The 110994-nt window shown below is 67.5% G+C and carries 109 protein-coding genes and 6 pseudogenes (1 of these 115 only partly in view); 64 read left to right on the top strand and 51 right to left on the bottom strand.

From position 1 onward, the window contains the following. The 8 genes from ACWEH3_RS17565 to ACWEH3_RS17530 all read right to left on the bottom strand — a co-directional run. Nucleotides 1-1274: the 5' portion of an NADH-quinone oxidoreductase subunit G gene (locus tag ACWEH3_RS17565; RefSeq protein ID WP_450017145.1), read on the bottom strand. Its footprint begins 1159 nt before the window's first position; only the first 1274 of its 2433 coding nucleotides appear in the window; the start codon lies at nt 1272-1274; its stop codon lies off the left edge, out of view. 101 nt (nt 1275-1375) lie between these two features. After that, nucleotides 1376-2698 carry an NADH-quinone oxidoreductase subunit NuoF gene (nuoF, locus tag ACWEH3_RS17560; RefSeq protein WP_379254453.1) on the bottom strand — a complete coding sequence of 441 codons (1323 nt, stop codon included), beginning with the start codon at nt 2696-2698 and terminating at the stop codon, nt 1376-1378. Then, entirely contained in the window at nt 2695-3462 is a 768-nt protein-coding gene (nuoE, locus tag ACWEH3_RS17555; protein WP_450016963.1) for an NADH-quinone oxidoreductase subunit NuoE, read from the bottom strand. Before nuoE ends, nuoF begins: the two co-directional genes overlap by 4 nt. Further along, nucleotides 3459-4784: an NADH dehydrogenase (quinone) subunit D gene (gene nuoD / locus ACWEH3_RS17550; protein ID WP_356964352.1), complete on the bottom strand. Its 1326-nt coding sequence runs from the start codon at nt 4782-4784 to the stop codon at nt 3459-3461. The genes nuoE and nuoD overlap by 4 nt, the downstream gene beginning before the upstream one ends. Next, nucleotides 4784-5560, bottom strand: coding sequence for an NADH-quinone oxidoreductase subunit C (locus tag ACWEH3_RS17545; protein ID WP_450016966.1), 777 nt, complete (start codon nt 5558-5560; stop codon nt 4784-4786). The genes nuoD and ACWEH3_RS17545 overlap by 1 nt, the downstream gene beginning before the upstream one ends. Next, on the bottom strand, nt 5557-6111 hold the full coding sequence (locus tag ACWEH3_RS17540; protein ID WP_040866749.1) for a NuoB/complex I 20 kDa subunit family protein: 555 nt from the start codon (nt 6109-6111) through the stop codon (nt 5557-5559). The genes ACWEH3_RS17545 and ACWEH3_RS17540 overlap by 4 nt, the downstream gene beginning before the upstream one ends. Nucleotides 6112-6162: 51 nt before the next feature. After that, nucleotides 6163-6543, bottom strand: a complete 381-nt coding sequence (locus ACWEH3_RS17535) for an NADH-quinone oxidoreductase subunit A (protein WP_067807371.1) — start codon at nt 6541-6543, stop codon at nt 6163-6165. Between the two features lie 466 nt (nt 6544-7009). Then, a complete protein-coding gene (locus ACWEH3_RS17530; protein WP_450016969.1) occupies nt 7010-7429 on the bottom strand; it encodes an Rv3143 family two-component system response regulator in 420 nt (139 codons plus the stop codon). 141 nt (nt 7430-7570) lie between these two features. Between ACWEH3_RS17530 and ACWEH3_RS17525 the strand changes: the two genes are divergently transcribed. The 3 genes from ACWEH3_RS17525 to ACWEH3_RS17515 are packed head-to-tail and all read left to right on the top strand — an operon-like array spanning nt 7571 to nt 11100. Beyond that, a complete protein-coding gene (locus tag ACWEH3_RS17525; protein ID WP_450016971.1) occupies nt 7571-9112 on the top strand; it encodes a hypothetical protein in 1542 nt (513 codons plus the stop codon). A gap of 3 nt (nt 9113-9115) precedes the next feature. Further along, on the top strand, nt 9116-9559 hold the full coding sequence (locus tag ACWEH3_RS17520; protein WP_450016973.1) for a hypothetical protein: 444 nt from the start codon (nt 9116-9118) through the stop codon (nt 9557-9559). Beyond that, nucleotides 9556-11100 carry an FHA domain-containing protein gene (locus tag ACWEH3_RS17515; protein WP_450016975.1) on the top strand — a complete coding sequence of 515 codons (1545 nt, stop codon included), beginning with the start codon at nt 9556-9558 and terminating at the stop codon, nt 11098-11100. Before ACWEH3_RS17520 ends, ACWEH3_RS17515 begins: the two co-directional genes overlap by 4 nt. Before the next feature lie 16 nt (nt 11101-11116). Here ACWEH3_RS17515 and ACWEH3_RS17510 read toward each other — a convergent pair whose 3' ends face one another. Further along, nucleotides 11117-11971 (bottom strand): class I SAM-dependent methyltransferase, encoded by an 855-nt coding sequence (locus ACWEH3_RS17510; protein ID WP_450016977.1) that lies wholly within the window; start codon nt 11969-11971, stop codon nt 11117-11119. A gap of 74 nt (nt 11972-12045) precedes the next feature. Beyond that, the gene (locus tag ACWEH3_RS17505; protein WP_452358347.1) at nt 12046-12891 is read right to left on the bottom strand and encodes a LysR family transcriptional regulator; all 846 of its coding nucleotides are present in this window, start codon (nt 12889-12891) and stop codon (nt 12046-12048) included. Between ACWEH3_RS17505 and ACWEH3_RS17500 the strand changes: the two genes are divergently transcribed. From ACWEH3_RS17500 to ACWEH3_RS17480, 5 genes are read left to right on the top strand one after another with little or no spacing between them, the layout of a single operon-like run. Next, complete coding sequence (locus tag ACWEH3_RS17500; protein ID WP_452358346.1) at nt 12862-14508, top strand: form I ribulose bisphosphate carboxylase large subunit; 1647 nt, start codon at nt 12862-12864, stop codon at nt 14506-14508. The two genes, ACWEH3_RS17505 and ACWEH3_RS17500, sit on opposite strands and share 30 nt — an antisense overlap. 21 nt (nt 14509-14529) lie before the next feature. Continuing rightward, on the top strand, nt 14530-14952 hold the full coding sequence (locus ACWEH3_RS17495) for a ribulose bisphosphate carboxylase small subunit (protein ID WP_450016979.1): 423 nt from the start codon (nt 14530-14532) through the stop codon (nt 14950-14952). Further along, nucleotides 14942-15946 (top strand): AAA family ATPase, encoded by a 1005-nt coding sequence (locus ACWEH3_RS17490; protein WP_450016981.1) that lies wholly within the window; start codon nt 14942-14944, stop codon nt 15944-15946. Before ACWEH3_RS17495 ends, ACWEH3_RS17490 begins: the two co-directional genes overlap by 11 nt. Before the next feature lie 24 nt (nt 15947-15970). Next, nucleotides 15971-17047 (top strand): class 1 fructose-bisphosphatase, encoded by a 1077-nt coding sequence (locus ACWEH3_RS17485; RefSeq protein WP_450016983.1) that lies wholly within the window; start codon nt 15971-15973, stop codon nt 17045-17047. A gap of 11 nt (nt 17048-17058) precedes the next feature. After that, the gene (locus tag ACWEH3_RS17480; protein ID WP_450016985.1) at nt 17059-17937 is read left to right on the top strand and encodes a phosphoribulokinase; all 879 of its coding nucleotides are present in this window, start codon (nt 17059-17061) and stop codon (nt 17935-17937) included. A gap of 7 nt (nt 17938-17944) precedes the next feature. Here ACWEH3_RS17480 and dinB read toward each other — a convergent pair whose 3' ends face one another. After that, the gene (dinB, locus tag ACWEH3_RS17475) at nt 17945-19186 is read right to left on the bottom strand and encodes a DNA polymerase IV (protein WP_450016987.1); all 1242 of its coding nucleotides are present in this window, start codon (nt 19184-19186) and stop codon (nt 17945-17947) included. A 129-nt stretch (nt 19187-19315) separates the two neighbouring features. Between dinB and ACWEH3_RS17470 the strand changes: the two genes are divergently transcribed. The 3 genes from ACWEH3_RS17470 to ACWEH3_RS17460 are packed head-to-tail and all read left to right on the top strand — an operon-like array spanning nt 19316 to nt 21771. Next, a complete protein-coding gene (locus ACWEH3_RS17470) occupies nt 19316-19696 on the top strand; it encodes a BlaI/MecI/CopY family transcriptional regulator (protein WP_084823599.1) in 381 nt (126 codons plus the stop codon). Further along, nucleotides 19693-20643 (top strand): M56 family metallopeptidase, encoded by a 951-nt coding sequence (locus ACWEH3_RS17465; protein ID WP_450016989.1) that lies wholly within the window; start codon nt 19693-19695, stop codon nt 20641-20643. Before ACWEH3_RS17470 ends, ACWEH3_RS17465 begins: the two co-directional genes overlap by 4 nt. An 18-nt stretch (nt 20644-20661) precedes the next feature. Then, nucleotides 20662-21771: a DNA glycosylase AlkZ-like family protein gene (locus ACWEH3_RS17460; protein ID WP_450016991.1), complete on the top strand. Its 1110-nt coding sequence runs from the start codon at nt 20662-20664 to the stop codon at nt 21769-21771. A 349-nt stretch (nt 21772-22120) separates the two neighbouring features. On the opposite strand, the gene ACWEH3_RS17455 is transcribed toward ACWEH3_RS17460, so the two are convergent. Both ACWEH3_RS17455 and ACWEH3_RS17450 read right to left on the bottom strand, forming a co-directional pair. Beyond that, the gene (locus ACWEH3_RS17455) at nt 22121-23548 is read right to left on the bottom strand and encodes an MFS transporter (protein WP_450016993.1); all 1428 of its coding nucleotides are present in this window, start codon (nt 23546-23548) and stop codon (nt 22121-22123) included. Between the two features lie 12 nt (nt 23549-23560). Beyond that, the gene (locus tag ACWEH3_RS17450; protein WP_450016995.1) at nt 23561-24361 is read right to left on the bottom strand and encodes a thioesterase family protein; all 801 of its coding nucleotides are present in this window, start codon (nt 24359-24361) and stop codon (nt 23561-23563) included. Between the two features lie 53 nt (nt 24362-24414). Here ACWEH3_RS17450 and ACWEH3_RS17445 point away from each other — a divergent pair, with 53 nt between their 5' ends. From ACWEH3_RS17445 to ACWEH3_RS17435, 3 genes are read left to right on the top strand one after another with little or no spacing between them, the layout of a single operon-like run. Next, a complete protein-coding gene (locus tag ACWEH3_RS17445; protein WP_450016997.1) occupies nt 24415-24888 on the top strand; it encodes a winged helix-turn-helix transcriptional regulator in 474 nt (157 codons plus the stop codon). A 52-nt stretch (nt 24889-24940) separates the two neighbouring features. Continuing rightward, the gene (locus tag ACWEH3_RS17440; RefSeq protein ID WP_355073963.1) at nt 24941-25354 is read left to right on the top strand and encodes an NUDIX hydrolase; all 414 of its coding nucleotides are present in this window, start codon (nt 24941-24943) and stop codon (nt 25352-25354) included. Between the two features lie 32 nt (nt 25355-25386). Next, on the top strand, nt 25387-25884 hold the full coding sequence (locus ACWEH3_RS17435) for a hypothetical protein (RefSeq protein ID WP_452358345.1): 498 nt from the start codon (nt 25387-25389) through the stop codon (nt 25882-25884). Nucleotides 25885-25946: 62 nt separating this feature from the next. On the opposite strand, the gene ACWEH3_RS17430 is transcribed toward ACWEH3_RS17435, so the two are convergent. From ACWEH3_RS17430 to ACWEH3_RS17415, 4 genes are read right to left on the bottom strand one after another with little or no spacing between them, the layout of a single operon-like run. Next, entirely contained in the window at nt 25947-26546 is a 600-nt protein-coding gene (locus ACWEH3_RS17430) for a GTP-binding protein (RefSeq protein WP_450017001.1), read from the bottom strand. After that, nucleotides 26527-26901: a DUF742 domain-containing protein gene (locus tag ACWEH3_RS17425; RefSeq protein ID WP_355073960.1), complete on the bottom strand. Its 375-nt coding sequence runs from the start codon at nt 26899-26901 to the stop codon at nt 26527-26529. The genes ACWEH3_RS17430 and ACWEH3_RS17425 overlap by 20 nt, the downstream gene beginning before the upstream one ends. 8 nt (nt 26902-26909) lie before the next feature. Further along, on the bottom strand, nt 26910-27323 hold the full coding sequence (locus tag ACWEH3_RS17420; RefSeq protein ID WP_355073958.1) for a roadblock/LC7 domain-containing protein: 414 nt from the start codon (nt 27321-27323) through the stop codon (nt 26910-26912). Between the two features lie 2 nt (nt 27324-27325). Then, the gene (locus ACWEH3_RS17415; protein WP_450017004.1) at nt 27326-29668 is read right to left on the bottom strand and encodes a nitrate- and nitrite sensing domain-containing protein; all 2343 of its coding nucleotides are present in this window, start codon (nt 29666-29668) and stop codon (nt 27326-27328) included. 276 nt (nt 29669-29944) lie between these two features. On the opposite strand from ACWEH3_RS17415, the gene ACWEH3_RS17410 reads away from it, so the two are divergent. Continuing rightward, nucleotides 29945-31498 carry a succinic semialdehyde dehydrogenase gene (locus ACWEH3_RS17410; protein ID WP_450017006.1) on the top strand — a complete coding sequence of 518 codons (1554 nt, stop codon included), beginning with the start codon at nt 29945-29947 and terminating at the stop codon, nt 31496-31498. 68 nt (nt 31499-31566) lie between these two features. Here ACWEH3_RS17410 and ACWEH3_RS17405 read toward each other — a convergent pair whose 3' ends face one another. Both ACWEH3_RS17405 and ACWEH3_RS17400 read right to left on the bottom strand, forming a co-directional pair. Further along, on the bottom strand, nt 31567-32046 hold the full coding sequence (locus tag ACWEH3_RS17405) for a DUF779 domain-containing protein (protein WP_450017008.1): 480 nt from the start codon (nt 32044-32046) through the stop codon (nt 31567-31569). Between the two features lie 71 nt (nt 32047-32117). After that, complete coding sequence (locus tag ACWEH3_RS17400; RefSeq protein ID WP_450017010.1) at nt 32118-33152, bottom strand: transcriptional regulator; 1035 nt, start codon at nt 33150-33152, stop codon at nt 32118-32120. Nucleotides 33153-33444: 292 nt separating this feature from the next. Between ACWEH3_RS17400 and ACWEH3_RS17395 the strand changes: the two genes are divergently transcribed. Continuing rightward, nucleotides 33445-33867: an MmcQ/YjbR family DNA-binding protein gene (locus tag ACWEH3_RS17395; RefSeq protein WP_450017012.1), complete on the top strand. Its 423-nt coding sequence runs from the start codon at nt 33445-33447 to the stop codon at nt 33865-33867. Nucleotides 33868-33871: 4 nt separating this feature from the next. Here the strand turns inward: ACWEH3_RS17395 and ACWEH3_RS17390 are convergent, their stop codons facing one another. The 4 genes from ACWEH3_RS17390 to ACWEH3_RS17375 form a co-directional block, all read right to left on the bottom strand. Further along, the gene (locus tag ACWEH3_RS17390; RefSeq protein WP_355073951.1) at nt 33872-34195 is read right to left on the bottom strand and encodes a hypothetical protein; all 324 of its coding nucleotides are present in this window, start codon (nt 34193-34195) and stop codon (nt 33872-33874) included. Nucleotides 34196-34284: 89 nt separating this feature from the next. After that, a complete protein-coding gene (locus ACWEH3_RS17385) occupies nt 34285-35424 on the bottom strand; it encodes an alkaline phosphatase family protein (protein ID WP_450017014.1) in 1140 nt (379 codons plus the stop codon). A gap of 43 nt (nt 35425-35467) precedes the next feature. After that, a complete protein-coding gene (locus tag ACWEH3_RS17380) occupies nt 35468-35779 on the bottom strand; it encodes a nuclear transport factor 2 family protein (protein ID WP_355073947.1) in 312 nt (103 codons plus the stop codon). A 61-nt stretch (nt 35780-35840) separates the two neighbouring features. Beyond that, nucleotides 35841-36467 carry a TetR/AcrR family transcriptional regulator gene (locus tag ACWEH3_RS17375; protein WP_450017017.1) on the bottom strand — a complete coding sequence of 209 codons (627 nt, stop codon included), beginning with the start codon at nt 36465-36467 and terminating at the stop codon, nt 35841-35843. Between the two features lie 110 nt (nt 36468-36577). Between ACWEH3_RS17375 and ACWEH3_RS17370 the strand changes: the two genes are divergently transcribed. From ACWEH3_RS17370 to ACWEH3_RS17360, 3 genes are read left to right on the top strand one after another with little or no spacing between them, the layout of a single operon-like run. After that, a complete protein-coding gene (locus tag ACWEH3_RS17370) occupies nt 36578-37654 on the top strand; it encodes an SDR family oxidoreductase (protein ID WP_450017019.1) in 1077 nt (358 codons plus the stop codon). Nucleotides 37655-37664: 10 nt separating this feature from the next. Further along, on the top strand, nt 37665-37865 hold the full coding sequence (locus ACWEH3_RS17365; RefSeq protein ID WP_450017021.1) for a hypothetical protein: 201 nt from the start codon (nt 37665-37667) through the stop codon (nt 37863-37865). Between the two features lie 48 nt (nt 37866-37913). Then, entirely contained in the window at nt 37914-38798 is an 885-nt protein-coding gene (locus tag ACWEH3_RS17360) for an LLM class F420-dependent oxidoreductase (RefSeq protein ID WP_450017023.1), read from the top strand. A gap of 15 nt (nt 38799-38813) precedes the next feature. Here the strand turns inward: ACWEH3_RS17360 and ACWEH3_RS17355 are convergent, their stop codons facing one another. The 5 genes and pseudogenes from ACWEH3_RS17355 to ACWEH3_RS17335 form a co-directional block, all read right to left on the bottom strand. Continuing rightward, nucleotides 38814-39221: a hypothetical protein gene (locus ACWEH3_RS17355; protein ID WP_450017025.1), complete on the bottom strand. Its 408-nt coding sequence runs from the start codon at nt 39219-39221 to the stop codon at nt 38814-38816. Further along, nucleotides 39218-39340: a hypothetical protein gene (locus tag ACWEH3_RS17350; RefSeq protein WP_450017026.1), complete on the bottom strand. Its 123-nt coding sequence runs from the start codon at nt 39338-39340 to the stop codon at nt 39218-39220. Before ACWEH3_RS17350 ends, ACWEH3_RS17355 begins: the two co-directional genes overlap by 4 nt. Nucleotides 39341-39379: 39 nt before the next feature. Beyond that, nucleotides 39380-39955 carry a class I SAM-dependent methyltransferase gene (locus ACWEH3_RS17345; protein ID WP_450017028.1) on the bottom strand — a complete coding sequence of 192 codons (576 nt, stop codon included), beginning with the start codon at nt 39953-39955 and terminating at the stop codon, nt 39380-39382. Between the two features lie 21 nt (nt 39956-39976). Beyond that, nucleotides 39977-40408 (bottom strand): MmyB family transcriptional regulator, encoded by a 432-nt coding sequence (locus tag ACWEH3_RS17340; protein WP_452358344.1) that lies wholly within the window; start codon nt 40406-40408, stop codon nt 39977-39979. Between the two features lie 64 nt (nt 40409-40472). After that, nucleotides 40473-40778 (bottom strand): annotated as a pseudogene (locus ACWEH3_RS17335) (helix-turn-helix domain-containing protein); the annotation flags it as partial. Nucleotides 40779-40935: 157 nt separating this feature from the next. Here ACWEH3_RS17335 and ACWEH3_RS17330 point away from each other — a divergent pair. Continuing rightward, nucleotides 40936-41655, top strand: coding sequence for an SDR family NAD(P)-dependent oxidoreductase (locus ACWEH3_RS17330; protein WP_450017034.1), 720 nt, complete (start codon nt 40936-40938; stop codon nt 41653-41655). A 90-nt stretch (nt 41656-41745) separates the two neighbouring features. Here ACWEH3_RS17330 and fabG read toward each other — a convergent pair whose 3' ends face one another. The 5 genes from fabG to ACWEH3_RS17305 all read right to left on the bottom strand — a co-directional run bounded on the left by fabG (nt 41746) and on the right by ACWEH3_RS17305 (nt 47657). After that, nucleotides 41746-42498 carry a 3-oxoacyl-ACP reductase FabG gene (fabG, locus tag ACWEH3_RS17325; protein ID WP_450017036.1) on the bottom strand — a complete coding sequence of 251 codons (753 nt, stop codon included), beginning with the start codon at nt 42496-42498 and terminating at the stop codon, nt 41746-41748. A 14-nt stretch (nt 42499-42512) separates the two neighbouring features. Continuing rightward, nucleotides 42513-43661 carry an acyl-CoA dehydrogenase family protein gene (locus ACWEH3_RS17320; protein WP_450017038.1) on the bottom strand — a complete coding sequence of 383 codons (1149 nt, stop codon included), beginning with the start codon at nt 43659-43661 and terminating at the stop codon, nt 42513-42515. Nucleotides 43662-44030: 369 nt separating this feature from the next. Further along, nucleotides 44031-44648 (bottom strand): HAD family hydrolase, encoded by a 618-nt coding sequence (locus ACWEH3_RS17315; protein ID WP_450017040.1) that lies wholly within the window; start codon nt 44646-44648, stop codon nt 44031-44033. A gap of 342 nt (nt 44649-44990) precedes the next feature. Next, nucleotides 44991-46412: an amino acid permease gene (locus tag ACWEH3_RS17310; protein WP_450017042.1), complete on the bottom strand. Its 1422-nt coding sequence runs from the start codon at nt 46410-46412 to the stop codon at nt 44991-44993. A 99-nt stretch (nt 46413-46511) separates the two neighbouring features. After that, the gene (locus tag ACWEH3_RS17305; protein WP_450017044.1) at nt 46512-47657 is read right to left on the bottom strand and encodes an LLM class flavin-dependent oxidoreductase; all 1146 of its coding nucleotides are present in this window, start codon (nt 47655-47657) and stop codon (nt 46512-46514) included. Between the two features lie 327 nt (nt 47658-47984). Here ACWEH3_RS17305 and ACWEH3_RS17300 point away from each other — a divergent pair, with 327 nt between their 5' ends. Both ACWEH3_RS17300 and ACWEH3_RS17295 read left to right on the top strand, forming a co-directional pair. Next, nucleotides 47985-49490 carry a flavin-containing monooxygenase gene (locus ACWEH3_RS17300; protein WP_450017046.1) on the top strand — a complete coding sequence of 502 codons (1506 nt, stop codon included), beginning with the start codon at nt 47985-47987 and terminating at the stop codon, nt 49488-49490. A 217-nt stretch (nt 49491-49707) separates the two neighbouring features. Beyond that, nucleotides 49708-50721: an ABC transporter substrate-binding protein gene (locus ACWEH3_RS17295; protein WP_450017149.1), complete on the top strand. Its 1014-nt coding sequence runs from the start codon at nt 49708-49710 to the stop codon at nt 50719-50721. Between the two features lie 75 nt (nt 50722-50796). Here ACWEH3_RS17295 and ACWEH3_RS17290 read toward each other — a convergent pair whose 3' ends face one another. Then, the gene (locus tag ACWEH3_RS17290) at nt 50797-52020 is read right to left on the bottom strand and encodes an MFS transporter (protein ID WP_450017048.1); all 1224 of its coding nucleotides are present in this window, start codon (nt 52018-52020) and stop codon (nt 50797-50799) included. Nucleotides 52021-52178: 158 nt separating this feature from the next. Beyond that, a complete protein-coding gene (locus tag ACWEH3_RS17285; RefSeq protein WP_450017050.1) occupies nt 52179-52835 on the bottom strand; it encodes a hypothetical protein in 657 nt (218 codons plus the stop codon). A gap of 18 nt (nt 52836-52853) precedes the next feature. Here ACWEH3_RS17285 and ACWEH3_RS17280 point away from each other — a divergent pair, with 18 nt between their 5' ends. Next, complete coding sequence (locus tag ACWEH3_RS17280) at nt 52854-53105, top strand: hypothetical protein (RefSeq protein ID WP_450017052.1); 252 nt, start codon at nt 52854-52856, stop codon at nt 53103-53105. Nucleotides 53106-53132: 27 nt separating this feature from the next. On the opposite strand, the gene ACWEH3_RS17275 is transcribed toward ACWEH3_RS17280, so the two are convergent. Continuing rightward, nucleotides 53133-55931, bottom strand: a complete 2799-nt coding sequence (locus tag ACWEH3_RS17275; protein ID WP_450017054.1) for an ATP-binding protein — start codon at nt 55929-55931, stop codon at nt 53133-53135. 218 nt (nt 55932-56149) lie between these two features. On the opposite strand from ACWEH3_RS17275, the gene ACWEH3_RS17270 reads away from it, so the two are divergent. Continuing rightward, entirely contained in the window at nt 56150-56506 is a 357-nt protein-coding gene (locus ACWEH3_RS17270; protein ID WP_356964301.1) for a VOC family protein, read from the top strand. Between the two features lie 53 nt (nt 56507-56559). Further along, entirely contained in the window at nt 56560-57033 is a 474-nt protein-coding gene (locus ACWEH3_RS17265; RefSeq protein WP_450017057.1) for an iron chaperone, read from the top strand. Between the two features lie 11 nt (nt 57034-57044). Here the strand turns inward: ACWEH3_RS17265 and ACWEH3_RS17260 are convergent, their stop codons facing one another. The 5 genes from ACWEH3_RS17260 to ACWEH3_RS17240 all read right to left on the bottom strand — a co-directional run bounded on the left by ACWEH3_RS17260 (nt 57045) and on the right by ACWEH3_RS17240 (nt 63314). Further along, nucleotides 57045-58310 carry a dihydrolipoamide acetyltransferase family protein gene (locus ACWEH3_RS17260; RefSeq protein ID WP_450017059.1) on the bottom strand — a complete coding sequence of 422 codons (1266 nt, stop codon included), beginning with the start codon at nt 58308-58310 and terminating at the stop codon, nt 57045-57047. Nucleotides 58311-58327: 17 nt separating this feature from the next. Continuing rightward, nucleotides 58328-59311 (bottom strand): alpha-ketoacid dehydrogenase subunit beta, encoded by a 984-nt coding sequence (locus ACWEH3_RS17255; protein ID WP_450017061.1) that lies wholly within the window; start codon nt 59309-59311, stop codon nt 58328-58330. A 19-nt stretch (nt 59312-59330) separates the two neighbouring features. After that, nucleotides 59331-60497 carry a pyruvate dehydrogenase (acetyl-transferring) E1 component subunit alpha gene (gene pdhA / locus ACWEH3_RS17250; protein WP_450017063.1) on the bottom strand — a complete coding sequence of 389 codons (1167 nt, stop codon included), beginning with the start codon at nt 60495-60497 and terminating at the stop codon, nt 59331-59333. 10 nt (nt 60498-60507) lie between these two features. After that, nucleotides 60508-61959: a dihydrolipoyl dehydrogenase gene (gene lpdA / locus ACWEH3_RS17245; protein WP_450017065.1), complete on the bottom strand. Its 1452-nt coding sequence runs from the start codon at nt 61957-61959 to the stop codon at nt 60508-60510. Nucleotides 61960-62117: 158 nt separating this feature from the next. After that, complete coding sequence (locus ACWEH3_RS17240) at nt 62118-63314, bottom strand: PucR family transcriptional regulator (RefSeq protein ID WP_450017067.1); 1197 nt, start codon at nt 63312-63314, stop codon at nt 62118-62120. A 418-nt stretch (nt 63315-63732) separates the two neighbouring features. Between ACWEH3_RS17240 and ACWEH3_RS17235 the strand changes: the two genes are divergently transcribed. The 6 genes from ACWEH3_RS17235 to ACWEH3_RS17210 all read left to right on the top strand — a co-directional run bounded on the left by ACWEH3_RS17235 (nt 63733) and on the right by ACWEH3_RS17210 (nt 70423). Beyond that, entirely contained in the window at nt 63733-64131 is a 399-nt protein-coding gene (locus ACWEH3_RS17235) for a TOBE domain-containing protein (RefSeq protein ID WP_450017069.1), read from the top strand. An 11-nt stretch (nt 64132-64142) separates the two neighbouring features. After that, nucleotides 64143-64922: a molybdate ABC transporter substrate-binding protein gene (gene modA, locus ACWEH3_RS17230; protein WP_450017071.1), complete on the top strand. Its 780-nt coding sequence runs from the start codon at nt 64143-64145 to the stop codon at nt 64920-64922. Nucleotides 64923-64972: 50 nt separating this feature from the next. After that, nucleotides 64973-65731: a molybdate ABC transporter permease subunit gene (modB, locus tag ACWEH3_RS17225; RefSeq protein WP_450017151.1), complete on the top strand. Its 759-nt coding sequence runs from the start codon at nt 64973-64975 to the stop codon at nt 65729-65731. After that, a complete protein-coding gene (locus ACWEH3_RS17220) occupies nt 65728-66777 on the top strand; it encodes an ABC transporter ATP-binding protein (RefSeq protein ID WP_450017073.1) in 1050 nt (349 codons plus the stop codon). Before modB ends, ACWEH3_RS17220 begins: the two co-directional genes overlap by 4 nt. A 329-nt stretch (nt 66778-67106) precedes the next feature. Continuing rightward, nucleotides 67107-69014 (top strand): glycoside hydrolase family 15 protein, encoded by a 1908-nt coding sequence (locus ACWEH3_RS17215; protein WP_450017075.1) that lies wholly within the window; start codon nt 67107-67109, stop codon nt 69012-69014. Nucleotides 69015-69028: 14 nt separating this feature from the next. After that, nucleotides 69029-70423, top strand: coding sequence for an MFS transporter (locus tag ACWEH3_RS17210; RefSeq protein ID WP_450017077.1), 1395 nt, complete (start codon nt 69029-69031; stop codon nt 70421-70423). 28 nt (nt 70424-70451) lie between these two features. On the opposite strand, the pseudogene ACWEH3_RS17205 reads toward ACWEH3_RS17210, so the two are convergent. Continuing rightward, a pseudogene (locus ACWEH3_RS17205) lies at nt 70452-70607 on the bottom strand (DUF7144 family membrane protein); the annotation flags it as partial. Nucleotides 70608-70729: 122 nt separating this feature from the next. On the opposite strand from ACWEH3_RS17205, the gene ACWEH3_RS17200 reads away from it, so the two are divergent. The 7 genes from ACWEH3_RS17200 to rox all read left to right on the top strand — a co-directional run bounded on the left by ACWEH3_RS17200 (nt 70730) and on the right by rox (nt 78135). Next, the gene (locus ACWEH3_RS17200; protein ID WP_450017153.1) at nt 70730-71266 is read left to right on the top strand and encodes a hypothetical protein; all 537 of its coding nucleotides are present in this window, start codon (nt 70730-70732) and stop codon (nt 71264-71266) included. Between the two features lie 61 nt (nt 71267-71327). Next, nucleotides 71328-72146, top strand: coding sequence for a class II glutamine amidotransferase (locus tag ACWEH3_RS17195; RefSeq protein WP_450017079.1), 819 nt, complete (start codon nt 71328-71330; stop codon nt 72144-72146). Further along, entirely contained in the window at nt 72143-73552 is a 1410-nt protein-coding gene (locus ACWEH3_RS17190; RefSeq protein WP_450017081.1) for a DUF2252 domain-containing protein, read from the top strand. Before ACWEH3_RS17195 ends, ACWEH3_RS17190 begins: the two co-directional genes overlap by 4 nt. A gap of 128 nt (nt 73553-73680) precedes the next feature. Beyond that, nucleotides 73681-74853 (top strand): glycosyltransferase 87 family protein, encoded by a 1173-nt coding sequence (locus ACWEH3_RS17185; RefSeq protein WP_450017083.1) that lies wholly within the window; start codon nt 73681-73683, stop codon nt 74851-74853. 151 nt (nt 74854-75004) lie between these two features. Continuing rightward, nucleotides 75005-75841, top strand: coding sequence for a glutamate ABC transporter substrate-binding protein (locus ACWEH3_RS17180; protein ID WP_450017085.1), 837 nt, complete (start codon nt 75005-75007; stop codon nt 75839-75841). A gap of 203 nt (nt 75842-76044) precedes the next feature. Further along, a complete protein-coding gene (locus ACWEH3_RS17175) occupies nt 76045-76254 on the top strand; it encodes a TOBE domain-containing protein (RefSeq protein ID WP_355073881.1) in 210 nt (69 codons plus the stop codon). A 450-nt stretch (nt 76255-76704) separates the two neighbouring features. Beyond that, on the top strand, nt 76705-78135 hold the full coding sequence (gene rox / locus ACWEH3_RS17170; protein WP_450017088.1) for a rifampin monooxygenase: 1431 nt from the start codon (nt 76705-76707) through the stop codon (nt 78133-78135). A 55-nt stretch (nt 78136-78190) separates the two neighbouring features. Here the strand turns inward: rox and ACWEH3_RS17165 are convergent, their stop codons facing one another. Then, entirely contained in the window at nt 78191-79168 is a 978-nt protein-coding gene (locus ACWEH3_RS17165; protein WP_450017090.1) for an AraC family transcriptional regulator, read from the bottom strand. An 8-nt stretch (nt 79169-79176) separates the two neighbouring features. Here ACWEH3_RS17165 and ACWEH3_RS17160 point away from each other — a divergent pair. The 4 genes and pseudogenes from ACWEH3_RS17160 to ACWEH3_RS17145 form a co-directional block, all read left to right on the top strand. Continuing rightward, a pseudogene (locus ACWEH3_RS17160) lies at nt 79177-79899 on the top strand (NmrA family NAD(P)-binding protein); the annotation flags it as partial. 390 nt (nt 79900-80289) lie between these two features. Continuing rightward, a complete protein-coding gene (locus tag ACWEH3_RS17155) occupies nt 80290-80508 on the top strand; it encodes a hypervirulence associated TUDOR domain-containing protein (RefSeq protein ID WP_364426216.1) in 219 nt (72 codons plus the stop codon). 21 nt (nt 80509-80529) lie between these two features. After that, complete coding sequence (locus tag ACWEH3_RS17150; protein WP_450017092.1) at nt 80530-80859, top strand: DUF3140 domain-containing protein; 330 nt, start codon at nt 80530-80532, stop codon at nt 80857-80859. Between the two features lie 116 nt (nt 80860-80975). Then, a pseudogene (locus ACWEH3_RS17145) lies at nt 80976-81149 on the top strand (dihydrodipicolinate reductase); the annotation flags it as partial. A gap of 3 nt (nt 81150-81152) precedes the next feature. Here ACWEH3_RS17145 and ACWEH3_RS17140 read toward each other — a convergent pair. Continuing rightward, nucleotides 81153-81914: an SDR family NAD(P)-dependent oxidoreductase gene (locus ACWEH3_RS17140; protein ID WP_450017156.1), complete on the bottom strand. Its 762-nt coding sequence runs from the start codon at nt 81912-81914 to the stop codon at nt 81153-81155. A gap of 231 nt (nt 81915-82145) precedes the next feature. Between ACWEH3_RS17140 and ACWEH3_RS17135 the strand changes: the two genes are divergently transcribed. The 9 genes and pseudogenes from ACWEH3_RS17135 (at nt 82146) to ACWEH3_RS17095 (ending at nt 90422) form a co-directional block, all read left to right on the top strand. Beyond that, on the top strand, nt 82146-82973 hold the full coding sequence (locus ACWEH3_RS17135) for a crotonase/enoyl-CoA hydratase family protein (protein WP_450017094.1): 828 nt from the start codon (nt 82146-82148) through the stop codon (nt 82971-82973). Continuing rightward, entirely contained in the window at nt 82970-83983 is a 1014-nt protein-coding gene (locus tag ACWEH3_RS17130; protein WP_450017096.1) for an NADP-dependent oxidoreductase, read from the top strand. Before ACWEH3_RS17135 ends, ACWEH3_RS17130 begins: the two co-directional genes overlap by 4 nt. Next, the gene (locus ACWEH3_RS17125) at nt 83980-85788 is read left to right on the top strand and encodes an acyl-CoA dehydrogenase (RefSeq protein WP_450017098.1); all 1809 of its coding nucleotides are present in this window, start codon (nt 83980-83982) and stop codon (nt 85786-85788) included. The genes ACWEH3_RS17130 and ACWEH3_RS17125 overlap by 4 nt, the downstream gene beginning before the upstream one ends. A gap of 55 nt (nt 85789-85843) precedes the next feature. After that, nucleotides 85844-85993 (top strand): SDR family oxidoreductase, encoded by a 150-nt coding sequence (locus ACWEH3_RS17120; RefSeq protein WP_450017100.1) that lies wholly within the window; start codon nt 85844-85846, stop codon nt 85991-85993. Further along, nucleotides 85990-86451: a MaoC family dehydratase gene (locus ACWEH3_RS17115; protein WP_450017102.1), complete on the top strand. Its 462-nt coding sequence runs from the start codon at nt 85990-85992 to the stop codon at nt 86449-86451. Before ACWEH3_RS17120 ends, ACWEH3_RS17115 begins: the two co-directional genes overlap by 4 nt. 193 nt (nt 86452-86644) lie before the next feature. Beyond that, nucleotides 86645-87764: pseudogene (locus ACWEH3_RS17110) on the top strand (Re/Si-specific NAD(P)(+) transhydrogenase subunit alpha). Further along, the gene (locus ACWEH3_RS17105) at nt 87764-88081 is read left to right on the top strand and encodes an NAD(P) transhydrogenase subunit alpha (RefSeq protein WP_450017104.1); all 318 of its coding nucleotides are present in this window, start codon (nt 87764-87766) and stop codon (nt 88079-88081) included. The pseudogene ACWEH3_RS17110 and the gene ACWEH3_RS17105 overlap by 1 nt, the downstream one beginning before the upstream one ends. 3 nt (nt 88082-88084) lie before the next feature. After that, complete coding sequence (locus tag ACWEH3_RS17100) at nt 88085-89503, top strand: NAD(P)(+) transhydrogenase (Re/Si-specific) subunit beta (RefSeq protein ID WP_450017106.1); 1419 nt, start codon at nt 88085-88087, stop codon at nt 89501-89503. 460 nt (nt 89504-89963) lie between these two features. Continuing rightward, nucleotides 89964-90422 carry a winged helix-turn-helix transcriptional regulator gene (locus ACWEH3_RS17095; protein ID WP_450017108.1) on the top strand — a complete coding sequence of 153 codons (459 nt, stop codon included), beginning with the start codon at nt 89964-89966 and terminating at the stop codon, nt 90420-90422. Nucleotides 90423-90462: 40 nt separating this feature from the next. Here the strand turns inward: ACWEH3_RS17095 and ACWEH3_RS17090 are convergent, their stop codons facing one another. Beyond that, nucleotides 90463-91938 carry a class I adenylate-forming enzyme family protein gene (locus ACWEH3_RS17090; RefSeq protein WP_450017110.1) on the bottom strand — a complete coding sequence of 492 codons (1476 nt, stop codon included), beginning with the start codon at nt 91936-91938 and terminating at the stop codon, nt 90463-90465. Between the two features lie 951 nt (nt 91939-92889). Here ACWEH3_RS17090 and ACWEH3_RS17085 point away from each other — a divergent pair. Both ACWEH3_RS17085 and ACWEH3_RS17080 read left to right on the top strand, forming a co-directional pair. After that, nucleotides 92890-93117, top strand: coding sequence for a hypothetical protein (locus ACWEH3_RS17085; protein ID WP_450017112.1), 228 nt, complete (start codon nt 92890-92892; stop codon nt 93115-93117). Then, nucleotides 93104-94495 carry an amidase gene (locus ACWEH3_RS17080; RefSeq protein WP_450017114.1) on the top strand — a complete coding sequence of 464 codons (1392 nt, stop codon included), beginning with the start codon at nt 93104-93106 and terminating at the stop codon, nt 94493-94495. Before ACWEH3_RS17085 ends, ACWEH3_RS17080 begins: the two co-directional genes overlap by 14 nt. A 41-nt stretch (nt 94496-94536) precedes the next feature. Here ACWEH3_RS17080 and ACWEH3_RS17075 read toward each other — a convergent pair whose 3' ends face one another. Beyond that, nucleotides 94537-95316, bottom strand: a complete 780-nt coding sequence (locus tag ACWEH3_RS17075) for an enoyl-CoA hydratase-related protein (protein ID WP_450017116.1) — start codon at nt 95314-95316, stop codon at nt 94537-94539. Between the two features lie 257 nt (nt 95317-95573). On the opposite strand from ACWEH3_RS17075, the gene ACWEH3_RS17070 reads away from it, so the two are divergent. From ACWEH3_RS17070 to ACWEH3_RS17060, 3 genes are all read left to right on the top strand, one after another. Further along, nucleotides 95574-97136, top strand: a complete 1563-nt coding sequence (locus ACWEH3_RS17070) for an esterase-like activity of phytase family protein (protein ID WP_450017158.1) — start codon at nt 95574-95576, stop codon at nt 97134-97136. A 159-nt stretch (nt 97137-97295) separates the two neighbouring features. After that, entirely contained in the window at nt 97296-97886 is a 591-nt protein-coding gene (locus ACWEH3_RS17065) for a TetR/AcrR family transcriptional regulator (protein WP_450017118.1), read from the top strand. A gap of 68 nt (nt 97887-97954) precedes the next feature. Then, entirely contained in the window at nt 97955-98851 is an 897-nt protein-coding gene (locus ACWEH3_RS17060) for a haloalkane dehalogenase (protein ID WP_450017120.1), read from the top strand. A 140-nt stretch (nt 98852-98991) separates the two neighbouring features. Here ACWEH3_RS17060 and ACWEH3_RS17055 read toward each other — a convergent pair whose 3' ends face one another. Continuing rightward, nucleotides 98992-99360 carry a VOC family protein gene (locus ACWEH3_RS17055; RefSeq protein ID WP_356964272.1) on the bottom strand — a complete coding sequence of 123 codons (369 nt, stop codon included), beginning with the start codon at nt 99358-99360 and terminating at the stop codon, nt 98992-98994. A 61-nt stretch (nt 99361-99421) separates the two neighbouring features. Here ACWEH3_RS17055 and ACWEH3_RS17050 point away from each other — a divergent pair, with 61 nt between their 5' ends. Continuing rightward, entirely contained in the window at nt 99422-99880 is a 459-nt protein-coding gene (locus ACWEH3_RS17050; protein ID WP_450017122.1) for a MarR family winged helix-turn-helix transcriptional regulator, read from the top strand. Nucleotides 99881-99998: 118 nt separating this feature from the next. Here ACWEH3_RS17050 and ACWEH3_RS17045 read toward each other — a convergent pair whose 3' ends face one another. Continuing rightward, entirely contained in the window at nt 99999-100955 is a 957-nt protein-coding gene (locus ACWEH3_RS17045) for a GlxA family transcriptional regulator (protein WP_450017124.1), read from the bottom strand. 60 nt (nt 100956-101015) lie between these two features. Here ACWEH3_RS17045 and ACWEH3_RS17040 point away from each other — a divergent pair, with 60 nt between their 5' ends. From ACWEH3_RS17040 to ACWEH3_RS17030, 3 genes and pseudogenes are all read left to right on the top strand, one after another. Further along, entirely contained in the window at nt 101016-101330 is a 315-nt protein-coding gene (locus tag ACWEH3_RS17040; protein ID WP_379254368.1) for a putative quinol monooxygenase, read from the top strand. A 4-nt stretch (nt 101331-101334) separates the two neighbouring features. After that, nucleotides 101335-102368: pseudogene (locus ACWEH3_RS17035) on the top strand (zinc-binding dehydrogenase). 293 nt (nt 102369-102661) lie between these two features. After that, nucleotides 102662-103459, top strand: coding sequence for a crotonase/enoyl-CoA hydratase family protein (locus ACWEH3_RS17030; RefSeq protein WP_450017127.1), 798 nt, complete (start codon nt 102662-102664; stop codon nt 103457-103459). 150 nt (nt 103460-103609) lie between these two features. Here ACWEH3_RS17030 and ACWEH3_RS17025 read toward each other — a convergent pair whose 3' ends face one another. Both ACWEH3_RS17025 and ACWEH3_RS17020 read right to left on the bottom strand, forming a co-directional pair. Then, nucleotides 103610-104662, bottom strand: a complete 1053-nt coding sequence (locus tag ACWEH3_RS17025; protein ID WP_450017129.1) for a zinc-dependent alcohol dehydrogenase — start codon at nt 104660-104662, stop codon at nt 103610-103612. Between the two features lie 58 nt (nt 104663-104720). Beyond that, on the bottom strand, nt 104721-105812 hold the full coding sequence (locus ACWEH3_RS17020; RefSeq protein WP_450017131.1) for a hypothetical protein: 1092 nt from the start codon (nt 105810-105812) through the stop codon (nt 104721-104723). A 471-nt stretch (nt 105813-106283) separates the two neighbouring features. On the opposite strand from ACWEH3_RS17020, the gene ACWEH3_RS17015 reads away from it, so the two are divergent. Next, on the top strand, nt 106284-106589 hold the full coding sequence (locus tag ACWEH3_RS17015; protein WP_450017133.1) for a putative quinol monooxygenase: 306 nt from the start codon (nt 106284-106286) through the stop codon (nt 106587-106589). Between the two features lie 155 nt (nt 106590-106744). Here ACWEH3_RS17015 and ACWEH3_RS17010 read toward each other — a convergent pair whose 3' ends face one another. After that, on the bottom strand, nt 106745-107743 hold the full coding sequence (locus ACWEH3_RS17010) for an NAD(P)H-dependent flavin oxidoreductase (RefSeq protein WP_450017135.1): 999 nt from the start codon (nt 107741-107743) through the stop codon (nt 106745-106747). A gap of 223 nt (nt 107744-107966) precedes the next feature. On the opposite strand from ACWEH3_RS17010, the gene ACWEH3_RS17005 reads away from it, so the two are divergent. The 3 genes from ACWEH3_RS17005 (at nt 107967) to ACWEH3_RS16995 (ending at nt 110840) form a co-directional block, all read left to right on the top strand. Beyond that, the gene (locus ACWEH3_RS17005) at nt 107967-108530 is read left to right on the top strand and encodes a PadR family transcriptional regulator (protein WP_450017137.1); all 564 of its coding nucleotides are present in this window, start codon (nt 107967-107969) and stop codon (nt 108528-108530) included. A 278-nt stretch (nt 108531-108808) separates the two neighbouring features. After that, on the top strand, nt 108809-109318 hold the full coding sequence (locus ACWEH3_RS17000) for a winged helix-turn-helix transcriptional regulator (RefSeq protein WP_450017139.1): 510 nt from the start codon (nt 108809-108811) through the stop codon (nt 109316-109318). A 304-nt stretch (nt 109319-109622) separates the two neighbouring features. Continuing rightward, complete coding sequence (locus ACWEH3_RS16995; RefSeq protein ID WP_450017160.1) at nt 109623-110840, top strand: acetyl-CoA C-acetyltransferase; 1218 nt, start codon at nt 109623-109625, stop codon at nt 110838-110840. Nucleotides 110841-110994: the final 154 nt, after the last annotated feature.

Genomic DNA, 110994 nt, shown 5'->3' with positions numbered 1-110994 from the left:
CGCATCAGCCGTCCGGACATGCGCTCGAGCCCGCGCGAGGAGTACGGCGCGAGCGAGTAGATCGGCAGGCCGCGCTTGCGGGCCGCCTTGCGCAGCCGCAGGTAGACGATCGGCGACTCTTCCTCGGGTTCGAATCCGACGAGCAGGACGACCGGCGCGGCTTCCATGCTGTCGTAGGTGACCGCGCCGTCCCGGCCCGCGACGCGGGCGGCGAGGAAATCGGCCTCCTCGGCGGAATGCGCGCGGGAGCGGAAGTCGATGTCGTTGGTGCCGAGGGCGACTCGCGCGAACTTCGCGTAGGCGTAGGCGTCCTCCTCGGTGACCCGGCCGCCGACCAGCACGCCGGCGTTGCCGAAGGACGCGGCCAGCCCCTCCGCGGCCGCGGCCAGCGCCTGCGACCACGAGGCGGGGGCGAGTTCGCCGTCCCAGCCGCGCACCAGGGGGGTGGTGAGCCGGTCGGGTCCGGTGGCGTAGGCGAAAGCCCACCGGCCCTTGTCGCAGTTCCATTCCTCGTTGACCTGCGGGTCGTCTCCGGCCAGCCGGCGCAACACCTTGCCGCGCCGGTGGTCGGTGCGCTGGGCGCAGCCGGAGGCGCAGTGCTCGCAGACGTTCGGGCTGGACACCAGGTCGAACGGGCGCGCGCGGAATCGGTAGGCGGTGCCGGTGAGCGCGCCGACGGGGCAGATCTGCACGGTGTTGCCGGAGAAATAAGAGTCCAGCGGTTCGGCCTGCGCGGTGCCGACCTGTTGTAGCGCGCCGCGATCCATCAGCTCGATGAACGGGTCGCCCGCGATCTGCTGGGAGAAACGGGTGCAGCGGGCGCAGAGTACGCAGCGTTCCCGGTCCAGCAGCACGGCCGTGGACAGCGGAATCGGTTTGGGGTAGGTGCGTTTGCGGCCGTCGAACCGGCTTTCGGCGCGGCCGGTGGACATCGCCTGGTTCTGCAGCGGGCACTCGCCGCCCTTGTCGCACACCGGACAGTCGAGCGGATGGTTGATCAGCAGCAGCTCCATCACGCCCTCCTGCGCCTTGTCGGCGGCGGGGGAGGTGAGCTGGGTGCGCACCACCATGCCGTCGGCGACGGCCATGGTGCAGGAGGCGACCGGCTTGCGCTGCCCTTCGACTTCGACCAGGCATTGACGGCAGGCGCCGACCGGGTCGAGCAGCGGATGGTCGCAGAAGCGGGGGATCTGGATGCCGATGAGCTCGGCGGCCCGGATCAGCAGTGTGCCGGGGGGCACGCTGACGGGGGTGTCGTCGATGGTCACGGTCACCAGATCGGCGGGCGCGGGCCCGCCGTTGTGGTCGCGCACGGCGGCAGGCCCGTTCGCCGCCCGGCCGCCACCTCTGATCGAATCGCTCCGCGATACCGGTTTCATCGGACCTCTTCTCCTGACTCGGCCCATGCCGTGCTGCGCGCCGGGTCGAACGGGCAGCGGCCGAGCCGCAGGTGTTCGACGTACTCCTCGCGGAAGTACTTCAGCGAGGAGATGATCGGGCTGGCCGCGCCGTCGCCGAGGGCGCAGAACGACTTGCCGTTGATGGTGTCGCTGATATCGAGCAGCTTGTCCAGGTCGGATGCGACGCCGGTGCCCGCCTCGATACGGTGCAGCAGCTGCACCAGCCAGTACGTGCCCTCCCGGCACGGGGTGCACTTGCCGCAGGACTCGTGGGCGTAGAACTCCGTCCAGCGCAGCACGGCGCGCACCACGCAGGTGGTGTCGTCGAAGATCTGCAAGGCTTTGGTGCCGAGCATGGATCCCGCACCCGCGACGCCTTCGTAGTCGAGCGGCACGTCGAGGTGTTCCTCGGTGAACAGCGGCGTGGACGAACCGCCCGGAGTCCAGAACTTCACCCGATGCCCGGCGCGCACGCCACCGGCGTAGCCGAGTAGTTCGCGCAGCGTCACGCCCAGCGGCGCCTCGTACTGCCCGGGCCGGGTGACGTGACCCGAGAGCGAATAGAGCGTGAAGCCGGGCGAGCGCTCGCTGCCCATGGAGCGGAACCACGCGATGCCGTTGCGGATGATGGGCGGCACGCTGGCGATGGACTCGACGTTGTTCACCACGGTCGGGCAGGCGTACAGACCCGCGACGGCGGGGAACGGCGGGCGCAGGCGAGGCTGGCCGCGGCGGCCTTCCAGCGAGTCCAGCAGTGCGGTCTCCTCACCGCAGATGTAGGCGCCCGCGCCCGCGTGCACGATCAGCTCGAGGTCGTAGCCGGAGCCGAGGATGTCGTGACCGAGGAAGCCCGCCTCGTAGGCTTGGGCCACCGCGGCCTGCAGCCGCCGCAGCACTGGAACCACCTCGCCGCGCACGTAGATGAACGCGTGCGCCGCGCGGATGGCGTAGGCGGCGATGACGACGCCTTCGATCAGCGCGTGCGGGGCGGCCAGCATGAGCGGAATGTCTTTGCAGGTGCCGGGTTCCGATTCGTCGGCGTTCACCACCAAGTAGTGCGGTTTGGTGACGCCGTCGGGACCGGGCCCCTGCGGGATGAAACTCCATTTCATGCCGGTGGGGAAGCCCGCGCCGCCGCGCCCGCGCAGGCCCGCGTCCTTGACGGTCTGGATGATCTGATCCGGGTCCATCCGCAGGGCGGTGCGCAGCGCCTGGTAGCCGTCGTGGCGCAGGTAGGTGTCCATCGTCCAGGACTGCGGATCGTCCCAGTAGGTGCTGAGCACCGGGGTGAGCGTCATCGCCTGCCCTCCGCGTCCTCTTCCGGCGCGGGGGCGCGCATGCCCTGTTCGCGGGCCACTCGCAGACCCGCGAGTGTCGCGTCACCGGCCGCGCCGTCGAGCACGCCGGGGCGCTCGTCGGGGAAACCGGCGAGGATGCGGGCGGTCTGCTTGAACGTGCACAGCGGCGCGCCCCTGGTCGGGGTGACCTGCTGTCCGGCTCGCAGCGCGTCCACCAGCGCCCGTGCGGACTCGGGGGTCTGGTTGTCGAAGAACTCCCAGTTGACCATGACGACCGGCGCGAAGTCGCAGGCCGCGTTGCACTCGACGTGCTCCAGCGTGATCGATCCGTCCGCGGTGGTCTCGCCGTGCCCGATGCCGAGGTGGCGCTCGAGTGCGGCGAGGATGGCGTCGCCGCCCATGACCGCGCAGAGCGTATTGGTGCAGACGCCGACGTGGTAGTCGCCGGTCGGTGTGCGCCGGAACATCGAGTAGAAGGTGGCGACCGCGGTGACTTCGGCGCCGGTCAAGCCCAATTGCTCGGCGCAGAACTCGATTCCGGTGCCGGTGACGCAACCCTCCTCGGACTGCACCAGGTGCAGCAGGGGCAGTAGCGCCGAGCGCGGATGCGGATAGCGCGCGATGATCTCCTTGGCGTCGGTTTGGAGCCGTTCGCGCACGAAGGGCTGGTACGGCTCGGGCCGGGCGCTGAGCTTCAGCAGGACCCGCGTCCCACCGGTCCCGTAGCCGCCGTTCGGGGTATCGCCGTCTGTTGCCGGGTTCATCGGTCCACTCCGCCCATGACGGGGTCGATGCTGGCGACCGAGGCGATGACGTCGGCGACCATGCCGCCCTCGCACATCGCCGCGACCGCTTGCAGATTGGTGAACGAGGGGTCGCGATAGTGCACGCGGTAGGGCCGGGTGCCGCCGTCGCTGACCATGTGCACGCCCAGCTCGCCGCGCGGTGACTCGACGGCCGCGTACACCTGGCCGGCCGGAACGCGGATGCCTTCGGTGACCAGCTTGAAATGGTGGATCAGGCCCTCCATGGACGTGCCCATGATCTTGCCGATGTGCTCGGGGGAGTTGCCGAGTCCGTCGGCGCCGAGTTGCAGGTCGGCGGGCCAGGCGATCTTCTTGTCGTCGATCATGACCGGGCCGGGCCGCAACCGGTCCAGGCACTGCTCGACGATCTTCAACGATTCCTTCATCTCTTCCACCCGGATGACGTAGCGGCCGTAGCAGTCGCATCCGGTGGTGATGGGAACGTCGAATTCGTAATTCTCGTAGCCGCAGTAGGGCTGGGCTTTGCGCAGGTCGTGCGGCAGGCCGGTGGCGCGGAGCACCGGGCCGGTGATGCCGAGGGCCATGCAGCCCTGCAGGTCGAGATAGCCGATGTTCTGGGTGCGGGCCTTCCAGATCGGGTTGGCGGTGAGCAGGCGCTCCATATCGCGCAGCCGTTCGGGCAGCAGCGCGAGCAGTTCGCGCACCTTGGTGACGCCGTTGTCGGGGAGGTCCTGAGCCAGGCCGCCGGGGCGGATGAACGCGTGATTCATCCGCAGGCCGGTGATCGTCTCGAACACGTCGAGGATCAGCTCGCGTTCGCGGAAGCCGAACAGCATCGGCGTCAACGCCCCGAGCTCCATGCCGCCGGTGGCCAGGGCGACCAGGTGTGAGGAGATGCGGTTGAGCTCCATCAGCAGCACGCGGACGATCGTGGCGCGCTCGGGGATCTGCTCGGTGATGTCGAGCAGTTTCTCCACGCCCAGGCAGTACGCCGTCTCGTTGAAGAACGGCGACAGGTAGTCCATCCGGGTGACGAACGTGACGCCCTGGGTCCAGTTGCGGAATTCGAGGTTCTTCTCGATCCCGGTGTGCAGGTAGCCGATTCCGCAGCGGGCTTCGGTAACCGTCTCGCCTTCGATCTCGAGGATCAGGCGCAGCACACCATGGGTGGACGGATGCTGCGGACCCATGTTGACGACGATGCGTTCTTCGCCCGCGCCGGACAGCGTCTCGGCCACCTGGTCCCAGTCCTGGCCTGCGACGGTGACCGTGGCGGGCTCGGGCGCGGTGACCTCGGGTTCGGTGTCGGTGTCGCTCATCAGCTGTATGCCCTCCGCTCGTCGGGCGGCGGGATGCGCGCGCCCTTGTATTCGACCGGGATCCCGCCGAGCGGGTAGTCCTTGCGCTGGGGGTGACCGCGCCAGTCGTCCGGCATGGTGATCCGGGTCAGCGAGGGGTGCCCGTCGAACCGGATGCCGAAGAAGTCGTAGGTCTCGCGCTCATGCCAGTCGGTGGTCGGATACACCTCGTAGAGCGAGGGGATGTGCGGGTCCGCGTCCGGTGCGGAGACCTCCACCCGTAGACGGCGGTTGTGCGTGATCGACATGAGGTGGTAGACGGCGTGCAGTTCACGGCCGGAGTCCTCCGGGTAGTGCACGCCGTCGACGCCGAGACAGAGCTCGAATCGCAGTGCGGGATCGTCGCGCAACGCGCCGGCCACCGTGGGCAGATGCTCCCGGCGCACGTGCACAGTGAGTTCGCCACGGAAGACGATCACCTTCTCGAGCGCCGCGTCCGAGCGGACGCCGGTGGCGGCGAGCGCGGCGTGGAGCGCGGCGACCAACTCGTCGAAGTACCCGCCGTAGGGGGCGGACGTGCCGCCGGGCAGGGTGACGGGGCGGACCAGGCGGCCGTAGCCGGAAGTGTCGCCGGTGCCGGTGACGCCGAACATGCCGCGGCGCACGCCGATCACGTCGGCCTCCGCCGGCCTGGAATCCTCTTCCGGCAGTGTGCCTTCGGGGCCCGCGGTGGCGGCGGCATCGATCGCGTCGTGCGCGGGCGGGGTTTCGGTGTCGTCAGGGGTGTCGAAGGTCATCGCAGCAGACCCTCCATCCGGATGGTCGGCGTCGAGGCGAGCGCGGCCTGTTCGGCGGCGCGAATGGCCTCCTCGCGGTTGACGCCGAGCGGCATCTGTTGAATCTTGGCGTGCAGTGCCAGGATCGCGTTCAGCAGCATCTCCGGCCGGGGCGGGCAGCCGGGCAGGTAGATGTCCACCGGCACGACGTGATCGACGCCCTGCACGATGGCGTAGTTGTTGAACATTCCGCCGGAGGAGGCGCAGACGCCCATCGCCAGCACCCATTTGGGTTCGGTCATCTGGTCGTAGACCTGGCGCAGCACCGGAGCCATCTTCTGACTCACCCGGCCCGCGACGATCATCAGATCAGCCTGCCGCGGCGAGGCGCGGAAGGCCTCCATACCGAAGCGGGCGATGTCGAAACGGCCCCCGCCGGTGGCCATCATCTCGATGGCGCAGCAGGCGAGCCCGAAGGTGGCCGGCCACAGGGAGCCCTTGCGCAGGTATCCGGCGAAATCCTCGACCGTGCTCAGCAGGAAGCCGCTGGGCAGTTTTTCCTCGAGACCCATGTTCTACTGACTCGCTTCCACTCGTCGGCTACGAATTCGGCTGCGCGGTGGTCAGTCCCAGCTGAGCCCACCCCGTCGCCATTCGTAGGCGTAGGCCACCGAGACGTTGACGATGAACAACGCCATCGCGGCCAGACCGAAGAGACCGAGCGCATCGAAGTGGACTGCCCACGGGTAGAGGAACACGATCTCGATGTCGAAGATGATGAACAACATGGCGGTGAGGTAGTACTTCACCGGAAAGCGTTGTCCGGTAACGTTTCCCGGTCCGCCTGCCACGGCATGCGGTGTGGGTTCGATACCGCATTCGTAGGGTTCCAGCTTTGCCCGGTTTCGTCGTTTCGGGCCGACCAGGGCGGACAGGACGATGGAGAACAGCGCGAACGCCGCCGCGATCGCGCCGAGTACAAGCGTCGGCACCTCGATGTTCACGACTACACTTCCCCTCCTTGCGAGCGGCAGCTGACAACAGCGTCCGAGGCGGGCTGACGTCGTTGTCCGCCTCGGCCAGACTCGCCCCTCGGCTCCACCCGGGGACGGTAATGACCGGATCCGTCTCCGTGTGAGGTAGAGCACAGCCTACAACTGAACCGGCGGCCCACACCGCGTTTGGCGACGGCGTTTGATCGAATTCAGTACAAGCATTTATGACCGAAACGGTGGTAATCCGCGCAAGGGGTCCGCGCCGTTGGGTGAACGGTCAGTTGGAACCGTTGAGATGTCGGGTACCGCGACGTCAAATGTGGTCCCGAGCGGGTTCGCAGTCGGAAAGGCGACAAACGGTCCTGCGAACAACGGCACCGGCAGGTGGTGCGCCCTGGGGTCGCTTACCGGCAGTCTGAGCGCGGTGGCGCACCCGGGTGAATTAATTCAAGATCGCTATGAATCGCTGGCGGGATCAGGCCGCAGAGCGGCTGCGCAGCAGAGCCACGACGGCCTCGGTGAGCCGGAGCGGATCAATGGGATGCGCCACCGCCGCCTCCGCGCGCGACCAGCTGGCAAGCCATGCGTCGTCCGCCCTGCCGGTGAGCACCAGCAGCGGCGGGCACGGATCGACTTCGTCCTTCAACTGCTTCGCGATGCCGAGCCCGCCGACGGGGGCGGCCTCGCCGTCGAGCACGGCCAAGTCGATGCCACCGGCGTCCAGCTGCGCGATCACCACGGGAGCGGTGGCGACCTCCAGGTACTCGAATTCCGGTAGCTCCGTGCTCGGACGCTTGCCCAAGGCCTGGATCACCTGGCGCCTGGTGTCGGCGTCGTTGCTGTACACGAGGACCCGCAGTGGGGTGGAACGAGGGGAATCGGCCACGAACGGCATGGTACGTCCGCGAGGGCGTACCGCGTGGCAGGTTCGGCGCAGATGGTTCGCGCGCGTCGTGCGCGGCGCGTCACCAGTGCGGTCGTCCGGCGAAAGCCGATGGCAAGCAGTTGATAAGAAACTGCCGGTAAAGTCCGGCCAATGCGGGGAGATATCACGCAGGCCCTCGTCGACACCGACGTATGGACCGATGAAATGCTCGGCAGCGCCGGGATTCCGGTGTTCGACGTACCGTTCGTGACCATCGGCAGCGGGATCGGATCGTTCGTCACCTACGACACGCTCCGGATCTTCGGCGTGCCCGCCGAAGCGATGGCGGTGCTCGGTCCGCAGGAGCACCCGTGGACCTCCTACGAGTACCTCACCAGGGTGTCGCAGATCCCCCGTGGCGAACGCCTGCGCAGCGACTCGGCCTCCACGCCGGACAACATCTGGGGCTTTCCGTCCTACGCGGTCCGGGAGGCGATCGCGGACAAGTCGATCAAGCCGCTGTGGAACGTCTTCGTCGAGCCGATCTTCGCCAACTACTACACCCCGCGTGCGGGCCAGGCGTTCGCCTCCATGGAGCGGGAATTCCACCGCATCGGCTATGCCCGCTCGTTGCACCGCGGGCACGTGCGCATGGTCCGCAAGCGCAACGGCGGCGGATACTTCACCATCCTCACCCCGCCCGCGGGTTCGACACCGACCAAGCGGGTCGCTTTCCGCAGCACGTATGTCCATGTCGCCGTAGGCTATCCGGGACTGAAGCTGCTGCCGGATCTGCAGGAGTATCGCGAGACCCATCGTGACCCCACCCGTGTGGTCAATGCCTACGAGCCACACGAGCACGTCTACCAGGCGCTCCAGCGGCGGCCCGGCACGGTGCTGATCCGTGGCAGCGGGATCGTGGCCAGCCGCGTCCTGCAACGGCTCATCGACGATCGGGACAAGTACCGGCTCGACACCCGGATCCTGCACCTGTTCCGCACGTATATCGCCGGCTCGCACGGCAAGAACATCTTCAGCAGGCGCAAGGGCGGCGACGGATGGGCCTACCAGGGTTTCAACTATCCGAAGTCGGTGTGGGGCGGTCAGCTCAAGCAGAAGGTGCGACGACTGCAAGGCGAGGAACGGGCGCGCGCGTACAAGGAGATCTCCGGCACCAACACCCCCATCCGTGACAACTGGCAGGAACAGTTGCGCCGTGGCCGCAGGGAGGGGTGGTACCAGGTGATGGCCGGCACGATGCGCGCTCCGCGTCCTGCCGCGGGACGGCAAGGCGTGGTCGCCACGATTCTTCCGGATTCCGGCGCACCCTTGCCTTTTCCTCCGCCGACGCAACCGTTCGACACGACCGTCGACTACATCATCGACTGCACGGGGTTGGAAGCCGACGTCCGGGAGCACCGACTGTTGGCAGACCTGCTCGACCACACCGGCGCGGGCCGTAATCCGCTCGGTCGGCTGGACGTGGACACGACCTTCGAGCTGATCGGCACCCGCAGCGGCACGGGACGGATATACGCCTCCGGCAGCGCGACGCTCGGCGGGCCGTTCGCCGGGGTGGACACCTTCCTCGGCTTGCAGATCGCCGCGCAGGAGATCGCCGACGACCTGGCCGCGGTCGGGTTCTGCCGCAGGATGGGGCCGCTGCGCTCGACGCGCCAATGGTGGCTGTGGGTTACGAACGAGAAGATCTGAGCGATGCTTCCTACCTTGAACGGGCGAATCCAGACCCGTCTGCTCGCACTGAGCGTGATCGGCTTCGCTGTCGCGCTGCTCATCACCCCGCTCCTGCCGACCGGCGCGTTGAGCACCGGTCAGGCGTACCGGGTGACGTTGTCGGTGCTGCTGGCGACCGTTCTGGTCGGTGTGCTCTGGGAACTGCTCTACCACCTGCTCCAACAGTTCCGCTGGGAGAAGGACTGGCCGACCCTGTTCGGTCTGGTCACCATCCTCAACGAGGGGGCGCTGATCTGGGTGCTCGTGCGCTACACCACGGTGGTGCTGCCCGAGCATCTGCGTCCGTCGCTCGCTGCCTTCCTCATCCAGTTCGTCGTCACATGGATCGCCTTCTGGCTCATCGTGAACGGGCCGATGCGGGTGGTCTTCCATCGGTGGCGCTTCCAAGGCGGTCGGTTCCTGTGAGCGCGCAGATCGAGGTGTTGCCCGGCGCCCACCTGGTGGCGAGCGCGAATGGCGCAGTCGTGGTCGTCGCGCACCGGGCCGACGGGCTCCTCACGGCGGACACAGTCGCTGCCCGCACGATGACGGCGCTGCTGGACATCGTGCGCGAAGCCGTCGCGCGCGACCGGCGCCGCAGCGGTCGCGCGGTGGCGCGACTGGCCACGACCTGGCTGATGGGCCTGTCCAACGGCGAGGAAGACGAAGTCGAATTCGGGGTGATCACGCCGGTGGACCAAGGTCTCGCGGTGTTCCTGCACGGTGGGGTCACCGCGGTGCTCGCCGGCCCGGGCCACACGGAGGTGCTGCGCGGCCGGGACGCCGGATTCACTGTCGACCGCATGGTGACGCCCGCACCCGGCAGCGGCGCCGGGTTGTTCGTGGACGAGGCGGGCTGGAACGCGGAATCGCTACCGGGGCGGGGAATTCTGTCGCTGGATGCGGGCACCGCGCCGGGGTCCGGCGCGGTGCTGTGGTCGGGCGCGATCGGTGATGAGCCGGACAACCACGGTGACGCCGAGTCCCCGCGGCGACCGCACGCCGGATCCGCACCGCCATCTCCCGTCGAGCCCCGGCCGGAGCCGCCGCACGTCGCGCCACGACCGGCGGCCGAACCGCATCGCGTCGAGGATCGGCCGCCGATGCCGGATCAGATGCCGCAACCGAGTCGCACCGCCGGACCGCAGGCGATGCCGCAACCACACCGCCCGGGTGGGCAGGCGGGTTCCGAGGCGTCCGAAGCGCAACCACGGCGGGCGCCGAGCCTGCGGAAGGGCGAGGACTCCGGCGATGCCGCGACGGAAGTCGATCTCCGAGCGGCGGCGCGGCGGGCCACGCCACGCGAAGGCGTGACGCCGCCGGCGGCGCAGCCCCTACCACCGGCGCCGGACCAGAGCCCGGCGCGTCCCGCGCACCGCACCGATCGGGATCACGCGATCGCCAACGACGCGAATCTCGCCGAGACGATGGTTCCCTCGGCCGGAGTCGTCGCCGACGCGCTCGGGTCGACCGGCTCGAACGCGCTGGGACATCGCGTGATCGTGCCGGGTTTCCAATGCGCCCGGCATCATCACAACGATCCTCGGGTGTCGTTCTGCGCGGTCTGCGGGATCCGGATGGATCAGCTCACCTGCGTGCTCAGCGAGGGGGTGCGCCCACCGCTCGGTGTGCTGCTACTGGACGACGGCACGTCGTTCGTCCTGGACAGCGACTGCGTTCTCGGCCGCGAACCGGAGCATTCGGACGCGGTCGCGCGTGGTGCGCGCCCGGTGCGGCTGGAGGACAGCTCGGGCGGAATGTCGCGGGCGCACGCGGAGATCCGCCTCGTCGACTGGGATGTCACGGTCGTGGACGGCGGTTCCACCAACGGCACCCACATCCGTCATCCCGGACGCCAGGACTGGGTCCGAGCGGTCCCCGGCCAGCCGATCGCCCTCACACCCGGAGCCCAGATCCAACTGGGCGGCCGGGTGCTCACCTTCGACTCCCAGCACGGCCAGCTGTAGCCGCGGGCGGCGTCGCTCAGGTGTGGCGGAAACGGATGATGCCCGACCAGGGGGTGCGCATGGGTTTGCGGGGATCGGGCTGGGGGAGATAGGTGAAGGGACGTAGGTACCAAGGCGCGCGGTGGAATTTGCGGGCGTGCAGCAGCAGGCTTTCCAGTTCGATCGGCTGCCAGCCGAGGTCTTCGAAGAAGCGGACGCCGTTGGCGGGTTCGAACTGCATCGGCGCGTTGGCGAAGGTGTCGCCGGAGCGCATCTTGCGCATGCCCAGACTCAGGTCCAGCAGCCACCAGGCGATTTCGGGGCGGGTCAGTGCGGTCGCGAGGTCGGTGACCGTCGGCGGGTCGAGGTACATCAGCAGACCCTCGGTGAGTACCAGTGCCTTGGACGCGCCGGTGGCGTTCGGGCCGATCGCGCCGAGCGCCTCGTCGAGGAACTTCGCCCGCGCCTCGGGGTCGGCGAGGTCGACCGCGCGGCGGATGAGCACGCAGTGCGGCGTCTCGCCGGCGAGGGCGCTGTCCTTCTCGGCGACGATCTCGGGCAGGTCGGCTTCGATCCAGAGCAACTCGTCGGGCAGGTCGAGCCGATAGGGGCGGGTGTCCAGACCGGCGGCGAGGTTGAGGACGCGGTCGCAGCCCTCGCCGATCGCTGTTGCTATGAGGTCATCGATCAGCTTGGTCCGCGTGACGATCGGCCACCCGTCGCGCATCACCGTAGGCGCGTTGTCGGCGATGGCGTGGCCGCGTTCGCCGGCCAGCCGGTCGGCGAGCGGATCGCGGAACAACGCGTCCGGGCGCGTCGTCTCGCGTGCGCGGTAGGCCGCGACCCAGCGCGCGGTGTCCGAGACGTTGGACGGAACATCCCCTCGGGTCATGCGAGTGAGTCTGTCATATCCGTCCAGTCGGTTTCCGCGGCGGCTGTGGCGCCGGTCCGCGCAGGTCGCGGGCCTCAATGCGGGTGGAAGGCGTCGGAGCCGACCTCCGCGGGGTCGAGCAGATGGGCGAGGAACAGGCGGGTGGTCGGGGTCGGTGTGCGGGTGGTGATGGCATGCCAGGGACGATCCAGCGGGGTGCCCTCGACCGGGAGGACGCGCAGCGCGCCGTTCTCCAGGTCCTGGGAGATGGCATCGCTGTGGATCAGCGTCACCCCCAGTGCTTCTCGCGCGGCGGCGAGAACGGCGCCGTGGGAGCCGAGAGTGAGCACGGGCGGTTCGATCCGGAGTTGGTCGAGCAAGGCGAGGGTGGCCTCGCGGGTGCCGGAGCCGCGCCCGCGCAGCAGCCAGGTGGTGCGCAGCGGATCGAGTTCCGGCAGGCCGACCACGACCAGGCGGCTGGGCCGCCGGGCGCGCACCACCAGCCCGGTGTCGCGTGGCGGTCGGCCTGCGATGACGAGATCGGTTTCGTGGTGCTGCAATTCGAGGAACAGCGCGTCGCGCGGATGCACCGACAGGCTCAGTTCGATGTCGGGGAACCGGCGGCGGAACGACGCGAGCGGCCGCAGCAGGACGTACTCGCCCGCGGTGGCGACCACGCCGATCCGCAGTCGCCCGGTCTCGGCGCGGCGCACGGCCGCCTGCGCCTCCTTCATCAACCCGAGGATGCCGCGGCAGTACTCGGCGTAGACGCGCCCGGCCTCGGTGAGCGCGATGCCGCGCCCGGACTTCGCGATGAGCTTTGCCCCCAGCTGTTTCTCGATGTGCGCGACGGCCGCGGAGACGGCGGCCTCGGTGATGTGCAACTGCGCCGCGGCGCGGCGGATGCTGCCGTGGCGGGCGACGGCCAGGAAGGTTTCCATCCGAGCCGCGCTCACCATACCCACCGGAGAACGGTAACAAACTCAACGAATATGTTGAGTATCGCGAGAAACAATCAAATTGTTTGTCGGTATCCGGCCCGTCATCCTGGAAATCCCAAGGCACGCCCGTTCGCCCGGGTGCGGGTGTCCCGCAGTGGCACAGCAGGAGGAACGATGGCCGAAGAAACCGAACGCGACCGCTGGGATCCGGGTGTCCAATCCTATGCGTCGATGGGGTATTACGCGCCCGACTACCAGCCGTCGGATACCGACGTGCTCGCCGTGTTCCGGGTGACTCCGCAGCGCGGTGTCGATCCGATCGAGGCGGCCGCCGCGGTGGCGGGTGAATCCTCCACGGCGACCTGGACGGTGGTGTGGACCGACCGGCTCACCGCCCACTCGCGCTACCAGGCGAAGTGTTACCGCATAGACGAGGTCCCCGGGCGGCCGGGGGAGTACTTCGCCTATATCGCGTACGATCTCGACTTGTTCGAGGAGGGATCGATCACCAACCTGACCTCCTCGATCATCGGCAACGTGTTCGGGTTCAAGCCGCTGCTGGCGCTGCGGCTGGAGGACATGCGCATTCCGGTGGCGTACGTGAAGACGTTCCAAGGGCCGCCGCACGGCACGGTGATGGAACGCGAATATCTCAACAAATACGGCAGGCCGCTGCTCGGCGCGACGGTGAAACCGAAACTCGGGCTATCCGCCCGCAATTATGGACGCGTCATCTACGAGGCATGCAAAGGCGGCCTGGATTTCACCAAGGACGACGAGAACATCAACTCGCAGCCGTTCATGCGCTGGCGCGACCGGTACCTGTTCGCGATGGAAGGCGTCAACCGCGCGATGGCGGAGACCGGCGAAATCAAAGGCCATTACCTGAATGTGACCGCGGCGTCAATGGAGCAGATGTACGAGCGCGCGGAGTTCGCCAAGGAACTCGGCAGCGTCGTCATCATGATGGACCTCACCGTCGGCTTCACCGCGATGCAGTCGATGTCGCATTGGGCGCGCCGCAACGGGGTGCTGCTGCATCTGCATCGCGCGGGGCATTCCACCTACACCCGGCAGAAGACGCACGGCGTCAGCTTCCGGGTGCTGGCCAAGTGGTGCAGGCTGATCGGCGTCGACCATCTGCACGCGGGCACCGTGGTCGGGAAACTGGAGGGCGACCCGGCGACGACCAAGGGGTTCTACGACACGTTGCGGGAGAACCACATCCGGACCGAGCCGGCCAACGGGATCTTCTTCGACCAGTACTGGGCGAGCCTGCCCGGTGTGATGCCGGTGGCTTCCGGCGGCATCCATGCCGGGCAGATGCATCAGCTGCTCGACCTGTTCGGTGACGACGTGGTGCTGCAGTTCGGCGGCGGCACGATCGGGCATCCGCTCGGCATCGCCGCGGGCGCGGAGGCGAACCGGGTCGCGCTGGAGGCGGTCGTGCAGGCCCGCAACGAAGGCCGCGACCTGTTGAAGGAAGGCCCCGATGTGCTCAGGAAGGCGGCCGAGATCTGCCGTCCGCTCGATGTCGCGCTGGCGACCTGGGGCGATGTCACCTTCGACTACACCTCCACCGACGCGCCGGACGCTGTGCCGACGGCCAGCCGCTGACCATCCAGGAAGGACGAGCCGATGTATCTGAGGCACGGAACATTCTGCTACCTGCCGCCGCTGACCGACGAACAGATCGCCGCCCAAGTGCGCTACGCGTTGCTCAACAGCTGGCCGGTGTCCATCGAGTACACCGACGATCCGCACCCACGTAATGCCTATTGGGAGATGTGGGGGCTGCCGCTGTTCGACTTGGACGAGCCCGACGGCGTGCTGGCCGAGATCGACGCGTGCCGGGCGACTTTCCCCCGGCACTACGTGCGGGTGCTCGCCTACGACGCCCGCTACACCAGGCAGACGACGGCGTTGAGTTTCCTGGTGCAACGACCGCCCGACGAGCCGGGTTTCGTGCTCACCCGCACCGAGGGCCCCGACCGGATGCAGACATACGGCCTGCATTCGTATGCCACGACCGTCCGGCCGGGAGAGCGGTATGGCGGCTGAGCGCAACGGCTCCGGATTCCGTTTGCACCGGCCGGGGACCGATGTCCCCGGCGCGGTGCGGACGGCGTCCGCCGATCCGGAAGAGCCGGAAATCCTGGCCGAGGACGCGGTGCTGGACTTGTCGAGCGACATCGCGGGTCACGACGTCGAGGAAACGTTGCGCAGGCTGGACGCGGAGTTGATCGGGCTGGCTCCGGTGAAGCGGCGGGTCCGCGAGATCGCGGCGCTGCTGTTGATCGACCGTGCCCGCCAGCGTTTCGGGCTGACCTCCTCGCGGCCGACCATGCACATGAGCTTCACCGGCGGTCCCGGCACGGGCAAGACCACGGTGGCATTGCGGATGGCGCAGATGCTGCACGCACTGGGCTACATCCGCAAACCCAAGGTGCACACGGTCACCCGCGACGATCTCGTGGGTCAGTTCATCGGGCACACCGCACCGAAAACCAAAGAGGCGCTGGCCAAGGCGGCGGGCGGGGTGCTGTTCATCGACGAGGCCTACTACCTGTTCCGGCCGGAGAACGAACGCGACTACGGGCAGGAGGTGATCGAGATCCTGTTGCAGGAGATGGAGAACGAACGCGCCAGTCTGGTGGTGATCTTCGCGGGCTACCCCGACCGGATGGACCGCTTCTTCTCCGCCAATCCGGGCCTGTCCTCGCGGGTGGCCCATCACCTGGAGTTCGCCGACTACACGCACGCGGAGCTGCTGGGAATCGCCGAGCTCATGGTGGCGGCGGAGAACTTCCACTTCGACGAGGCGGCGCGGACCGCTTTCGGGGAGTACCTGGAGCACCGGATGGCCCGCCCGCGCTTCTCCAACGCGCGCAGCGTCCGCAACGCGCTCGACCGTTGCCGATTGCGGCAGGCCAAGCGTCTCGTGGAACTGCGCAGACCGCTGACCAAGACCGATTTGATCACGCTGACCGACCGGGATGTCTACGGCAGCAGCGTGTTCACCGACCCCGAGCCCGCCGGCGAGCCGACCGTGTGACCCCGGTGACGAGATCGAGGCGTTATGCCAGAAGGACTGAAGACCCTCACCCGCTACACCATCGAACAGGAGCATCGGCATCCCGGATCGTCCGGTGAGTTCTCCGCCCTGGTGAACGTGATCGCGACCGCGACGAAGATCGTCGCCAATCAGGTCACCAGGGGCGCGATCGTCGGCTCGATCGGTGCGTCCGAGCCGGACAATCTGCCGCCGACGGTGCATCGCAAACTGGACGCGATCACCAACGACATCATGGTCGCCGAAACCCAATGGACCGGGCACCTTTCGGCGTTGCTGTCCGAACAGATCAGCGAGATCCATCCGGTGCCCGCCACCCATCGGCGCGGGAAGTACCTGCTGGCCTTCGATTCCCTGGACGGTTCGTCGAACATCGACGTCAACCTGCCGGTGGGCACCATCTTCAGCGTGCTGCGCGCGCCCGCGCACGGCCCGGGCCCTGCGGCGGCCGACTTCCTGCAGCCCGGCGTCGAGCAGGTGTGCGCGGGGTTCACCCTGTACGGGCCCGCGACCATGCTGGTGCTGACGACCGGCAGCGGGGTCGACGGGTTCACCCTGGACCGGGAGATCGGCGCGTTCGTGCTGACCCATCCGCGGATGCGCATCCCCGACGACACCTCCGGATTCGCGATCAACGCGGCCAATGAGCGGTTCTGGGAACGACCGGTGCGCCGCTACGTGCACGAGTGCCTCGACGGCGTCGACGGTCCCCGCGAGCGCGATTTCAATATGCGCTGGGTGGCCTCCCTGGTCGCCGACACCTTTCACATCCTGACCCGGGGCGGGGTGTACCTGTACCCCCGCGACACCCGCCCGCCCACGCGTCCGGGAAGGGTGGCGTTGCTCTACGGCGCCAATCCGATCGCGTTCATCGTCGAACAGGCCGGGGGCTCCGCGACCACCGGCAGCGAGCGAGTGCTGGAAGTGACGCCCGGCGACGTCCATCAGCGGGTGCCGCTGATCTTCGGCTCCCGCAACGAAGTCGAGCGCATCGAGCGGTATCACCGCGAACCGGACGAGGGCCCCAGCTTCGACAGCTCGCTGTTCGGCAGGCGGTCGCTGTTTCGTCCGGCCCAGCGCTGAAGAGGAGAACCATGTCGGTCAAGCACCCGGTCGTCGCCATCACCGGGTCCTCCGGGGCGGGGACCTCCAGCGTGACGCGGACCTTCCAGGAGATCTTCCGCCGCGAAGAGATCAACGCGGTCATCGTCGAGGGCGACGCGTTCCACCGTTACGACCGCAACGAGATGAAACTGGCCATGGCCGAGGCGGAGCAGAGCCGCAATCTGCGGTTCTCGCATTTCGGGGAGGAGGCCAACCTGCTGAAGGAACTGGAGACGCTGTTTCGCGATTACGGCGAGACCGGGGTCGGGACGGTGCGCCGGTACCTGCACGACGAGGCCGAGGCGAAGCCCTACGGCCAGCCGCCGGGCACCTTCACGCCGTGGGAGGAGTTGACGCCGGGCAGCGACCTGCTGTTCTACGAGGGCCTGCACGGCGCGGCGGTCACCTCGACCGTGGATGTGGCGCGATACACCGATCTGCTGGTCGGCGTCGTGCCGATCATCAATCTGGAGTGGATTCAGAAGGTGATCCGGGACAAGACCGAGCGCGGGTACTCCAGCGAGGCGGTGATCGATACGATCCTGCGGCGGATGCCTGACTACGTCACCTACATCTGCCCGCAGTTCTCCCGCACCTACGTCAACTTCCAACGGGTGCCGACCGTGGACACGTCCAATCCGTTCATCGCGCGCACCATTCCGACGGCGGACGAGAGTTTCGTGGTGATCCGGTTCGCCGACCCGAAGGTGATCGACTTCCCCTATTTGCTGTCGATGCTGCACGACTCGTTCATGTCGCGGACGAATTGCATCGTAGTGCCCGGCGGGAAGATGGAGCTGGCCATGCAGCTGATCTTCACGCCGCTGATTCTGCGGTTGATGGACAAGCGGCCGAAACGCTCGTACTGAGGCGTGGCTAGTCCGGGAGAAGAGGAACCGAGAGGCCCTCGCCGCGGTTGAGGAGGGCGGCGCGGGTGACGGCGGCGGAGCCGAAGCGCTTGCGCAAGTCGTCGAGGGTGGCGTCGAGGCTGTTGGTGGCTCGGGCTTCGAAGGGCAGGGTGAGCTGGACGGAGTCGGCGTCGTCGAGGTTGGTCAGCGCGAGACCGATCAGGGTGAGGCCGCGTTCCTGGATGAGCGGCATCGCCCCGGCGAGCAGGGTGCGGGCCGCGCTCAGGATCGTCTCGGTGTGGTCGGTGGCCCCGGCGAGAGTATGCGAGCGGGTGGCCCGGGTGAAATCGTCGAAACGCAGGCGCAGCACCACGGTTCGGCACACCCGGTCGGCGGTGCGTAGGCGACGGCCGAGCCGATCGGTGAGCCCGTGCAGATAGGCCTCGATCTCGTCCGGCGGCCGGCGCTTGCTGCCGAGGGCACGCTGGGCGCCGATCGAGCGCCGCCGCCGGCCGGTCTCGACCCGGCGCGGGTCACGCGCCCAGGACAAGGCGTAGAGATGGCGTGCCGCGGCGGGACCGAGGATCGCCCGCAGCGGGCGCTCGCCCAGCTCGGCCAGTTGGCCCACCCGCGTGATGCCGTGCTCGTGCAACGTGCGCGCGGTGACATCGCCCACGCCCCAGAGCCTTTCGACCGGCAGCGGATGCAGGAAGTCCAGTTCGCCGTCCGGCGACACCAGCCGTAATCCGTCGGGTTTGGCGACGGCGCTGGCCACCTTGGCGAGGAACTTGGTGCGAGCGATGCCCACCGAGATGGGCAGGCCGACCCGGTCGCGGACTTCCGCGCGCAGCCGCGTCGCGATGGCGACGGGCTCGCCCGCGATCCGGCGCAGTCCGCCGACGTCGAGAAAGGCCTCGTCGATCGAGATGCCCTCGACCACGGGTGTGGTGTCGCGGAAGATCTCGAAGACGGCTCTGCTCGCCTCGGCGTAGGCGGACATGCGCGGCGGCACCACGATCGCGTGCGGGCACAACCGGCGCGCCTGTCCGCCGTTCATCGGGGTGCGCACTCCGAACGCCTTCGCTTCGTAGCTGGCCGCCAGGACGACGCCGCCGCCGACGATCACCGGTTTGCCGCGCAGCCACGGGTCGTCCCGCTGCTCGACCGAGGCATAGAAGGAGTCGAGGTCGGCATGCAGGATCGATGCCTCCGGCCGCGCGAGAATCCGGGGCCTGCCGGATCGGGAGACGGGCGCGTCGGACACGAACATATGTTCGCATATGCCCCCGACAGGGTGCGGTCGGAGCGGACGGATCTACTGGTTGCCTCCGTAGTAACCCACCCAGACCGGTAACCTGTTCCCACGACGGGGTACAGCTCGGATGAGGGAGTCGGTACGGTGCGTGGATTCGGGGATCTGGAGGCGGTGATCATGGACCGCATCTGGGATCAGGACGCAGAGGACACAACGGTGCGTGAGATCTTCGACGAACTGTCGGCTCAGCGCGACATCGCGTATACGACGGTGATGTCGACCATGGACAACCTGCATCGCAAGGGGTGGCTGGCGCGTGAACGCGCGGGCAAGGCCTATCGCTATTGGCCGACGCTCACCAGGGAAGAACACAGCGCCCGGCTCATGCTGGAGGCGCTGGGTGCCGGCGGACGCTCGGATCTGGTGCTCAGCCATTTCGTCGATCGGATCAGCGCCGAGGAGTCGGCGGGGCTGCGTGCCGCGCTACGCAGACTCGCGGCGCGTAAGTCACCAGAAGTGCCGTGAGCCTGGCCCTGGCTCTGACGTTGTACGGCGGCGTCGTGGCGACCTTCGGTCCGCCCGTGCTGCGCAGACTGACCCATCGCGGGATCGCGCCGCGGCTGGGTGTGATCGCCTGGGTTGTCGCGATCATCGGTGCGCTGAGCGCATGGGGGGTCGCGGCGGCGGTGCTGACCGTCGAGTTCGCCACCTACTGGGGACATCCGAAGGACGCGTTGCACGCGTGCGCCTCGTTCCTATGGGCTCCGGTGGATGCGCACGGCGCCGCGGCCGGCCGTGCGGCCACGTTCGCGGTGGCGGCACTGGTGTCCACCGGAACCGTCGCGCTGGTGGCGCGCGCCGTGGGAGTCGTGCTGGACATGCGCAGGCGCACCAGCGTCCACGCCCGGGCGGTCCGTCTGGTCGGCAGGCCGGTGCCGGGAATCGGGGCGGTCGTGCTCGACTCACCGGAGCGGCAGGTGTATTGCGTGCCGGGACGACCCGACACCATCGTGGTCACCACCGCCGCGCTGGCGGCGCTGGACGAGGATCAACTCGCCGCGGTACTCGCGCACGAACGCGCGCACCTGTCCGGCAGGCACGCGGCGTTGACGGCGGTGCTGCGCGCGGTGGCCACCACACTGCCCGGCCTGCGGTTGTTCACCGGGGGCGCGGCCGAGATCGCCCGCCTGCTGGAGATGTGCGCCGACGACAAGGCCGCCGACGAGCACGGTTCGCTGCCGCTGCTGGGCGGGCTGCTGGCGATCGTCGGCATCGTCGAGCCCGCGCCGCCGGGTGCGCTGGCCGCGGCGGGCACGGCGGTACTGGCCCGCGCCGAACGGCTGGCCGATCCGGTCGGCGCGATTCGGCGCGCCACCACCCGCACCGCTTTGCTCGGCGTGATCGCGATGACGGTCGCCGGGTCGGCGCTGGCCGCCGCGCTGGTCGCCTGCGCGGGCACGATGCTGAACTGAGCAGCAGAAGGAGCGCGAATGCGGGCCACCTGGGATCAGGTTTTCGCCTGGCGGCTGGACCGGCACCATGTCGTGTCCCGGACCGACGAAGGTGCGGTAGCGGTGGCCGGGCGTCTGTGCGGTGTCCAGGCTCAGGTCACCTCAGCGGCCGAACTGGCGGTCGCACTGCGCAGCACGAAGCCGGAATCCGGCGCGCTGGTGCGCGCGCTCGACGACGGCGCGCTGATGAAGACCTGGGCGATGCGCGGCACGCTGCACGCGCTGCCTTCGGAACAGGCCGCCGCCGTTCTCGCGCTCATCGGTTCCGCGCGCACCTGGGAGAAACCCACCTGGCAGAAGAACTTCGGCGCTTCGCCCACGGAGGTGGCGGCACTGACCGAGGCGGTCGCGCAGGTACTCGACGCCGCGGTGCTCACCCGGGAGGAGTTGGTCGAAGCCCTGGTGTCCGCACCGGAATTCCATCGGCTGGGGGAGCAACTGCGATCCGGTTGGGGTGCGCTGCTCAAACCGCTGGCCTGGCAGGGCGTGCTGTGTCACGGCCCGGCACGAGGGTCGAAAGTGACGTTCACCAGTCCCGCGCACCTGGTGCGCGACTGGCCCGGCCTGCCCGATCTCGACGCCGCGGCGCGGGTGGCGATCCTCGGCTATCTCGGCGCATACGGCCCGGCGACGCCGGAGACCTTCGACGCCTGGCTCAGCCGCAACAGCCTGCGCAAGACCACGGTGCGCCGCTGGTTCGCCGAGTTGGGCGACCTGATCACCGAAATCGACGTAGAGGGCCGCCGCGCCTTCCTGCCGACCGACCAGGTCGACGCACTGGCCGCCGCCGCGCCGAATGCGACGGTGCACCTGCTCGGCGCCTTCGATCAATACGTGCTGGGACCGGGCACCGGTGACACCGAGCTGCTGCCTGCCGCGCACCGTGCGAAGGTGAGCCGCACCGCGGGCTGGATCTCACCGATCGTCGTGGTGGGTGGGCGCATCGCGGGTATCTGGGAGCTCGCCGAGGACGCCGTCGAGATCACCATGTTCGACGGTGCGCCGTTGCCTGCGCGGGGCCTGGAAGCGGCCCTCGCCCACGTGGCGCCGGCGGCCGGGCGCGAGAGCCTCACGGTGCGAGTCGCGTAGCGTTGCCATGCTGTGCCACAGGGCGTTCCAGGCTGTCGAGGATGCACTGCCAACCGAAACGGGCTACTGGTACCGATTCCGCCGCTCGTGGTGCGGCGGTTTCAGCCCCAGCCGCTGAACTGCCCGTCGCGCGGGACCCTGGTCGGCGTCCGGTGCTGTTCGGACGTCGACCAGGGATCGACCAAGTGTGCGGCCGACGAATCGGCCGATGACAGCCACTACGGACAGCGCCGCGATGGATCCGGAAAGTGCGGCCGCGGATCGCCGGGCAACGGGAGGCGCGACCCGCGCTGTCGAATCGGCGCTGCCGAGCGGAGTGTCACGCACGGGCCGGGGGCGTGGATCCGGATCAGGCGACGGCCGACTCGATAGCCGATTCTGGTTGTGACACAGTGGGTTTCGGCATACGCGCGGCCGCGCCGATCAGGCCCGCGATGACCGCGACCACGGCCGTCGCGTACCACCCGTGCCGGAACGCGTCGAGTGTCGCCTCCGGGCTTGTGGGTGAGCCGAGCACCGCGACCAGGCCCGCGACGCCGACGGCGAGACCGAGCTGGCGCGCCATGCTCAGCACGGCCGATCCGGTGGCGAACCGCTGCGGCGGCAGTCCGCCGGTGCCCGCGGCGAAGGCGGTCGGCAGGGTGAGGCCGACGCCGATGCCGCTGACCACCATGCCGCCGAGCAGGCCACCGACGTAGTCGGGCGTCAAGGTGATCGCCCGCGCCCACCACAGCATGCCCGCGCCGAACACGATCACGCCCGCGGCGATGACCGGCCCGGCCCCGATCCGGCCGATCAGCCGTCCCGCCAGGGCGGCGACCACCGGCACCATCAGCGGGCCGGGCGCGATGGCCAGTCCGGTGCGCAACGCCGACCAATCCCAGACGTTCTGCGCCCACAGCACCACCGACAGCAGCATCGCGCCGAAGGCCACGTTGAACAACACCGCGTTGCCGGTCATCCAGGCGAAGTTGGGCGCGCGCAGCAGCGCCGGATCCACCACCGGGCTGTGGTGCCGGGCCGAGGAGGCGACGAACGCCACCGTCAGGATCGCCGCCAGCGCGAAGGCGACCAGCACCCGCCCCGACGACCAGCCCCAGTCCTCGCCCTTGACCAGCGCGAGCACCAGGCTCGCGATCGCGCCGACCAATAGCGCCGCACCCAGCAGGTCGGGCAACCGCCCGCCGTCGCCCTCGGGATCGGGCAGCGTCCGCAGTCCGACCACCACGGCGGCCAGACCGATGGGCACATTCACCAGAAATACCCAGCGCCAGCCGAATTCGACGAGAAGGCCGCCGAGGACCGGGCCGAGCGCCGCGCCGAGCCCGCCGAAGGCGACCCACAGCCGCACGGCGGCGGCGCGGCGCGATGGCGGGCTGGCCGCGAGCACCAAGCCGAGCGAGGCGGGCGTCAGCAGCGCGCCGCCGACGGCCTGGAGCACGCGGAACAGCACCAGCGACCCGACGTCCCAGGCGGTGGCGCACAGTGCCGATCCGACGACGAAGACCACCAGCCCGAGCAGGAAGGTGGTCCGGATGCTGCGACGGTCGCCCAGTCGTCCCGCCGGGACCAGCAGCGCGGCGAACACGATCGCGTAGGCGTTGAGTACCCAGGACAGTCCCGAGATCTGCGCTCCGCCGAGGTCGGCGGCCATGTCCGGCAGGGCGACGTTGACGATGAACAGGTCCAGGCTCGACAGCAGGACGCCGAGGGAGACGACGGCGAGCACGACCCGGAAGTCGGTGGCCCGGTTGGGCGGCGTGGACGGAGAATGCACGATCGTCTCCGTTCAGCCGAGCACGCGGCGGGTCTGGCGGGCAGAGGCGAGCAGCAGGCCGCTTCGATCCCAGATCGAGGTGTCGTCCACCGACCAGCCGTCGCCGGTCGAGGCGTTCACCGTGCGCACCAGCACCGGCGAGCCCTCGGTCGGCACGTCGTGCAGGTGCATCGACAACGCCACGGTGGGAATCGCGACGGGCGCGCGCAGTGTGGGAAAGACGGCGGGCGGCAGGGCATCGGCAAGGATCGCGAGGGCCGCGGCATCGGTGGGCAACTCGGGGACGAGTTCGATCCACGCGCACATCATCGGTTCGTCCGCACCGGTCAGCGGCAACGGCCCGGCTGCGGGACGGATGTCGAAATGAGCTCCCGCCGGCACGATTTCGGGCGGGAGGGCGAAGTGTGCACAGGAATCGGGATCGGGCACTCGCGGCGCGGGCGCGCCGGCGTAATCCGCGACGCCCGACGCCATGGCGCGACCGAGCGTGACGGACGCCCCGGCGACCGGGCTGCCGTCCTGGTCGGCGCCCACCTCGACCACGACGGTGCTGCGGCCGACGGCGCGTTCGGTCGCATGGAAGGTGAGCACTTCGTGGGTGGGGCGGCCCAGGAACCGGAGGTCCACGGCCCGCACCGGCAGCGGTTCCGCGGCGGTCGCGCGAGCCACCTCGATGAGCAGTGCCGCGACCACGCCGCCGTGCGGGCCGGTCCAGCCGCGCCAGGACCGGTCGACGCGCGCCTGCCACCCGGAGGTGCCGGTCTCGGTGAGCGCGAACTCCTCGGCGAGTGTCCGCTTAGTGAGTTGTTTCATGCAACGCACACTAGGCCAGTGAGTTCTATGGAGCAACCGACTATGCTGGCGGAATGCGCAGGACGAGCTTCGAGGACATGAACTGCTCGCTGGCCCAGTGCCTCGAGGTGGTCGGAGAGTGGTGGACGCTGCTGATCGTGCGCGACGCTCTGTTCGGCGTGACGCGCTTCGACGACTTCCGCGCCCGTCTCGGCATCGCCCGCAACGTGCTCACCCAGCGTCTCGAGCATCTGATCGAGCACGGGGTACTGACCAGAGAGCCCTACCAGGACAATCCGGTTCGCTACGACTACCGGCTCACCCCGAAAGGCCGTTCGCTGTGGCTTGTCGTCACCGCGATGCGTCAGTGGGGCGACGAATGGGCCGCCCCGGACGGCCCGCCGGTGCAGACCGTACACACCACGTGCGGGAACCTCTCGACCGTCGAACCGGCGTGCTCCGAGTGCGGTGAGCGCATCGCCCCACGCGACCTGCGTCCCGTTCTCGGCCCCGGCGCCAAGGATCCTTCCCTCCTGCCTTCGCGCTGAGGCGGGTGCGGCCGGTTCCGCGTTCACCGCCGCGCGACGATAGGCTGCGGCGGTGGCGGACGGGCGAGTGCGGCAACTGATCGACACGGTGGCGTGGGTGCGCATCGAGGAGGGACGCATTCTCTGCGCCAGACCGCGTGGCAAAGGCGTCTTCTACATCCCGGGCGGCAAGCGCGAGGGCGCCGAAACCGACCTGCAGACACTGCTCCGCGAGATCGAGGAGGAACTCACCGTCGCCCTGCTGCCGGAGACCGCCGCGCATGTCGGCACCTACGAGGCGGTGCACGGCCCGACGGACGGCGCGCTGGTGCGGATGAGTTGCTACACCGCGGATTATCGTGGAACGCTGGCCGCCAGCAGCGAGATCGAGGAGGTCGCGTGGTTCTCCTATGCCGATCGCGCCCTCGTCCCTCCGGTCGATCAGCTGCTGTTCGACGATCTGGTGCACGCGGGCCTGCTGCGGTGAATCGCGGGCCGAACAGCGCTACCGTCGGCGATATGTCCTGGTTTCGGCCGCTTCTGCGCTACGCAGCCTACGCACTGCGGGCCCTGCCCTCGGCTGCGCGGCGAATTCCCACCCGACTGCGCGTGCCGCGGCGAATGCTCGGTGAATCCGTTCTGCCGCATAAATTCTCGGCTCTCCGGTCGGTGTCGCACTCGGTGCTCAGTGGTGGGGTGGGCCTGGTGACGTGGTTCCTGGCGTTCCTCGCGGCCTTGGGCGCGTTCCGCGGAGTCTGCCATCCGCTCGTCGCGAGCGATGATCTCGAAGATTCCTGGGGTGGCCCGACATTGGCGGGGGCGTGGGCGGTGCACGCGGCGCTCGGTGTCGGGTTGCTGCCGGTGTGGTTGCTGGCCCTGGCTGGGCTCGGCGCGTTCCAATTGCGGCTGACCCGCGGTTTGCTCGGCCGGAACGGGCCGCGGTGGCCCGCTCCGGCGGCGGTCGTGCTCGTCGCCGGTGGCGCGCTGCTGTTCGTCGCCTGGCTGCGGCAGGTGTGAGCCCCGAACTCTCGGGGTTTCGGTCGCCGAGGGAGTGCACCGCGTGTGCACACGCGGCGCGATCAGGTGGTGGCGTGTGCGCGCTGTGCCCGCTGGATCAGATGCTCGACGAGGGTGAGCAGGACGTCTTTGCAAGAGCTGCGGTCGCGGGCGTCGCAGAGCATGACGGGGGTGACCGTGTCGAGGTCGAGGGCGTCACGCACCTCGTCGATGGTGTATCGCGGTGCGCCGTCGAAGCAGTTGACGCCCACCATGAACGGCAGACCACGCCGCTCGAAGAAATCCACGGCGGCGAAGGAGTTGCCCAGTCTGCGGGTGTCGGCCAGCACGACCGCGCCGAGCGCGCCGCGCGCGAGTTCGTCCCACAGGAACCAGAACCGATCCTGGCCGGGCGTGCCGAACAGGTAGAGCACCAGGTCACGGTCGATGGTGAGCCTGCCGAAGTCCAAGGCGACCGTGGTCGTGGACTTCTGCTCGACGCCCGACAGATCGTCGATGCCGGTGCTCACCTCGGTGATCAGTTCCTCGGTGCGCAGTGGCGGGACCTCGCTGATCGCGTAGACCATCGTGGTCTTGCCGACGCCGAACCCGCCGGCGATGAGGATCTTGACCGAGGCGGCCAGTTGCGGTGTGCCGCTCGGGTCAAAGTTTTCGGATTCCATCCAGTACCGCTCGCAATATGTTGAGGTCATCGGGTCCGGCCTCCGTCGGAACGGGAGCACGGAAGATCAGTTGCCCGTCGCCGATCAGGTCACCGACGAGGATCTTCGTCACCGCCAGCGGCAAACGCAACTGTGCGGAGAGTTCGGCGACGGTCTGCGAGACCCGGGACAGCCGAAGGATTTCGGCGTACTCGGGTTCGCTGCGTCGCAGTGCGGACGCGGAGGTGTCCGCGACCACGGTGGTGAGCATATCCAGTTCGGGTCCGGCGCCGCTGGTGCGCCCGCGCGTGAGCGCGTAGGGACGCACCAGCGGACCGGCCGCCTCGTCGAACCAGGGCTCACGCGGATTTGTCATGGCGGTGGCTATTCGACATGTCCGACGAGGTCTTGGCGCGGAGTTGTGGACAGGTAGTTGCCTACGCGCTGGACGGTCAGGTTCATCTCGTAGGCCACCATGCCGAGATTGGCCGATTCGGCGGCCTGCAGTGCCAGGCAGGCGTTGTCGCCCGCGGAGGTCACGAACAGCACCGCGCGGTCTAGTTCGATGACCGCCTGGCGCACCCCGCCGCCGTCGAATCGGTTGCCCGCGCTGCGCGCCAGCCCGTAGAGCGCCGAGGACATCGCGCCGAAGTGTTCGGCGTCCTCGCGGTTCATTCCGCTGGAGCGGCCCAGTAGCAGCCCGTCGGTGGACAGCACCACCGCGTGGCGCACGCCGGCCAGCCGATCGACGAGATCGTCGAGCAGCCAATTGAGATCACCTGCGGGAGAAGCGGACACACCTAGCCTTCCTGTTCGTCGGAGATGGCAGCGCGACGGCCCTGCCTGGTCCCGTTCTCGATGGCGGACATCAGGTCACGGGCTTGCTCGGCGGAGCGGGGTGGCTGCGCGGGTGCGGCCTGCTCCTGGACCGGCTGCGCCAATTGCGGTGCGAGGTTGGTCTGTCGGCTCCGGCGGGGCAACGCCGGCCGGCCGTCCGGACCCGCTTGCGTCGGCGCCTCGGTGTACGGGCGCGGTCCGTAGCGCGGGGGTGCGGCGGGTTCGGCGGAAAGGGTCGCCACCGGCGATGCCGCCTGCGCGAACGTCCCGGTGTCCGCCGCGACCGCGGCACCGGCGACGAGTTTGCGTCGGCTGCCGGGATCGGTGAGTTCCGCCGGTGTCTGCGGTGCGACGGGGTCCGTCGCGATCAGCGCGGTCGGAATGAGCACGATGGCCTTGATGCCGCCGTAGTCGGAGTCCGACAGCCGCACCGCGATGCCGTGGCGCGTAGCCAGCTGCGCGACCACGAACAGCCCGAGCCGGGAGTCCGCCGACAGCGCCGCCACGCCGAAATCCGGCGGGTTGCGCAGCATCTCGTTCATCTTGGTCAGCTCGGCTTCGGACATGCCCATGCCCTGGTCGCCGATCTCGACCACCACGCCCTTGCCGACCACGTTGCCGGTCACCTCGACCCGCGACTGCGGCGGGGAGAAGGAGGTCGCGTTGTCCACCAGCTCCGCGAGCAGGTGGATGAGGTCGGCGACCACCGTGCCGAACACACGGACCTCGGGCAGCCGCGCCACCCGGACCCGCGCGTAGTCGAGGGTCTCACCGACGGCGCTGCGCACCAGATCGACCAGCGGCACGGGATTGCGCCACTGCCTGCCCGGCTTGCCGCCGCCGAGGATGGTGAGGTTCTCGGCGTTGCGCCGCTCCCTGGTCGCGAGATGATCGAGGCGGAACAGGGTGTCGAGCAGGATCGGGTCCTCCTGCCGCTGCTCGGCTTCGTCGAGGATCTCCAGTTGCCGGTGCACGACGATCTGGCTGCGGTGCGCGATGTTCAAGAACACCGCTTTGACGCCTTCCCTGGTACGAGATTCGGCTACCGCCGCGGAGACGGCCGCGGAATGCGCGTGCTGGAAAGCCTTGGCCACCTGGCCGATCTCGTCGCTGCCGTAGTCCAGATTCGGGGATTCGGCCGCGGGATCGACGGTCTCTCCGTCGCGCAGCCTGCGCATCATCTCCGGCAGCCGCTCATCGGCCAGGGCCAGCGTTTGACCGCGCAGCCGCTTCAACCGGCGGATGACCCGGTTGGCGATCACCACGGCGATGAGGAACGCCAGCACGCTGACCACCAGCACGCCGCCGCCCGCGAACGCGGATCTGGTCGCCGCCGCGGCCGCATTGTCCTCCGCGAGTTTCTGCGATGCCCGGTTGTGCGCGGTCCAGGCATCCATCAGGCCGCGGTTGACCTCGGCGGCGGCGCTGTGCCATTCCTGCGTGTTCAGTGGCAGCGGCGGCGGACTCGATGAACGCGTGCCGCTGCCGGATGTGCTCGAGCCGGTCGGCGCGGGCGCAGTCATGGCGCGCTGGGCGATGGCGTTCTCCATCGCGGTGAGCTGCTGCCAGGCCGGGCCCGCGGTCAGCGTCTGCAGTTGGTGCTGTTCGGCGCCCTGCAGTTCGGCGCTGAGCGCGGCGATCTCGGTGTGGTAGAAGCCGACCTGACGGACGTACTCCTCGGCGGGAATGGCCGGTGGCGCGGTGGCGCCGTCGACGTACATGCCGCCGAGCGCGTTGCTGCGCGCCATCGCCTCGGTTGCGTTGAACAGGCGCATGCCGGTGGCGATCCGCACGCCGATCTCGGTGTACGGGGCGGTCTGCTCGGCGACTTTGGTGCCGACGGAGATCACGTCGAGCAGGCGGTTGAAGAACATGTACGCGTCCGAGGGCGGCAGCGCCGCGGCGTCGACGCCGGAACGCACGGCGGTCATGTTCTGCGTGAGGGTGGTGAAGTTGGCGACGTTGTCGCCGAGCTTGGAGTCGTCGATGCCGCGGAGGCCCCCGGAGGCCTGGACCAAGCCGCGCAGCGCACCGTCCAGCCGCATCCGCGCGGCGCCGAGCGGGACTGCCGCCGTGGGGTCACCGCTCAGCTGCGCGAGGGTCAAGTAGCGTTCCTGCTGAACCGCCTCCATCAATTCCCTGGTGGAGGGGATGGCCTTCTGGTTCTCGGCGGCCCAGTCCTTGGCTTTGGTTCCTTCCGCGACCAGATAGCTCGCAGCGCCCACGCCGACGACAAGCAGAGTCAGGCTCGGAATGAGCGCGATCGCCAGAATCCGGGTGCGGACCCCGAGCCTCGCTCTGAACATCGGCACAACGTAATCCACGAACCCGGCGATCCGGGCGTCCTGTCCCGGTGAGCGGGACTGGATTTGACCTGACACGCTTCCGCGTGATTCGGCGGCGATCTACCGAAAATTATTGCCGGAGCGCATAACTGGGAGGCAATGGCGACCGGCGCGGTTCACCTGCGCGGCCGGTCGGGGCCTGATCCGCTCGAAATCCTCCCGTGGCCGGTTCATGGCGCCCCGGGACGCGGCGTAGATTGTCCGTATCCCTCGGTTACTCACAAGTAGGAGGCAACGATGCCCGCGCCGGAAGCCGATGTATTCGACCGCCTCAGCGCGCTGGCCGCGATCGAGGCGCCCGCAGATCGTCAGCGCAGGACGATCGCCGAGACCTTCACCGGAAAGCCGCTGGGCAGCGTGCCGGTCGGCACGGCGGCCGATGTCGCCGCCGCCTTCGACAAGGCCAGGGCCGCGCAGCGGAGCTGGGCGGCCAAGCCGGTGGCCGAACGCGCCGCCGTGCTGGATCGTTACCGCGCGCTGGTGGTTGAGCACCGTGAATTCCTGATGGACGTCGTGCAGGCCGAGACCGGCAAAGCGCGCTGGGCGGCCCAGGAAGAGATCATGGGCCTGATGTTCGCGGCCCGCTATTTCGCCAGGATCGCACCGAGCCTGCTGGGCGGCCACCGGGTACCGGGCGCCTTTCCCGTGCTCAACCGCGCCTCCGTGCGGTACCAGCCCAAGGGCGTGGTCGGCGTCATCGCTCCGTGGAACTACCCGCTGCTGCTGTCGATCGGCGATTCCATACCGGCGCTCATCGCGGGCAACGCCGTGGTGGTCAAACCCGACAGCCAGACTCCGTTCTCCACGCTGGCCGGTGCGGAATTGCTCTACCGGGCCGGTCTGCCTCGTGAGCTGCTCGCGGTCGTCCCCGGGCCGGGCGGCGTCGTCGGCACCGCGATCGTCGAGGCCTGCGACTACCTGATGTTCACCGGGTCGTCGGCGACCGGCCGCACCCTGGCCGAACAGTGCGGCCGCAGGCTGATCGGCTTCTCCGCCGAACTCGGCGGGAAGAATCCGATGATCGTGGCCGCGGGCGCCGACCTGGACAAGGCCGCGCGGGCGGCCGTGCGCGCCTGCTTCTCCAACGCCGGGCAGTTGTGCATCTCGATCGAGCGGCTCTATGTCGAGCGTCAGATCGCCGCGGCGTTCACCGAAAAATTCGTCGCCGCCACGAACGCCGCCAGACTCGGTGCGGCCTACGACTATTCGACCGACATCGGCAGCCTCATCTCCGAAGCGCAACTGGAAACGGTGTCCAAGCACGTCGCGGACGCCACCTCCAAGGGAGCGAAGGTCCTCACCGGCGGAAAGGCCCGCCCCGACCTGGGTCCACTGTTCTTCGAGCCGACCGTCCTCGGCGAAGTGACCGACGAGATGGAATGCGGCCGCGACGAAACCTTCGGACCGCTGGTCTCGATCTATCCGGTCGACGATGTCGAGGAGGCCGTGCGCCTGGCCAATGACACCGCCTACGGTCTCAACGCCTCGGTGTGGGCGGGAAGCAAGTCCGAAGGCGAGCGGATCGCGGCGCGGCTGCACGCGGGCACGGTCTGTGTGGACGAGGGCTACGCGCCGGCATGGGGCACCACCGGGGCGCCGATGGGCGGTATGGGCATCTCCGGTGTGGGGCGCCGCCACGGGCCGGACGGCCTGCTCAAATTCACCGAGCCGCAGTCGATCGTGGTCACCCGTTTCATGAACCTCGACGCGCCGAAACTGTTCCCCAAGGGCAAGTGGCAGCCGTTCCTGATGACGGTGGCCCGGAGTCTGCGTTTCCTGCCCGGGCGCTGAGACACGACGTCCGTCCGGGTGGTCGTGCCCACCCGGACGGACGACCCGCCGGTTCGGTCGTGCAGGGGTCACGCCAACCGGTCGGCTCCGGTGCGCGGCGGCCCGCCCGCCGCCATCGCCGCTGCTTCTTCGTCGGTGAGCAGCCGTGATCTGATGACGAAACGCATGTCCTCGAGTGCGTCCGTGAGGCCGCCGCCGGGCTCGTCGGCCACGTCCACGGTGAGGTGGGCGTGCTTCAAGTGCTCGTATTGCTCCCCGCTGATCCACAATTCGGTGTGCCAGGGAAGGCTTCCCAGCAGAACGTCCTCGCCGCCGATCCGGGACTCCCGGATAGGCAGGCAGCGCGGCGAGCCGCTGTCGTGGTGTCCGCCGGACTGGTGCAGCAGCACGGCCCCGTGCTGGTCGATCACGTGGCGCAGCACGGCCCTGGCGCGATCGGTGATGTCCACCCGATGCGTTCGGTGCGCCGCCGCACCGCGTGGACGACGGAGCCGGACGTCGGGTAGTCGGCGATGCCGGAGTCCGGCCCCCGGTCTGGTGTAGCTCATGATTCCTCGCAGATATCTCGGACCGACCCACTATGGTCCGCCGAGGTTGGTGTGAGGTTGGTGGGAAATTCTCAGTCGCGCAACGCGGTATGCAGCCGAGCCGCGACCAGGGCGCGGCGTACGTCGTCGGGCGGCAGCAACCGCAGCGCGTGCTCGTGCACCGCGATGTCACGGGGCACGCGTTCGCCGAACGCCACCGCGTGCTCGGCGCGGTCCCCGGCGAGCACGGCGGTGCGCACACCCACGTCGAGATGATCACGCCACTGCAGCACGGCGGGCGCTTCCGATCCGGGCAGCAGTGGCCCCCGGTACAGCCAGACCGCCGAGGTGGTGTCGCCCGCGGTGACGGCGGCGAGCAGGTCGACGGCGTCGCAGGATACCGGACCGGTGAGGGCATAACGGCGATTGCTGATCTCGCCGCCGATCGCGCGGCGCAGGTGCGAGACGTCGGCTTTCAGCGTGCTGATGGAAACCGCGCGGTCGCCGTAGAGGGCGGCGTGCAATTGCTCCGGAGAGAAGCCGTCCGGCTGGAGCGCCAGCAGCGCGAGGATCTCCAATTGCCGAGGGGGCAGGGGCAGCGGCACGCCGTCGCGCACCAGTCGCGCGGCGCCGAGGCATTCCAGCCGGATTCCCGGCTCGCGCAGGGGCGCGGCCGTGCGCAACATCGTCTCCACCGCCGTCACCAGCGCGCGCACCGAGGTCCGCACCGCGGGATGGGAACGGTCCCAGGAACTGGACAGATCCAGCGCACCGACCTGCCTGCCGTCGGGGCCGTGGATCGGTGCGGAATAGCAGACCCAGCCGTGCAGGGCGGCGACCAAGTGCTCGGCGGAGAAGACGGAGGCAGGGCGATCGGTGTGCAGCGCGAGGGCGACGCCGTTGGTGCCCATATGGCCTTCGTCCCAGCAGCCGCCGGGTGCGAGATTGACCTGCTCGGCCTGCCTGCGCAGGGTGCGGTCACCGCAGGACCACAGGACGGTGCCCGCGCTGTCGGTGACCACGGCCAGATAACCGGAGTCCTCGGTGACGGCGCGCAGTTCACCCGCCAGCGCCGTCACCGGATCGCGCAACGGGGAAGCGGCCCAGCGATCGCCGATGTCGTCCACTCCCGGTGCGCTGTGGTGCCGGGATCGACCGTGTGCAACGACCGTCGCCAGGATTGCGCTACTTCGTTGCGCAGGACGGTGTTCCGTGGCTCCGGTGTCGCCCGCGGAGCCGTCGCCCAACGCTCCCATTCTCTTTCCAGTTGGACCCGCTGTTGCGTGAGGGTGCGGAACCGCGCCACGTGCAAGACCCATCGTCGTGTGAGCTCGTATTCGCACTCTCATTCTGGCGGACGCCGGTGACGGTGGCGAACTGTTCGAGCCCTACCGGCCGGTCACGCCATAAGCTGCTGGCATGGCGACCGGTACTCCACGTGCACGCCTCGCCGACGTGCACGCCGTGGCCTCGGGCATGCCCCATGTGACGCGCGTCGACGGACCACGCGGCAACCCGATCTACCAGGTCGGGGGCAAATCGTTCGTGTTCTTCCGCAATCCACGTCCGGACGCGGTCGACCCGGTGACCGGCGAGCGCTACGCCGATGTGATCGTGATCTGGGTGCCGTCGGAGTCGGACAAACAGGCGCTGGTCCAGGACCCGGACTCGCCGTTCTTCACCACGCGGCATTTCGACGGGCATCCGTCGGTCCTGGTGCGCGCGGCCGAACTCGGCGAACTGAGCCGTCGGGAGCTCACCGAGGTCATCCAGGACGCCTGGCTGGCCCGGGCCTCGCGTAAGCGGGCGGCGGATTGGCTTGCCGCCCATCCGCCGCGCTGAGCGGTCACTTCCGGATGAAAATGCCTGCGACGTCGGCATTCTTGATCGGGGTGTCGGCATTGGCCTGAGCGCCGCACAGCAAGTCGACCGAGACCATCGTCGCGTCCACCACGGTCCCCGCCGGCTCGCGGTCGTCCTTGCTCTGTTGCTTGACGAACTTGGTGATCGTCGTGCGCTTGGTGTCCTGGTCCTGCTTGATGTACTCGCTGCACGGGGTGTCGCCGCCGCGGTTGAGCGCGCGTTCGATATCGGTGCAGCCCGCGAGCGCCATGGCGACCATCGCGATCCCGAGGCCGGTTCGGCCGGTCCGTGACAGCGTGGCGTTCATGGGACTCCTCCTGAGGTTCGGCGGCGCTGCCCGCCGCGATCGGACTCCAGACTAGAGCGCTCCCGGGCGGGTGTTCACCACGACAGGGGCTAGGCGCGAAAGACGCACAGCGGGACGTCGATCTCCGCAGGGGTGAGCGAACCGTGGTGACCGACCAGCCGGGACTGCAGCGGTTCCGCGCCGGTCCGGATGACGCCGCGCCGCCCGTGGGCGACCACGATCAGATCGCCGATGCGCTGGGCGATCGCGGGGTCCACGGTGGGCCCGAACCAGCCTCGGCTCACGGTGTCCTGTTTGCCGAGTACCTCGAAGTCCGCGCCGAGAGTGGCCTGCCAGGCTGCCGCGACATCGGACTCGGCGCCCGGCTCGGTGTAGACGTGCCGGGCGCGGGCTTCACCGCCGAGTGCCCGGACACCCTCTTGCAACACAGGAGTGGTGTCGAAATCGACACGGTCGTCCAGTGGCACCATGCCGTGATCGGCGGTCACCAGCAGCGCCGCTCCGGCGGGCAACTCCTCGGCGAGCGCGGCGGCGAGCCGGTCGGCATGGGCGAGTTCGAGCTGCCAGGATCGCGAGGCGGGTCCGCGCACGTGTCCGGTGAGATCGAGATCGCCGTGGTAGGTGTAGACCAGCGAGCGTGGACCGGCGCGCAGCGCCTCGCTCACATTGGCGACGAGATCGCCGAAGGACAGCTGGGGGCGGAACTCGCAGCCGCGCAGAACCGCCTCGGTCAGTCCCGATCCCGCCTGATCGCGCGGCGACACCTGGGCGACGGCGATGCCGTCGGCGGCGGCGCGCTGGAAAACCGTTGTGCGCGGCTGGAACTCCGTCGGGGCGAGTTCCTTCCGCAGATCGGACTTCGGCACGCCGTGCAGCCGCCAGGACAGCGGAGTGAACAGCGAGTCGTAGCCGGGGACGTGGAACAGATAGCCGACGATGCCGTGCTCGCCGGGAGGAACGCCCACCCCGAGCGAGGCCAGGCTGGTGGCCGTCGTCGTCGGGAAACCGGCCGTGAGCGAGGTCGGCGCGAGACCGGACAGGAAGGGCGCCGCAGCGGGATTCGCGACCAGATCGTGGTAGCCGAGCCCGTCCACCAGCAGGACGCAGACTTGGTCGGCGTCGAGCCCCAGCCCGAGGCGGTCCGCCTCGCCGGGCACGCCGAGACCGGCGAGGACGGAGGGGAACAGGTCGGCCAGGGAACCCGTACCGTAACGCGGCGCGACGAACACGAAGGTCAGGATGTCAACGCGGACGGCAGGCTGGCAAGGGCATTCACGCCTGCCCGGTCTCGAAACGGCTCACCTTGCCTTCGCGCAGGACGAATCGCCAGGTGGTTCGCATCGAGCCCCAGCGTGTATTGGTGTAGTCGGCGACCAGTTCGGTGCCGTCGTCGCCGACCGACTCGACTTGCATCCGGGCATTGCTGTCGAAGATCTCCGCTTCGGTCCACTGGGCGAGGTTGCGCTCCACACCGTCGTCGGACATGGTGGCGTCGTCGGTGAGCACCGCGTAGAACCGGTCTTGATCATTGGCGTTGAGCGCGTCGACGAACTCCTGCACCGTCGGATCCAGCTGCGCGGTCATCCGTGTCGTCCTCTCGGATCGGTGTGGGGAGCATCGGAGGAGCAAACGTCTGGCGTTCACTCTAGGGCAGCGGCGGCGCGCCGGGTTCGATCAATGTCGCGAAGGTCCGCATCACGTCGTCCACCAACGCCGAGCCGGTGGTGCCGAACTCTCCCGCGCGCTTCTCCAGCTGTCCGTCCAGCCACAGCGAGGCCAGGCCGTGGCCGAGTCCCCAGAACATGACGGCCAGTGTGTCGGCTTTGTCGGCGGGCAGCGCGCCCGCGCGGACGCACTCCGTGATCGCGTCGGCCAGCACTCCGAAAGCCGCGTCGCCGGCTGCCATGGTGTCGGGATGCTTGTCTGGCTGGGAGAGTTCGGGCCGGAACATCAGGCGGAAGTAGGCCGGTTGCTCGCGGGAGAACCGTACGTAGGTGTTCGCCAGCGCGGTCAGGGCGGCCATGGGCGTTTCCGCCTCGGCGCGGGCGGCCGCCAGTTGCGCTCCGAGCATCTGGAAACCCTGGGTGGACAGTGTTGCCAGCAGCGCGGCTCGGTCGGGGAAGTGGTGGTACGGCGCCGCGGTGCTCACGCCTGCCTCGCGGGCCACCCGGCGCAGGCTGACCGCGGCGAGCCCCTCGGTTTCGATCAAACGCAGGCAGGCGGCCAGCAGCGCGTCGCGCAGGGCGCCGTGGTGGTAACTGGTCCGCGTCACCGTCCGAGCGTATGCGACGTGTCCTGGACAACCTAACTATGCGGTGCTTAGATTATCTGAGCGGCGCTCAGATGAGTGCGGCGCAGCCACTTCACGAGACGGATGAAGAAATGAGCACACGGGTATCAGTTACCGGCGCAACGGGTTTCGTCGCCGGTCACGTCATCGCCGAATTGCTGGAGCACGGCTACGCCGTGCGCGCGACAGTTCGCGACCTCGCCGACACCGGCAAACGGGCACACCTGGTCGAACTGGCCCGGCGAACCGGGGGCGAACTGGAGTTCGCGCAAGCCGACCTGAACGGCGACGACGGCTGGGCAGCCGCCGTCGCCGGTAGCGCCGCGGTGCTGCACGTCGCCTCCCCGTTCCCCACCACCCCGCCCGACGACGAGCGAGAACTCATCGACACGGCGGTCGAAGGAACGCTGCGCGTGCTGCGCGCCTGCGCCGCCGCGGGCACCGTCCGCCGGGTGGTGCTCACCTCCTCGATCGCGGCGATCGTCGCCGGGCACACCGAGGACGTTCTGCGCACCGAGGCCGACTGGACGGTGGTCGAGCGCAGCCCGGCCTATCAGAAGAGCAAGACGCTGGCCGAGCGGGCGGCCTGGGATTTCGTCGCACGGCTTCCGGCGGGCGAGCGATTCGAACTGGTCGTCGTCAACCCGGGAATGGTGCTGGGGCCGGTGCTGTCCACCACGACGAGCACCTCGCACGAGCCCGTACGGAGACTGCTCGCCGGGGACGTGCCCGGCACGCCCCGCGTCGGCTGGGCTCCGGTGGATGTGCGCGATCTCGCCGTGGCGCATCGGCTCGCGCTGGAGACGCCGGAGGCCGCCGGCAACCGCTATATCTCTGCGGGCGAGCACCTGTGGATGGGAGAGATGGCGCGCATCATCACCGAGGAATTCGGGCCGCGCGGATTCCGGGTGCCGACCAGACAGTTGCCGAATTGGCTGGTGCGCGGCGTCGCGATCTTCGACAAGGGCGTCCGGCTGACCCTGCCGACCCTGGGGCGCACCGAGTCGCTCAGCGCCGAGAAAGCCCGGCGCGAACTGGGCTGGACCATGCGCCCGGTCCGGGAAACCGTGCTGGACACCGCCGAAAGTTTGCTGCAGCACGGGATCGTCGAACCACCGCGAGGCAAGTCCACCTCCCGGGCGGTCGCGCCGCGCGCCGTACGCGTCTGAGGGGGCGGGCATGCTGATCGCGACGTTGATCATCACCACGGTCGCCATGACGCGGCGCTGGTTCGCCCGTCGATCCTCGCGCGCGAACGCCGCAGGGCGCAACGCTCCCGGCCCGGTCCGGCGGGCGCTGCGCAGGCCGGTACCGGTAGTCGCCGCCGTCGTCGCGCTGCTCGGCATCGTGGTGGCCGCGGGTGCGCTCGCCCAGTGCTGAACCGGCCCCGAAGTGCGGCGGTCCGGCGCGGTTCGCTAGACAGGACACGTGACTGCGCAGCGCCCCTTCCGGTTCGGTGTCAACATGGTGGTCCCCGAGTCCCGGTCGAATTGGATCGAAAAGTGCCGTCGAGCAGAGGAACTCGGCTTCGACGTGGTGGGTGTCGCCGACCATCTCGGCCTGCCCGCGCCGTTCCCCGCGATGATCCTGGCCGCCGAGGCGACCGAGCGGGTGCGGTTGAACACCTTCGTGCTCAACACCGCGTTCTACAACCCCGTCCTGCTGGCCCGCGACGTGGCCGGTGCCGACCAGTTCACCGACGGGCGGGTCGAACTCGGGCTCGGCGCGGGCTACGTGCAGGCGGAATTCGAGGCCGCGGGCATCCCGTTCGAAAGCGGAAGCAAGCGCGTCGAGCACCTGGAACAGACAGTGGTCACATTGCGCGGCCTGTTCGCCGATCCGGAGTATCAGCCGCAACCCGCGCAGCCGTCGGGACCGCCCGTGCTCATCGGCGGATGGGGTGATCGCTTGCTCGGCGTCGCCGCGCGGCACGCCGACATCATCGCCTTCACGGGTGCGGCGGCCGCGCGCAACGGCGGGCCACTGCAGATGGCCGGGCTCGACGAGATCGAGGAGCGCGTCGCCTACGTGCGGGATCTGCTCGGTTCACGGCTGGACAAGGTCGAGTTCAACATCCTCGTGCAGCGGGTGGTGCCGCCCGAGGAGCGCGCGAGCGTGCTGGAGGTCTTCGGTCCGGCGCTGCCGCCGGACGTCGCCGACTCCCCGGAGGAACATCCGATCCTGCTCATGGGCACTCCCGAGGAGATGGCCGACCGCCTGCGCGATCGGCGCGATCGCTACGGCATCACCTACATCACCGTTCTCGAGGACAGCATGGAGAAGTTCGCCCCGGTCATCGCGTTGCTGCGCTGAACCGCCGGACGCGAGTCACGGCAGCGGATCGATGATGACGCGCGGATCGATCTGCCTGAGCCGTCTCGGACGGCTGGTCAAGCAGGGCCAGGTACGGGCGACCGCCTCGCGGGTGACATGGCCCGCGGCGACGAGGGTGTCGTCGGCGGAGGCCGCGCCGTCGAGTGGTGTGAGCGGCGGGCTCACGGTGCGGTCGAACGACGGGACGACGGTGTGCGGCAGGCCGACCAGCACGGCCAGGATGTCGAGTCGATCGGCCGGAATGTGCGTGCGCGCCGCCGCGAGAACGGTGCTCGGAACGACGATGGTGTTTCCCGCGTCGACCGTCGCCCAGACGACCGCTTGGGCGTAGTTGGCGCGGTTGGCGAACGCGACGACGGCGGCGGCGTCGAAGACGATTCCGCCGAGTGCGCGGGTGGTCACGCCGCGCCTGCGTGCCGTACGTCCACCTCCTCGCCGGGTAGTAGCGGTGGCGTCGGCACGGCGTGGTCGGGCAGCGTGCGGGTGGCCTTTCGCGGTCTGTGCTCCCGAAGCGGCGGCATGCCCACGACTCTAGCCGGGTGCGTCCTCGCGCTGGACGATCACGCGGGTTTGTGCCACAGCAGTGTGTAACGCCACATGAGCCGCCGTCGCATGCGCGCTCCGGGTAGGAGTTCCGCTGCGGCGGAGCGGATCTCGGCGTATCCGTCTACTGGGTCGCGCGTTCGCGCACTCGGCCAGGAGACGCGGTGGGCGAGGTCCATCGCCCGGGTGAGCGGCACCAGCGGGAAGTAGTGGAAGTCCGTGCGCGGCGTCATCTTCCACAACCCGACCACGGCGAGCACGCCGCCGGGCGCGACCAGGTCGCGCAGTGCCGTGAGCCCCGCCCGCAGCGAAACATGATGCAGCGTGGCCACGGTGGTGACGACATCGAAAGACCCCGCGTAGTCGAGGAAGTCGACCTGTTCGAGCGACACGCCCGTCGTCGCAGGGGCTGCGGCGATGACGTCCGGGTCGACGTCGATCCCGGTGACCGCCAGCCCGCGTCCGGCCAGTTTGCCCGCCAGCAGCCCGTCCCCGCAGCCGATGTCGAGGGCGGTGCGCGCGGAGAGTGGCACCTGCTTCAACAGCCAGGGGTGGTAGCGGGTGTTGTGATTCCAGTAGGGATCGTCGCGCACGCTGTCATCGTAAGGCGGTGGCTAGCCGTTGGGCTCCGTCACCGTGAACCGCTGGGCACCGGTCACCCGCAGCAACTCCAGGGCCGACGCTTCCCGGCTGCCGGGCGCCGCTGAATAGACGACGACGGCTTGGTCGGTGTCCGGGACGAGCAGGGTGTCGCAGTCCAGCCGCAACGAGCCCAGGTCCGGGTGATCGATCGTCTTGGTCGCGCTGCGCCACTGGCCCGACCGCCGTGCGTTCCACAGTTGCTCGAATCGTGGACTGCGGGAGCGCAGTTCGGAGACGAGGCGTAGCAGGCCGGGATCATCGGGGTAGCGCGCGCGGGCGCCGCGCAGGCTGGCGACCGAGAACGCCGCGGCATTGTCGGCCTCGGCGGGTGTCATCATCACCCGTCCGGGTTCGGTGCCGAGGAAACGCTGCCAGATGATGTTGCGCTGGGTGGGCGGCCACACGGAGAAAATCGCCGAGCAGCGCGGTCGCCATCGGATTCCAGGCCAGCAGATCAGCTTTCGCCGACAGCACCAGCGCGGGCAGATCCGCCATCCGGTCCAGCAGACGCAAGACGCTGGGCCGCACCACCATGTCGATGCGGCCCTCCTGCGGAGGCGCCGCGCCCGCGAACTGGAACAGCAGCGTGCGGTCCTCGTCATTGAGCCGCAACGCGCGGGCCAGCGCGGCCAGCACCGAGCTGGACGGACGGGGACCGCGCCCCTGTTCCAGCCGCACCACGTAGTCCACGCTGACGCCGGCGAGCTGGGCGACCTCCTCGCGCCGCAGTCCCGGCACCTGCCTGCGCGAGCCCGCGGGCAGCCCGACGTCCACCGGATGCACTCGCTCGCGCGCCTGCCGGAGCAACGCGGCCAGCTCGGTTCGATCCACACCCCGATCATGCCGCAGCCGGTCGGCGCGGGGGTGGGATCGCTGCTCCCAGGAGTTGGCAGCCCTGGTGCCGAGGCGCCGGACAGGTGACGCTGGCGCCGTGAACGACACGACTACGGCCCTGGTGACTGGGGCGAACAAGGGTTTGGGACGCGAAACCGTCCGCAGGTTGGCGGGTTTGGGCTGGCGGGTATTCCTGGCCGCGCGGGACGAGAAGCTGGGGGAGGCGGCTGCGGCGGAGCTGACCGCGACGGGGGCGCCGGTCGAGTTCGTCCCGCTCGACGTCACCTCTGCCGCATCGATCGCGGCCGCGGTCGAGCAGCTCCGGCAGCGCACCGCGCGGCTGGACGTGCTGATCAACAACGCGGGTATCGGAGGTACCCGGAAGCTGCCGGATCAAGTCGAGGCCGCGGACATGCGCGCGGTGTTCGAAACCAATGTCTTCGGTCCGGTGCAGGTGACGAACGCGTTCTTGCCGCTGCTGCGTGCCGCTGAGCAGCCGCGGATCGTGATGGTGTCCAGCGGTATCGGTTCACTGGCGCGGACCTCCGACCCGGCCCGCATCGAATCCACGTTGCTCGGCCTGCCGTATCCGGCATCGAAGACGGCGCTGAACATGATCACCTCGCAGTACGCCCGCGCGCTTCCCGGCATCCAGGTCAACGCGGCCGACCCCGGCTACACCGCGACGGACCTGAACGGTCACTCCGGTTTCCAGACCGTCATCGAGGGGACCGACGCGATCGTGCGGCTGGCGACGCTCCCACCAGATGGACCGACCGGCGGTTTCTTCGACCGTACCGGGCCGGTCCCGTGGTGAGCCCGAGGACGAGACCGGCGATCCCCGAAGGCACACGCCGCGTGGCTGCGCATGGTCACGGCGTCGCGGCCCCGTCGGTCCGCGCGGCGATCAGCGGGCGCCTCCGTTGACGTACAGCGTCTGGCCGCTGACGTAGCTCGCCTCGTCGCTGGCGAGGAACGCGATGACCGCCGCGACTTCGTCGGGCTGTCCCACCCGGCCCAGCGGCGTACGGTCGGCGGCGGCCTTCTGGTGGTCTTCGGCGGTCACACCGACCCGGTCGGCGGTGGCGGCGGTCATTGCGGTGGCGATGTAGCCGGGCGCCACCGCGTTCACCGTGATGTTGTAGGGCCCCAGTTCGAGCGCGAGCGTCGCGGTGAGCCCCTGGATGCCTGCCTTGGCGGCGGCGTAGTTGGCCTGGCCGCGATTGCCGAGCGCCGACCGGCTCGACAGCGACACGATCCGGCCGTACCGCTGGGCCACCATGAACGTCTGCGCGATCTGGGCGCAGTGATACGCGCCGGTCAGATTGACCGCGAGTACCGCGTTCCAGTCTTCCTCGGCCAAGCGGAAGAACAGGTCGTCACGCGTGATGCCCGCGTTGTTCACCAGGATCTGCGGGCTGCCCAGATCGGTTGCGACACGGTCGAATACGGTTTGCACCGACGTGCGGTCGGTGACATCGCAGACGTAACCGCGCGCCACGCCGCCCGCCGCGGTGATCCGTGCGGCGGTCTCCTCGGGATCGTTGCGGTCGAGTACGGCCACGGCGGCGCCCTCGGCGGCGAGGCGCAGCGCGGTCGCGGCGCCGATGCCCTGAGCCGCGCCGGTGACGACGGCGATCCGGTGGGTGAAGCGGTGCATCGGAGGTACTCCTGTCAGAACGCGGCGACGCCGGTCAGCGCGCGGCCGATGAGCAGTTTCTGGATCTGGCTCGTGCCCTCGTAGAGGGTCATCACCTTGGCGTCGCGCAGGTACTTGCCGACGGGGAACTCGTCGATATAGCCGTAGCCGCCGAACACCTGCACCGCGCGATCGGCCGCGCGGACCGCGGCCTCGGAAGCGAACAGCTTCGCCTGCGACGACGCCAGGGCGAATTCCTCGCCGCGGTCGACGAGATCGGCGACCCGCCACACCAGCAGCCGCGCCGCCTCGACGTCCAGCGCGATGTCGGCGAGCAGTTCCTGCACGAGCTGGTGGGCCGCGATCGGCTTGCCGAACTGTTCCCGTTGAGTGGCGTAGCAGACGGCGGCGGCCAAGCACGCCTTGGCCAGCCCGACGCAACCGGCCGCGACCGACATGCGGCCCTTGGCCAGCGCCGCCATCGCCACGGTGAAGCCTTTGCCCTCGGCGTGCAGGCGGGCGTTGTCGGGCACGCGCACGCCGTCCAGTGCGAGTTCGGCGGTGGCCTGTCCACGCAGCCCGAGCTTGCCGTGGATCTCCCGGGCGCTGAAGCCGGGGGAGTCGGTCGGCACCAGGAAGGCGCTGATCCCACGATGTCCTTCGCCGCCGGTACGGGCGAACACGAGCGCTACATCGGCCCAGGTGCCGTTGGTGATGAACATTTTCGTGCCCGACAGCACCCAGTCCGAGCCGTCACGCACCGCGCGGGTACGCAATTGCGCGGCGTCGGATCCGGTACCGGGCTCGGTGAGCGCGAAACAGCCCAGCGCCTCGCCCGCGACCAGCCGCGTGAGCCAGGTCTGCTTCTGCTCTTCGGTGCCGAAGTGGTGAATCGACTTGGCGACCAGGCCGAGCGAGACCGAGACGATGCCGCGCACGGACGAGTCGCCGCGCCCCAGTTCCTCCAGGACCAGGCAATACGTGAGGTGGTCGCCCCCGCTGCCGCCGTACTGCTCGGGGATGGTGAGCCCGAGAAAACCCAGTTCGCCGAGCCGGGCGACGATCGACCGGTCCACCTGTTCGTCGCGATCCCACCGTGCGGCGTGCGGTGTGATCTCCCGGTCGACGAAATCGGCCGCGAGCTGCCGCGCCGCCTTCTGCTCGCCGGACAGTTCGAGGTTCATGGTCGGTAGGCTAGGAGAGTTAAACTAGCGACGCAAGTTTTCTGCGTCACATGACCCCGAGACCTGAACCGAGCGCTGCTCCGTGATGCGCGCAGGTCGGCTTCGGCGGATGTGGGCGGGGTGCCGGTCGCGGTCAGGCGGTGGCCGCCCGCGTTCGCTCGCGAGCCGGGCGGGGAACTCGGTGAGGTCGGATCTGTCACGGTTTCGCCCTATGGCTGTTGATGGGCAAGAACGCCGTGCCAGCCGACAACGCACCGAAAGAAGGAGAAGCTGATCAACTTGAACGGCCCGGTGCTTCCTGACACCTCGGGCACGGCGACGGGAAATCTCGATGGGCAGGTCGGTCGACGGTGTGATCATCGGCCACGGTCAGGCGGTGACCGCTCCGAATTCCGTCGCGAGCCAGGCGGGGAACTCGGTGAGGTCGGTCAGCACCACGTCCGCGCCCGCCGCGCGCAGTTCCTCGGCCGTGCACGGCCCGGTGCTGACGCCGACCGCGAAGACGTCCGCGGCGCGCGCGCCGTTCATGTCGCCGACGTGGTCGCCGACGAACAGATTAGCGCCCTGCTCGCGCAGCGTCGCCGCCTTGCCCGCCGACCAGAGGTCGCCGGCGAGATGATCGACGCGCCAACCGAGTTCGGCGATGTGCAACTGTGCCAGCGGAGCGTGCTTGCCGGTGACCACCACGACTCGTCCGTCGCGGGCCTCGACGGCCGCGAGCGCGGCCTGCGCACCCGGCATCGGGGGAATGCTCGAGACGATCGTCGGATAGAGCGCACGGTAGCGAGTCACCAGGGCCGGAACGAGATCCTCCGGCGCGCCCGCTTCGACGAGCAGGGTGGCCAGCGGCGGGCCGAGCCGATCGGCGAAAGTCGTCCCGCACAGCGGCAGATCGAACTCGACGCCGAGCAGGTCGATGGCCCTGGCGACGCCAGGCCGCGAGTCGATCAGCGTCATGTCCAGGTCGAAGCCCACGGTCCAGGTCACCTGATCGACCCTAATCGCCCGCGCGGCGGCGTGCCGGTCCGGCTGTTGTGATTCACAACTCGGCCGGGCGGGCGGTGGGATCGTCCGAGCTGGGTCGCATGACGGCGGCAGCCGTCATGATCCACGTGGAACCGCCGCGGCACTCGATGCCACGTAACAAACTGTGCTGCTTGGCATTACGGCAGCGAATGCAAATCCGCGTCAGGTGTAGCGCGGCGGCGCCGCGCGCTTGCGTAGCCGCTGACCGGGCTGATCTCCCTCCGATCTACTCCGCTCAGTGCCCCGATCCGCTCCCTGGTGCAGCGGAACAGATCGCCGGACTCTTCTTCGCGGCGGGGTGAGTCAGGAGCCGGTCGGCGGAGTCGCGTCGAGGCGCGGTTCGGCGAGGGTGGAGCGCTTGCGTCCGTATCCGAGGTAGACCGCGATGCCGACCAGTACCCACACGCCGAACCGCACCCAGGTCAGCGCGTTCAGCGTGGTCGCGAGCAGTACGCAGCCGATCAGCGCGAGCACGGGAACCACGGGCACCAGCGGGGTGCGGAACGGGCGCTCGCGCTCGGGCTCCGCCCGGCGCAGCACCAGCACGCCAACGCACACCACCGCGAACGCCGACAGCGCGCCGATGTTCACCAGTTCCACCACGATGTCGATCGGCAGCAGGCCCGCGATCATCGCGCCCAGCGCTCCCAACAGCAAAGTCAGCCGCACCGGAGTGGCGCGTTTGCCGGTCGCCGCGAGGGAGTAGGGCAGCAGCCGGTCGCGGCACATCGCGAACATCAACCGCACCTGCGCGTAGACGATCAGCAGCAAGCCCTTGGTCAGCGCGATGATGGAGGCGATCACGATGACGTCGCCGATCCAGCCGATGCGCACCGCGCCGAACGCGGTGGCGATGGGCGCGCTGTTGTTCAGCGTCGCGAACGGCACCATGCCGGTGAGCACGGCGCTGACCAGTGCGTAGAGCACGGTGGCGATGAGCACCGTGCCGATGATGGCGAACGGTACGTCGCGGCGCGGGTTGCGCGCCTCCTCCGCCGACGCGGCCACCACGTCGAAACCGAGGAAGGCGAAGAACGCGATCGCGGCGCCGCCGATGATCCCGCCGACCCCGAACGGCGCGAACGGCGTCCAGTTGTCCACGCTCACGTGCGGGGCGCCGACGGCGATTACCAGCACCAGCACGCCGATGGTCACCGCGACCAGCGCCTTGGTGATGCGCGCGGTGAACGTCACCTCACCCACCAGCACCGCGACGACGGCGGCGACGATCAGTACGGCGGGCAGGTTCACCACGCCGCCTTCTCCGGGCCCCGCGACGAGTGCGTGCGGGACGGTGATGCCGAACAGTGAGTCGAGCGCGGACACCGTGGTCGCGGACCAGCCGATCGCCACCGCGGCGCCCGCGATGACGAACTCGAGCAGGAGGTTCCAACCGACCAGGAACGCCGGAGCCTCGCCCAGGGTCGCGTAGGTATAGGTGTAGGCGCTACCGGAGACCGGCACCATCGCCGCGAGTTCGCTGTAGCACAGCGCCACCAGTACGCAGACCGTTCCGGCCAAGACGAACGACAGCATGATGGCGGGCCCGGCCTTCTCCGCGGCCGCCACGCCCGTGATGACGAAGATTCCCGCGCCGACGATGGTGCCTACTCCCATAGCGGTGAGATCGAGCCGACCGAGCCTGCGCGCCAGCGTGGGCGCGCCCGCTTCGGTCGCGGTGTCGGGCAGGCGGCGGCGCCATCGCCGGGCTGATGCGGTGGTCATGACTCCCTCAGGAACGGTCCGTCGGTCGCGGCCGGTGTGCCGGACAGATAGACCATTCTCGCCGCGTAGCAGCGCGTGGGAATAACTGGGGTGTTGCGCTCAGCTGCCGGATGACGTCGCGAAGGGCGTCGCGGCGGCGATGCGCTCGGTGCGGTTGGGATGCCGCCACAGGCCTTTGCGCTCCAGGATCGGCAGCACGCCTTCGCCGAACCAGTACGCCTCTTCCAAGTGCGGATAGCCGGAGAGGATGAAGTGGGTGATGCCCAGGCGTGCGTATTCGGCCAGCCGTTCGGCGACTTCGGCATGCGAGCCGACCAGTGCGGTGCCCGCGCCGCCGCGGACCAGGCCGACGCCCGCCCAGAGGTTGGGCGCGATCTCCAGCCGTTCGGTGCTGCCGCCGTGCAGTTCCAGCATGCGCCGCTGGCCTTCGGATTCACTGCGCGCCAGGTTCGCCTGCACCCGCTCGATGTCGGCGGGGTCGATGCCGGCCAGCAGCCGGTCGGCCTCGGCCCAGGCCTGCTCGGAGGTGTCACGGCTGATCACGTGGATGCGCAGGCCGTAGTCGAGGACGCGTCCGTGGTCCACCGCCAGACGGCGGATCCATTCCAGCTTCCTGCTCACCGCGAGCAGCGGCTCGCCCCAGGTCAGGTAGGTGTCGCTGTAACGCGCCGCGATCGGGCCCGCGGGTTCGGAGGAACCGCCGAAGAACACCGGCGGCACCGGGTCCGGTCGATTGCTCAGCAGTGCCTGCTCGACTCGGATGTGTTCGCCTTCGAACGTCACCGGCTCGGTGGAGGTCCACAGTTCCCGCACCACGTGCAGGAATTCGCCGGTGCGTGCGTAGCGCTGGGACTTGTCCAGGAAGTCACCGTAGGCCTGTTGCTCGTGCGGCTCGCCACCGGTCACCACGTTGAGCAGCAGCCTGCCCCTGGAATGCCGCTGGAAGGTGGCCGCCATCTGTGCCGCGAGCGTCGGGCTGACCAGCCCGGGGCGGAATGCCACCAGGAACTTCAGCGTCTCGGTGGTCTCCACCATCATCGCGGTGGTCAGCCAGGCGTCCTCGCACCACGCGCCGGTGGGGGTGAGCACGGCCTCGAACCCGTTGTCCTCGGCGGCGGCGCCGATCTGGTTCAGATACCGCAGGCTGGCCGGGCGGTCACCGGACATGAAGGTGCCGTGCCCGCCCGCGACCAGTCCGCGGGAATCGCCGTAAGTGGGGAGGAACCAGTGGAACGACAGACTCATGCTGAGCCAACTCCCTTCCGGAGACCGCGGCCGAGCCACCGCGGTGACCAGCGCGCACGCGAAGCGACCCGAACCGGTGTCGCGGTCATAACGGCCCCGCGGCACCTCGGGTGGGACAGATCAGGCGGTGCGCCTTGAAGGCGCGCCGCAGTGATCCATGCTGGGCGCTCCGCCGGCTCGGGTCACGATTTGAAACCAAGCCGGTTTTTATTCCGGTCTCGGTGCGTGTCACTATTCGTGACTAGACGTAACCATGAATAACACGTAATCTGGCCTCAGCACGCACCCTCAGGTGTGCGAGGCGGACCGGACGAAACGAGTACCTCAATGACGCGGCATGTCGACGTATTGATCATCGGCGCTGGCCTGTCCGGAATCGGCATGGCCTGCCATCTCACCAAAGAGCAGACGGGACGCAGTTACGCGATCCTGGAACGCAGGCACGCCGTCGGCGGCACCTGGGATCTGTTCCGTTACCCCGGCATCCGCTCCGATTCCGACATGTACACCTTCGGCTACGGCTTCCGCCCGTGGAACGGCACCAAGGTCCTCGCCGACGGCCCGCACATCCGCCATTACATCGAGGAGACGGCGGCCGAGTACGGCGTCACCGAGCACATCCGGTTCGGTCGCAAGGTCACCACGGCCCGCTGGTCGAGCGAGACGGCCACCTGGACGGTCGAGGCGCTCGACGAGCAGACCGGCGAGACCGAGATCTACACCAGCGACTTCCTGGTCGGCTGCACCGGCTACTACGACTACGACAACGGCTACCGTCCGCAGTTCCCCGGTGAGGAGAACTTCGGCGGGCGCATCGTGCATCCCCAGCACTGGCCGGAAGACCTCGACTACGCCGGCAAGAGGGTGGTGGTGATCGGCTCCGGCGCCACCGCGATCACTCTGATCCCGGCCATGAGCGACGCGGCGGCGCACGTCACCATGCTGCAGCGCTCGCCCACGTATATCACCGCGCTGCCCGCCGACGACCCGGTCGCGGTGGGGATGAAGGCCGCCAAGGTACCCGAGAAGCTCGCCTACCGGATCGGCCGGGCCCGCAATATCGCCCTGCAGCGCGCGAGCTTCCAACTCTCCCGCACCAACCCGGAGGCGGCGAAGAAGCTGCTGCTGGCCGCCGTGCGGATGCAGGTCGGCCCCGGTATCGACATGCGGCATTTCACGCCGAGCTACAACCCGTGGGACCAGCGGCTGTGTGTGGTGCCCAACGGCGACCTGTTCAAGGTGCTGCGCAGCGGCAAGGCTTCCATCGTCACCGACCGCATCGAGACCTTCACCCAGACCGGCATCCGCTTGGCCTCCGGTGCGGAACTGCCCGCCGATCTGGTCATCAGCGCCACCGGCCTGAGCGTGCAGATGCTCGGCGGCATGACCCTGGAGATCGACGGTGAGCCGGTGGTCACCCGCGACCGGGTGGTCTACAAGGGGAGCATGCTCGACAGCGTGCCGAACGCGATGATGGTGCTCGGCTACACCAACGCGTCCTGGACGTTGAAAGCGGACTTGGCGGCCGAGTACTTCTGCCGGGTGCTCAACCACATGAAGAAGAACGGTTTCACCCGGGTCGAGGCCGTCGCCACCGAGCGCGACCGAGGCGCCGACTCGGTGATGGGCGGGGCACTGACCTCCGGCTACATCCGGCGCGGCGACGCGGTGATGCCGCGGCAGGGCACCAATGGCCCGTGGCAGGTGATCAACAACTACTTCCGCGATCGCAAGCTGCTGCGCAAGGGCGCGCTCGAAGACGGGGTGCTGACCTTCAGCCGGACCGAGAAGTCGACCGTCCCACGGCCGCTGGAAGGTACGCGCAGCGCCTGACCGCCTGCGTGCGCCGCACCGCGGCGGGCACGACGAGGTGCTCGTCGCGGAGTGGGGCGCAGCGTGATTTGCGGGTAGTCCGCGCTTACGGATCCGCCGTGGCCTTTTCGAATCTCGCCGAAGACAACCATGGACGCGAAACAGCGAATGCTCAACGATCGCTGCACTGCGACGCGACGGTGCGTCGGCCGGTGTGATGAGGGAGAGCATGAGCGTGATGACACGCAGCAAGTTTCTGGTAGGCGCGGTAGTCGCCACAACTTTGGCACTGCTTTCGACCGCATGCGGTGGCGGGGAGGTGCGTACCTCCGGCGGTGTGCCGGTCCTGCGGTATCAAGGCTGGGCCTCGCAAGTCGTCATTCCCGAGCTCGCGGAGGATCTCGGCTTCTTCGAAGGCAAAGTGAAACTCGAATGGCAGGGCAACACCATCAGTGGTCCCCAGGACATCCAATCGGCGGCGACCGGTCAGGTGGACTTCGGCGGCGCGTTCGGGGGCGCGGTGGCCAAACTGGCGCAGGGCGGAGCACCGATCACGGCGGTGGTGAACTACTACGGATCCGATGAGAAGACGTTCACCGGATTCTACGTGCCCGACAACAGCCCGATCAGGACTCCGAAGGATCTGCTGGACAAGAAGATCGGGGTGAACACCCTGGGTGGTCAGTCCGAGGCGGACATCCACACCGAGCTGAAGAAGGCCGGTTTCACCGAGCAGCAGATCAAGTCGGTTCAGCTGGTGGTGCTGCCGCCGCCGAATACCGAGGACGCCGTGCGGCGCGGCCAGGTCGATGTCGCCGCCTTGAGCGGACAGTTCCAGCAGCGCGCGATCGCCAATGGCGGCCTTCGTCCGGTCTTCACCGACTACGAGGAATTCGGCCCGTTCAACGGCGGCCAGTACGTCTTCCGCAACGACTTCATCGCCAAGAACCCCGATAGTGTCCGGGCATTCGTCGACGGAGTCGCCAAGGCCATCGAGTGGCAGAAGACGACTCCCCGTGACCAGGTCATCGCCAAGTTCACCGAAATCATCGAGAAGCGAAAGCGTTCCGGAGAGGACGCTTCGTCGGTGAAGTACTGGCTTTCGGTCGGAGTGCCCGCCGTCAACGGCGCGATCGTCGACGCCGACTTCCTGCGCTGGGAGGATTGGCTGCGGGATACCGGCGCGGTCACCGGTTCGTTCGAGCCGTCGAAGTTCTATACGAACAAGTACAACTCGCAGGCTCCGAAGTAACGCATGCGACGGATCGGGCTCGCGTTGCCGAGCCTGATCCGTCCACCCCATTTCGATCAGGCCGGGAGACGGTGGCTACGGCTGAATCGTGGGTTGGTTCCAGGGGATATACACCGGAACGTATCGAGCCATCACCCCGGCGCCGAGCGCCGACACACCTCCGATGGCGAGGACCGCCACGGCCAGTGGACCTATCGCCGCCAGTCCGCTGATGACCAGGGGCCCCACGAAGAATCCGCCGTCATGGGTGAGCCGCCAGGCGGCGAGGAACTCGGCACGGCCTGCGGCGGGCGCGATATCGGCGCCGATGGTCATGATGACACCGTTCCCGATGCCGTTGCCGATGCCCATGACGATCGCCGCGAGACCGAGTGTGAGCGCCGAATCGGTCAGCGGCACCGACAAATACCCGACGGCCAGGATGACCAACGACGGCACGGCGATGAATCTCCTGCCGTACCGGTCCATCAAATGGCCTGCGGGATAGGCGCACAGTACATCGAGGCCCGCCCCGATGCCGAAGATCAGGCTCGCGGTAGCAGCGTCGACGCCGAGATGATCGGCCCACAGCGGCAGTACGGCTTCCCGTGACGAACGCGCCGCACCCATCAACAACGACCCGGCTCCGAGCGTCAGCAACAGCGCGCGATGTGCTCGCGTGATCTCGACCAGGGACAGCGGCGGTTTCGGTATCGCTCCGGCGGCCGAGGTCTGCGGGTCAGGCAGCCGGGCCATCAGCCATCCGGCGATCGCGATGGCGATCAACTGGACGACGAATCCACCGCGCGTGCCGAGGCCTGTGATAGCGGCCGCACCGAGAAATGGTCCGGCGAAGAATCCCAGTCGCATAGCCCCGCCGAATAACGACATCGCCCGCGCTCGGCGTTCGAACGGCACCACTTCCGACAAATAGCTCATTCGAGCCAATCCCCAGACCGCATTGGAAAGTCCGACGATTATCAGCCCTGCACCCAGAATCGGCACCGTCGGTGCGAACAAGCACAACAGCACGCCGATCGAACCGGCCGTACTCGCGGCGATGATGGAAATCCGCTCACCGAGCCGGGCGACGACCTGGCCCGCGGGAATGTCGCCGAATATCTGCCCGAGGCCGACCAGGGCGACGGTCAGACCAGCGACGGCGGCCGACGCGCCCAGGTCGAGCGCGGTGAGCGCCATGACCGGCGCCGCGGCTCCCATGCCGATCCCATACGCCGCCGCGGGCACATAAACGGTGAACAACAGTGGTCGAAGTGAGGGAAGTTCGACCGACGATCCGTCCTGCCGGTAGGTGGTCATGCGACAACTCGAATATGCGCCGGTAAGTAATGCGCCATGCACAGATAGGATGATGGGACCATATGGCCCCACAGTACGGATATTCTCCCCCGCTCCATATTGTGAAAATCGCGGTGATTTTTATTTCGATACCACCGGGTCCCGCTCTCGGGTTCGCGTCAGGAATCCGTGCGAGCCGGTGTCCGTACGGCTATTTCGCCGCTCAATGCGTAGTCGCCGGACAGTTGCAGTCGGTCTCCGCTCCAGAATCGGCCCGGGTCGTACCAGTCGGGGCTGCGGCGCTCGGGCAGCAGACCCATCGCTTGGTATGTGGCGGCGACGATTTCGGCACAGTACGCGTTCTCCAGCTCGCGGGCGGTCGATCCACTCGTCTTCCTGCGGGGCAGCCGCGCACGACCGCGGAGCCAGCGCCCCGCCAAGCCCGCGGTGGAGGGGAACGGAGTGCCGTCGAGCCGGGCGATGGCGCGCAGCGCGCCGTCCTCCATGGCGCGGGTGGCGGGAGGGTTCAACTGGCGCAACCATGCCTGCTGACCGTAACGGTGTGTCCAGACCAGCACGGCATCGCGCAGATTGTGCAACTGGGCGCCACGGTGCGCGGTTCCCGACCACATGTCGGTGAGTGATCGTCCGAGTTCCGCGTGCCAGATCAGCGCGGGCAGGTCATCGATCACGACGGACATCCCGACATGGTTCACCGGACTGTTCGTCGTCATGCGAATCACCCGGTCGGCTGTGGAATGGCCACGGAAAAGCCAGATGTCACCCGTCCTGGTGACCTCGACCGCTCGGTCGAGATCGATGCCCGTCCCCGTCATGGTCGTAGCCTATGCGGTATGAGGTGGTGGAAGGCAGTGGGATTGGCGGGTGTGGCCGGTGTGGTTGCCACCGGTGTCGTGGTGGTGCGCGCCGAGCGCCGCCGCCGTGCCTACACCCCGGACCAGGTGCGCGAACAACTGCACGCGCGATTGGCCCAGGCGGCGTCGGCCGCGGCGAACGTCGAAACCGCCCGTGCGCAGCCACAACCCGCGCCGGGGCTCAGCGAGCGTGTCCGGCGGTTGTTCCGTCGCTGGTCGAGACGGGAGTAGTCGGCGCGAGCCAGCGCAGACGGCGGTTCACAAAGTGATAGGCGCCATCGGGGCGAGGCCGAGTTCGGCGAGCGCGGCCGCGCCGCGTGCGGCATGCTCGCCACCGGCGAGCACCGCGGTGCGCGCCGACTGGTAACGGCAACCGGCGGCGTCGAACGCGGCCGCCGTGGCGAGCAGCCGTTCCAGGTCACCGGCATGCAGTGCCGCGGCGCGCTCCACGATGGCACCGGCGAGGGGATTTCCGGCGACGACGGTCCTGGCCTCGGCGAGGCGATCGCCTGCATCGGGCGCCTCGGCGAGCACGGCGGCTTCAGCGCGCAGCGCCACATACCAGTGCAGCCAGATCCACGTGACCCATCGCCACACCTCGCCGGGCTCGGATGCCGTCCGTTCCAGCGCCTCGTTCACCTGACCACGGTGGAGCAGGGCGAGCGCATCGAAGACCGCGCCGTAGCCGTGGGTGTGCGCTGGTGACGTGCCGAGTTGGCTTGTGACAGCGTCCCATTCGGCCCGAGCGTCATCGTCGCCGCGTAGGTCGTGGATCATCGCCACGCCCGCTACCGCCGGACCGAGGACCGACTTGACGGGATCGCCGACCCGATGCCACGACTCCAGGAACCGGATGCTGTTGGTGCGAACCCCCTCGACGTTGCCCGCCAGCGTATCGGTCACCAGCAGCCAGCTCGTCGCACGATGTCCCACCTCGGCGAGCAACGGATGATCCGCGAGCTGCTGGGCCCATCGGCGCGCGCCCCGCAGGTCACCCGCCCCGAGTCCGGCTTCGGCGGCCTCGCCGAGCGCGTCGATCAGCTCATGGGTACCGGCTGGGGTATGCGGAGCGGACTTCAGCAACACCATTCGGCTGCGCGCGACGGCTGCTGCGGCGAAGGTGTCACCGGCCATGCTGTGCGCGCCGGCGAGTGTGTCGAGCGCAGCGGACTCCGCGAGCGGATCACCTGTGCGCCTGGCGAGTTCGACGGCACGTTCGGCGCGCGCGATGGTCTCGGGCACGAGGTCGTCGGATGACTGTGGGCCGGTGAGGGCATCGGTGAGCGCTCGTCCGGCTTCGGCCAGCGCCACGGCGGCCTGGGCGGCCGGGTCAGCACCGGCGAGCTGCCGCGCCTCGGTGATGAGCGCGATGGCTTCCTCCGGTGCCAGGGGCCGGACGAACTTGCTCGCGAACCGGTAGCCGTTGGCAGCGGCGGTCGCTAGGTCGCGGGCGGCGCCGGCGGAGTCGCCGGACCTGAGGGCCGCCTCCGCGGCCGCGCGGTGCAGGCGGTGCATATCTTCGCCCCGCATCTGACATCCGGCCGCGGCAGCGGCATGGCGCAGCATCGAGGCGGCGGCGGACGGGTCGTCGGCGAGCGCGGCCGCCTGTTCGTAGCGCATCTGGGACTCACCGATCAGATTGCGGGTGAAGCACAGTCGCGCCAGATGCTGCGCGAAGCGGAGGGCATCCGCGCGGTGCTCCGGCTGATCGCCCGCCCACGCCATCGCGGCGCGGAAGTCGTCGGCCACCGCGTCGAATCGTGCCCGCCAGTCCGCTTTCACCACCGTCAGCTCGGCGGCCTCGGCCAGGCACCAGCGGAGGTGCCCCGCACGGGTGCCCGCCAGTTCACCGGTCTGCGTGAGCTGCTCCGTCCCGTACTGGCGGATGGTTTCCAGCGCCCGGTATCCGGTCCCACTCGGGTATGCCGTCACCGCGAGCAGGCTCTGCTCGGCGAGTCGGGCCAATCCGTCTGCGACAACGGCTTTCTCGGACGCCGCTACCTGCGCCGCCGCCTCGACGGTGAACGCACCCATGAAGACCGACACCCGGCGCAGGAGCACTCGATCGTCCGGCTCCAGCAAGGCGTGACTCCAGTCCAGCGCTGCCCGCACCGACCGGTGCCGGTCCTCGGCGCGGGGTCCCCCGGCGAGCATCCGGAGCTGGTCCGACAGTCCGGCTTCGAGACCATCCAGCCCGAGCGTCGTCCAGCGTGCGGCAGCCAACTCGATCGCCAGCGCCACACCATCGAGTCGCTCGCAGAAGGCGGCGACCTGGTCGCGAAGAGCGTGATTCGGCGGCCAGCCACCGGCGGCCGCGCGGTCCATGAACAGCCGGACCGCATCGGAGTCGCCATCGCCGGCCAAGGACATCGGCGCGACTGTATACACCCGCTCGAACGGCACCATCAGCCGGGCCCGGCTGGTCGCCAGCACCGTCAATCGCGGACATGTCGCGAGCAGTCGTTCGATGAACGGCGCCACCCCGTCGCGCACGTGCTCGCAGTTGTCCAGCACCAGCAAGGCGTGCCGGTCGGCCAGCGCGGTGAGCACCGACTCGTCCATGCCGCGGCCGGGCTGCTCGCCGAGGCCGAGCGCGAGGGCGACCGTACCGGCGATCACGCCGGTGTCCGCGCCGGTGACCGGCACCAGGTCGACGAACCACACCCCGTCGGTGTACGCAGCGGCCATCTCCGCCGCGACGGCCAGCGCAAGCCGGGTCTTGCCCACTCCGCCGGGACCGACCGCGGTCACCTGCCGGTAGTCGCCGATCATCTCGGTCAGCTCCGCGCGCTCCCGGCCGCGTCCGATGAAGGAAGTCAGTGGCCTCGGCAGGACCGGCGCCGGGTGCGGCCGGTCCTCGCGTACCGAAGCGGACGCGCGCTGGGCCAGTGCCCGCCGATCGGGCACCTCCAGTTTGCGCAGGAGTGAGGAGACGTGGCTCTCCACGGTGCGCACGGAGATGAACAGCTTCGCCCCGATCTCGGCGTTACTGAGATGTTCCCCCACCAGCGCCAGCACCTCGGCTTCCCGAGCCGAGATCTCCACCGTCGCCGCCATGGCACCGATTCTGCCGTATCCCTTCGCTCTCATACTTCTCGGTCTGTTTCCTTGGGTGCGGGTGGCTGCCGTAGTCGATCGGTGGCCCGATCAGTGGACGGTTCCGTGGTCGCCACGGATGTGGGTCGCAGTCGCCGGGAGAGATGCTGTGAGCACGCCCGGTTCGCCCGACAGAACGGCACACCGGGACGACGTGACCGACGAGTTCAGGAGTGATCATGACCAGCTCTCCCACCCAGGGAATCAAGACCGTGCTGCATCCCGTGTCCGACCTGGCGGCAGCCAAGGCGCTGTTCACCGCTTTGCTCGGCACGGCGCCGCAGACCGACTCGCCTTACTACGTCGGCTTCGAGGCCGAGGGCCAGCACATCGGGCTGGTGCCGAATGGCGGACCGCAGGGAATGACCGCACCGGTGGCCTACTGGCACGTGCCGGACATCGAGGCGAAGCTGGCGGAAGTGACCGCCGCGGGCGCCACTGTGGCGGAGTCTGCCCACGATGTCGGCGGCGGCCGCCTGGTGGCCACCGTCACCGACGTCGACGGCCACGTCCTCGGGCTGATCCAGGACCGATGATCGCCCGAACCACCATCGAAATCACCCCTGTCCGAGACGAAGGAGACACACTCATGACCGCGCAGAAGTCCGCCACCCGCACCAACGCCAAGGCCAAGACCGCGGTGGGATTCACCGACGAGGAACGCGCCGCGATGAAGGAGCACGCCCAAGAGTTGAAGACCGCCGCGCGCCGCGGCTCGCGCGCGACGAAGGCGGACGGGGAGAAGGACGTGCTCGAGAAGATCGCCGGAATGGCCGAATCCGATCGCGTCATGGCCGAGCGGGTGCACGCCGTCGTCCGAGCCAGCGCTCCGGATCTGTCGCCGAAGCTGTGGTACGGCATGCCCGCCTACGCCAAGGACAGCAAGGTCGTGTGCTTCTTCCAGAGCGCGGAGAAGTTCAAATCGCGGTACGCGACCCTCGGCTTCAGCGACATCGCCAACCTCGATGACGGCACCATGTGGCCGACGTACTTCGCGCTGACGAAGGTGACCGCCGCCGAGGAGGCGAAGATCGGCGAACTGGTGCGGAAGGCGGTCGGCTGAGCGCCGAAGCGTCAGGTCACGATGCGGAGTGGATGTTCCAGCAGATTCTTCAGCTGTTGCAGGAACTGTGCGGCCACGGCTCCGTCGATGGCGCGGTGGTCGGCGGACATGGTGACCCGCAGAATCTTGCGGGTCACCACTCGACCGTCGTCCAGACGCAGTTCGTCCGTGGCCGCGCCGACGGCCAGGATGGCGGCCTCCGGTGGGTTGATGACGGCGGTGAAGTGCTCGATGCCGAACATACCGAGGTTGGAGATGGTGAAAGTGCCGCCGCTCATCTCGTCGGTCCGCAACTTGCGCTCGCGGGCGCGTTCGGCTTTGTCCCTACTCTCGGCGGCGATCTCGGACACGCTCTTGCGGTCGGCGTCGCGCAGCACGGGAACGAGAAGGCCCGCGGGCGTCGCGACCGCCATACCGAGGTTGATGCCACGGTGCCGCAACAATTTGTCGCCCGCAAAGGAGACATTGACCGACGGGTTGTTCCGCAGCGTCACGGCGACGGCCTTGAGCAGCAGATCGTTGACGCTGACCTTCACACCTGTCTGCGCCAGCGTGGCGTTGACCTGTGCGCGGAAATCGAAGAGGTCGGTCACATCGATCGCGTTGGTCAGATAGATGTGCGGAGCTTGTTGTTTGCTCTCGGTGAGCCGCGTGGCCGAGACACGCTGGATGGTGGTCAGCGGAATTTCCTCGTAGTCGCCTGCGACCGGAGCGGGAAGCTCGCTCGGGGGAGCGGGGACGACTTTCCGCGGCGGATCGAGTTCGGCTGCACCATGGGCGGATTCGACATCCCGCCGGATGATGCGCCCACCGGGGCCGGTGCCGACGACGGTGGTGATGTCGACGCCGAGTTCGTCGGCGATCTTGCGCGCCAGTGGCGACGTCTTCTTTCGCTCCACCGTTGCGTGGGAGTCGACGGTGGGTTCGGTCACCGCGACAGCCGGAACCGGGCTAGTGTCCGGCTCCGTACCCTGTCCGGCAGGAGCTTGCTCGTCGGCCGGGGCGGGCGTGCCACCGTTCGGGCCGCTTGCGGTAGTTCCGCTGCCGTCGCCGATGACGCCGATGGGTGTTCCGATCGGCACTCGCGCGCCCTCACCGGCGAGGATCTGCTCGAGCACGCCGCTGTCGTACGCCTCGAGCTCCATGAGAGCTTTGTCGGTTTCGATCTCGGCGAGGATTTCGCCTTGTTCGACCGGATCGCCCACCTGTTTGAGCCAGGAGACGACGACGCCTTCCTCCATGGTGTCGGAGAGGCGGGGCATGGTGATTTCGGGCATGAATGTCCTCTGGTCTTTCAGCGTCGCTTGCCCACTGCCGCAAGGGTTTCCACCGCGGCGGTGTACAGCGAATCGGCCGACGGCAGGGCGAGCCGTTCGAGCGGCTTGGCATAGGGCAGCGGCACTTCGGCCATCGCCACCCGGCGAACCGGGGCGTCCAGGTAGTCGAAGGCGCCGTCGGAGATCGAGGCGGCGACCTCGGCGCCGATGCCGTAGGTGAGCCAGTCGTCCTCGCCGATCACGGCGCAGCCGGTCTTGCGGACGGACTCGATCAGGGTGGCACGGTCCAGCGGACGAAGGCTGCGCAGGTCGATGACCTCGGCCGAGAAACCGTCGGCGGCGAGTCGTTCGGCGACCTCGGAGCAGATCGTCGCCATTCGCGAGTAGCCGATCAGCGTGATGTCGGAGCCGGTTCTCGTGACCGCGGCCTTGCCGATCTGGGCGCTCGGAAGATCGTCCGGCACTTCGCCTTTGGTGTTGTACAGCGACAGGTTCTCCAGGAACAACACCGGATCGTCGTCTTCGATGGCGGCTTTCAGCAGCGCACGCGCGTCGGCCGGAGTGCTCGGCGCGACCACCTTCAGGCCCGGCACGAACGCGTAGTACAATTCCACATTCTGCGAATGCGTCGCGCCCAGTTGCTGCCCGCCCCCACCCGGGGTGCGGATGACCATGGGCACGCTGGTCTGGCCGCCGAACATGCCGTAGATCTTCGCGGCGTGGTTGACGATCTGATCCAGCGCCAGCAGCGAGAAATTGATCGTCATGATCTCGACGACCGGGCGCAGTCCGAGCATGGCGGCGCCGATGGCGGCGCCGACGAAACCCTCCTCGGCGATGGGAGTGTCGCGCACCCGCTTCTCACCGAATTCGGCCAGCAGTCCCGCGGTGATCTTGTAGGAGCCTTCGAAGATGCCGATCTCCTCCCCGATGAGGAAGACATCGTCGTCGCGCCGAATCTCCTCGCGGAGGGTCTCGCGCAGCGCTTCACGATAGGTCATGACAGCCACGGTGATGTCCTTAATGGGTGAAGAGGGGATCGGCGGGCAGGCGACGCGAATCGCCCGCCACAGGGGTCGCGTAGTTGTAGTCGAACAGGCTCGACGGCTCCGGATGGGGGCTGGCGTCGGCGAATTCGACCGCGGCGGCGACCGCGGCGGTCACCTCCGCTTCGAGAGCGGCGACGGACCGATCGTCCAGCACACCGGCGGCGAGCAGCGCGTCGCGCCAGCGCACGATGGGATCGTTGCCGCGGGCGATCGAGACAGCCTCTTCGGTCCGGTATTTCGCCGGGTCGACCACGGAGTGCCCTTTGAGACGGTGACTGACCGCCTCGAGCAGCGCGGGCTTCTTCTCGCGCCGAGCGGTTTCGATCAACTCACCGGCCACTTCGCGGACGGCCAGCACATCGGTGCCGTCGACACGCTCCCCGCGCATGCGGTAGGCGGCGGCGCGCTTCCACAGATCCGGCTCGGCGGAGGAGCGCTCGACCGTGGTGCCCATGCCGGTCTGGTTGTTGATCACCAGGAACACCACCGGCAGGTTCCACAGGGCCGCGATGTTCAGCGACTCGTGGAACGCGCCGATGTTCGTCGTGCCCTCACCCATCTGGCACACCACCACGTCGTCCTCGCCGCGGTAGTCGATGGCCAGCGCCGCGCCGACGGCCAACGGAACCTGGCCGCCGACGATGGCGTAACCGCCCAGCATGCGAGTCGCGGTGTCGTACATGTGCATGGAACCGCCCCAGCCCTTCGAGGTGCCGGTGGAGCGGCCGTACAGTTCCGCCATGACGCGGCCGGGCTCGATGCCTTTGGCCAGCGCGTATCCGTGCTCGCGATAGTTGGTGAACAGATAGTCGGTCGGGCGCATGGCCGCGCCGAGCCCGATCACGGTGGCTTCCTCGCCCAGGTTGAGATGGCAGTAGCCGCCGATCTTCGCCTGCTGATAGCTCTGGGCGGTGCGCTCCTCGAACCGGCGCACGAACAGCATGTCGCGGTACAGGCCGCGCAGGCTGTCGGGATCCTCCGCGGCGATGCGCGCGTCGGCCGCAACGGCATCGTCCTGCGTCCGTGCGGGTTCGGCGGCGTCACTCTTGTGCTCGTCCGCGACCGGCGTGGAGGTGCGTGCGGCCGTCGACCGAGCCGTCTTGCGACTCGGTTTGCGGGATGCGGTGCTGGTGGTCACGGCAGGCTCCTCAACGCTTCCGGGGCGGGATGTGCACGGGCAGTCCGAGTCCGGCCATGGCCGCCTCCATGCCGATCTCGCCGAGAGTGGGGTGGGCGTGGATGGTGTCGGCGAGTTCGTCGAGGGTCGCCTCGAGCGCAATGGCCAAGGCGCCTTCGGTGATCAGGTCGCTGGCCGACGGGCCGATGATGTGCACTCCGAGCACTTCTCGATGGCGCTGTCCGGCAACGATTTTGACGAAGCCCTCGGTTTCGCCGAAGGTCTTGGCCCGGCCGAGTGCCGCGAAGGGGAATCGGGCGGTGACGACGTCGTGCCCGGCGGCGCGGGCCTTCGCCTCGGTGAGCCCGACGCTCGCGATCTCCGGGTGGGTGAAGGTGGCGGCCGGGATCGCGGTGTAGTCGATGTGCGCCGGGTGTCCGGCGATCACGTCCGCGGCGGTGAGGCCCTGATGCGAGGCGACGTGGGCGAGCAGGGCACGCCCGGTGACGTCACCGATGGCGTAGACGTGTTCGACGCCGGTGCTCAGCCGTTCGTCGACGGGGATGAAGCCCCGCGGGTCGGTGTCGATTCCCGCGCGGTCCAGGCCGAGATCGGCGGTGTTGGGACGACGTCCGACGCCGACAAGTACCACGTCCGCGTCGAGTTCACCGGCGTGCTCGCCCGCGACGGTGACGCGCAGCGCATCGGTTCGCGCGATGGTTTCGACGGTCGAGCCGGTGAGCACGGTGATGCCACGCTTGGTGAACGACCGTCCCAGGGCGGCGCCGATGTCGGCGTCCTCCAGCGGCACCAGGGTGTCCTGTAGTTCGACGATGGTCACCTGGCTGCCGAAACTCGCGAACAGGCTGGCCCATTCCGCGCCGACCGCGCTGCCACCGATGACGACGAGGCGTCCGGGCACCTCGGTCAGCCCGAACGCGCCGTCGGAGGTGATGACGCCCGGCAGGTCCGCGCCCGGAATCGGCAGCCGAGCGGGCACCGATCCGGTCGCGATGATCACGTCGCTCGCGCTGATCGTCCGGGTGGCGGTGGCTGTCGGAGCGGCGGCGTAGCGGGGGCCGCCGGGGAAGATCGGCGATTGTCCCGCCTCGAATACCTCGACGCTGGTCGGGCCGGTGAAGCGGGCGTGTCCCTCGATCACCGTCACGCCGTTAGCGGCGAGCAGGCTTGCCACACCGTCGGTGAGTTGCTTGACGATGCCGTCCTTGCGCTGCCGCACCGCGGCGAAGTCATAGCGCACGTTGTCCGCGTATACGCCGAAATCGGCTGCGGCGGTGATGGTTTGGAAGATCTCCGCGGACCGCAGCATCGCCTTGGTCGGAATGCAGCCCCAATTGAGGCAGACGCCGCCCGGTCGCTCCTTCTCCACCAAGCCGACCCGCAGGCCGCGCTGGGCCGCGCGGATGGCGGCGACGTACCCGCCGGGGCCGCCGCCGACCACCAGTAGATCGAAATCCGGCACTCGTGGTGCTCCTCGTCCTCGATGATCCGATCCGCCTCCGGTTGTGGGGCGAATCATCGCTATCGAGTGTTGCCGTAGCGAAGTGCACAGACAATTGCCACGAAGCCCAGTAGTGCAATCGTCGGATTGGGCGCAGCGCCCAATCCGGTGAGGTCGAATCAGGCTCTCTCCGATGACCGGACGAGGTCGAGGGCGGCCAAGGCCAACGACAGTTCCACATAGCTGCGCTGGCCTTCGAGCGGGCGGCCGAGCAAGGTCGAGACGCGATGGAGGCGGTTGATCACGGTATTGCGGTGGCAGTGCAGCCGTGTCGCCGCATGGGCCGCCGAGCAGTCGTGCGCCAACCATGCCGCGAGCGTGTCGAGCAAGGTCGTGCGCTCGGCGGCGGGCAGTGCGAGTACCGGACCGAGGGTGTGGGCGACCAGCATGTCGGTCACGTCGGTCGAGCGCAGCAACAGGGCATGTTGGAAGCGTTCGTGCAACGGCACGAGTCCCGTCACGTCCTCGGGCAAGGTTTGCAGGGTGAGCAGTGCCCAGCCGTGTGCGGTGCCGACCTGGGCCAGGCCGCCGACGGTCGGCGAGGCGCCGGCTCGTCCGCGAACATGCGGTTCGATCCGTCGCAACACCGAGGCGACGTCGTGGCGCTCGACCGCTATCAGCCCGACCGTCGAGTCGACGCGATCGTGCCACACCGAACGAATGCCGACCGCGGCCAAGGCCGTTTCGGTGCCGGTGTGCATCGCCTCGCCCGCACCGCAGGCGACGACGACGAGATAGTCGCTACCGGCCGGAAGGTTCAATTCACGTGCGGCCCGTGCGGCGAAGGTGGTGTCGTTGCCTCGGCCGGCGAGCAGGTCCTCGATCAGGGCGTGCCGACGGCGTTCGTCGCTGCGCAACTGCTCCAATTCGGTATTCCGGTAGGACGTGACGAGCGACGTGGACAGCCCGTCGATCACGGCCCACAACGCGGTGCCCGCCGCGCGGATCTCGCCGGGAGTGAGATCGTCCGCTTGGTCGAGCAGGGCCTCCCAGACGATCCGGCCGCCGAGCCGGAACGTGCGCAACATGGCTTCCAGCGGTACGCCCTGTTCGGCACGGCGGCGGCCGATGGACGCGGCGACATCGTCGTCGAACGCGGTCGTCGGAGCACCCAGCCGGTCGAGGATGCGGGTCACGTACCGGCGGCAGCCGTCGACCAGATCCGCGCGGGGCACCCGCGAATAATCGGTCCATTCGGGGTTTTCGGTGAAGATCTCCGAGATCAGCCGATCGGTCAGCGCGGGGATCTCCGCGCGGCAGGCGGCCACCAATTCCTGCGTGCAAGTGTCCGGATGCGCCTTCTTCGATATCGACATGTCGCTCGGGTTCCTTGTCGTCTGCCATGCGCCACGACTGCGCGAGCGGTGGCCTGTCCCGACCGTATAGCCGTCGGAGGTCCGCATCGACAGCGACGCTCCATCCCGACGGGTAGGTGTCCTCGCCGCACCGCGGCGCGGTCCGGCTGGTGAGCGTTCGGTGACGCTCAGGCAACTACGGAGACAATCGGTTGAAATCACCGTATATGAGTATCGAAGGCCCGCAGAATGGTGGCATTCGAGTCGATGGGGCGGTATGTGGAGAGAGCGGGCGCGCATCGGGGCGCCGACCGCCGTGGAACACATCGACAACGCCCTGCCGTCACGAAAAGCTTCCGTGCGCGGGCGAACCAGAGTAATCGAAATGGCGGATCTGATCGACTATCTTTACCGTGAATGCGGCAATAAGATGTCGCTTGTGTCGAATCTACGGATCAGCGAAGCCGCCGCGTTGCTGGGTGTCAGCGATGACACGGTGCGTCGATGGATCGATCAGGGCCGGCTGACCGCGATTCAGCTGGACAACGGCCGCAAGGGTGTCAGCGGCCGCGAGCTCGCCGAGTTCCTGCGCGCCACCGCCGAGGCGCCCGCACCCGGTGCGACGGTCGCGGCGTCAGCCCGCAACCGGATGCGCGGGATCGTGACACGGGTGGTCAAGGACACGGTGATGGCGCAGGTGGAGATGCAGGCCGGACCGTTCCGGCTGGTGTCGTTGCTGAGCCGGGAATCGGTGGACGAACTCGGTCTGGAGGTCGGCAGCATCGCTGTCGCATCGGTGAAGTCCACGCACGTCGTCGTGGAGATACCGGAAAGTTGACGAGGATGAGGATGATTCGCAATTTTGGTGTCGCCACCGCGATGGTGCTGGCTGTGGTGACCGCGGCCGGCTGTGGTTCGGACGACACGACCGAACACACCGGCGCCGAGCATGTCTCGGGCACGGTGACCGTGTTCGCCGCCGCCTCGCTGACCGAGACGTTCACCGAACTCGGCAAACAGTTCGAGGCCGCGCACCCGGGCGTGAAGGTGATCTACAGCTTCGGCGCGAGTTCGGCGCTCGCCGAACAGATCAATCAAGGAGCACCGGCCGACGTGTTCGCCTCGGCGGCGCCGAAGAACATGCAGCAGGTCCGCGACAAGGGCGAAGTCACCGCCGCGCCGGTCACCTTCGTGCGCAACAGGCTCGAGATCGCGGTGCCCGAGGGCAACCCGGGACACATCACCGGCTTGGCCGATTTCGGCAGGACCGAGCTCGCGCTCGCGCTGTGCGCGGAGCAGGTGCCTTGCGGCGCGGCGGCCAAGACGGTGTTCGAGACGGCGAACATCACCCCGCAACCCGATACCCGGGAGCAGGACGTGAAGGCGGTGCTGACCAAGGTGAAGCTCGGCGAGGTCGACGCGGCGCTGGTATACCGCACCGACGTGATGGCGGCGGGCGACAAGGTCGAGGGCATCGACTTCCCGGAGTCCGGTAAAGCGATCAACGACTACCCGGTAGCGCCGCTGGTGCACGCGCCGAACGCGGCCGCCGCCGCGGCGTTCGTCGACTTCGTGACATCGGACAAGGCCGAGACGGTCTTCGTCGCGGCGGGATTCGACACGCCGTGATCGCGCCCTCGCGGCGGCGGGCGGTGCTCGGGCGGCGACCGGTCGCGCTGATGCTGCCCGCAGGCTGCGGGCTGGCGTTCCTCGTCGTACCGCTCATCGGGTTGCTGGCGCGAGCACCGTGGGCGACCATGCCGGATCGGTTGTTCAGCGTCGAAGTCGGCCAGGCACTGCGGCTTTCGCTGGTGTGCGCGACCGCGGCCACGGCGATCTGCTTGGTCCTCGGCATCCCGCTGGCCTGGGTGCTCGCGCGCGCCGAAGTGCCGGGGCGCGGGCTGATCCGCGCCTTGGTCACCGTGCCGCTCGTGCTGCCGCCGGTGGTCGGCGGTGTCGCACTGCTGCTGGTGCTGGGACGGCGCGGGCTGATCGGGCGGTATCTCTACGAATGGTTCGGTGTCTCATTGCCGTTCACCACCGCCGGGGTGATCGTGGCCGAGGCATTCGTGGCCATGCCTTTCCTGGTGATCTCGGTCGAAGGAGCCCTGCGGGCGGCCGATCCTCGTCTCGAGGAGGCGGCCGCCACGCTCGGCGCCACCCGCTGGTACGCCTTCCGCCGGGTGACTCTGCCGTCGGTGCTGCCCGGAGTGGTCGCGGGCGCGGTGCTGTGCTGGGCCCGTGCGCTCGGTGAGTTCGGCGCCACCATCACATTCGCCGGTAACTTCCCCGGCCGCACCACCACTATGCCGCTGGCGGTCTATCTCGCGCTGGAGACCGATCCGGACGCCGCGATCGTGCTCAGCCTCGTTCTGCTGGCCGTCTCGGTCACCGTGTTGGTCGCGTTGCGCGAACGGTGGATCCGGGGAGCGATATGAGTTTGGAGGCGGACCTGCGGATCGACCGAGGGCATTTCGCGCTCGAACTGCCTCTCGCCGCCGCACCGGGCGAGGTGACCGCTCTGCTGGGACCGAACGGGGCGGGCAAGACGACTGCCCTGCGAGCCCTGTCAGGGCTGATCGCGCTGACCGCCGGGCACATCCGGCTGGACGGAACCACCTGGGACGCGCCACCGTCGACGTTCGTGCCCGCCGAACGCCGACAGGTAGGCGTCGTGTTCCAGGACTACCTGTTGTTCGGGCATTTGTCGGCACTGGAAAATGTCGCATTCGGGCTGCGCGCCCGGGGATGTCGGCGAGCCGTCGCGCGGGAGCGGGCCACCGCATGGCTCATGCGGGTCGGACTGGCCGATTACGCACTTCGCAAACCCCGGGCACTGTCCGGAGGACAGGCGCAACGGGTCGCCCTGGCCCGCGCGCTGGCCACCGAACCGCAGCTGTTGCTGCTCGATGAGCCACTCGCGGCACTCGACGCCGGTACCAGGGTTCAAGTGCGCTCGGACCTCGCCCACCATCTGCGCGACTACCCCGGCCACACCGTTCTGGTGACCCACGACCCCCTCGACGCCATGGTCCTCGCCGACCGGCTGATCATCCTCGAAGACGGCAAGATCGTCCAGCAAGGACCGCCCGCGCAGGTCGCGGCGAGACCACGCTCGGACTACGTGGCGACTTTGATGGGCCTCAACCTCTACCGTGGCACCGCTCGCGGCACGACTGTCGACCTGGACGGTGGCGGCAGCCTCACCATCGCCGAACCCGCGCAGGGGCGAGTCCATGTGGCCTTCAGCCCGAACGCGGTGGGCCTGCATCCGGAACAACCCGTCGGCAGCCCCCGCAACAGCTGGCCGGTCACGATCACCGGCATCGAGCAACACGCGCATATCACCCGCATTCGTCTCGACGGCGCACCGCCCGTGCTCGCCGACATCACACCGGCCACCGTCGCCGAGCTGCGATTGCGTCCGGGCCAGCGGCTGTGGGCTGCGGTGAAGGCGACCGAAACTCGTTCCTACCCGGCATGATCCAGTGGCCGCGTCCGGCCGCCGTGTCGTCGGTCGAGTCGCCGAGATGCGCTGCGGCCAATTGCAAGCCGATGGTCTCCGCAGCGGCTGTCCAGTCGGAAGCGAGCTGAGCGACAGGCGCGGGTAGGTAGGACGAGCATCGTGGGAGGAAGCATGGACCGACCGATTCTCCGACGGCATGAAGCGTGCTATCACGCGGTACCCAGGTGCAGCTCGGGGAAAAGGGCAGCGGTGCGATACGTCGTAGTCGCCTGTTTCAGATTTGCTATGTGTAAGCTGTTCACTTTTTCGGTCGGCATGGAGCACACTGTGATGGTCGCATCTCTCGAATGAGGGATGCGGCGATCGGTTGCGCTGGGCTGAGTTGTCCGTTCGGTCGATGCCACTGGAGGATTGCCATGAACGCGTATCCACCGATCGCGGAGCACGGCATTGTCGGTGATCTACAGACCGTGGCGTTGGTGTCCTCGGTGGGCACCATCAACTGGTGGTGTACTCCGCGATTCGATTCGCCGAGCGTCTTCGCCGCACTGCTCGACAGCGAGCGTGGTGGTAGCTGTCAGTTGTCCGCCGATCTGGCCGAGGCGGAGGTGACGATTCGTCAGCTGTACCTGTCGGACACGGCCGTGCTGGTCACCCGGTTCATGGCGGAGAGCGGGGTCGGCGAAGTCATCGATTTCATGGAGCCGATCCGCGGTCGCGCCACTACTGATCGGCATCGGCTGGTGCGGATAGCGCGGGTGGTGCGGGGCACTCTGCCGTTCGCGCTCAGCTGCCGACCACGGTTCGACTATGCGCGCGCCGCCCACACCCTCACAGTGCACGATCACCGGTCGGTGACCTTTCGCGGGCCGGGCACCGATCTGCTCCTACAGGCAACCGACCCGGTGGCGTTGCGCGCCGAAGGGGATGATGTGTCCGCGCGGTTCACCCTTTCGGCGGGGGAGACGGCGGTGCTCGTGTTGACGAGCACGGACAGCGGGGGCGCCGCACCGGCGCCCCCGGAGCGGCAGGCTGTGCTCGCGGAGTTGGACGCGTGCCGCGCGTTCTGGCAGACGTGGTTACGATCGTCCACGTATCGGGGTCGCTGGCGGGACATGGTCAATCGTTCGGCGATCACGCTGAAGCTGCTCACGTATGCGCCCACCGGGGCGCCGATCGCCGCGGCGACCATGGGGCTGCCCGAGCAGGTGGGCGGCGAACGCAACTGGGATTACCGCTATACCTGGATCCGGGATGCGTCCCTGTCGGTGCGGGCGTTGAACGATTTGGGTTTCGCCGAAGAGGCGTATGCCTTCCGGCGCTGGTTGCGCGAGCGACTGGAAGCCGGTGACACCACTTCTGGTGAGCCGTTGCAGATCATGTATCGCATCGATGGCGATCCTCGACTGGAAGAGGAGATTCTCTCTCATCTGGAGGGTTACCGCGGATCGGCGCCGGTGCGGGTCGGTAACGCGGCGGCCGATCAGATCCAGCTCGACATCTACGGTGAGGCGGCCGACGCGCTGGCGCAGATGTCCGATATCGGCGGAATCTCGGGCTGGCGGGCGATCGCGAACCTGATCGACTGGCTCACCGAGAACTGGGACCGGCGCGACGAGGGGATTTGGGAAACTCGTGGTGGTCAACAGGAATTCACCTACAGCCGTCTCATGACCTGGGTCGCGTTCGATCGCGGTGTACGGCTGGCGATCGAACACTCTCGGCCCGCGGACGTCGCGCGCTGGACACGGGAACGGGACGCCGTGTTCAACCAGATCGTCGAGCGCGGCTGGAGCTCGAAGCGGCAGGCGTTCGTGCAGCACTACGCCACCGAGGTGCTGGATGCGTCGCTGCTGCTCATGCCGCGGATGGGCTTCCTGTCCCCGCAGGACCCGGCGTGGCTGAGCACGCTCGACGCGATGGACAAGGAATTGGTCAGCGACAGCCTGGTCTACCGTTACGACCCCGAAGCCTCCCCGGACGGCTTGCGCGGCGTCGAGGGCACGTTCAATCTGTGCAGCTTCCTGTATGTGGAGGCGCTGGCCCGTGCTGGGCGATTGACCCAAGCCCGCTACGCGTTCGACAAGATGCTCACCTACGCCAATCACGTCGGTCTCTTCGCCGAGGAGATCGGCCCGTCCGGCGAGCAGTTGGGCAACTTCCCGCAGGCGTTCACGCATCTGGCCTTGGTCGCCGCGGCCATGGCGTTGGACGAACAGCTCGACCGAGCCGAAGCTCGGCCGGACGGCTCCTGACCCGGGGCGCGCGGATGGCGGAGCCGACCGGGTCCAGACCGCGCGGGGTGCTGCTTCCCCTCGCGCTGGCGCAGTTCATCTGTAGCTTCGCCGGTTCGAACATGAACGTGATGATCACCGACATCAGTGCCGACCTGAACACCACCGTGCACGGGGTGCAGGTGACGATCACGATCTTCCTGCTGGTGATGGCCGCGCTGATGATCCCCGGCGGAAAGCTCACCGACCGATACGGTCGCAAGCGATGTTTCGTCGTCGGCTTGGCCGTCTACGGCGTCGGCGCCGTGCTCAGCGCTCTCGCACCGACGCTGGGTGTGCTGGTTCTGGGCAATTCCATCCTCGAAGGCGTCGGTACCGCGCTGCTGATCCCACCGGTCTATATCCTCGGCACCCTGCTGTTCACCGAAACGGCTTCCCGCGCACGGGCCTTCGGCGCCATCATGGCCATGGGCGGCATCGGCGCCGCGGCCGGACCGCTGATCGGCGGGCTCATCACCTCCGGGCTCAGCTGGCGCGCCGCCTTCGGCTTCCAGGTTCTCGTCATCGTGGCGATCATCCTGCTCAGCCGCCGCATTTCCGACCCGCTGCCCGCGGATCCCACGCGGCCCTTCGATCTCGGGGGCGCGATTCTATCGGCGGTCGGTCTGATCTTGCTCGTCATGGGCATTCTGGCCGCCGACGACAATCTCTGGTTGATGCTGGCGCTGCTGGCACTCGGTGCGATGTTCCTGGCCTGGTTCTTCATCTCCTGCCGCAACAAGGAGCGCGCCGGGCATGAGCCGCTGCTGTCGACCGGCCTGTTCCGCAACCGCACCTCCAACCTCGGCCTGGTCACCCAGAACATCCAGTGGTTGCTGTTGATGGGCACCTCGTTCGTCGTCTCGGCGTATCTACAGGTTGTGCGCGGATACAACGCCATTGAGACCGGCGTCATCTTCACCGCCGCCACCATCGGCCTGCTGGTCTCGTCACTGTCGGCCGGACGACTGGCGCGGCGCCGCGCCGCGCGCACCCTCATCATGGGTGGTTTCCTGGTGACCATCATCGGCGTGGTGGCGCTGCTGGCATTGGCGGGCAGGGCGCTGAGCCCGTGGGCGTTCGCCCCCGGACTGTTGTTGATCGGGCTCGGCCTCGGCGTGATGCTCACCCCGTCGGTCAACGTGGTGCAATCCAGCTTCGGTGAGGAACTGCAAGGCGAGATCTCGGGGTTGTCGCGCAGCGTGTCCAACCTCGGCTCCTCGCTCGGTACCGCGGTGGCCGGGACCATCCTGGTCGCCGATCCCGGCGGTCACGCCTACGCTGCCGCGATGAGCGTTCTCGCCGTGATCGGCCTCGGCGGACTGCTCGCCGCGGCGCTGCTGCCCCGCCGCACGGTGTCGGCGCCGCCCCTGGCGTCGCGCGAGACCTAGCCCGCGCCGACACCGCTGCCGGCCACATACGGCTCGGCTCCCAGGTAGTGACCGCCCAGATCACGACGATCTCCAAGGCGATGACGATGGTCGACCACCACGGGTAGTACGGCAGCTAGAGGAAGTTGTCCAGGATCGACAGCGCGGCGAGGAACACCGCTGTGACCCTCGCCCACATAGCGCCGGGCGATCAGCCCGACCGCCGCGATCCCCAGCGATCCTCTGGCTACTATTTAGTAGGCCTTGCCGCGGGCTCGGCACGACTCGGAAAGACGGATGGCCGGCGACGAACTCGGTGAGAGGTCGATGGAAGTCAGCAGACATGCACTCCTACACGGACCGCTGTTCTCCCGGAGCGCTCCGCTGGACCGCCGCAACGCGGCCAGCCGGATCAGCGCCTACGTCTACGGGAACGTGCTGATACTCGCGGCGCTGATACCGGTGACGACCTCCGCCGAACATGTCGGCATCTTGATCGTCCTCGGGACGGCATTCTCGACATTCATCGCACACTCTTTCGCCGAGGGGGTCGGGCAGAGCGTCCAGCAGAACCGTCCGCTCTCCGCTCGGGAGCGCTGGATGGACCTGCGGGACTCCGTGCCGATCCTCAGCTCGGCGGTGCTGCCCTGCGTGATCCTCGGCATCGCCGGTCTCGGATGGCTCGAACCGCGCACGGCGCAGCTGCTCGCGGAGGTGGTCATGCTGATCCGGATCGGCGGAATCGTGTTCGTCATCGAGCGGCTCAACGGTGCGCGTCCCCGGCGTTCGACCTTGCTAGAGGCCCTGCTGCTGGCGGGTGCGGCCACCACCGTCGTGGTGGTCAAGGTGATCATGACCCACTGATCGCGCGGATGCTGTGGCCGAACCCGGCCTGCTCTGCTTCAATCGATATATGTGCAGGTGGATGGCTTATTCAGGGGAGCCGATCCGGGCCGAGGACCTTTTGTTCCGGCCGACGCATTCGTTGATCGACCAGAGCTTGCACTCCCAATTGGGTGCGACGACCACGAACGGTGACGGCTTCGGGATCGGCTGGTACGGCGATGGCCCGCGACCTTCGGTGTTCAAGAACACCGAACCGGCATGGAACGACCGCAACTTGCGGGAGATCGCGGGCGCGGTGCGCACGTCGCTGTTCTTCGCGCACGTGCGCGCGTCGACCGGGACCTCGGTGCAGCGCAGCAACTGTCACCCGTTCCGGCACGGGAACTGGTTGTGGATGCACAACGGAGCGCTGCGCGGGTTCCGGCAGTGCAAGCGTGATCTGATGACGGCGGTCGATCCGCTCCTGTTCGCCGACATCGAGGGATCTACCGATTCCGAGTTGCTCTTCTTCCTTGCCCTGACCTTCGGGCTCGTCCACGACCCGTTCGAGGCGGTCGCCCGCGCGGTCGGCCTCGTCGAAGACGTCGGCCGGGCGCACGAGGTCGAAGCTCCAGTACAGATGACCGTCGCGACCTCCGACGGCGAATCCATGTGGTTCTTCCGGTATTCCACCGAGCGGCAGACGCGATCGCTGTTCTATTCCAACGATGTCGCGAAAGTGCGCGCCCTGCATCCGGAGGTGAAAGCTCTCCGCGCGCTGGGGGAGGAGGCCCGTTTCGTGGTCTCCGAGCCGCTGCGCGACCTGCCGGGAGCGTGGAACGAAGTCCAGGAATCGTCGGCCGGCGTCGTCCGTCTCGGTCACGATGAAACGCGCCCGTTCGAGCCGGTTGCACCGTGACCCACCGGACGGCCGCGGTGAACGATCGGATCGCAACCCGCGCCGAACGTGCCGAGCAGGGTGAATCCGCTCGGCGGACTACCCCTTTCGCCGCTCTCGCCGAACACGACGCCACCGGCAGGGACCCGGTCGACCTGCTCGATCGGCAGGCTCGATTCAGGATTCCGGAACTGGTTCCGGTGCGGTACGGCCGCATGGCGAACTCACCGTTCGCCTTTTATCGCGGCGCGGCCCTGATCATGGCGGACGATCTGTCCCGAGCGCCCACCACGGGGCTTCGCACTCAACTGTGCGGTGATGCCCACCTGAGCAATTTCGGAATCTTCGCGACACCCGAACGCCGTCTGGCCTTCGACATCAACGATTTCGACGAGACGTACCCCGGTCCGTTCGAATGGGATGTCAAACGGCTCGTCACCAGCCTGGCGGTCGCCGCCGGAGAGAACGGCTTCTCCGCGAAACAGCGGCTGAAAGTCACGCGAGCGTGTGCGGCGGAATACCGGACCACGATGCGGGACCAGGCCGAGCGGAGCACCACAGCCGTGTGGTACTCGCGCATCGATCCCACGGCCGAATTGCCCGAATTGCGCGACGAGCTGGACACCTCGACCCAGGAGCGGGTGCGCAAGGCGCTCGCGAAGTCGCGGACGCACGACAGCCACCACGCACTGGCGAAGCTGACCACCCGCGTCGACGGCAGGCCGCGGATCATCAGCGATCCGCCCCTGCTCGTCCCGCTCGAGGAACTCTTCGCCGACCTCGACGCCGAGCAACTGTATCGCGAACTGCGCCGACGTCTCAGCGATTACCGTGCGACTCTGCAGGACAATCGCCGCGCACTACTGGACCAATTCGAATTCGCGCAAGCTGCGCGCAAGGTGGTCGGTGTGGGCAGCGTAGGCACCCGCGCTTGGATCGTCCTGATGCTGGGAGTCGACGGGGATCCGTTGTTTCTGCAGGCGAAAGAGGCCCAACCGTCGATATTGGCACGGTATCTGGCGGGCCCGTCGTATCCGAACCAGGGGGAGCGGGTAGTGCGTGGCCAGCGGCTGATGCAGGCGGCGAGCGACATCCTGCTGGGCTGGCAACAGGGTCCCGACATCGACGGCGAGCAGCGCGACTTCTACTTCCGGCAGCTCCGCGACGGCAAGGGCTCGGCGGTGATCGAGACCATGGGTCCCAAGGGACTGAGACTCTATGGCCGACTGTGCGGGCGGGTGCTGGCTTACGCACACGCCCGCGCGGGCGACCGGATAGCGATCGCTTCGTACCTCGGCACGACCGACGAGTTCGACCATGCCATGGCTGAATACGCCGAAACCTACGCCGACCAGAACGCGCGCGACCATGCCGAACTCGAGCGCGCGATCCAGGAAGGCCGCATCACCGCACGAACCGGAATGTAAGACCGTCGTCGTTTGCGAATACCCGTGGGCGCCTTGCTCATTGCGCAGGACGGTTAGGATGCGACGTTGTGCGGGAGCTGTCGTCGGTGTCGAGGTTGTGGGTCGTTTGGGTGGTTACTCGATTACTGATGGTGGTGTTCACCGGTGTGACGGCGTTGCCGCATAGCGTCTGGGATGCCTCGGCGGCCGACTTGACCCTGTATCGCGCGTGGGCCGAACATATCGTGCACCAGAACGCTTTCCCGTTGGACGACGAACGCTGGCAGTACCCGCCCGGGGCGGGTGCGTTGCTGATGGTGCCCTGGCTGATCGGCGGTGGGTTGGGCTACAACTGGTTGTTCTTCGCGCTGGTCGCGGCGGCGGACGCCGGCGTGCTGAGCTTGTTGATCAGGGCGGCGCGGGCTGACGGGCTGCGGACGGCGCAGGCCGGGCCGTGGATTTGGACGCTGGGAGTGGCCTTCCTGGGCCGGGTCTGTTACGGCCGATTCGATTTGATCGTAGCCGCGACCGCGATCGCGGCACTGTTGTGGTCAGCGCGCCGACCGGCGGCGGCAGGCGTGGCCGCCGCCGCGGGTGTGTTGCTGAAACTGTGGCCGGTGGTGGTCGTGCTCGGGCTGCGCCGACGGACGCTGTGGCGCATGAGCGCGGCGGCGGCCTGCGCCGGTCTGGTTGCGATGGCGGGATTGACCGCGTTGGGTCCGGGCGCGTGGTCGTTTCTGGAGTTTCAGTCGAAGCGGGGATTGCAGATCGAATCCGTCGCTGCCACGCCGTTGTTGGTCGCTCGGCTGATGAACGGCGGCTGGACCATCGTGCATCGTTATGGGGCGGAGGAGCTGTCCGGCCCTGCGGTGTCCGCCGTGGCCAGGGGATGCGTGGCCGTCATGATCATCGGGGGCTCGGTGTTGCTGATCACCTGGTGGCGCATGCGCCCTCCGGCGACGGATCTGGCATTGGCGGCGGTGCTCCTCGCCTTGGCGACCAGTCGGGTGCTCAGCCCGCAGTACTTGGTGTGGGCGGTCGGGGTCGCCGCGGTCTGCGCGCTCGACTCGCGCACCACGCAGCGGCCTGTGCTGGTGCTGGTACTCGCGACGGCACTGGCGAGTCAGGTGGAGTTCCCGTTCCTCTACGACCGGGTCGCCATCGGAAGCGGGCCGGGAGTAGTGGTCCTGGCGATGCGCAACGGCCTGCTGCTCTGCGCAACCGCGTGGTCGCTTGTGCGTCTGTGGCGCCACAACTCTCAACCGTCTCGTGAAAGCGCGGAAGTGCCGATGACGGTCGTCGGGGCCGCGTCGTCGGCCTGAACGACGCCGTGCACTTCCGGCGCGTGCGGCCACATTCTCGAACTTTCCACTGGCGGGAGGGACAGTCGAGCCGGGCGCTCGATGTTCCGGGAAAGATCACGTGTCGTCGGTCCCCGGACCGGAAGCTCACCGTGAGAAGGAGCCGAATTCGATGAGGATCACCCGAACACTTCGCCTCGGCATCGGGGCGATCGCCGTCGCCCTTGTCGCCACCGCCTGCGGTGGCGGCAGCGACGCCGCGACCACCGCCGATCACGTGCGGGACGGCAAGCTGACCATCGGCATCAAGTTCGACCAGCCAGGACTCGGATTCCGTGAAGCGGACGGCTCCTACCAAGGGTATGACGTCGAGATCGCCAAGTACGTCGCGAGCAAGCTCGGCGTGCGGCCCGACGGCATCACCTTCAAAGAGACGCCGTCGGCCCGGCGGGAGACGATGATCATGAACGGCGAGGTGGACTTCATCGTCGCCACCTATTCGATCACCGACGCGCGCAAGGAGAAAGTCGACTTCGCCGGACCGTATTTCGTGGCCGGGCAGGCGCTGCTGGTGAAGAACGAGACCACCGATATCACCGGTGTCGAGTCGCTGAACGGCAACAAGAAACTTTGCTCGGTCAAAGGCTCCACGCCGGCGCAATACGTCAAGGATCACTACGCCAAAGATGTTCAGCTGGTGGAACTCGACACCTACTCGCAGTGCATCGAAGCTCTGCGCCGCGGTTCGGTCGATGTGGTGACCACCGACGACATCATCCTTGCCGGCTTCGCGGGGCAGGCGTCAGGGGAACTGAAGCTGGTCGGCAACACGTTCACCACCGAGAAGTACGGCATCGGCCTGAAGAAGGGCGACCAGGAAACCCGGAACAAGATCAACGACGCGATCGAGCAAATGGTCGCCGACGGTTCTTGGCAGAAGGCGTTCGAGGAAACGATCGGGCCGCTGCGTGATTCGACGTTGACGCCGCCCCCCGTCGAGCGGTACTGATCGGAACTCACCGATTCCGGCAGCCGCACACGAACAGCATCCCGCTGCATATCTCGAGCACGCGGACGGCATATCCACCGTCGTGTCGAGCAAGCCTGGTTTCGGGCAGGGGTGCGGTAGCCGGTTGTCACGTCCGCGACGCCTACTGACACCCTTGTCGGCAATCCCCGCCACCCGGGCCAGGCGTGCGTACCATCACCGGCATGCAGCTATCTACCCGCAATCAACTCGACGGCGCCGTCGTCTCGATCACCCGCGGCGAAGCCATGGCCGTGGTCCGGGTCCGGCTCACGGGGGGTGACGAGATCACCTCCTCGATCACCCGCGACGCAGTCGAAGACCTGCGACTCACCGAAGGCACACGCGTCAAAGTCCTCATCAAGTCGACCGAGGTGGCGCTCGGCGTCGAATAGCCGGGCGCCACCGTCGCCAATTCCACTGGGACGACCCGATATTCGTTGGTCGCATCATGTGCGGACTGGATATTTTCGGCAGATTCCGCTTCGGCTCATCTACACGGCGGACGCGCCCGGCCCGGCGACGCATGCTGAGGTCGAGAAGCGTGGACCGGCCACCCAACGCGTGGGTTGATGCTTCCTGCCACACCGAAGCGAACGCACTGGCCGGATGGGAGATGGGTGCCGCCACGATGTCCATACCGGGCGCAGATGGGGAAGAACTTCAATTCCTCTTCCCTTTTAACATATATCGCACTGGGGGGCTTGCGGCAAGGCCCGGGTCGTGCTGCAAAATCTTCGGCCGAAGCCAGAACCTGCGGAAATCGGCGATTCGCGAGGCATGTGCGCTCGCGGATTTCCGCCGGACCAGCTGGCCGAGATGCGACACCAACGGATGGGCGGTTCATGTTTGACGTGATCATTGTCGGCGGCGGACCGACCGGCTTGATGCTGGTCAGCGAGTTGCGGCTGCACGGCGTGCACACGCTTGTACTGGAGAAGGAGACGCAACCGTCCACGCTGTCCCGGGGGCAGGGCCTGCACGCGCGCAGTGTCGAGATGATGGACCAGCGCGGCCTGCTGGACCGGTTCCTCGCGGTCAGTAAAAAGTTCCAAGTCGGCGGTCTTTTCGGCGGCATCATCAAGCCGTGGCCGGACCGGTTGGACACGGCGCACCCGTACGGCCTCGCCACGCCACAGCCCGTCACCGAACGGCTGCTCAACGAGCGCGCCCTCGAGGTCGGCGCCGAGATCCGGCGCGGTTGCGAAGTGGTGGGGCTGAGTCAGGACGAGCACGGGGTGACCGTCGCGTTGGCCGACGGCACGCAACTACGCTCGCGCTACCTCGTCGGCTGCGATGGCGGCCGCAGCACGGTGCGCAAACTGCTCGGCGTCGGCTTCCCCGGTGAACCCACCAAAGTCGAGACGCTGCTCGGTGAAATGGAGGTGACCGAGGATCCGGCGAAGGTGGCCGAGATCGTCGAGGAAGTCCACAAAACCCAGAAGCGGTTCGGCGCCGCCCGCTCCGGTGACGACGGAAGGCTGTTCCGTATCGTCGTGCCTGCCGAGGGTGTGTCGGACGATCGTGCGGCCCCGACCCTGGAGGAGTTCAAGCGGCAACTGCGGGCATTCTCGGGCACCGACTTCGGGGTGCACTCCCCGCGCTCGCTGTCCCGCTTCGGCGACGCTACGCGGCAGGTCGAGCGTTACCGGGTCGGCCGGGTGCTGCTGGCCGGCGACGCCGCGCACATCCACCCGCCGACCGGCGGGCAAGGGATGAACCTCGGCATCCAGGACGCGTTCAACCTCGGCTGGAAACTGGCCGCCGAGGTGAACGGCTGGGCGCCGGAGGGACTGCTCGACAGCTACCACGCCGAACGACACCCGGTGGGCGCGCGTGTGCTGGAGAACACCCGCGCGCAGATCACGCTGATGGGAACCGAGCCGGGCGCGACCGCGCTGCGCGAGCTGTTCTCGACGTTGATGGACTTCGAGGAGGTCAACCGGTATATCACCGAGATCATCACCGCGGTCGGGGTCCGCTACGACTTCGGTGAGGGGAACGATCTGCTCGGCCGGCGGATGCGGGACGTCGGGCTGAAGCGGGGTCGTCTCTACGAACTGATGCGCGGCGGGCGTGGGTTGCTGCTCGACCAGACCGGCCGGCTTTCGGTAACGGGGTGGGCGGATCGGGTGGACCACGTGGTCGATGTCAGCGAGGAACTGGAGGTACCCGCCGTGCTCCTGCGGCCGGACGGCCACGTGGCGTGGGTCGGTGAAGACCAGCAGGATCTGCTCGAGCACCTGCCCCGGTGGTTCGGCACCGCAGCGGGCTGATTCGCCGACTGGCCGCCGGACCCGCGAGTGCACCGGCGGCAGCGGGGTAGGGCGGTCAATGGGTGTCTGGGTCTGGCGGTGTACGCATGGTCTGCCGACGCCGCCAGGCCGAGGGCCCGGTCCCGCGGGCGCGCTTGAACGCGGCGCTGAAAGCGAAGGCGTCGTGGTATCCGACTTGCTGGGCGATGGTCGCGACGGTGGCGTCGGTATCGCGAAGTGCGTCCGCGGCCAGGGTCATTCGCCAATCGGTGAGATAGGTCAGCGGCGGGCGTCCGAGCAGGGCGGTGAAGCGCGCGGAGAAGGAGGCTCTGGACATATTGGCCTCCTCGGCCAACGCGGCAACGGTCCAGCGGTGGGCCGGATCGTTGTGGAGCGCGTGGAGAGCACGGCCGATCCGCGGGTCGATCATCGCGTGATACCAGCCGGGTGGTGTCGCGCCGGGCGCGGCCCACCAGGCGCGCAGCGCCAGCACGAGCACCAGATCGAGCAACCGATGCAGGACGGCGTCTTGTCCCGGCTCGTCTCGGGCGGCTTCGGTGGTGAGCAGATGCAACGCGGCGCTGGTCCGTGATCCGGCAGGTACGACCGCCACGGGTGGCAGCAGATCGAGTACTCGCTCGCCCACGTCGCCATGAAGTACGAAGGAGCCGCGCAGCACTGTCGTGGCTCCTGGCAAACCGTCACCGTAGGTGCGTGGGCCCATATTCCGGAGCGCGCCCGGTTCCCGGCTGTGGTCGAGGACGACTTTGCGCCCCTCCTCGATCAAAATCTGAGGCGGGGTGATCGGACTATCGGCAACCGTATATCCGCCGGTCCCTTTCACGACGGCGATACCACCCTCGGGCACCGGCACCTTTGTCGTGTCGGCACCGTCGAGGCGCAAGTGCGCCGGACCGCCGAGCACCGCGACGACAGCGAGCGCTGGATGTCCGGACGCGGCGAAGGTCAGCGACCACGGCGGCCGCTGGATGAGCTGGCGCACCTCGGTATTGCCCACTCGCGCCCGATGCAACAGATCGCTCAGCACGTCCACAGCGACCGATGTTAGACGATCACAAAGAAACCCTGGATGTTCTCCCATGGATCGTCTGGCCGCTGCTCGATTGGATGATTGCCATGACCAACATCCTGATTCTCGGCGGCACCGGTAAGACCGGCCGGCGGATCGCACGCCACCTCCGAGCCACGGGCCACCCGGTCCGGGCGGTCGCACGCACCGGGGGCGATATCTCGTTCGACCTGGGCGACCCGACGACTTGGTCGGCCGTGCTCGACGGCGCCACCGCCGCCTATCTCGTGGAACCGGCCCTGCAATTCACCGAGGAGGGCCGAGCGCGAATCCCGAAATTCATCGAGGCGGCGGTCGGGGCCGGTGTCCGGCGACTCGTACTACTGTCCGCACCCGCCGCCGACCAGGCCGATCATCCCCTGTGCGCCGCCGAGCGCGCGACCCGTGACAGCGGGCTGGAATGGACCATTCTGCGACCCAACTGGTTCGCGCAGAATTTCAGTGAAAGTTTCTGGCTGTCAGGCATTCTCAATGGCGCGCTCCATATCCCCACCGGCGACGGTCGTACCCCGTTCGTCGACGCCGACGACATCGCCGAAGTCGCGGCGCAAGCACTGATCGATGACCGGCACAGCGGTAACACCTACGAGCTGACCGGCCCGAGGGCGATCAGCTTCGGCGAAGCCGTGGACATGATCGGAGCGACCACCGGCCGCACGATCCGCCACGTCGACATCGACCCCGTGAATTTCGTCGAACAGCAGATCGGCTTCGGTGTCTCGCCCGAGGCTGCGCGGCTACTCACCGACATTCTCACCCGGCTTTCCCACGGCGGCCCCGGCACGAGACCCACCGATGACGTCCACCAGGCCCTTCACCGTCCGGCCCGGACATTCGAGAACTACGTCGCCGAAGCCGCTGCCTCAGGCTGTTGGCGCCGGACCACTACCCCCAAGCGCAACAGTGCGGCTGGTGCCGACAACGGGATGGTCGGGTCGAAACCGGCACCATCGCGACCTTTCACGAGGTTCTGGCCGCAGAAAGGGTGGGGGGCGACTGGGAGGACCGATTCAGCTATCAGTTTTCGAGAGCGGCGCGCGGGTAACACGACCTCGTTGGATGCGGGAATGGAGAAGGAATCGACCATGGGAAAGCAATCGTTCAGCAAAGGCGACGAAGTCGAATGGAACAGCCACGGCAGTACCGCCGAGGGCAAGGTGGAAGAAGTGATCACATCCGACACCGAAGCGGCGGGCCGAACGGTACGGGCCTCCGAACAGGAGCCACAGTATCGGGTGCGCAGTGCGAAGAGCGGCCGTGACGCGGTGCACAAGCCCGGCGCGCTACGTCCGCACGACGATTGACATCGAGATCGGAGCCGCGCCATGACGACGGAAGACGAAGACACGCGTACAGAATTCGACAACGTCGTCAACATGACGGCGAAAGAACTGCGCCGGTGGCTCGACACCGACGAGTCGAAGTCGGTGGGGCAGAAGCCGAAAGACGGCGGCGAGTCGACCGGGCACGCCAGCGGGCGGCGCATAGCGGACATCCTCGAGAAGAAGAAACCGACCGACGATGATTACGCGCACATGCGCAAAGTCATCGGCTATGCGCACCGCCATCTCGAGCAGCGGCCCTCCGGCGAAATCGAGAACACCAAATGGCGATACTCGCTGATGAACTGGGGCCACGATCCGATGAAAAGCTGACGGCACCAGCGAATACGCGTCGCATCCAGCGTCTCTTGCCGATTCGAGCCGTCTGCGGCGGGCAGGGGCCGGTTCGCAGCCGCCCGCGAGGGCGGGCGGCTGCGTTCCCGGACCGCCGCAAGGTCGGCGAAGTCATCCAGGCTGCCTGCGAGCGCGGTAACTCCACCTTCTACGGCACCGGCATGAATCCGGGCCTGTGTCAGATCCTCGGAATCGTGCACACCGCCGACATCGAGAACATCACCGTCACCGAATCGGTCGACGTCTCCTGCCGCCATTCCGTCGACACCTGCTCAACTGACCAGGATGCCGCCGTCGACTGGCAATGTGACGCCGGTGATGTAGCCGCCGGCGGCACTGGCGAGGAAGACCACGGTCGCGGCCAGCTCTTCGGAGTGGCCGAATCGCCCGGCCAGGACACGGGGCATCGTCTGCTCGACGTAGCCGTCGGGATAGCTCTGGCTCATCTCGGATTCGAAGAAGCCCGGTGCCACGGCAGTGACGCGAATCCCTTTGCGCGCGGTCCACTGCTGCGCGAGGTCGCGGGTGAGTCCGACGACCGCGGCCTTGCTGGAGGCGTACGCCGCCTGGGGCAGTCCCGCGGAGGTCAATCCGAGAATGCTCGAGATGTTGACAATGACGCTGCCCGGCTGCATCACACGTCCGCAGGCCTGAGCCATCCAGTAGGTGCCGTTGAGGTTGATATCGATGACATGACGGAATTCTTCGGGAGTCTCACGGGTCGCCGGGACCGCCGAGGCGACGCCGGCGTTGTTGATCAGGATGTCGATCTTCCCGAAGGCCTCGAGCCCCGCCGTCACCAGTCGGGTGGCATCCTCCGGGTCCGACACATCGGCTTTCACGGCGATGGCGCGGCGACCGAGCGCCTCGACCATCTGCTTGGTCTCCTCGACCTTGTCGATCCGCCGCGCCGCGAGCACCAGATCGGCACCGGCCTCGGCCAGCCCGCGCGCGAAGGCCACGCCCAAACCGGACGACGCCCCCGTGACGATCGCCACCTTGCCGTCGAGCCGGAACATGTCGAGCACACCCATCAGCATCTCCTGATTCAAGTTGTGAAGTAAGTTGTCAAATGAAACTATAGTACCAAACAACCTGCCCTCCAAAACGTCAGATCCTGGCAGCTGTCAGCCATCTTTACCTGGCATTATTGGTCTTTCGGCCTCCGAACTCTCATGACCCTGGGTTGATTAGTCGCATTTTGCGACTATTATCGCTCCCGCGGGTTGCCGACCGGGCAGCCGAAGTGTCGAAGGGAAGACCTCATGACCGAATCGCTCACCAGCACGCCAGCGGATGCGTCGGATCGGCCGGAACCGGCTGTCACCGTCGAGCGTCGGGGCCATGTGCTGCTGATCGGGCTGAATCGCCCGGAGAAGTACAACGCGTTCGATCTCGAGCTGATCGAACAGTTGGGGCGCGCTTACTACGTCCTCGAGAACGATCCCGAGATCCGCTGTGGCGTCCTGTTCGGCCACGGCAAACACTTCACCGGCGGCCTGGATCTCGCCGAGGTCGGCCCTCGAGTCGAGGAAGGCGTACTCGACTACACCAAACCCGGTCTTCGTGATCCCTGGCGTAAGGGCGACACGTGGACGACCCCGCTGGTGATGGCGGTGCACGGCTGGGTGATGACCTTGGCGATCGAGCTGGCGCTGGCCGCCGACATCCGGATCGCCTCCGCGGACGCGCGGTTCTCCCAGATGGAGATCAACCGGGGGATCTACGCCTTCGGCGGCGCCACGATCCGGCTGCCGCGTGATGCGGGATGGGGAAACGCGATGCGGTGGCTGCTGACCGGCGAACCCTACGACGCCCAAGAAGCGCTGCGGATCGGCCTGGTCCAGGAAGTCGTGGAACCGGGCAAGCACGTCGAGCGAGCCATCGAGATCGCCGAGTACATCGCCGAGAAGGCCGGACCGCTCGGAGTGAAGGTCACTCTGGAATCGGCCCACCGCGCACGTATCGAAGGCGAGGACGCCGCGTTCGCGCGTCTGGAGCCGGACATGTCCGCACTGCTGCACACCGAGGACGGCCATGAGGGCATGCAATCGTTCATCGAGCGGCGAGAGGCACGGTTCACCGGAAAATGAGCAATCGACAATTTCGTCTGGCGAATCGCCCGGTCGGCGCCGCACAGGAGTCCGACTGGGAGCAGGTAACCGAACCCATCCCATCGGTGGGTGAAGGGCAGTTCCTCATCCAGGTTCTGCAGCTGTCCCTGGACCCCGCAATGCGTGGATGGATGAACGCGGGCAAGTCCTACATTCCGCCCGTGGAGATCGGCGCGGTGATGCGCGCCTACGGCACCGGTCGAGTACTGGAATCCAGGCACTCCGACTTCCGCACGGGCGACCTCGTCACCGGCGAGTTCGGTGTGCAGGAGTTCGCTGTCAGCAGCGGCCGAGGTGTCCAGCGGATCGATCCCGACCTGCCCGTTCCTCTGAGCACCCACCTCGGGGTGCTGGGATTGACGGGAATGACCGCCTACTTCGGTTTGCTCGAGGTCGGCGGGTTCGCTCCCGGACAGACTGTCGTGGTCAGCGGCGCGGCGGGCGGTGTCGGCAGCACAGTGGGGCAGATCGCGAAGATTCTCGGAGGCCGGGTGGTCGGCATCGCCGGTGGCCCCGACAAGTGCCGATTCCTCGTCGAGGACCTCGGATTCGACGCCGCGATCGACTACAAGACAGAAAACGTTCGCCACGCCCTGCGTGATCGCGTTCCCGGCGGTGCGGACGTGTTCTTCGACAACGTCGGAGGCTCGATTCTCGACGCCGGTCTGCTGCGCCTGGCCCAGGGCGCGCGCGTAGTCATCTGCGGCGCGATATCGCAGTACAACTCGAAATCCGGCGCTCAGGGCCCCGACCATTACCTCTCGCTGCTCGTCGCGCGGGCCCGCATGGAGGGTTTCGTGGTCTACGACTACGAAGATCGCTTCCCTCGAGCGACCCGCGCCCTGGCTCAATGGCTGGCCGACGGCCGCCTCGACAGTGTCCAAGACGTCGTGCCAGATTCGATTCTGGCGTTCCCGAAGCTGCTGGCGGGGTTGTTCGCCGGTCAGAACACCGGCAAGCTGGTCCTCGACCTCCAGGACCGATCATGACCGCCCGGCACGCCGCGGGCCCGCGGTTGCTCGATGCCCGCGACGTCGAGTTCCTGCTCTACGAATGGCTCGACGTGCAGTCGCTGTGCACGCGCGAGCGCTACAGCGAGCACTCACGGGAAACCTTCGACGCGGTACTCGGTCTCGCCGCCGACCTGGCCGCGAAACGGCTCGCACCACACAACCGGCTCGCCGACGCCAGCCATCCGAAGCGTTCGGCCAACGGCACGGTGATCCTTCCCGACGAGATCGCCCATGCGTTGGAGGCGATGAGTCAGGCGGGTCTGTTCTCCGGCGAGTTCGACGCCGACCTCGACGGTATGCAACTGCCGTTCACGGTCTCGCGCGCGGCGTTCGCGTGGCTGCAGGCCGCCAACACCGCGACTGCCGCGTACGGCATGCTCACCATCGGAAACGCGCATCTGCTGGCAACCCACGGCAGCCCCGAACAGATCCGCAGATGGGTGCGCCCGATGCTGGCCGGACGCTACCTGGGCACGATGTGTCTGTCGGAGCCGGAAGCGGGTTCGTCGCTGGCGCAGATCACCACTCGTGCAGTGCCGAGCGAGGACGGCACCTATCGCCTGACTGGCGCGAAGATGTGGGTCACCGGTGGTGATCACGAGATGACCGAGAACATCGTGCATCTGGTTCTGGCGAAGGTGCCGGGCAGTCCGGAGGGTGTGAAAGGGATATCGCTGTTCGTGGTCCCGAAATACCTCGTCGACGACGACGGGGTGATCGGTGAACGCAACGATGTCGCTCTCGCGAGCCTCAATCACAAAATGGGGCAGCGTGGCGCGGTGAACGCGCTGTTGAATTTCGGTGACGGCGTCCACTGCCCAGGCGGCGCAGCCGGAGCGGTCGGATACCTGGTGGGCGCGGAGAACCACGGCCTGGCCTACATGTTCCACATGATGAACGAAGCCCGCATCAGTGTGGGCCTGTCGGCCACCGCCCTGGGATACACCGGATACCTGCAGTCGCTGGACTACGCACGTACCCGCATCCAAGGACGTCGCCTCGGCCATCCCGAACAGGGACCGGTACCGATCATCGCCCACCCCGACGTGCGACGGATGCTGTTGGCGCAGAAGAGCTATGTCGAAGGGGCGCTCGCCCTCGGTCTCTACTGTGCGCGGCTGGTGGACGAGATCGCCACCGGTGACGAACAGTCGTCGGCGCGAGCCCATCTGCTGCTGGAGTTTCTCACCCCGATCGCGAAGAGCTGGCCCTCGCAATGGTGCCTGGAAGCCAACTCGCTCGCGATCCAGATCCACGGCGGATACGGCTACACCCTCGATTACAACGTCGAACAGCTCTACCGCGACAATCGGCTCAACGCCATCCACGAGGGCACCCACGCCATTCACGGGCTGGATCTGCTGGGCCGCAAGGCGGTCATGGCCGAGGGCGCAGCGCTGCGCCTGCTGCTCGACGTCTTCGAGACCACGGCACAGCAGGCAAGCGCTGTCTCGGCTGATCTGGTGCAGTGGTCCGAGCGGCTGCGTGCGGTTGCCCAACGCATCCAGACGGTCACCGAGAAGCTGTGGAGCAGCGGTGACTCCGAAGCGACACTCGCCAATGCCAGCCTCTATCTCGAGGCGGTCGGTCACGTCGCGCTGTCGTGGATATGGCTGGAACAGGCGGTCACCGCCCACGGGAAGTCCGGTGACTTCTACGAAGGCAAACGGATCGCAGCACGGTACTTCTTCACCTACGAGCTGCCCAAGGCGCAGCTCCAGCTCGATCTGCTCGAAGCGCTCGACCGCACGACCGTCGATCTGGCGGAGGACTGGTTCTGAACCACGCCCCCACCTGACCATCACTCACCTACATTCTTCACGATTGAGGACACCCATGCCCGAAGCCGTCATTGACAGCGCTGATCCCCTCGGACGATTCGCCGAACCACACGAAATGGCTGCGGCGGTCGGCTTCCTCGCCTCCGCCGAGGCCGGATACATCACCGGCGTCGTACTGCCCGTGGACGGAGGCATCTCGATATGACCTGCTTCTCCAGCATCGAGGAACTGAGGCAGTCGGTGGACGCCGATCTCGGCGTGAGCCGCTGGATAGACATCGATCAGCAGCGCATCGACACCTTTGCGGAAACCACCGAAGACCGGCAGTGGATCCACACCGATCCCGAAGCAGCTACGCACGGCCCCTACGGCACCACCATCGCGCATGGATTCATGACCCTGTCGCTGATCGCGGCATTCCTCGAGGACCTGCTGATCGTCGAGAACGTCGACATGGCGATCAACTACGGTCTGAACAAGGTCCGATTCCCGGCACCGGTGCCGGTCGGCTCCCGCGTACGCGCCCACGGCCGAATCACCGCCGCCGATCCGGTCCCCGGCGGGGTACAGGTAGCCGTGGCAATCACCATCGAATGCGACGGAACCGACAAACCGGTGTGCGTCGCGGAGTCGCTGAGCCGATTCCTCGTACGCCCCACCTGAGCATCATCGGGTAGTCGACCGCTCGGCAGCCCGCCGGCCGACTCACCGCACACGACTCCACCGAACGGATCGTGTGGGTCGAGCCACGGCAACCAACCAGTCCAGATCCTCTGGCCTCGCTGCGACCGAGGATCTGGACTGGTTGCGGCCGGGCCGCCAGCACGAGCACGAGCACGAGAAGGAAGTCTGACAAGTGGAGACAACGCAGAGCGCGGGCGAAACGTCCTCGCGCGGAGCCCGGGTCGGAGTCGTTCGCGAGACCGACGCGGGCGAACGGCGTGTCGCATTGGTGCCCAAGGTCATTCCGGCGCTGCTCGAGCAGGGTGTGGAAATCGTCGTGGAAGCCGGTGCGGGACAGGGAGCGCTCATCCCGGACAGTGCCTACATCGAGGCAGGCGCGATCATCGGGGACCCCTGGTCGGCCGATGTGGTCGTCAAGGTGGCCCCACCCGGTGACGCCGAGGTGGCGAAGCTGTCGAAAGGCCGGACACTCATCGGATTCCTCGCTCCGCGCAACGCCGACAACAAGATCGGCGCGCTGAAGGACGCGGGTGTGCAGGCGTTCGCGGTGGAGGCCATTCCGCGCATCTCCCGCGCGCAGGCCATGGACGCGCTGTCCTCGCAGGCGAACGTGACCGGATACAAGGCCGTCCTGCTGGCGGCCTCCGAGTCCACCCGCTTTTTCCCGATGCTCTCCACCGCGGCGGGCACCGTGAAACCGGCCACCGTGCTGGTGCTCGGCGTCGGCGTCGCCGGACTCCAGGCACTGGCCACCGCCAAGCGGCTCGGCGGGCGCACCACCGGCTACGACGTGCGGCCCGAGAGTCGCCGACCAGGTGCGCTCGGTCGGCGCGCAATGGCTCGACCTCGGCATCGACGCCGCCGGTGCGGGCGGCTACGCCCGCGAACTCACCGAGGAGGAGAAGGCGAAGCAGCAGCAGGCCCTCGAGGACGCCATCAAGGGATTCGATGTGGTCATCACCACGGCCCTGGTGCCGGGCCGCCCGGCGCCGCGCCTGGTGACCGCCGCCGCGGTGGAGGGCATGAAGCCCGGCAGCGTCATCGTCGACCTCGCCGGGGAGACCGGTGGCAACTGCGAGCTCACCGAGCCCGGGCAGACCGTCGTGAAACACGATGTCACTATCGCCGCACCGCTGAACCTGCCCGCGACCATGCCCGAGCACGCGTCGGAGCTGTACTCCAAGAACATCGCCGCGCTGCTGGAACTGATGCTGGTCGACGGGAAGCTCGCGCCCGACTTCGGCGACCAGGTGCTCGCCGCTTCCTGTGTCACACGTGAGGTGGACGCCTGATGTACAACGAACTGCTGGCGAACATCGCGATCCTGGTGCTGTCCGGGTTCGTGGGATTCGCCGTCATCTCCAAGGTGCCCAACACCCTGGACACCCCGCTGATGTCGGGCACCAACGCCATTCACGGCATCGTGGTGCTCGGCGCGCTGGTCACCCTCGGCAAGGTCGAGCACCCGTCGGTGCTCGTGCAGGCGATCCTTTTCGTCGCCCTGGTGTTCGGAACGCTGAACGTGGTCGGTGGCTTCGTGGTCACCGACCGCATGCTCGGCATGTTCAAGGGCAAGAAGCCGCAGACGGCTCGGAAAGTGAGCGAGTAGCCCGTGGACTACCTGGTCAATATTCTCTACATTTTCGCGTTCTCGCTGTTCATCTACGGTCTGATGGGCCTGACCGGCCCGAAGACCGCGGTGCGCGGCAACTGGATCGCGGCAACCGGCATGGGTATCGCGGTGGGCGCGACCCTGATCTCGATGCGCGACACCGGCAACTGGATCCTCATCATCGCCGGACTCGTCGTCGGTGTGGTGCTGGGTGTGCCGCCGGCCGAATTCACCAAGATGACCGAGATGCCGCAACTTGTCGCGGCATTCAACGGGGTGGGCGGTGGCACCGTCGCGCTTATCGCGTGGGCCGAATTCCTCGACACCACCGGTTTCTCCGCGTTCGAGCACGGTGAGGATCCCACCGTGCACATCGTGATCGGTTCGCTGTTCGCGGCCATCATCGGTTCGATCTCGTTCTGGGGTTCGCTCATCGCCTTCGGCAAATTGCAGGAGATCCTGCCCGGTCGTCCCATCGGGCTGGGCAAGCTGCAGCAGCCGCTGAATCTGCTGCTGCTCATCGGTGCCGTCGCGGCCGCGGTGTTCATCGGGCTGAAGGCCGGCGGCGGCGCGTCACAGCCGTGGATGATCGCGGTGCTGGTGCTCGCGGGCATCCTCGGCCTCATGGTGGTGCTGCCCATCGGCGGCGCCGACATGCCCGTGGTGATCTCACTGCTCAACGCGCTCACCGGACTGTCCGCCGCCGCGGCCGGTCTGGCGTTGAACAACACCGCCATGATCGTGGCGGGCATGATCGTCGGCGCGTCCGGCACCATCCTCACCAACCTCATGGCCAAGGCCATGAACCGCTCCATCCCGGCGATCGTGGCCGGTGGTTTCGGCGGCGGCGGTACCGCGCCCGGCGGTGGCGCCGGTGGCGAGCAGAAGCAGGCCAAGGCCACCTCGGCCGCCGACGCCGCGATCCAGATGGCCTACGCCAACCAGGTCATAGTGGTGCCCGGCTACGGTATGGCGGTCGCCCAGGCCCAGCACGCCGTCAAGGAGATGGCGGCCCTCCTGGAGGCCAAGGGTGTCGAGGTCAAGTACGCCATCCACCCGGTCGCGGGCCGGATGCCGGGGCATATGAACGTGCTGCTGGCCGAGGCCGAGGTCTCCTACGACGCCATGAAGGAGATGGACGACGTCAACGGCGAGTTCAACCGCACCGACGTGGCACTGGTCATCGGTGCCAACGACGTCACCAACCCGGCGGCGCGCGAGGATGCCGGCAGCCCGATCTACGGCATGCCGGTGCTCAACGTCGACCAGGCGAAGTCGGTGATCGTGCTCAAGCGGTCGATGAACTCCGGCTTCGCCGGAATCGACAACCCGCTGTTCTACGCCGACCACACCTCGATGCTGTTCGGCGACGCCAAGAAGTCCGTCGGTGCGGTCACCGAGGAACTCAAGACGCTGTAGTAGCGACTGTCCCGAACTCGCGCCGGCCGCGGCGCGACGTGCCGTCACCGTGTCCGCCCGCGGTGACGGCACAGCCCGTTCCCGAGCGGAGATGCACACCCTCTTTCCAAGGTCCTGACCTCGATGCCCGGCATCGCTCCATCGCTGCGGCAGCTCCATCCGCGGTGAGCACCCGGCCCGGTCCAGCAACAACAAGCTGAAACGGGCGCTGTTCCTGCCCGTATTCGCCGCCCTGCCAAGTTGCGATCTGAACCCGTCAGCCTTTCCTCACCCAGCGACCGGCGGTCGAGATTCGGCCCGGCGACCGGCCCGGAAAAGTCCGAGACACCGCCAGGGCGCCTTGGCATGCGCATTCGTCCACTGGCTCGACAGATCGGTGTCCGCCGCCTCCTGGGACGCTGTGACGAGGTTGGCTGGCGCCGCAGTAGTGGAACGCAACTGATCACCCTATGATGGAGGTATGAAGCACGAAGAGTTGTCCGAGGAGAACTGTGCGATCGCACGTTCATCTGCGGTGCTCGGCGAGCGCTGGATATGGCCGATCCTGCGTCAGGCGTTCAATGGCGCCAGACGTTTCGATGAGTTTCAGCGCGGCATCGGCCTGGCGCGCAACATCCTGACCGATCGACTGAACCTGCTCGTGGAAAACGGCATTCTCGAGCGCCGTGCCGATCCCGACGGCGGGGCACGTCAGCAGTACCGGCTGACCCCGAAGGGGCATGCCCTGTTCCCTGTCTACGTCGCCATGATGGAGTGGGGCAATCAGTGGACCGGATTGGTGGCACCGCCGGTGGATCTTTTGCACAAGCCGTGCGGACATCGCATGCACGCGCGTGTGGCGTGCTCGGAATGCGGCCAGGACATCAACGATCACGACACCGAGCCGGTAGTGGGCAAGGGGTTGTTCATCTACCGATAGATGAACAACCGCATCCTCGCCTATGCGCGCATCTCTTCCGTCACTGTGACTTCGGGCCGGCATCCGCGAGTGAGGGAAGTACGCTCCGGGCGACCTTGCCCGTGGGTGTCCGCGGCAGTTGGCTGGTGAAGATGAAGCGGCGCGGCGTTTTGTATGCCGCCAGATTTGCGCTGACATGGTTACGGAGTTCGGCCTCCGAGACCTGCGGTCCGGCAGAGACGATGAATGCGACGATCTCCTCGCCGACGCGATCGTCGGGCACCCCGACGACCGCGGACTCGGTCACGGCGGGATGATCTTGCAGTACGGACTCGACTTCGCCTGGGTAGACGTTGAATCCGCCGCGGATGATCAACTGCTTGAGCCGATCGACGACGTAGAGATGATTGTCGGCGTCCAACCTCCCCACATCTCCGGTATACAGCCACCCGTCGCGGATCGCGCGGTCGGTCGCGATCGGGTTACCCCAGTACCCCTTCATCACATTCGGCCCCCGGACCGCGATTTCCCCGACTTCACCGACCGGGACCTCACTCCCGTCGGGAGCGACGATCTTCACCTGAACGCCGGGAAGCACCGGGCCGACCGAACTGGTGCGCAGGGGCCGGTCCGTCCGGTTGTAGGCCACCGCCGGCGCGGCCTCGGTCAGGCCGTACCCCACAATGACCGGCACCCCGAATCGCTTCTCGGCCCAGACGCGCACAGCCTGCGGTAGAGCGGCGCCGGCCGTCGACAGGCGCTCGAGAGGGGTGGAGAACGTCAGGCCCGTCGAGTTGTGCATCAGCATCTGCAGATGCGTCGGTACGCCGACGAGGATGGTGATCTTACGCGCATCGATCAGCTCGGCCACACGACGCGCGTCGAACTTGGCCATGGGCCACACCGCCGCACCGGCGCGCAGGGCCAAGCCGAGCACGGTCAATCCCATGGTATGGAACGGCGGGAGAATGCCCGCGACAACATCGTCGGCAGCAGGGCCGAGTACGGCGGTTTCCCCCAGAACTTCAGCGTTGAAGAGCAGATTCCCATGCGTGAGTTCGGCCCCCTTGGGCGCGCCCGTGGTTCCCGAGGTGTAGAGGATGGCGGCGGTGTCCGAACTGCTCACTGCCACCTTGTCGGCGTGCGCAGGGTGACGGCGCAGTGTGCCGACATCGACGACGGAGATATCGGTTCCGTTCGTCCACTCGCCGCCCTCCGAGGTGGCGATCAATGTTTTCGCACCGGAGTCCCGAAGTTGATGGGCCGCCTCCCGGGCGGTGAGCGCAGGGTTCATCGGAACCGCTATGGCGCCGATGCCGAGCGCAGCGTAAAAGGCGACAGCGAAGTCCAGCGGATAGGCCTGACTGACAGCGACGCGGTCTCCCCGCTCGACGTTCAAAGCACGCAGCCCGCCGCGAGCGGCTGCGATCCGATCGGTCAGCTCCCCGTACGTGATCACCTCCTCGTCGGTGATGAATGCGGCCCGGTCGGCGCCGAGACCAGCACCGATGTCAACCAGATCTGCGAGATTGCTCATTTCACTCCCTTCGACACCGCGCGGCAGCAAGCCATCCACGGCCGACGTCAACCGTACAAATCCAAGTTGCACAACGCAACACTTTGCTGCAAAGCAAGCGGGTTGAACTGCGGGTTTACTCTCTGATCGTCAATCGGTAGTCGTCGCGAAGCGAAACTATATGGCGCCCGAAATCAAGGCGGCGCGGCAAGTCGACAGATCTCATCTCTCCTTCGAGGATCGCCTCGGACCCCTCGGCGAGATCCGCAGATGTGCCTTTCGACCAGGCATTTCAGTACTCCAGGACCGCATCGGCGATGCATCCGCATGACGAAGGATCCGCAGTCGGCACGCAGAAGCGGCGTCGCCGACCGGATCGGCGATGGTCTATGGGACGAGGAGAACCACGTCAACCACCTCATATCAGTTGCTTATTACAACCATCTTAACTTGAGCCGCTGAACTTCAATCGTTCGCCCTGGTCGGATTCAACCCCTCTGAACTGCCCATATGCCGTCGGTGCACCGACGTTGTGTCAGAAAGTTCGCGATTCGTCCACATTGAGTAGTGATATGAGACTATATTTCTCCGCATCTTCCCCAGGAGGTCTAGTGCGGAACAGAAGTTCGCCATCACTGCGCAATGGACGCGCCCCGGGCAAACCCGAGGATCGGGCGCCGACGTCCAGCGAGCAAGCGCCGATTCGTCGGCGCCACCCGATGATTGTCCATCGCACCGAGCCCGGTAGACGCGCCCGACAGGTCGACTCGGCGTGCACCGCGAGATACCCCGCACTCGATCCAGGCTCGCGTCGGCGGCCGGGGATCTCCTGAATCGTTCCCGCACGTCGGCCCAGGCCGGGCGGCATTCGTCATGCTCGTCGACTCATATTGTCGAACAGCATATTCAGCTGTCTCATGCCGATCGGCCAATGCGCTTCATCCCGAGCGTTCTCATCATCGAGGAATCTTCATGACCGAATCCAGACCGGAGCAATCCACCGAACTCACACCGCCGATGGCGGCTCACTGGGCCGCCCGCGCCGGTCTCCCACTCACCGCCGATCGCCACACCGTGGTCGCGGCCACCGCCGACCACATCCACTCCGTCATCACCGTGCTGCGTGAACTCGACTTCGGCGACACCCCACCCGCCCTCGCCTACCGCGCCCAGGAGGACAAGCACGATGCGGCCGTATGAACTCTCACTCACCGCGGCCGCCACCGCCATCGCGGCCGGGCAGTTGTCCCCCGTCGAGCTGGTGGGCTCCGTCCTCGAGCGTGTAGAACTGGTCGAACCGCGCCTGAACGCCTACGTCACCATCACGGCGGAGCGCGCCCGCAGTGCCGCCCAGCAAGCCGCGGAAGAGATCGCTGCGGGACATATTCGGGGCCCGCTGCACGGAATCCCCATGGGCCTCAAGGACCTGATCGATGTCGCCGGGGTGGCCACCACCGCGAGCTCCCGGGTCCGCGCCGACTACTGCGCCACAGCCGACAGCACCGTCGCCGAACGGCTACGGGCAGCCGGTGCGATCTTGATCGGTAAGACCCACACGCACGAGTTCGCCTATGGTGTGACCACGCCGCAAACCCGGAATGCCTGGAGCGCGGACAAAATCGCCGGTGGCTCCAGTGGCGGCTCCGCGGTCGCCGTCGCAGCCGGCGCCGCGACCTTCGCCCTGGGCACCGACACCGGTGGATCGATTCGGGTGCCCGCCGCTCTCAACGGCGTGGTGGGTCTCAAGCCGACGTATGGACTGATCCCGCGGCACGGCGTCACCGCACTGTCGTGGTCGCTGGATCATGTCGGCCCGATCACGCGCACCACCCGCGATCAAGCCGTGGCCTTGGCCGCCATGGCCGGACACGACCCACGCGATCCAGCCTCCTTGGCCGATGCTCCCCGGCACTACCGGCTGGACGGGGCCGCGGATCTACGAGGTCTACTCATCGGCGTACCGCGCAACTACTACTTCGACCACATCGACGCCCAGGTGGAAGCCGCGGTCCGCCGCGCCATCGATCGCCTCGAATCGCTCGGCGCGGGCTTGGTGGAGGTCGAGATTCCAATGACGCGCTACATCCAGGCCACCCAATGGGGCTTGATGGTGCCCGAGGCGACCGCTTACCACGAACGAACCCTGCGGTCCGTTCCCCAGCTGTACCAGGAAGACGTGCGCATCCTGCTCGAGGCCGGCGAGCTCGTGCCAACCGGAGACTATCTGCGCGCCCAGCGCTCCCGCACTCTGATGCGGCGCGAATGGGCGCGGATTCTCGACACGGTCGACGCGATCGCCGCTCCGACGGTACCGGTCACCGCGGTGCCGGCGGGGCAGGACACGATCACCTGGCCGGACGGCACCGTGGAGGGCGTATCCGACGCCTACGTTCGTCTTTCGGCTCCCGCCGATATCACCGGGATTCCTTCCCTGTCCGTGCCCGTCGGCCATGACGTGTCCGGGATGCCGATCGGTATGCAATTGCTCGGACGGCCACTCAACGAGTCCACGTTGCTGCGGATCGGCAACGCCTACGAACAGACCGAAGAAGCGCGCACACTCGCACCGACTGCCTGAACAGCAGCGCGACGGTCCGCTGGATCCACGGCCCGGGAACACTAGTCGCGCCAGACGGGTGGCCGCTTCGCCAGGAAGGCCGCCATTCCTTCGCGGGCGCCGGGAAGTTGAGCGGCCGCGGCCATGACTTCCAAGGCGAGGGCGTAGGCATCTGCTTCGGGACGGTCGAGCTGGCGGTAGAGAGTGCGTTTGCCCAGTGCCTTGCTGGCGCGGCTGCCGCGGGTAGCTCGGGCGAGCAACTCGTCGACGGCGGTGTCCAGCTCGGCATCCGGCACCGCTCGGTTGATCAGGCCCCACTGTTCGGCGGTGCTGGCATCGATCGGGTCGCCGGTGAGGGCGAGTTCCATCAGTCGTTTGCGGCCGACGGCGCGGGCTACCGGCACCGCGGGGGTGTGGCAGAACCAGCCGCCCTTGCCGCCGGGCAGCGCGAAACCGGCCGATTCGGCGGCGACAGCCAGATCGCACGAGGCCACCAGTTGGCAGCCGGCGGCTGTGGCCAGACCTTGCACCCGAGCGATCACCACCTGCGGGACCGACTCGATGGTCGACATGAGCTCGGTGCACAGTGTGAGCAAATCTCGCACGCCGAGCAGGTCACGAGCGGCGACATCGGCGAAATCATGTCCTGCGGAGAACACCGGACCGTGCGCCCCGAGCACTATCCCGGTGGCGTCGGTCTCGCCGGCACCCCGGAAGGAGGCGAGCAGCTCGGCCAGATGTTCGCCGGACAGCGCATTGCGCCGCTCCGGCCGGTTCATCGTGATGCGCACTGTGTCGCCGTCCCGCGCGACCAGCACATGCCGATACTCCAAGGCGGTCATATATCCACCGTAGATCTCCACGGGCAACTACACGACGGTTCCGCAGTGCCGAACAGCCCCACGGCCGAGAGGCGATCGTGGCGGTGGGCTGATCCCGGCGCGGTGACGGCTCAAACCGCGCTCGGCTATCGCGATGTCCACGCTCGTCAACGTTGGTAACACCGCACAATGATCGGATGATTGTGGGGACCGACGGCTCATGTTCAGCTCGATGCCAACTGGCGGTCGGGCTCGGACGGTACGCATCGCTGGTGAGAATGCACCGCAGTACCCGAAGCGCGCTCGTCATGGTCGCCGTGTGCGCGACCGCCGTTCTGTCCGCTTGCTCGTCGTCGAACTCGGAGGCGGGCTTCACCGCCGCCAAGGACCAGCCATTGGTGATCTCGCTGGATGATCTGCTGGCCGCGACCGGCGGCAGCGCCGCGGTCGGGATCGCCGATCCGCAGCACGGCACGATCACCCGTCGCACCGACGGCGCGGTGGTGTACACCCCTGCGGCCGGATACACCGGTTCCGACAGCATCACCGTGACCACCACCGACGCCGTGAAGCTGTTCACCACCGACATCCCGCCGCTCGGTGACTTCGGTGGCGTGAGTCTGCAGGGCAGCGGGTACGGGTCGGCGTTCACGCCGGTGCCCGGATCGACCGACGAGTTCTACGGTCTCACCGACCGCGGTCCGAACGTGGACGGCAAGGGCAAGAACGAGAAGCTGACGCCGATACCGGCTTTCACGCCCACCATCGCGAAATTCAAGTTGGTCGGCACCAAGGCGGTGCTGGAAAGCACCATTCCCCTGAAGAACTCGGCGGGCCAGCCGTTCAACGGCCTGGTCGACACCTCCGCAAGCACCGGCGAGACCATCCGCGATCTCAACGGCACCGTCCTGCCGCCGACCGATCACGGCATCGACAGCGAGGGCCTGGTCGCGATGCCCGACGGCAGCTTCTGGGTGTCCGACGAGTACGGGCCGTTCGTCGTGCACTTCGACGCCAACGGCACCGAGCTCGAGCGGCTCGCACCGGGACGCGGTCTGCCCAAAGAGCTTTCGCTGCGCACCCCGAACCAGGGTATGGAGGGACTCACCATCACGCCGGATGGCAGCACACTTGTCGGCATCATGCAGAGTGCACTGAACGAGCCAGGTGTCACGTCGGCGCGTGAGGTGCCCATGACCCGGATCGTCACTGTGGATCTGAAGACCCGGGACGTCAAGGAATTCGTATATCCGCTGGAGAATCCGAAGCAGAAGCTCGCGGTCTCCGAGATCACGGCGCTGAGCGACACCACCTTCCTGGTCGACGAACGCGACGGCAACAAATCGCCCAAGGCCGACAAGAAGCTGTGGACCGTCGACATCACCGGCGCTACCGACATCGGCCCGCAGGCGAAATTCCAGCATGCGCAATACGATCCACAGCTCGGCCTGCTGGTCGACGGCAAGCCGCTGGAACTCCTCGTCGGTGCCGTGCCCACTGCCGAAGGCATCGCCACGCTGCGGAAGGCGGGTGTCACCCCCGTCGCCAAGAAGTCCGACCTGGACCTCGGCGGTTTGCTGGACGGCCTGAACGCCGACGGCAAGTTCTTCGGCCACGACAAGATCGAAGGCGTCGCCACCCGTGACGGCGGCAAGACCCTGTATATCGCCGACGACAGCGACTTCGGCATCGAGGCCGCCACCGGTGACCAGCCGCCGTTCGGACTGAAAGCCAAGCTTCTCGCCAACGGCGCCCAGGACACGGGTGAGGTGCTGATGGTCGACACCACCAAGCTGCCCGCCGAGACGCGGACGCGGACGATCACGATCACCGTGAAGTAGCGGACGGACCGCGCGATATCCCGTGCGCGCCCCCGACCGCTCGGCCGGCTGGGCGCATTGACATGACGGACATCATGCGAGAATGTAGTTCACATGATGGTCGACATGCCAAGTTCTCCCTCCGGGGAGGGGCGGCGAGCGCGACAGAAACGAGAGTCGTTGACGCGCATCCTCGATGCGAGCGCCGCTCGGCTGCGAGCGGATGGTCCCGATGGCGGCGCTATCGGGAAGGTCATGCAGGACGCGGGCCTGACGCACGGAGCCTTCTACTCACATTTCGCGAGTAAGGACGATCTGGCCATCGCGGCCTTTCGGCACGGGCTTGCCGAAAGCCGGCCGCGTTGGATCGGCAAGACACGCGACGCGTCCTGGGGCGCCCGCGCGGCCCGCCTCGCGCGCGGCTATCTCAACCGGACCCACCGCGACGAGCGGGCGGATTCGTGCGCGTTCTCCGCGATCGGATCCGACGCCGCGCGCATGCCCGCCGAGTTCCGGACAGCCTACGAGGAGGAACTGCGCAAGACCCTCAACGCGATGGGCGGCCGTCGGGTGGACGATCCGCAGGAGCACGAACTCTATGACGAAGCCATCGCGACCCTGGCCTTGTGTATCGGCGGACTCGTGCTGTCACGGGCCGTCGAATCCGAGTCCTTCTCGTCGCGGATTCTGCGTGTGTGCCGGAATGCGGCGGCGCGGATGGGCGCCGCGGTCGATGAACGCGCCGAGCGCGGACACGGGGCAGAGGTATGAGTTACCGGACTGCCGCAGCGGCATAGATTGGCCTCCAACAGGACACCTACGTATCAGGAGACCCTGTAATGCCATATAGTACAGCGCCTTTCGCGGCGAAGAAATTTTCGGATGTTCGTGGACTGCGCATGGCCTACATCGATGAGGGGCAGGGCGACGCCATTGTCTTTCAACACGGCAACCCCACATCGTCGTATCTGTGGCGCAATGTCATGCCGCATTGTGAGGGGCTGGGACGGTTGATCGCCTGCGACCTCATCGGCATGGGTGATTCCAGCAAGCTCCCCGATTCCGGTCCCGACCGATACACCTATGCCGAGCACCGTGAGTATCTTTTCGATCTGTGGGATGCGCTCGATCTCGGCGACAATATCGTGCTGGTCCTCCACGACTGGGGATCGGCTTTGGGATTCGATTGGGCAAACCAGCACCGCGACCGTGTCCGGGCAATCGTTTACATGGAAAGCATCGTCATGCCGGTGACGTGGGAACAGTGGCCCGAAGGCGCACGGGGCGTGTTCCAGGGTTTCCGGTCGCCTGCCGGTGAGGGAATGGTGCTCCAGAAGAATATCTTCGTCGAGCGGGTTCTCCCCGGTTCGGTACTGCGGGCGCTGAGCGACGCGGAGATGGCGGAATATCGGCGGCCGTTCGCGTCGCCGGGCGAGGATCGGCGGCCCACTCTGAGCTGGCCTCGCCAGATCCCGATCGAAGGGGAGCCGAAAGACGTCGTCGAGGTGGTCGAGGTGGTCGAGGACTACGGACGATGGCTGAGCACCAGCGATGTTCCGAAGTTGTTCGTCAACGCGGAACCGGGCTCCATTCTCACCGGACCGCAACGCGAGTTCTGTCGCACCTCGCCCAATCAGCGCGAAACGACCGTCGCGGGGTCACATTTCATCCAGGAAGATAGCCCTGATGAGATCGGTACTGCCATAGCGGAATTCGTCAAAGAAGTACGCTACTGAAGGTGCGTGAGTCGCAGTGGCGACAGCGACTTCTGAGGTGAGACCGGGCCGGTCGGAAAGCGTATGTCCAGCAGCCGCGCCGGTCCGGTGCCGTCACGGATCCCGGTGAGGTCGATCATCGTTCGGTGGCGCTGGTCCTGTCAGACGCGGTCGTGGAGAGTGACCTGATAGCCGTCGGGGTCGGCGAAGGTGAATGTCCGACCGAAGGGGCCGTCGATCGGTGCGGAGACGATGGTGTGACCGTCGGCGACCAGAGCATCGTGAATGGCCTGGACGTCTGTGGCGTGGAGCCAGATCGCGGCACCGATGCCGGGCTGAGCGACGGATGCGAGATCGGTGCCGGGAACGACGTCGCGGAGTGCGAACGCGATCGGCTTCGTCTCGAAGACGACGGCGTGTGGAGGTCCGGCCTGCGAGCGGACCAGGCCGAGGTACTGCTCGTAGAACGCCTGCGAAGCGGCCAGGTCGCGCGCTTGGAGCGAGATGAAGTCGGGGCCGGTAACGGGCATGATGATCTCCTCATTCTGTGTCAGGTCTCTGACATGGGTCAATCTATGTCAGACTACTGACATGAGTCGAGACGGTGTGGGCGTCGACCTGGAAACGTCGCTGGGCTACCTGCTGAAAGAGGCGTCGAGCGCCCTGCGCGTAGCCATGGAGGAGGTGCTGCGGCCACTCGGGATGAGCGTGACGCACTACTCCTGCCTCGAGCTGCTGGCGCAACGACCGGGCCTGTCGAACTCCGAGCTCGCGCGGGGCGCGTTCGTGACACGGCAGACGATGAACGTGCTACTCCAAGCCCTGGAACGAGACGGCTATGTGACCAGGCCCGCAAAGGCACCCGTCGGAAAGGCTCTTCCCACACGGCTCACGCCCCGCGGACGACGAAGCCTCGAGAAGGCGACCGTAGCGGTCCGGTCCGTCGAGGTCAGAATGCTCGCCGGCCTGACCGAGACCGAGCAGTCCAACGCGTTGGGGATCCTGCGGAGCATGATCCATTCCCTGCGCGATGGCAGCGACGGTGCATAGCTCGTTCCCCGGCGCCCGTCTCGTCGCGCTCGGATAGCAGTGCAGCCGAGCGTGAAAATCCCGTGCGGGCGACCTCGAAAACCGACGACCCGACTGCACCCTCTTCTGCGATGAGCCGTCAATTGTTATCGCGGCATTCGCTGGCGGTCAGTGCGTGGCGTAGTGCGGCGCTGCTTTGGTAGCCGACCATCGGCGCGATCTTGGTGAGGGGAAAGTCGGTGGTGCGCTGGAGGTGGCGGGCGCGTTCGGCGCGAATGTGTTGCACGAGGGTATTGGGGCTGGTGCCCAGTTGTTGCCGGACGTGACGCTCCAGAGTGCGACGGGTGGTCCCGATCGCGGTGGCGGCGTCGGAAATCGAGATGGGCTCGGTCAGATGTGCGCGAATCCAGTTTTCGAAGTCGGTGATGAGCCGGTCGGTGCTGGAGAGATAGCCGAGGGCGGATTCGATACTGCGGGAGGGACGTTCATCGATGAGCAGAGTCGCGGCCGTGAAGTCGGCGAGTTGTGAACTCGCCCGAGCCACGAGGTTGATCGCGAGATCGATGTGGGCGAACGCGGCGCCCGCGGTGGTGATGTGCCCGTCTTGGACGACCATTCGGGTCATGTCGAGATCGACGCGCGGGTAGCGGCGCTGGAATTCGGTGGTGAGCCACCAGCTGGTGGTGGCGCGGCGTCCGTTGAGGATGCCCGCCTCCGCCAGCAGCAGTGTGCCGGTGCAGGCGGCGGCTAGTTGACGGCCTTCGTCCGCCCAGTCGCGTAGCTGCGTGCGCAGCCGATGTATGTCGGGGCGCAGGAGGGCGTCGATCACGCCGGGTGGGCTGTTGGCGCCGATGGCGGGAATGACGAGGATGTCGAGATCGCCCATGCGGGCATCATCGAAGGTGAAGTCGATCGGGACCAGCAGGCCGCCCTGCGTGGGCATCGGTGCCGGGGTCGCCGCGATTGTGCAGACGGAAATCGCCGGAATATTCCGGTCGACTCGTTCTCGTGCGGCTTCGGCGGTACGCAGGACGTCCAAGACGGTGGTCAGGCCGGAGTCCCAGCCGCCGGCGATCGCGGCAACCCCGATCTTCATGTCGCAAAGTGTAGCCGTTTTGTCGCAATCATTAGTTTTGTCGTCAATAGTGTCGCGGCCATGACAACGAATACCGCATTGATGGTCACCTTCACCACCGCCGAGGGCAAAGCGGACGCCTTCGCCGAACTCCTCGAACGCGCCCGTCCCTTGATCGAAGCCGAAGCCGGGACGACGGTGTGGCTGGCCGGACGGTCGGCCACGGAACCGTCGACGTTCTTCCTCGTCGACGTGTTCGCCTCGCCGGAGGAGCAGAAGGCGCACATGGCGGGCGCGGCCGCAGCACTGATTCTGGGTGAGGGCAGCGATCTGCTCGCCCAGCCACCGACGGTGTCACCGCTGTCGGTGGTCGCGGTCAAGAACGGCGCGGCGTAACTTCATGCGAGCCACGTATTTGTACGGCCCCGGCGACGTTCGCGTCATCGATGTCCCCGACCCGGTCATCCACGACGCCACCGACGCCATCGTCCGCGTGGTGCGCGCGTGCGTGTGCGGGACGGATCTGCACCCCTACCATTCCATGGCTCCGACACCTCGGGGCAGTTCCATGGGCCACGAGTTCGTCGGCGTGGTCGAAGACATCGGCGGCGACGTGCGCACCGTGAAGAAGCGTGACCTGGTCATCGCGCCGTTCGTATGGTCGGACGGCACCTGCGATTACTGCCGCGAAGGTCTGCACACCTCGTGCAGGCACGGTGGTTACTGGAACGCGGGCGGCGTCGGCGGCGGGCAGGCGGAGGCGGTGCGGGTCCCGTTCGCCGACGGCACGCTCGTTCCGGTCTGCGTCGAGGAGAACTCACCGCTGATCCCGTCACTGCTGACGCTGTCCGACGTCTACGGCACCGGCTACCACGCCGTTCGTGCAGCACGCGTCAGCGCCGAGACGACGGTCACCGTGATCGGCGACGGCGCTGTCGGGCTCTTGGCCGTGCTGTCCGCCCGACAGCTCGGCGCCCGGCGGGTAGTCCTGATGGGCCGCCACAAGGACCGCACCGACGTGGGCCGCGAATTCGGCGCCACCGAGGTCGTCGCCGAGCGCGGCGAGGAAGGCATCGCCGCCGTCCGTGAGCTGACCGGGGGGGGCGGCACCCACGTCGTCATCGAAGCCGTCGGTCATATGCCCGCTTACCAGCCGTCGGCGTCGTCCGCCCGGGCGGTGTGATCAGCCGGGTGGGTGTCCCGCAATACCAGAACGCCCCGATCGGGTTCGGCAGTCTGTTCGGCCCCAATATCACTCTCACCGGAGGGCCCGCGCCGGTCCGCGCCTACATCGACATCCTGCTGCCGGGCGTCCTGGACGGCAGGGTGGAGCCCGGCAAGGTCTTCGACCGCGAAGCCGGCCTCGACCAGATCGCCGAGGCCTACCGCGCCATGGATTCCCGCGATGCGCTCGAGGTGCTCGTCCGACCCTGAACAGGGGGCCGAGCCGGACTCCGTTGTCGCCGACCATGTCGCAAACGGTGGCCGTGATGCCGCATCAGGTATCCGGGCGCTCCGTAGCGTCGGCCGCGACGACGAAATCGGTCGTCGTCGATATCCCGAACGGAGAACCTCATGAAGGCACAGGTAGATTCTCGGCCATATTGTTTCCGGCGGCTCGGAACTTTCCGCGCCGCCGGACAGTCCGCTGGCTCGCGCACGGACTGCTCGCATTTCCGAACACACGAGTCGATGGTGAAACAGGCCGTGTCGACGGTGGTCTCGGCATGACCGAGAATCTGCGGCCAAGTGCGGTCCTCACCGTCGAGCGGCGCGGGCATGTCTTGTTGATGGGCCTCAATCGCCCTGCCAAACGCAATGCGTTCGACATGGAGTTGCTGCGTGCGCTCGGAAATGCCTACTACGTCCTGGAAACGGACGACGACCTGCGGTGCGGTGTCCTGTACGGCCACGGCGCGAATTTCACCGGCGGGCTCGATCTGGCCGATGTGCTGCCGCAGATCATCGACAGCAGCGTCGATTGGGCCGAGGACGAGTTGAATCCGGTGTCCACCACCGGACCGGCGCGCACGACTCCGGTCGTGGCGGCCGTGCACGGATGGTCCATGACCATTGGTATCGAACTGCTGCTCGCCGCGGACGTGCGCATCGCCGCCGCCGACGCTCAGTTCGCGCAGATGGAAGTGCAGCGCGGTATCTTTCCCCTCGGTGGCGCGACCTACCGGCTTCCGCGCGAGGCGGGATGGGGCAACGCGATGCGCTGGCTGCTCACCGGAGATCCGTTCGACGCGAACGAAGCACTGCGCCTCGGGCTCGTCCAAGAGGTGGTCGAGCCCGGCCGTCAACTCGAGCGTGCGCTCGAGCTGGCGGAACGGATCAGCGAGCAAGCGCCGCTCGGTATCGAGGCGACCATGGCTTCGACGCGGCGCGCGATAAACGACGGCGAGGTCGTCGCGGGCGAAGCCATCCGTGCGGACCTGCGGCGTCTGGTCACCAGTGAGGACGCCAGGGAAGGCATGCTGTCGTTCCTGGAGCGGCGACCGGCACGATTCACCGGGCGATAACAAGCGGATGCCGGGGCCGAATTCGCAGTTGGGAAACGCAATGCTATGCCATCTGACAGTTGATTTTCGGCCTCGGCACCGTTCGTCCGACATGGATCACTCGTGGCCGCGATGCCGCTCCCGTCTCGTCGGGGCGTTCGTCAACCGTGCTCACATTTCCTCGATGCCGCTGCTGGATCCGCGAACGCAGACGGGTTTGTATCCGGACGTCGGTATCGCCTGGTCGGCGCTGTCGAACGGAATCACGTCGGTGATGATCAGTTCCGGATGCAGGCGGCCGCTGGACAGCAGATTGAGCACCGCGGGCATGTGCGAGCGGGCGTTGCTGAGCGCGCTATTGAAATGGATCCCTTTCATGTGCATCGCGGGCAGCGGCAGCCCGATGTCGCTGAAATAGAACGAGCTGCTTTCGACATAACCGCCCGGTGCTGTCGCCAGGATCGCGTTGCGCAAGGCACGGACCGATCCACTGGAGTGGTTGAGGGCGATCTGGTACTCGTGGGCGCTGGGCTCGAACTCTTCGGGAGCACTGGTCCTGGCGCCCAGTTCGGCGGCGATGCGACGCCGGTCCGGGTCTGGGTCGACATAGTGCACGACACGAGCGCCGCAGGCACGCGCGACGTCGGCGCTGTAGAGGCCGATCGTGCCCCCGCTCATCACCAGGACATCGGCGCCGGGGTCGCTGCGCAGATGCGGAACCACCGAGCGCCAGGCGTCCGCGAGGTTGTCGCCGACCGAAACAGCTTGGATGGCAGTGACATTCGGCGGCAGCGGTAGCAGCGCATAGCTCGCGAACGGGACTCGCACGAGGTCGGAGAACAGTCCGCCGTATCCGCCGCCGAACGGGATTCCGTATGCCGCCACACCGTGGGCGGCGGTGGCTCGGCAGTAGAGCGGCAGGTCCGCGCGGCACCGGTCGCAGTCGCCGCAGGACACATGGTAGGGGATCGCGACCAGGTCACCGGGGGCGATACCGGTGACCGCGTCCCCGACCTCCACGACCTCGCCGACGCATTCATGACCGATGGCGAACGGGGCGTCGACACCCGGGAGGGGCACCGCGCCGCGGATCACTCGCTGATCCAGATCGCAGGTCGAGACCGCGATGGGCCGGACCAGCGCGTCGGTCCGGCTTCGGATCACCGGCTCGGGTTCGTCGCGCCATTCCAACCCCCCGGCTCCGTTGTAGTAGAGCACTCGCATGCGTCGCAGCTTTCTTCTCGGTCCGGCGCCAGTGCCGGACTTGGGGTGTGTCATTCGGTCATGCTTGATGAGTGATGATCGGCGGATGCTCGGCGTCGACGGGTGTCGTCGCCGTGGCGTCGTGTGTGCGCTCGCCGAAATACAGCAGTTCCCAGACGGTTCGGCCGTCGAGACTGTCGGTGTGACCGTCGCTGGTGTGCGTCAGCGTCACGTCGCCGAGGAAGCGGTGGTAGGCGCCGTACTCGCCGAAGTCCAGCCGGAAGATGTCGTCGAGGTAGGTGAAGGTGACGGTGTAGGTCGTGCCCGCTTCTTCGATCGTGTACCGCAGCCGCTTGTCGAACGGCACGCCGCTGTCGGGATGTACGGCGGTGTCGTCCGCGGCGACCTCGATGCCTTCCGCGCCCACTCTGGCGGCCACGATCTCGCCTGCCTTGACGATCAGCAGTACGGGGACCGTCACGCCGCCGTACTGATCATCAGCGACGAACGCCAGCGTCACGATCGTGTAGTCGCCGAGCAATGCTCGACCCCAATACCAGTGGTCGAGGATCTTTCGTGGTGCGATGTTGCCCCAGTTGTGGTCGTGGTAGCCCAGTCCCGTCGATCGCACGACCTCGTCGTCCACGGTCAGAACGGCGTCGACGGCGCCCCTCGCCACCACCGGCAACCAGGCGATGTAGTGCTCTTCGTTCTCGCCGAAGAAGAGCAGCCCCGATTCGGGCCGCCACGGTGGCACCTGCGGGCTCAGCGTGAGGTCGACGGTCACTTCATCGATCTCGACATGAATGGTGTAGCCCCCGGGGCCACCGCGGAAGACGTTGGCGCCGATCCGCACGTCGCAGCCGGCGGTGGCGGCTTGGAAGGCGTCCGGTGACTCGATGCAGGTCTTCTGAATTCGTGTTCCGTCCGGGCGCGTCAACGTCAGCAACACGAACGGAGTCAGCGGCGCCTTGGGGGAGACATACGGCGGCTTGGTGTGGAACTCGACCGTGAGGGTCGAACCATCCTCCAAATGCGCGTCGCAGTACCACCATTCGAATGTCCCGTCGGCAGCGCCGGTGCGGAGGCCGTCCTCCCAGGGCTCGATCACGCCGGGCGTGAGACCCAACCGCTGGTAGTGGCTGGGGCTGTTGCCAATGACAGCTTTCATCGGTGTTCCTCACCTTTGATGACTCGAACGACTCGGTTGGCGTGGCGGTGACACTGGTGTCCGGGGGGTCTTGCTTCGGACTCGACCAGCGGCAGGGAGCGTGCGAGCCTTGAGCGCACACCTCGCCCGATGGTTAAGGAGTTGAGTATTTGTGTTCCCGTTGCCACGTTCGCGACGCTAGCCATCGACATGGCAAAGATTGCGACAATGGAACGAACGTTTGCGACATCATGGGCATTTGCCCTGCGGAATCAGTGCCGCTGCACGACTGTTGAGCGTGCCCGGGCGCGATGTGCGCCGCCGCGCGAAACGTTGATCTCGACGCCATGGCCTGTGAAGCATGTAGTAAGAATGTTGACTATGGCGCGTCGGGTAGACACCTGGAACAGGCCGCCATGGCAGTGCGGCACCGCTACGCCGCTGAATTCGCCCCGCCCGAGCGCATCGGCCGCGATATGGAGAAGAAACCAGATGAGTCAGACTTACTTTCAGGTGATCGCCCACTACCACGTGCAGCCGGAGCAGTTGACGACCGTCCTCGAACTGCTCGCCCGGTTGCGCGCCGCCAGCCGCCGAGAACCGGCCAACCTGGCGTACGACTATTTCCAAAATGCCGACGACCCAACGCACCTGGTGATCCTCGAGCGTTACACCGATGCCGAGGGCTTCGCCGCCCACCGCGAATACGACCACTTCCGGACTCTGGGAATCGACGGAATCATTCCGCGACTGGATCGCAGGCAGGTCGACACCTACCCGGTCGTCGCGGCCGGCTGAGACTGCTGCCGCGGGCCGGTCACCGGCGCGCCCGAACGCGGAATACCCGCCTACCTGGCAATGATCGCGTTACCAGGTAGGCGGGTATTCCGCGTCAGCGGCCGGTGAACTCCGGCTCGTCTTCGGCGAGGAAGGCCTCGACGGCCATGTGCGGGTCAGGCCGGCTGTACGACGGTGTCGGGCCTCGGTGTCTTGCGGGCGAGAGCCTGGAGCGCCTCGTCGTACTGGGCCTTGAAGCGAGCCACCAAGTCCGCGACGGTGAGGTTTTCCTTGATCGCGCCGATGCCTTGTCCGGCGCCCCAGATGTCCCGCCATGCCTTGGCGCTCGCATTGCCGCCGGAGCCGAAATTCATGACGGAAGGGTCGGAATGGGGGAGGTTGTCCGGGTCCAAGCCGGCGGCGACGATACTGCCGCGCAGATAGTTGCCATGAACGCCGGTGAACAAGTTGCTGTACACGATGTCCTTGGCCCGGGAGTCGACGATCATCTGCTTGTATTCCGCAGCAGCTATCGCCTCGGCGGTCGAAAGGAATGCCGAACCGATATAGGCGAGGTCAGCGCCTGCGGCCTGCGCGGCGAGGATGGAACGGCCGTGGGCGATCGCGCCGGACAACAGCACCGGGCCGTCGAACCACTCCCGGATCTCCTGAACGAGCGCGAACGGCGACTGCGTTCCGGCGTGGCCGCCTGCGCCGGCAGCGACGGCGATGATGCCGTCCGCGCCCTTTTCGATTGCCTTCCGAGCGAACTCGTCGCTGATCACGTCGTGCAGGACGATTCCGCCGTAGGAGTGGACGGCGTCGTTGATCTCCGGGCGTGCGCCCAGAGAGGTGATCACGATAGGCACGCGGTGCTGCACGATCACGTCCATGTCGTGTTCGAGGCGGTCGTTGGTCCGGTGGACGATCTGGTTGACGGCGAACGGCGCGACGGTGGCGTCCGGGTTCGCCGCCGCGAACGACGCGTTTTCCTCGGTGATGCGGTCCAGCCAGTCCGCCAGCAGTGATGCCGGACGTGCGTTCAGCGCGGGAAAGGATCCGATCACCCCGGCCTGGCACTGAGCGATCACGAGTTCGGGTCCGGAGGAGATGAACATCGGCGAGCCCACGATGGGCAGGGTGAGGCGACCGGACAGAGCGGCGGGTAAGGCCATGATGACGTCCTTCGAGGAGTTCTGAAGCGTTGACTCGCGGCGATTCGGGCCGCATGGCGCTGCGTTACGACGAAGCTATCGACGCACCCCGCATTCATGCAATAAGTTGCAAAAACATGTGTGGCCGATCACATGCCCGGGGGTCCCGCGCACGGCCTTCGCCGCGGATATTCCGGATTCAGGTCGCGGGACCAACGCGCTCGACGCTCTCTAACATGGGGCCGTGGCACTGCAGTTCGCGATCCTCACCGCGTTGACCGAACGGGCCTCGACCGGCATCGAGCTCGCTCGGCGCTTCGACCGCGCCTTCGGATACTTCTGGTCGGCCACCCATCAGCAGATCTATCGCGAATTGGATCGGCTCAGCGGTGGCGGTTTGGTCGCCGAGGTTTCGCAGCCACAGGCGCCGGGACGTGGTCAGCCGAAGCGTTTCTCGATCACGCCTGCGGGCACCGCTGCGCTTCGCCGTTGGGTGTGCGAGGTCGACGAGCCGCCGCAGCAGCGAGAAACGCTGCTGATCAGGTTGCGAGCAGCGGCCGCCACCGGGGACTTCGAAGGTGTCCGCGAGGTGGTCGCGCACCACCTCGCGGTGCACGAGAAGACGTTCGCGACCTATCGGGAGATCGAGGCACGTGATTTTCCGGCTGTCGGCGACGATGCCGGCGCGATGAGGCATCTGATCCTGAAGGCCGGTCTCGGGACCGAACGTGCCTGGGTCGACTGGTGCCGGGAAGTCATCGAAGCCCTCGATGCCATGCAGACGCCGAGCGAATCGCGCTCGACCTGAGCCTTCGCCGTCGTCCGATCGCGACGCGAACCATCACCCACAAGTCGGCGGCCGGTTCCGGCCGACAATCCCTGCCGTGCGCCGCCGATTGCGGCCTGAAGGCGCTGAAAGCCTCGCGCCGACCGAGCTGTGGCCGCCCAACCATGCGCGGCGGCCTAACGCTACCGGCGAAGTTCGGGGTCACGGCTTGGGTCCGATGGATGGCCGTCCAGAGCGGGAGCGGCCGCGTGGCCGTCACCAAGTGCATGGTCTATCTATGAAACCGATATTCTCGCTGCATGAGGCGTACATCCTTCGCGCGGTGGCCATGCTCCGTCGCGCGCACGATGGATCTGCTCGGTGATTGGTGGACCCCGCTGGTGATGCGTGAGGCCTTCTATGGAGTACGCCGTTTCGAGGACTTCCAGCAGCAGTTGGGCATCGCGCGCAATACCCTCAGCAGCCGTTTGCGTCGTCTGGTGGACGAAGGCTTGCTCGAGAAACGGCCGTATCAGGTCGAGCCGACCTGGTACGAGTACGTGCTCACCGAGAAGGGCGCCGACTTCTGGAGAGTGTTGCTGGCGATTTCGAGCTGGGGTGATCGCTGGCTCGCCGACGAATCGGGTCCGCCGGTGCTCGTGCAGCACACCGCGTGCGGTCATGACACACAGGTCAAGGTGGTCTGCGAGCACTGTGAACAGCCCGTCCCGATCGAGGAATCCCGGCTGCGCATGGGCCCGGGCTACCCCGAACCTCTGCGTGAACGCCCCGACGTCGTGGAGCGCTTCGCGCGGCAAGAGTCGAAGTAACTGACGAAAGTTCACCGGGGCCGGTTTCAGGTCCCGAGGCGTAGCGGCACACCGAGTTGCTGGTCCACCGCCATCGTTCGCTTCGGTGCTCTGCTCTGCCGAAGGACGCCCCGAACGAGGCGGTACGCGCACCGTGGCCGCGTCTCTTGGCGAGCCGAATTCACCTGCCTTACCAGCGCTTATGTACATGTTGTGTGGCAGATCACATCGATAAATGGGGGCCGTCGGTATTGACCGCGGCCTGCCCGATCCCGCATCGTATGCGCTGAATAAGCGCTTAGTAAGTAGCTGGGAGGTTGGGCACATGCCCGAAGCCGTCATCGTCTCCGTCGCCCGGTCGCCGATCGGACGCGCCGTCAAGGGCTCGCTGAAGGACATGCGACCCGACGACTTGGCGGCGCAGATCGTCAAGGCCGCGCTGCAAAGGGTGCCCGCGCTCGATCCGGCCACGATCGACGACCTGATGCTCGGCTGCGGCCAGCCCGCGGGTGAATCGGGTTTCAATCTGGGGCGCGTGGTGGCGGTACTGGCCGGGCTTGATCGGGTGCCCGGTGTCACGGTCAATCGCTATTGTTCGTCGAGCCTGCAGACGACCCGGATGGCGCTGCACGCGATTCGAGCCGGTGAAGGTGATGTGTTCGTCTCGGCGGGCGTCGAGACCGTCAGCCGCTACAACAGCGGCAATGCCGATGGCCTGCCGGGCACCCAGAACTCCCTGTTCGAGGACGCGGTCGCGCGGACGTCGAAATTCGCTGCGGGAGGACAGGTTTGGTCGGACCCCCGCGAAGACGGAGCACTGCCCGACATCTACATCGCGATGGGGCAGACCGCCGAAAACGTCGCGCAGTTCGCGGGTGTCAGCCGCGCGGAGCAGGACGTCTTCGGCGTGCGTAGCCAGAACCTCGCCGAAATCGCGCTGTCGAATGGATTCTGGCAACGCGACATCACCCCGGTGACTCTGCCCGACGGCACGGTGGTGTCGGCCGATGACGGTCCGCGCCCGGGTGTGACGCTGGACGCGGTCGCGGCGTTGAAGCCGGTGTTCCGGCCGGACGGCACGGTCACCGCGGGCAATTGCTGTCCCCTCAACGACGGTGCCGCCGCGGTGGTCGTCATGTCGGATACCAAGGCGGCGGAACTCGGATTGACGCCACTCGCGCGCATCGTCTCCACCGGTGTCAGCGGCCTGTCGCCGGAGATCATGGGCTTGGGCCCGGTCGAGGCGTCGCGGCGCGCGCTGGCGAACGCGGGCATGACGATCGGCGACATCGACCTGGTCGAGATCAACGAAGCCTTCGCGGCGCAGGTCATCGCGTCCATGCGCGAGCTGGATATCGACCTCGACAAACTCAACGTCAACGGCGGCGCGATCGCCGTCGGCCATCCCTTCGGGATGACCGGTGCGCGGATCACCAGCACCCTCGTCAATTCGCTGCAGTTCCATGACAAACAGTTCGGCCTGGAGACCATGTGCGTCGGCGGGGGCCAGGGCATGGCCATGGTGCTCGAGCGGCTGTCCTGAGCGCGCTCCGCTGTCGTCCACCGGTTGCGCGTGGACCGTTGAGCATCTGTCCATCCCGAAGGACTCTCAATGACCATGTCAAGCCGCAGCAGCAACCGGGGCCGGGTTGCCGTGGGTGAACTCGCGTTGGTCGCGCAGCAGTGCCCACAACACG

This window comes from Nocardia sp. NPDC004718, from assembly GCF_053601535.1.
The sequence above is the reverse complement of the archived record's forward strand: the minus strand, read 5'-3'. Positions and strand labels throughout refer to the sequence as shown.

What these genes read in the sequence shown, in the direction of transcription:
- nuoF (WP_379254453.1), bottom strand. Translation starts at nt 2,698, where the DNA reads ATGACGCTCACCCCGGTGCTCAGCACCTACTGGGACGATCCGCAGTCC.
- nuoE (WP_450016963.1), bottom strand. Translation starts at nt 3,462, where the DNA reads ATGAACCCGGCAACAGACGGCGATACCCCGAACGGCGGCTACGGGACC.
- nuoD (WP_356964352.1), bottom strand. Translation starts at nt 4,784, where the DNA reads ATGAGCGACACCGACACCGAACCCGAGGTCACCGCGCCCGAGCCCGCC.
- ACWEH3_RS17545 (WP_450016966.1), bottom strand. Translation starts at nt 5,560, where the DNA reads ATGACCTTCGACACCCCTGACGACACCGAAACCCCGCCCGCGCACGAC.
- ACWEH3_RS17540 (WP_040866749.1), bottom strand. Translation starts at nt 6,111, where the DNA reads ATGGGTCTCGAGGAAAAACTGCCCAGCGGCTTCCTGCTGAGCACGGTC.
- ACWEH3_RS17530 (WP_450016969.1), bottom strand. Translation starts at nt 7,429, where the DNA reads ATGCCGTTCGTGGCCGATTCCCCTCGTTCCACCCCACTGCGGGTCCTC.
- ACWEH3_RS17525 (WP_450016971.1), top strand. Translation starts at nt 7,571, where the DNA reads ATGCGGGGAGATATCACGCAGGCCCTCGTCGACACCGACGTATGGACC.
- ACWEH3_RS17520 (WP_450016973.1), top strand. Translation starts at nt 9,116, where the DNA reads ATGCTTCCTACCTTGAACGGGCGAATCCAGACCCGTCTGCTCGCACTG.
- ACWEH3_RS17510 (WP_450016977.1), bottom strand. Translation starts at nt 11,971, where the DNA reads ATGACCCGAGGGGATGTTCCGTCCAACGTCTCGGACACCGCGCGCTGG.
- ACWEH3_RS17505 (WP_452358347.1), bottom strand. Translation starts at nt 12,891, where the DNA reads ATGGAAACCTTCCTGGCCGTCGCCCGCCACGGCAGCATCCGCCGCGCC.
- ACWEH3_RS17495 (WP_450016979.1), top strand. Translation starts at nt 14,530, where the DNA reads ATGTATCTGAGGCACGGAACATTCTGCTACCTGCCGCCGCTGACCGAC.
- ACWEH3_RS17490 (WP_450016981.1), top strand. Translation starts at nt 14,942, where the DNA reads ATGGCGGCTGAGCGCAACGGCTCCGGATTCCGTTTGCACCGGCCGGGG.
- ACWEH3_RS17485 (WP_450016983.1), top strand. Translation starts at nt 15,971, where the DNA reads ATGCCAGAAGGACTGAAGACCCTCACCCGCTACACCATCGAACAGGAG.
- ACWEH3_RS17480 (WP_450016985.1), top strand. Translation starts at nt 17,059, where the DNA reads ATGTCGGTCAAGCACCCGGTCGTCGCCATCACCGGGTCCTCCGGGGCG.
- dinB (WP_450016987.1), bottom strand. Translation starts at nt 19,186, where the DNA reads ATGTTCGTGTCCGACGCGCCCGTCTCCCGATCCGGCAGGCCCCGGATT.
- ACWEH3_RS17460 (WP_450016991.1), top strand. Translation starts at nt 20,662, where the DNA reads ATGCGGGCCACCTGGGATCAGGTTTTCGCCTGGCGGCTGGACCGGCAC.
- ACWEH3_RS17450 (WP_450016995.1), bottom strand. Translation starts at nt 24,361, where the DNA reads ATGAAACAACTCACTAAGCGGACACTCGCCGAGGAGTTCGCGCTCACC.
- ACWEH3_RS17445 (WP_450016997.1), top strand. Translation starts at nt 24,415, where the DNA reads ATGCGCAGGACGAGCTTCGAGGACATGAACTGCTCGCTGGCCCAGTGC.
- ACWEH3_RS17435 (WP_452358345.1), top strand. Translation starts at nt 25,387, where the DNA reads ATGTCCTGGTTTCGGCCGCTTCTGCGCTACGCAGCCTACGCACTGCGG.
- ACWEH3_RS17430 (WP_450017001.1), bottom strand. Translation starts at nt 26,546, where the DNA reads ATGGAATCCGAAAACTTTGACCCGAGCGGCACACCGCAACTGGCCGCC.
- ACWEH3_RS17425 (WP_355073960.1), bottom strand. Translation starts at nt 26,901, where the DNA reads ATGACAAATCCGCGTGAGCCCTGGTTCGACGAGGCGGCCGGTCCGCTG.
- ACWEH3_RS17415 (WP_450017004.1), bottom strand. Translation starts at nt 29,668, where the DNA reads ATGTTCAGAGCGAGGCTCGGGGTCCGCACCCGGATTCTGGCGATCGCG.
- ACWEH3_RS17410 (WP_450017006.1), top strand. Translation starts at nt 29,945, where the DNA reads ATGCCCGCGCCGGAAGCCGATGTATTCGACCGCCTCAGCGCGCTGGCC.
- ACWEH3_RS17405 (WP_450017008.1), bottom strand. Translation starts at nt 32,046, where the DNA reads ATGAGCTACACCAGACCGGGGGCCGGACTCCGGCATCGCCGACTACCC.
- ACWEH3_RS17395 (WP_450017012.1), top strand. Translation starts at nt 33,445, where the DNA reads ATGGCGACCGGTACTCCACGTGCACGCCTCGCCGACGTGCACGCCGTG.
- ACWEH3_RS17390 (WP_355073951.1), bottom strand. Translation starts at nt 34,195, where the DNA reads ATGAACGCCACGCTGTCACGGACCGGCCGAACCGGCCTCGGGATCGCG.
- ACWEH3_RS17380 (WP_355073947.1), bottom strand. Translation starts at nt 35,779, where the DNA reads ATGACCGCGCAGCTGGATCCGACGGTGCAGGAGTTCGTCGACGCGCTC.
- ACWEH3_RS17370 (WP_450017019.1), top strand. Translation starts at nt 36,578, where the DNA reads ATGAGCACACGGGTATCAGTTACCGGCGCAACGGGTTTCGTCGCCGGT.
- ACWEH3_RS17365 (WP_450017021.1), top strand. Translation starts at nt 37,665, where the DNA reads ATGCTGATCGCGACGTTGATCATCACCACGGTCGCCATGACGCGGCGC.
- ACWEH3_RS17350 (WP_450017026.1), bottom strand. Translation starts at nt 39,340, where the DNA reads ATGCCGCCGCTTCGGGAGCACAGACCGCGAAAGGCCACCCGCACGCTG.
- fabG (WP_450017036.1), bottom strand. Translation starts at nt 42,498, where the DNA reads ATGCACCGCTTCACCCACCGGATCGCCGTCGTCACCGGCGCGGCTCAG.
- ACWEH3_RS17320 (WP_450017038.1), bottom strand. Translation starts at nt 43,661, where the DNA reads ATGAACCTCGAACTGTCCGGCGAGCAGAAGGCGGCGCGGCAGCTCGCG.
- ACWEH3_RS17310 (WP_450017042.1), bottom strand. Translation starts at nt 46,412, where the DNA reads ATGACCACCGCATCAGCCCGGCGATGGCGCCGCCGCCTGCCCGACACC.
- ACWEH3_RS17305 (WP_450017044.1), bottom strand. Translation starts at nt 47,657, where the DNA reads ATGAGTCTGTCGTTCCACTGGTTCCTCCCCACTTACGGCGATTCCCGC.
- ACWEH3_RS17300 (WP_450017046.1), top strand. Translation starts at nt 47,985, where the DNA reads ATGACGCGGCATGTCGACGTATTGATCATCGGCGCTGGCCTGTCCGGA.
- ACWEH3_RS17295 (WP_450017149.1), top strand. Translation starts at nt 49,708, where the DNA reads ATGACACGCAGCAAGTTTCTGGTAGGCGCGGTAGTCGCCACAACTTTG.
- ACWEH3_RS17290 (WP_450017048.1), bottom strand. Translation starts at nt 52,020, where the DNA reads ATGACCACCTACCGGCAGGACGGATCGTCGGTCGAACTTCCCTCACTT.
- ACWEH3_RS17285 (WP_450017050.1), bottom strand. Translation starts at nt 52,835, where the DNA reads ATGACGGGGACGGGCATCGATCTCGACCGAGCGGTCGAGGTCACCAGG.
- ACWEH3_RS17280 (WP_450017052.1), top strand. Translation starts at nt 52,854, where the DNA reads ATGAGGTGGTGGAAGGCAGTGGGATTGGCGGGTGTGGCCGGTGTGGTT.
- ACWEH3_RS17275 (WP_450017054.1), bottom strand. Translation starts at nt 55,931, where the DNA reads ATGGCGGCGACGGTGGAGATCTCGGCTCGGGAAGCCGAGGTGCTGGCG.
- ACWEH3_RS17270 (WP_356964301.1), top strand. Translation starts at nt 56,150, where the DNA reads ATGACCAGCTCTCCCACCCAGGGAATCAAGACCGTGCTGCATCCCGTG.
- ACWEH3_RS17265 (WP_450017057.1), top strand. Translation starts at nt 56,560, where the DNA reads ATGACCGCGCAGAAGTCCGCCACCCGCACCAACGCCAAGGCCAAGACC.
- ACWEH3_RS17260 (WP_450017059.1), bottom strand. Translation starts at nt 58,310, where the DNA reads ATGCCCGAAATCACCATGCCCCGCCTCTCCGACACCATGGAGGAAGGC.
- ACWEH3_RS17255 (WP_450017061.1), bottom strand. Translation starts at nt 59,311, where the DNA reads ATGACCTATCGTGAAGCGCTGCGCGAGACCCTCCGCGAGGAGATTCGG.
- ACWEH3_RS17240 (WP_450017067.1), bottom strand. Translation starts at nt 63,314, where the DNA reads ATGTCGATATCGAAGAAGGCGCATCCGGACACTTGCACGCAGGAATTG.
- modA (WP_450017071.1), top strand. Translation starts at nt 64,143, where the DNA reads ATGATTCGCAATTTTGGTGTCGCCACCGCGATGGTGCTGGCTGTGGTG.
- modB (WP_450017151.1), top strand. Translation starts at nt 64,973, where the DNA reads ATGCTGCCCGCAGGCTGCGGGCTGGCGTTCCTCGTCGTACCGCTCATC.
- ACWEH3_RS17220 (WP_450017073.1), top strand. Translation starts at nt 65,728, where the DNA reads ATGAGTTTGGAGGCGGACCTGCGGATCGACCGAGGGCATTTCGCGCTC.
- ACWEH3_RS17215 (WP_450017075.1), top strand. Translation starts at nt 67,107, where the DNA reads ATGAGGGATGCGGCGATCGGTTGCGCTGGGCTGAGTTGTCCGTTCGGT.
- ACWEH3_RS17210 (WP_450017077.1), top strand. Translation starts at nt 69,029, where the DNA reads ATGGCGGAGCCGACCGGGTCCAGACCGCGCGGGGTGCTGCTTCCCCTC.
- ACWEH3_RS17200 (WP_450017153.1), top strand. Translation starts at nt 70,730, where the DNA reads ATGGAAGTCAGCAGACATGCACTCCTACACGGACCGCTGTTCTCCCGG.
- ACWEH3_RS17195 (WP_450017079.1), top strand. Translation starts at nt 71,328, where the DNA reads ATGGCTTATTCAGGGGAGCCGATCCGGGCCGAGGACCTTTTGTTCCGG.
- ACWEH3_RS17185 (WP_450017083.1), top strand. Translation starts at nt 73,681, where the DNA reads ATGGTGGTGTTCACCGGTGTGACGGCGTTGCCGCATAGCGTCTGGGAT.
- ACWEH3_RS17180 (WP_450017085.1), top strand. Translation starts at nt 75,005, where the DNA reads ATGAGGATCACCCGAACACTTCGCCTCGGCATCGGGGCGATCGCCGTC.
- ACWEH3_RS17175 (WP_355073881.1), top strand. Translation starts at nt 76,045, where the DNA reads ATGCAGCTATCTACCCGCAATCAACTCGACGGCGCCGTCGTCTCGATC.
- rox (WP_450017088.1), top strand. Translation starts at nt 76,705, where the DNA reads ATGTTTGACGTGATCATTGTCGGCGGCGGACCGACCGGCTTGATGCTG.
- ACWEH3_RS17155 (WP_364426216.1), top strand. Translation starts at nt 80,290, where the DNA reads ATGGGAAAGCAATCGTTCAGCAAAGGCGACGAAGTCGAATGGAACAGC.
- ACWEH3_RS17150 (WP_450017092.1), top strand. Translation starts at nt 80,530, where the DNA reads ATGACGACGGAAGACGAAGACACGCGTACAGAATTCGACAACGTCGTC.
- ACWEH3_RS17140 (WP_450017156.1), bottom strand. Translation starts at nt 81,914, where the DNA reads ATGGGTGTGCTCGACATGTTCCGGCTCGACGGCAAGGTGGCGATCGTC.
- ACWEH3_RS17135 (WP_450017094.1), top strand. Translation starts at nt 82,146, where the DNA reads ATGACCGAATCGCTCACCAGCACGCCAGCGGATGCGTCGGATCGGCCG.
- ACWEH3_RS17130 (WP_450017096.1), top strand. Translation starts at nt 82,970, where the DNA reads ATGAGCAATCGACAATTTCGTCTGGCGAATCGCCCGGTCGGCGCCGCA.
- ACWEH3_RS17125 (WP_450017098.1), top strand. Translation starts at nt 83,980, where the DNA reads ATGACCGCCCGGCACGCCGCGGGCCCGCGGTTGCTCGATGCCCGCGAC.
- ACWEH3_RS17120 (WP_450017100.1), top strand. Translation starts at nt 85,844, where the DNA reads ATGCCCGAAGCCGTCATTGACAGCGCTGATCCCCTCGGACGATTCGCC.
- ACWEH3_RS17115 (WP_450017102.1), top strand. Translation starts at nt 85,990, where the DNA reads ATGACCTGCTTCTCCAGCATCGAGGAACTGAGGCAGTCGGTGGACGCC.
- ACWEH3_RS17105 (WP_450017104.1), top strand. Translation starts at nt 87,764, where the DNA reads ATGTACAACGAACTGCTGGCGAACATCGCGATCCTGGTGCTGTCCGGG.
- ACWEH3_RS17095 (WP_450017108.1), top strand. Translation starts at nt 89,964, where the DNA reads ATGAAGCACGAAGAGTTGTCCGAGGAGAACTGTGCGATCGCACGTTCA.
- ACWEH3_RS17090 (WP_450017110.1), bottom strand. Translation starts at nt 91,938, where the DNA reads ATGAGCAATCTCGCAGATCTGGTTGACATCGGTGCTGGTCTCGGCGCC.
- ACWEH3_RS17085 (WP_450017112.1), top strand. Translation starts at nt 92,890, where the DNA reads ATGACCGAATCCAGACCGGAGCAATCCACCGAACTCACACCGCCGATG.
- ACWEH3_RS17080 (WP_450017114.1), top strand. Translation starts at nt 93,104, where the DNA reads ATGCGGCCGTATGAACTCTCACTCACCGCGGCCGCCACCGCCATCGCG.
- ACWEH3_RS17075 (WP_450017116.1), bottom strand. Translation starts at nt 95,316, where the DNA reads ATGACCGCCTTGGAGTATCGGCATGTGCTGGTCGCGCGGGACGGCGAC.
- ACWEH3_RS17070 (WP_450017158.1), top strand. Translation starts at nt 95,574, where the DNA reads ATGCACCGCAGTACCCGAAGCGCGCTCGTCATGGTCGCCGTGTGCGCG.
- ACWEH3_RS17060 (WP_450017120.1), top strand. Translation starts at nt 97,955, where the DNA reads ATGCCATATAGTACAGCGCCTTTCGCGGCGAAGAAATTTTCGGATGTT.
- ACWEH3_RS17055 (WP_356964272.1), bottom strand. Translation starts at nt 99,360, where the DNA reads ATGCCCGTTACCGGCCCCGACTTCATCTCGCTCCAAGCGCGCGACCTG.
- ACWEH3_RS17050 (WP_450017122.1), top strand. Translation starts at nt 99,422, where the DNA reads ATGAGTCGAGACGGTGTGGGCGTCGACCTGGAAACGTCGCTGGGCTAC.
- ACWEH3_RS17045 (WP_450017124.1), bottom strand. Translation starts at nt 100,955, where the DNA reads ATGAAGATCGGGGTTGCCGCGATCGCCGGCGGCTGGGACTCCGGCCTG.
- ACWEH3_RS17040 (WP_379254368.1), top strand. Translation starts at nt 101,016, where the DNA reads ATGACAACGAATACCGCATTGATGGTCACCTTCACCACCGCCGAGGGC.
- ACWEH3_RS17030 (WP_450017127.1), top strand. Translation starts at nt 102,662, where the DNA reads ATGACCGAGAATCTGCGGCCAAGTGCGGTCCTCACCGTCGAGCGGCGC.
- ACWEH3_RS17025 (WP_450017129.1), bottom strand. Translation starts at nt 104,662, where the DNA reads ATGCGAGTGCTCTACTACAACGGAGCCGGGGGGTTGGAATGGCGCGAC.
- ACWEH3_RS17020 (WP_450017131.1), bottom strand. Translation starts at nt 105,812, where the DNA reads ATGAAAGCTGTCATTGGCAACAGCCCCAGCCACTACCAGCGGTTGGGT.
- ACWEH3_RS17015 (WP_450017133.1), top strand. Translation starts at nt 106,284, where the DNA reads ATGAGTCAGACTTACTTTCAGGTGATCGCCCACTACCACGTGCAGCCG.
- ACWEH3_RS17010 (WP_450017135.1), bottom strand. Translation starts at nt 107,743, where the DNA reads ATGGCCTTACCCGCCGCTCTGTCCGGTCGCCTCACCCTGCCCATCGTG.
- ACWEH3_RS17000 (WP_450017139.1), top strand. Translation starts at nt 108,809, where the DNA reads ATGAGGCGTACATCCTTCGCGCGGTGGCCATGCTCCGTCGCGCGCACG.
- ACWEH3_RS16995 (WP_450017160.1), top strand. Translation starts at nt 109,623, where the DNA reads ATGCCCGAAGCCGTCATCGTCTCCGTCGCCCGGTCGCCGATCGGACGC.